This window comes from Shinella sp. G-2 (genome assembly GCF_050172695.1).
In the GTDB taxonomy this organism is placed as follows: domain Bacteria; phylum Pseudomonadota; class Alphaproteobacteria; order Rhizobiales; family Rhizobiaceae; genus Shinella.
Window position 1 is genome coordinate 1 of record NZ_JBBEYH010000003.1, and the last position, 113,766, is coordinate 113,766.

A 113,766-nucleotide genomic window follows, 5' to 3' on the forward strand; every position below is an offset into this window, starting at 1 on the left:
GCCTCGCCCGAGCCGGTGAAGAGCACCGGTACGTCGTCCTTCACCGCACCCTGTTGAAGCAGCTGGGCGAACTGGCGGGCTTCTGGCGTGTCCGCCCCCATGACGATCCGCGAGGGATGCAGGTTGTCGTAGAGCGCCTTGCCCTCGCGCAGGAATTCCGGGGAAAAGACGATCCGCTCGTCCTTGCGCGCCTCGCGCAGCCAAGCCGTATAGCCGACGGGGATGGTGGACTTGATGACGATCGTGGCCCTGGCATTGACCTGCCGTACGTCCTCGATCACCGCCTCCACGCTGCTCGTGTCGAAGTGGTTGTAATCCGGATCGTAATTGGTCGGCGTCGCCACGATGACGAAGTCGGCTTCCGCGAAAGCCTCCGTCTTGTCCGTCGTCGCTCGCAGATGCAGCGGCTTCGTGCGCAGATAGTCCTCGATCTCCGCATCCGCGATGGGCGAGACGCCGGCGTTCAGCGCCTCGACGCGCTCTTTTGCAATGTCATAGGCAGTCACGTCATTGTGCTGAGCGAGCAGAACAGCATTGGAAAGCCCGACATAGCCGATGCCAGCGACTGCCAATTTCATCCTGAGCAGGCTCCCATTTGTCTCCGCTCTCGGAGTGCCTTCAATCAAAGCCGTTCAGTTGCGACCCATTCAACAAGACCCATACAAACCACGCGCTCAGCGCACCGGGCCGGATTGCGACAGCCACGGGGTTACTTGGCAGCCAAATGCCAATGCCTCCGAAACTGATGTTAGCCAAACCGATGGCTGGTCCAGTCCTCAAGCCGCTGGTCGAGGTCCTGCAACTGCTGTTCGGAAAGGGTCTGTCGGATCTGCCTTAGCTTGTCGAGCGCTTCGTCACGCCCTTCGCGTGAGGCGAGCGTATAGAACATCGCAGCTTCGACTGGGTCAGCTTCCACGCCACTGCCACCGGAGTAGATTTCGCCGAGATTCATATAGGCGGCGACGGCGCCCAACCGTGCCGCACGCAGGAAGAGATCCCTTGCGACGATGTTGTCACGTTCGACACCGACACCCTTCACATAGAGATTGGCGAGATTGACCATGGAGTTACGGTCGCCAAGATTGACACCTTTCTCGAAGTACTCCAGGGCCTTGTCGATGTTTTTCCCAACGCCTTGGCCGTTTAGATAAAGAAGGCCAATCTTGTCGGCAGCCGTGCCCCAGTTCTGCTCGGAGGCTTTCAAAAGCCACTTCATTGCCTGCTTATAATTCTTCTCGACGCCCTGTCCCTGCATGTACATGACGCCGACATTGCTCTGATCCTCCACATGGCCTCGTTCTGCCGCATAGAGGAAAAGCTCAAACGCCTTCTTCTGATCTTTCTCGACGCCGAGCCCCTTCCGGTACAGGTTGCCCATGTTGTGATATCCGGCAAGGCTTCCGGCGCGCATGGCGATTTCGTTCAGGCCGTATGCCTCCTTTCCAAGCCCCGCCTTATCGAGGGCACGGGCAAGCAATGTCTTGAAGCGCACGACATCCGGTTCTTGGTTGACGGCCGCCTCGCATGCTGGGATGGCGACGGAAGGGTCAAGGTTGGCATATTCGACACTCGGTCCGACGCGTTCCGGGTCAGACGGATGCGCAGCAGCAAGATCGCACGGTGTCGCGCGGATGATAGCGCGCTCACCGGGCCGCGGCTGCAGCACGATGTCCGTGACCAAAGAAGAGTTTTCCCACGGAATCTGTCGACCTTGCGTCTGTTCGACGACCTTGACGCGAGCACGCTTGAAAATGGTCTCCAGCGACTGGCCCGGCTCGCGAATGGTTTCTGCGAGCGCAGCTGTATACGGACTATTTTTGCCGTCCCCATCTTGTGCGACGGCACCGGGGGACGTGGAAAACGCGATCAATGTGCCGGCCCGGTTGCTTACGATACGGGCCAGCCCGCGCGACGCCGCCCCGCCAATAGATCGCGTCTTCGCCTGCCCACCCCAAAAAGGATTGTCCCGGCAGGCATCCAGGATGAAGACAAGAGCGCCGGCGGAGGTCGCCTCGAGTTGCTTCACGAGATCATTGGCGGCGATTGACATCCAGGGAAGGTCCTCGGATTCCTTGATCTCCGCATCGACCGGCACGAGGTAGTTCTCGTCGTTGGCCTGCATGCCGTGGCCGGCGAAGTAGACCATTGCGATCGTACCCGGCTCGATGGCGCGCCGGAAATCGACGATCGCCTTGCCCATGTCAGCTTTGCTTCCATTCTTCAGCAAAGTGACCTTGAAACCGACCGCCTCCAGCGACTGAGCCATCAGATCGGCGTCAGCAACTGCGTTTTTGAGGGCGGCAAGATGCGCATATTTCTGATTGCCAATGACCAGCGCTATCTTGTGCGTTTCCTCCGCGTCTTCCGCATGGGCAACGCCGGCGCACATCAGAAGGAAGAAAAGCGCGCTCAGAAAGGTGAAATACTGCCTCATATCCGCCTCAGGAAGGTTTCACGCGTTCCTTGCGCGGCCGTGCAACGTTAATAGTCGCTTCTCAAGCCGCTACGGTGAGGCTTTACACCCCTTTCGGCGGCTTTTACGCAACGGCCTTGCACCATGCGACTTCCCGACTTGCATATTTCCGGTCGGCCGGATGTTGAGGTCTCGCAACCGCTAAGAAGAGCGGCCGAAGAAACGAGCGCGGCAAAAGCGGAAAATTTGGCAAAAAGAAAAGTCTTCATCCTACCACCACAAAAGCGCATGAATGGCATCCGGCAAACAGCGCTGCCGACAAGAAAGCACGAGTATAGTGAGCAGGATGACTTCGCCTGTCAAGCGTATGCAGTGGACTCGGTGTATTTTTGACGCCAAACTTGGGTCGTCTCGACTGGCCCTCTTTTCAAAATGCCAATGTCAATGAGAAACTACCCCGCTACACCCAGTCTCGCAGGCCATGAGGGGGCAAATGCTTTTCGTCGCCGGCGACGGCATCCAGACCCTGCGCCAGCGCGTGGCGCTCAATGCTGATGCCGCGCAGCAGGCAAAAACAATTGTCGCGCAGGCAGAAACGTTGCTGACCGAGGAAGTCATCGTACCGCTTTTCGATGCAACACGACCCATCTTGCTGACGACGGCACGTCGACTTGCAGATCGCGTGCATGTCCTTGGAGTAGCCTGGTTTCTGACCGGGCAACCACGTTTTCGTGTCCGCCTAGCGAAGGAGGCTCTGGCGGCGAGCGACTTCGAGCATTGGAACCGGACGCATTTCCTGGATGTCGCCGAAATGGCCGCGGCTGTCTCACTTGCCTATGAGTGGGCACAGCCAATCCTGTCGGCGGTGGAGAAGGGGCGCATTGAGGCAGCGATCCATCTGCACGCCCTGAAGCCGGGCCTCTCCTCGTTGAGGTCGAAGACCGAATGGACCAGACGCGCCAACAACTGGAACCTGGTATGCTGCGGCGGTCTGGTTCTGGCCGCGCTCGCCCTTTCAAAAAGTTACGCCGCGGAAGCGCAGGAACTGCTCGATCGCGCGATTGATGCAATCAAGCTGGGCCTTGCCAGTTATGGCACCGAAGGCGGCTGGGACGAGGGCGTCAGCTATTGGGAATACGGCACCCGCATCGCAGTTCTTGCGCTCGCCGCCTTGGAAGAGCGCTCCCCGGAGCATATGAAAACGCTCGATATATCCGGTCTTCTGGCCAGCTGGCGCTTCGGGCGCGCCATGACGACACCAGCGGGGCGTAGCGTCAACATCGGCGATAGCGAGTTGAGGACACGCAGACTGCCAGTCTACGGCTGGCTTGTCGCCCATGGTGGCGGAGCAGAAACAGGGCAGTGGCAGAATGAGGCGCCTGGCACGCCACATCCTTTCGATCTCCTATGGCCTGGAACGGGCGCGGGGAAACGTTGGGAAGCACCTGCAACGGAGATTTTCAACGAGGCAGGATACGCAGCGCTTCGTTCCGGGCCGTCGGGTTACCTAGCCGTGAGGGCAGGAAGGAACCGAAGCAATCATGCCCATCTCGACCTCGGCAGCTTCGTGTACGAGAACGATGGCGCGATTTTGGTGGCTGATCCCGGACGCGGCGACTATTCCGCACCCGGATATTTCCGGGAGGGTGAGCGTGAAACTCATCCGAATGTCGGAACTGCCGTACACAGCACCATCCGCTTCGATGGTCGCAACCAGTCACTCGACGCTCAGGCTCGGTTTATCGCATACGACAGCGTCGCCAGCAGTGCCCGGGTTGCCGTCGCCATTGATGACCCAGCCGCGCCTTGCCTGCATTTCAGAGCGTTCGTGCTTGAGGACAGCTGCCTCGCTGTCGTGGATCGAATCGTCCCGCGCCTCGGTGGCTCATGCACGGCATTCTGGACAATGACGACCGCCGCCAACGTCGAATGCCAGCACGATGGAGTCCATCTCATGAGTGAGGCGGGGAACTACGAGCTCTTGTGGGACGGCGAGGGTAATGTGTCCGCCTTCAGCGTGCACGGACCTGTTGCATCGATCGACCACGGAAACGACGTTCTGATGACATTGGAGCGGCAAATTCCCATCGAAGGGGAAAGCTGGATCCTGGCGACTCTTTCTCGGACGGATGCGTACAGTGACCGGAGGAGCCAATCCGTGGCGGAACATTGCCGTAGATGGCTTGCGCAGGTTTCCGATCCCGTGTTGACTTGAGAACGTTCCCGCTGCGATCAAAAAGAAAGCTGCATGCATGGAGCTGTTAAAAAAAATCGCCATATGGACCAAGAGGAGAAAGGCGGAGGACCCGGAGCCAAGCCTTTATCTGTACAAGGATGACACACAAAAACGGCGCGTTATTTTCATAACCTTGCTTGATGTCGGCAGCGAGGGGATCGTCGAGATTATCGAGCGGACATCCCAAAAATTCCAGAACACCTACCGCATCGTCTATGTCACCGACAGTGTCGATTTCCTGGTCTTCCGCGAACGCCACGCCACATTCGAATATATCCCGTCACTTTCCGAACAGAAGGCGCATGCGGGCACGCTGGACTGGCCAGGGTACCTGAAGGCACGCTGGGAGCTTCTGCTGACCAAGTGGCAGCCCGAACAAATTCTCGCATACGGCCTGAATGTCGACCGCTTCATTGCGAATGCTGCGCGTTTGGGGTCGGCCGATGCCCGTTAAAGGTACAGCCTCGCATTTCGATATCATTTTTGTGGCGGATCCACGCTTCGAGGGAGGCACCTCGACCGCGCTTGCTGTGGAAATCAGGGCGGCGGCACGCGCGGGGTTCCGGTGTGCGTTGCTATGTGTGAAGGGACCTATCATTCGGCATACGTTCCCGGTCCACGCTCAGTTGCGCGCGCATCTCGATGAATGGCTAGTGGAGCGCCTCGACCCCGTGCAGCCTGCGACATGCGATCTTGCGCTGGTGCATCATCCCAGCATTCTCGAGAACTATATGACGCCCCGCCCGCGTATCGATGCGTCGCAAGTTATCGTGGTCCTTCACCATCCGGTCTTCGACCGGACGGGCAAGAGGCAGTACGACTTGGGAAGGGTGGCGCGGCATTGCGAGATGGCTTTCGGCCGAGCTGCACGTTTCGCCGCTGTCAGCGACGTCGTGCGCCAAAGCCTGCCTTTGGTGCTGCCGGAGGGGAGCAATCTGCTGGCGGATGACTGGGTCAATCTCATCGATCTCGACGAATGGCCGGCCCGACCTCCATCAGAACTCCGCCGGCCGTTGACGATCGGACGGCACTCGAGGCCGGATATTCAGAAGTGGCCTGATACCCTTCACACCGCAACCCAAGCATACCCGACAGAGGCGCAGGCCTTTTCGGTCCGCGTCCTCGGCGGCGGTGATTACCTCACAGACAAGTACGGTCCACTCCCGGCCAACTGGATCATCCAGCCCTTTTCCTTTGAGGGCGTCCAACAGTTCCTCTCGACCCTCGATTTCTACGTCTACTTCCACAGCAACGCATGGTCAGAAGCCTTTGGCCGCACCATTCTGGAGGCGCTTGCCACCGGACTTGTCTGCATCTTGCCACGTCATTTCGAGCCACTGTTCGGGGAGGCGGCCTTGTATTGTACGCCCCGGGAGGTGCGCGAGCTCATCGAGGCTCTGGCCGCCGATCCGGAGCGCTATCGAGAGCAGGCCGACAAGGCGCGGCGTTTCGCCGAAGACAGGCACAGCGACCGTCTTTATTCCAGCCGGATCGAGGCGTTGCGCGGTCAGATGGAAAAGAACCACGACGAAGTTGCTTTCGTCGCCGCGCCACTTCCCCGCCGCACCTGTCTTTTCGCCTCGTCAAACGGCATCGGCATGGGACATCTCGTGCAGCAAATGGCCATAGCCGACCGCTTGCCACGGTCATTGACGCCCGTGTTCGCGACGATGTCCTACGCAATGAGGATCGCGGTCGGTGCCGGTTACCAGTGCCACCATTTCGGGCATCACGGCGCCTATGGCGCCGATCCGGGACAATGGAATCGAGTTCTTGCCGAAGAGCTCTTCGATCTTGTTTCGCATCTGCGGCCATCGATCTTCGCCTACGATGCAACCGCGCTGTTCGATGGTGTCGTGGACATGTTGGCGACCTTTCCTCAGATGTATTCGATCTGGGTCAGACGACCCATGTGGGCGGAAGAGCACCAGTCTTTTCTGGAACATGCACATCTTTTCGACGCGATCATCGAGCCTGGAGAGCTCGCCGACGATTTTGACCATGGTCCTACCAAGCGGGCTCGCGAACGTGTTCTGGTCGTCCCGCCAGTGCTGCATTTAGGCCCATCCGAACGCCTTGGAAAGATCGCGGCCCGAAGATTTCTAAACCTGCCGGAGGATGCGACGGTGGTTGCGGTCCAACTTGGTTCGGGCGCCAATTTCGACATGCGCGAAGTCCGGCAGACAGTGATCGAGAGCCTATTGGAAACCCCGGATACGATCGTGCTCGAATTCCGGTCCCCCATTGGGGCTTCTTCGGAACCTGCGATCCCGCAACATCCACGACATCGAATCGAAGCGGCCTTTCCCACATTCCGCTATAGTCTCGCCTTCGATGCCGCGGTTTCTGCAGCCGGATACAACGCCTTTCACGAGCATGTCATTGGATGTATTCCCACGCTGTTCGTGCCGAACGAGGCGGAGCAGATGGATCTCCAGGTGCAGAGGGCACGGTGGGCGGAAATCTGCGGTTACGGCTGGCTCATGCGCCGCGACAGGGATTTGCCGCATGCTCGTGCAACGATCGAGAGGCTCCTGGACCCGGCAGAGCGAAGGCGTGTGGCGGAACGCTGCGGTGGCATCCGTTGGCGAAACGGCGCGGAGGAGATCGCTCGCTTCATCGAGGATAATGCCCGACTTGTTCGCTCGGACCGTGACGCGACAAAACCATGGTGCTGATGCCTTGACCGGTCCTGCTGCTGCCGTTCGCCAACAAAATGTCCTTTTCGTCTCGTCGAACGGGATAGGCCTTGGTCATTTGTCACGCCAGCTCGCCGTCGCTCGCCGCCTCGCGGCAGGCCAGACGGCGGTGTTCCATACGCTCTCTTATGCTGCGGGAGAAGTGTCCAGAAGCGGCTACCTCTATTTCGGAACGCAGCACCATCGCGCGACCGGCATGGAGCAGGAAATCTGGAACAAGGCGCTCGGCGAAGACTATTGCGGCCTGATCGAAGCGCTTCGCCCCAAAGCCTTTGTGCATGATGCGACGGTCGTCTTCGGCGGAACCGTGGAGGCGCTGCTACGCAATCCCGACATGGCATCGATCTGGATCCGGCGACCGATGTGGCGCGCGGCCCATGAGCGTTTTCTTCAGCATTCCGGCCTGTTCAAGATGATCATCGAGCCGGGTGAACTTGCCGGCCAGCTTGATGACGGACCAACATCATCGCGGCGTGGCGAGGCCCTTTGCGTGCCCCCGGTTCTTCACACCGATCCATCGGAAAGGCTAAGTCGGCAAGAGGCGCGCCGAGTACTCGGTCTACCCGAAACTGGGATGATCATATGCCTGCAGCTTCCTGAACACACCGATCCCCACATACAAGCCATTCGTGCCGATATTCTTGATCGACTGTTGGCAAAGCCGGACGTGATTGTCGTTGAACTGAAATCTCCGCTTACGGCAGGGAACGGCATGCCAGTAGATCCGCGGGTGCGCGCTTTGCACCTATACCCGGCGTTTCGGTACAGCCTCGCCTGGGACGCCGCCGTGGCTGCCGCAGGTTACAATTCCTTCCATGAAAATGTCCTCGGTGCGGTGCCGACGCTATTTGTGCCGAATGAAGGCGATGAGATGGACCGACAGGAACTGCGGGCGCAATGGGCGGATTGGCAAGGGTGCGGCATCATGCTTCGGCGGCAAGACGCGAAGAACCTCGACGGCCCCGTGGAACGGCTCCTCGACACCAACGAACGAGATCGCATTGCAAGCCGTTGTCATACCATCGGATGGACGAACGGAGCCGCGGCAATCGCCCGTCAAGTCGATGAGCTCGCCCCAGTTCGGTGACCTACCCACAATAGGAGCTGCGACAAGCTGCCGATCACGATTTCAGTAAAACGTTACGGCACCCCCCGCCTTCGCTGCTCGCTGCTAGGCTCAGGGCTCGTTGATCAGGGCCAGAAGATAGTGGTTGCAGCGAGAGCGGTGCTGGAGAGGAAGGTTGTTAGGCTCGCGGGTAGGAACTCTTATCAACTGTATGTTCAACACCTCTCGGACTTCGTTGTGGCCATCCTCGGCTGCAAGCGGCTCAAGGGCGCATAAAGTCTCGTAATTCAGTTGTCGTTCGCCGCGGCGTTGTGAGATCTGATCGTATGATCACGTGGGGCGAACCGACGCGTCTGAAACGGGCAGGGGGCATTGGCGACTTCCACAGGAGTGTCAATGATCACACGCAAGACCGAACCCGTAGTTCCGCAGACCGGCTCGATCTCGCCATTCCACCGACCGGGAAATCTGCAGGGTGTTGAGGCTCATATCCTCTCAACACCACGCTGGCGTCCCGTCATTTTTGTTTTCTCGGCACGATCATTGGTGTTCCAGAAATAGGATCATCAATGACGATGCAAGCCAGGCCAAAGACGGTTTGCACAAGCCGTTCGGTCACGATGTCCTTTGGTCTGCCTTCGGCAACGATGCTGCCGTTCTTCATGGCAATGAGATTGGAGGCATAGCGGCAGGCCTGGTTGAGATCGTGCAGGACCGCTACGATCGTTCGGCCGCTGGCATTGAGATCGGCGAGAAGCTCCAGCATCTCGATCTGGTGAGCAATGTCGAGAAACGTGGTGGGTTCATCGAGCAGCAGGAGTGGCGTCTCCTGGGCAAGCACCATCGCGATCCATGCCCGCTGGCGTTGGCCGCCTGAAAGTTCGGATACGAGGCGGGCGGACAGGTCCGTAACGTTGGCCGCCTCCATTGCCGCGCTGACGGCGGCCTCGTCTGGTTTCGACCATTGCTTGAGAAACGATTGATGCGGATAGCGTCCCCGCGCGACGAGATCGGCAACGGTGATGCCGTCAGGGGCATTCGCGCCCTGCGGCAACAGACCGAGCCGCCGGGCGACGTCTTTCGCCCGCCGCTCCGCGATGGCCTCGTCGTCCAGGACGATCGTGCCGGCCGAAGGCCTGATCAGCCGCGCCAACGCCTTCAGCAGTGTGGATTTGCCGCAGGCATTCGGCCCGACGATCACGGTGAAGGAACCATCGGGAATGGCAACCGAGAGGTTCTGCGAGATCGTGCGATCGTCATAGCGCAATGTCAGATCGCAGCCATGGAGACGGTCGGCGCCGGTTTTGGGTCGTTTTCCCGTGTCGTTGCCGGTCATCGGCGGCCCTCCCTTACGATGAGCCAGAGGAAATAGAGGCCGCCGATGCTGACGGTCATGATGCCGACCGGCAGCTGTGTAGCGAAGGCGTGCTGGGCCGCCCAGTCGGCACAAAGCAGAAGCAGGCTCCCGGTGAGGGCTGCAGGCATGAGCGCCACACCGGCCGAGCGGGTCAGACGGCGCGCGATCTGTGGCGCGGCCAGGGCGATGAAGGTGATGGGACCGGCCGAAGCCGTGGTGGTTGCCGTCAGGGCGACACCAAGCGCCATGAGGCAAAGGCGGACACGGTTTGCGGGAACGCCGCTTGCACGTGCCACGTCGTCGCCCATCTCCAACTGGCGCATCGGGCGCGACAGCAGCAATGCCGGCGGAACGATCAGGCAGAGAAGGACGGCGACGGGCAGGAGCTGTTCTGTGCCGAGACCGTTGAGGGAGCCGGCACTCCATGTGACCGCGCTCATGGCCACCTGCAAATCCGCCTTGCGGATCATCCAGGCATTGAACGCGCCGAGCATGGCGGAAATCCCGATGCCGACGATGATCAACCGGAAGCCCTGCACGCCGCGACGCCATGCCAGGAGATAGACGGTGAATGCCGTAAGGATGCCTCCGGCCAAAGCCCCCGCGGCCGTCTCGTAATAGCCGCCGGAAAAGACGAGGATGACGACAAGCGCTCCGCTATGGGAGCCTGCCGTAAAGCCGATAATGTCGGGCGAGCCCAGCGGATTGCGGGTCAGTGACTGGAAGATCGCCCCGCTCATGCCCAGTGCCCCACCCAGGAGCAAAGCAAGAGCCACGCGTGGCAGACGCCATTCCGTGACGATCATCAGGGCCATGGCCTCGCCGTGACCGAGAAGCGCGCCGACCAGATCGGCGACGGACAGGGGATAGCTACCCGTGGCGAGCGACGCGGCGCCGATCGCGATACACAGGATCAGGAGAGCGAAACCGACGGCAAGCGTGCGGCGGCTGACACGACAGGACAGCCGGCCATTAGAGAAACGGACGACCAGGTGCTGGGGGCGACTGTCGGTTTGCGGGCGCCGCGTCATCGTCACAGGCCACTCGCCTTGCTGCGTCGGGCCATAAGGATCAGAACGGGGGCACCGAGGAAGGCGGTGACGATGCCTGCTTCGATCTCGGCGGAGGGGAGTACCAGCCTGCCGACGATGTCGGCTGCCAAAAGCAGGACCGGAGAAAACACCATGGTCAGCAGGATGATCCAGCGTTGATCGGGGCCGGCAAGCCAGCGTACGGCGTGCGGCACCATCAGGCCGATGAAGCCGATCGGCCCCGCCGCCGCCGTGGCCGCGCCGGCCAGCAACGTGACGGAGACCACCACGAGGATGCGGGTCTTCAATATGTCGGCGCCGAGGGATCGAGCGAAATCCTCTCCCAGCGCCAGTGCATTCAGTGGGCGCGCCACGACGAGGGCCACGACGAGCCCCGTCGCTATGAAGGGCGTAATGGCTGAGACCGCATGCATGTCCCGTCCTGAAACCGAGCCGACGGACCATTGGCGCATCGCCTCGAAAGCCTGTGGATCGAGAAGCGTCACGGCCGAGCCGATGCCGCCGAGCACGGCGGAAAGGGCGACGCCGGAGAGCACGAGCTGCACGGGTGTCGCCCCGTCGCGCCCGGCCGCACCTATCGCATAGACGAGAAGCGTCACCACGATGGCCCCGGCAAGGGCCGCCCAGAGATAGGCGTCGATCGATTGCCAGCCGAGGACGCCCACTGCCAGCGTGACGAAGAATGCGGCACCCGAATTGACGCCGAGGAGCCCCGGATCGGCCAGCGGATTGCGCATCGCCGCCTGGATCAATGCCCCGGAGACGCCGAACGCGGCGCCGCAGAGCACGGCCAGCGTCAGTCTTGGAAGACGGTAATCCCACGCGATGATATGGTCGCGAAGGGTCGGGTCATAGGAGAGGAAGGCTTCGATGGCCGTGAGCGGGTGGATGGCGCGAACCCCGAGGACAAGGCTGCCAAGCCCAAGGCCGATCAGCAGAAGAAGGCCAAGGGCGGCTATCATCAAACGGCCGATGTCGTTGCGCGGCACGACATGTCCGTCTGCCAGGGAGGCCTGCGGCGACCTCATCCGCGCACCTGTCCGGCAATCCAGTAGCCGATAGCGGTAATCCGCTGTTTGGGGATGTCCATGCTCTCCCGAAAATGCCGCCGACTGGCCGCTGCTTGCGTCGCCTCGCCCGCGATCCAGATGTAACCGGATCCTGGCGGCAGGCTGATAGATGCCGCGATGTCGGCGAGCTGTGTCGGCGGTGCCTGCTGGTCGGATTTTTCGTGCCAGGTCAGGGAAACATGGGCCGGCAGCGCGAGCGCCTGTCGATCATCGACATGGGGGATCTCGACATGCACGGCGATGGGGTTTTCCGCGCTCTCCTCTTCGACAATGCGCATTGCGGCGGGCAGGCCTGTCAGGTCGCAAAGGAGGACAATCCAGTCCCGTTCTGCCGGCGGATGATAGCGGGCGCGAGGCTGATAGAAGCGGATCGCGTCGCCGGGTTTTGCCTGCCGTGCCCAGTCGGTCCCGATGCCATCCGTGTGCAGGACGAAATCGACGAGAAGTTCGTGCCTCCGCGAATCCCAGCGACGGATCGTGTAGTAGCGTCCTTTCTCTTCCGCATCCGCGGCCGTGGGAAAGGAAAGCCAGATGAACTCGTCCGGCACGGACGTCGTTTCGAAGGATGCGAGATTGCCCTTGCCGAGCGTCAGGCGTTGCATCGAGCGGCCCAACCGCTCGCTCGACAGGACGACGGCCTCGTAGGGCGGCGTGGATATCATGGTGTTTTCTCCACATGGCGCGCGGCCTCGGCAAGGTGCGCCAGAAAATCGGGCAGGCCGTAAGGGATGGACCGGATGCTGAGCGCCGACGTCGCCCAAATGGCAATCGGATCGTCGAGCGCCACATAGGCGCCCCGTGCCACGGGGCCGAAGCGGCGGAACAAGGGGTCTCTTTCCGCCTCGGCGCGAGCGCCCGGCTGGTACCAGACGATCAGGATATCCGCGTCGAGACTGTCGATCGCTTCGAAGCTGATGGCCGTTGCCCGCTGGCCTGGATTTTGACGGGCGAGGGCCTTGACGCTGTCAGGCATGACGAGGCCAAGTTCCAGCAGGGCTGCGACACGTGGATCCCCGTCGAAATAGATTCCGAGCGATTTGTCCGCGCGGAAAATGGCGCCGAAGATGAAGGTCTTGCCCTTCAGTTCGGGATGCTCGGCGGCCATCCGCTGCAATGCTGTTTCCGTTTTGCCAATGAGAGCCTGCGCCTTCGCACGTTCTCCCAGCGCTTCACCGGTAAGGCGCGTTTGCTCCCGCCAGTCGGCTTTCCATGGGCCGGAACGATAGACGACGGTCGGAGCGATGGACGAGAGGCGTTTCCATTGAAGCATGCCGATCCCCGTGCGGACCGCGAGAATGAGGTCGGGTCTGAGAGCTGCGACGGCTTCGAAATCAAGCTGGCTGTCGTCAAGCAGGACGGGGCGTGGCGCCTGCAGGAGTTCCGGGTTCCAGGGAGGTACACCTTCCTCGAACAATCCATATCGTGCAATGCCGACGGGGCGTCGGCCGAGGCTAAGCACGATGTCGTCGCCATTCCAGCCGAGCGTGACGATGCGCCTGGGTGATTGCTCGATCCGCGTGGTGCCAAGGGCATGTTGCACGTCGACGGGGAAAGCATCGCTTGACGCGGCAGGGTGCGCGAAAGCCACCAGCGCGAAAAGGAAAGCGCGGACTGCACAGCGGAGGAGGGCGAGAACACAATACATCGTTAATCGAACCGTCGCGGCGACGGGCCGGCACTACCGGCCCGCCGCGCGCGCCCTTAGAACTTGTAGCTCAGCGAGAACGAGGCGTTGAACGGTTCGCCGTAGAAGTTGCTGTAGACGTTCGTGCTCGAATAGTACTTCTTGTCGAAGAGGTTGCGGATGTTCAGCACCGCCGATGTCTTCTCGTTGAAGTCGTATTTTGCCATCAGGTCGACGATGAAGAAGCTCTCCTGAATCGAATAGATGGGCTTGGCGAAATTGCCACGGGCGACGAAGCTGCTTTCGCTCTCCCAACGCACGCCGCCGCCGATGGTCAATTTGTCCCAATCGCCTGGCATTCGGTAGGTCGTGAAAAGCTTGGCGGTATGCCGGGGCAGGCCGACATTGAGATTGAAGCCGTCGGGAAGATGCGGGCTGACATAGGCGTAACTGGCCTGGACCTGCCAATCTGGAAGAATTTCGCCCGAGAGGTCGAACTCCACCCCGCGGATGCGCGCGCCGTCGGCCGCCACGTAGGCGTTATCGCCGTTCGGAGCCATGTTGTTGCCATCGAGAACCGCGTAGTTGTTCTGCTTGCTTTGGAAGAGCGAGATTCCGGCGTTCAGGCGATCGTCGAAGAACGCACCTTTGACGCCGACCTCATAGGTATTGCCGGTCACCGGATCGAGCACGGAACCCGTGACGGTCTGGTTCTGTTGCGGCTGGAAGATGCTTGTGTAGCTCGCGTAGACAGAGAGGTTGTCGGTCAGATCGTAGACAACGCCGGCATAGGGAACGATCTTGCCTTTTTCCGACATGTTGTCGGGGTAGGGTCCCCAGGCGATATAGTCGTAGGATGCCTTCTGATCGAACCAGGTCAAGCGGGAACCGAGGATGAGGGAAAGCTCATCCGTTGGCTTGAGACGTGCCGCGCCATAGATCGAGGCCTGACGCTCAAGGAAGCGGCGATCGCCCGTCGAAACCCAGTCCGGCTCCGGCTTGTCGCCGTTCCAGTCGAAGATATCGGGGACCGTGGGATCGTATCCGGGAACGAACCATAGCGGATACATCGTATAGTCGGCCCGGGTGCGGGAGGCGTTGAACCCGAAGACGAGGTCGTGTTCACGGCCCATCAGCTCAAAGGGGCCCGAAATGTTGGCATCTACCGCAAGCTGGGTCTTGGGGATCGGCCATTTGGCAAGCCAGAGCGATGTGCCTGCCCCAGTCACCGGATCTGCCAGGCCGTTGTCGGAGAACCAGCCATAGGTGCGATCGTTGTTGTCGGAGGTCCGGGAAACGGTAATGGATCCCTTCCAGTCGTTTTCGAACTCGTGGTCGAGCGTCGCCGAAATGTTGGTGCGGGTGCGGGTCTGGCGGCTCCAGTTGGTGGCGGAGTTGAACGAGACGGGGAAGTTCGTCGGCGATCCGTCAGCAAAGACACCGGGGAAGCCGAAATAGGAGCAGGCGGTGCAATGCTTGCGCTGGTACTCGCCGCTCAGCGTCATCATCGTGTTGTCGGAAAGATCCATTTCGACGACGCCATACAGCAGCCGGGAATCCTCCTCGAGCCGGTCAATGTAGGAGCGGCTGTCCTGCAAGGCACCAACCAGGCGCGCACGAACGCTGCCATCGGCATTGACCGGTCCGCCGACGTCGACCTCCGTGCGCTTCATGTTCCAGGAGCCGACGGTGCCGTTGATTTCGGACTGGAACGTGTCCGTCGGTTTCTTGCGGTAGAGATTGACGGAGGCCGCCGGATTGCCAGCTCCGCTCATCAGACCCGTCGAACCGCGCACGATCTCGATGCGGTCATAGAGCGCCGTGTCGAGGCTCAGCGCCTTGAAGTCCTTGTGCATGTTGACGCCGTCAACCTGCATGTTGGTGATTTCCATGCTGCGCGCGAAGAGACCCTTCTCGTTGTCGTCGGCCGTCGCCTTTTTCTTGAAGATCACGCCGGGCGCGTTGACCATGGCGTCTTCAACCGAGGTGATGCGCTGGTCGCTTAGGCGCTGGCGCGAGACGACGGCAACCGCCTGAGGTGTCTCGCGGATCGACAGGCCGAGCCCGGTCGCCGTTGCCATCTGCGAGGTCGTGTAGGAGCCGGTACCCTCGGTCGTCCCCTCGCGGCCCGTCACGACGATCGGGTCGAGGCTTGTGCCGCCAGCGGCGGCGGCCCCGTCGCCGCCGGCGCTCGACGGGTCGAAGATCGTCACCGTGTCATTGGCGGTAAAGCGATAGGTCAGCCCGCTGCCGGTGAGAAGCTGCTGGAGGGCGCCTGTGCGTGTATAGGGGCCGCTGATGCCGCTTGCCGATTTCCCAGCGGTCAGCCGCGCCGGATAGGCGATCTTGAGACCGGATGCGCGCGCAAAAGCGGCAAGAGCGCCAGCCAGAGGCTGCGTCGGAATATGGTAGCTGACCGGCTGGAGCCGCGCGCCCTTGTCTTCCTGTGCGCTGGCAGCGGTTGCCGAAACGAGCGGCGCTATGGCCACCGATGCCGCAAGTGCCATCGAAAGCCACGCGGTCTGCCTGTAAATTCTCACTTTTGACCCCCTGTCAGATGCAGCGAGGGACGGTGCCTGGCGGCGGTTGTTTGCCCCTCACTGGCTTAGACAGAGAAGATGAGAGAAATCCTCAACAATTTTCACGCTGAATTTTGGTAATATTTTAACGCATTGAAATAACTGTAAGATAATTCGACATCCGGCGTATCCGGATGGGCAGGCCGCCGGCCAGCGCATCAAGAGAGCGGCCGGGATCGGTCAAATCCAGAACAGCATTGACCTCAAGCGATTTCAACGCTCCGTCGCTGATCAGGATCATGCCGGGATACCAGGCGGAAAGTGCATGGACGACCTCCTGCAGCGGCTTGGCTTCGGCGACATAGACACCGTCCCGCCAAGCGGCCACGACGTCGCGGCTCTGTTTTTGGACGGCGCCGAACATCCCTGCGGGATCGATGACGATGCTCTCGCCTTCCGCAACATCGATCGGTTGTCCGTAGATGCCGGAGCGGTTGGATATGGCCTTGACGCGTACGGCATGCTGCGTGACGGCAACCTCGGTTCCCTTGCCCGGGAGGTCGCGCGCAATATCGAAGGCTGTGCCGAGGGCGGTAACGGAGACATTGTCGATCACGACTTCGAACGGGCGCGCAGCATCGGGCGCCACTTCGAAATAGGCCTGCCCTTCCAGCAAGAGAACACGGCGCTGGCCGGCGGTGAAGGCGATGTCGATCGCCGAGCGCGCGTTGAGACTGACTTTCGAGCCATCGGCAAGCGTGATGGAGCGCGCGCGTGCCGTATCGGACGTGTAGTCGGCCGTCAGGCGAAGGAGTGTGCCGTTGCCCCAAAGCACGCCGCCCGTCGCACCGAGCGCGCCAAGACAGAGCACGCCACCGAGAAGACCGCGCCTGGACAGACCCGGTGCCGGGCGGCCGGGTGCAATCAGGCCGTTTCGGCCGTCGACATGCAGACCGGACATATCGGCCCAGAGCGCTTCGGCCTCCAAGGCCGCCCGTTCGTGCAAGATGTTTTCCGCCCGCCACGCAGCATAGGCTTGCCGTTCCGTAACGCCGGCTGTTCCCGAATGCAGGCGCACAACCCAGCGCAGCGCCTCCTCGGCGAGCGCATCCGATAGGGATGTCGACGGTTCATTGGCATTCATCGCGGTTTCGCCTGGAATGGTTCAGCTAAAGATATAGACCGTGCCTACGAGAGGAATCCGCAAGGCAGCCGGCAGATTTCAGGACTGGTCATTGGTGAGCATCAGGCTGCGGCAGTGAAGCAGGGCGCGGACCATGTGCTTTTCGACCATGCTGACCGAGATGCCGAGGCGCTTGGCGATCTCCGGATGAGAATAGCCCTCCAGCTTGTTCATGATGAAGGCCTCGCGGCACGCCTGCGGCAATTCATTGAGATAGACCGCAATCCGGGCAAGCTGGCGGCGGTGCTCATAGGTGACGACAGTGGCATCGGCGAGGTCGGCGTCCGTCAGGGTCTCGAAGTCGACCCGACGAGACCATTCCCGCTGTCGGCGAAGCGTGAAGTCGATTGCGGCATTGCGGGTGGCTGCAAAGAGATACGTCTTGGGATGCTCGATGGGCGCCGCATTCTCCCGGGCGGACATCCGCAGCCAGGCATTCTGCACGACCTCTTCACCACCATCCCTGTCTCCCACGAGACGGGCGGCGAACTGGACGGCATCGCGATTGTGACGCCGAAAGAGATCCGCGAGCCAGAGATTGAATGCACGTACCATCATTTCGCTCAGAGCCGCGCCGTCGATGTGCGCTCCATCCGCAGCAGGGGCGCTGCTCGCGCACAGAATAAAACTTTCGGAGAAAAATCAAGTTTATTCGCCTGAAATGTCGAAGTCTCATCGGGCACGCACTTTTCGTCAAAGGTGCTGAGGTCGTCAGCCCGCCTCGAGTAAATTCTTAACTTGACAAACCTAGTCATCATTTTATGGGTGCGCTCACTCAGCGGCGCGGAGGACAAGACGTTTCCGTCTTTCTTGCGTCTAGAAAAATGGAACGAAGACGGGGCAAGCAATGTCGTTTTTCGTCTCAACAGATAGCCCTGTTCCTGAAGGTTGCCTCCCTGATGCTTAATGTCGTGAAGCGTTTTGCCGCCTATTATCGTCCGCATCGCGGTCTGTTCGCGCTGGATTTTTCTTCCGCGGTCGTGGCGGGGCTTCTGGAACTTGCGTTCCCGGTTGCTGTGACGCTGTTCATCGACCGCCTGTTGCCGACGGGCCAGCTCGACCTGATCGCGCTTGCCGCCGTTGGCCTGCTTCTCATCTACCTCGTCAATGCCGCGCTCCAGGCCATCGTTACCTATTGGGGGCACATGCTCGGCGTGCGCATGGAGGCCGAGATGCGCCGCAAGGCCTTCGACCACCTGCAAAAACTCTCCTTCGGCTTCTTCGACAACCAGAAGACCGGCCACCTTGTGGCAAGACTTACCAAGGATCTCGAGGAGATCGGCGAGGTCGCCCACCATGGGCCGGAGGATCTGTTCATCGCCATCATGACGCTGATCGGCGCCTTCCTCCTGATGCTCTGGGTGCATGTGCCGCTGGCGCTGATCACCGCCGTCATCGTGCCGTTGACGGCATGGGTGACCACTCACTACGGCGCGCGCATGACCTCTACCTGGCACGCGCTCTATAGCCGCGTCGGAGATTTCAACGCCCGTATTGAGGAAAATGTCGGCGGCATCCGTGTCGTCCAGGCCTTCGCCAACGAAGACCACGAGCGCAAGCTTTTCGCCGAGAGCAACAGCAACTACCTCACGACCAAGATGCAGGCCTACAAGGTGATGGCGGCATCTGCGTCGCTGTCCTATCTATCCATGCGCTTCGTGCAGGTCGTGGTAATGCTGGCGGGCGCGTGGTTCGTCGTGCGTGGCGAGCTGTCGGCCGGCGGCTTCGTCGGTTTCCTGCTGCTCGTCAATGTCTTTTTCCGGCCGATCGACAAGATCAACTCGATCATCGAGACCTATCCGAAAGGCATTGCCGGCTTCACGCGCTATACGCAGTTCCTTGATACAGAGCCGGATATCCGAGACCGTACGAATGCGAAGGACGTATCGCGCCTCGCCGGCGATATCGAATACCGCGGCGTCAGCTTCGGCTATAGCGCGGACAAGGCGGTGTTCGAAGGACTGGACGTCTCGATCAAGGCAGGGGAGACGATCGCCTTCGTCGGTCCCTCGGGCGCAGGCAAGACGACGATCTGCTCGCTTCTGCCGCGTTTCTATGAGATCGCCTCGGGCCGGATCGCCATCGACGGCGTCGACATCAGGGACATGACCCTACGGTCGCTGCGTTCAAACATCGGCATTGTGCAGCAGGATGTCTTCCTTTTCGCCGGGACGATCCGTGAGAACATCGCTTATGGCCGTCTCGATGCGACGGAGGCCGAGATTCGCGACGCGGCGCGGCGCGCGCGCCTTGATGATGTAATCGCGAACCTGCCCGATGGCCTCGACACGGTCATCGGTGAGCGTGGGGTGAAGCTTTCGGGTGGCCAGAAGCAGCGCCTCGCCATTGCCCGTATCTTTCTGAAGAATCCTCCGATCCTGATACTCGACGAGGCGACCTCGGCACTGGACACGGAAACGGAGCGGGCAATCCAGCAGTCGCTGGCCGAGCTTTCGGCCGGGCGCACGACGCTGATTATCGCCCACCGTCTCGCCACCATCGCCAATGCAGACAGGATCCTCGTCGTCGATCAGGGCTGCATCGTCGAGAGCGGAAATCATGCCGATCTCATCGCCCGCAAGAACGGCCGCTATCGGGGTCTCCACCTGCAGGCGGCAGGTTAAGACCCTCTCTCCTTGCCCGGAGAGAGGCGAACCAGTCAACGGGCATCCGCTGGAGAACTCCGTGCGACAGGCGCTATAGCTTGATGTCGTAGGTCACCCAGTTCGTCTTGCTGGCCACGCGGTCATAGACGCCGCGACCCCGGTAATTGTTGTCCGCCGTGATCCACCGGACAACGGACCAGCCGTTTTCAGCCGCAACGTTGCGCACTGCGTCGATCAGGGCGTCTGCAATGCCAAATCCACGAGCGTCAGGAGAGACGAAAAGGTCGTCGAGGAAACAGCCGGTCGTCGCTGAAAGCGGGCGAGCGAAGGGCCGGAAGTGGGTAAGCCCGAGCATGGTCCCGCGAGGGTCGACGGCCACAAGCCCCCGGGATTCTTTTGCCGCGTCGAGTAGCCAGGACCAAACGGTATTCCGCATTTCAGGCGTCTGGGCCACTTTGTAAAAGTCGGCGTAGCCCTGGTAGAGGATGTCCCACTGCGATCGGTCACCTGCGTTTATCGGGCGAATGGAAAAGCTGGTCACGGTCAAAGCCTCCTACGAAATCACTGAGTCGCCGACGCGACTTTTTTGCCATCCCCCCCAAGGCGGAGAAGGGCAGGCACCAGTTCGGCAACAGCGCGAGACAGAACGACGGCGAGAAACCGATGATTCCCAATATGCACGATCAGCCAGTCGCCAAGCATGGGAAAAAGCAAAAAAACCGACAAATATGCAATGACGACCAAGGGGAGCGCCGCCGAGCGAAGCGTTGGCGGCGCATCATTCATCGCCTGCGTCTGAATGGTCGAATAGACCAGCCAGTAGTCGAGACCGAGCCTGATCGCCGAACTCGAAGACGCGGCGTCGTGCGGGCGCTGCTGTGAAGAACACGTCCCACAATGCATCCTCTTCCCGACGACCAAGGCTCAAGGATGCGCCATCACGCTCCGGGACCACACAACTAGTCGTCGGTTTCGAGATCGTAGACGAGGATGCCGGCGATGCCACCCTCCGCGGCGGCGACAAGCCGCGCGCCCGTCTGCTTGTGCTGCGGGTCTTCCAGATAGGCATCGCGGGAAAAGCTGTCGGCGAAGTCGACGATGAAGCCGTCGCTGAAGCCCTTGTCCATGCCCTCTTCCGGGCTGACATTGGTGCCGATATGCACGGCGACCATGCCCGGCAGGCGGTCCTTCAGGGCGTCGATCTCGTTGAAGAGTTCGCTCTTGTAGGCGACGGAAATGGTCGGCTTGAAGCGGATGAAGACGCAGTGGCGGATCATGGCAGTCTCCTAGCGGATGTTGGCGCGGGCGCGCGGGCGGATGTCGTTGCGCTCGTACTGGAAGACCTGGGCCGGCAGCGCCGGCAGGCCGCGGATGATGTCGGCGCCCTTCTCGCCCACCATGATGGTCGGCGCATTGGTGTTGCAGGAGGGAACGCGCGGCATGACGGAACTGTCGCAGACGCGCAAGCCGTCAAGCCCGTGCACCTTCAGATCCAGCCCGACGACGGCATCCGTTCCCGTGCCCATCTTGCAGGTGCCGACAGGGTGATGGTCGGTCTTGGCATTGGCGCAGCCGTAGTCGAAGAGTTCCTCGTCGCTCATGACCTTCGGCCCCGGCAGGCGCTCGGCCATGACATAGGGTTTCAATGCCGCCTGCTGCATGATCTCGCGGGCGATCTTCAGGCCCTCGATCGACATTTTCCGGTCATGCGGGTCTTCCCAGTAGTTCGGGTCGATCAGCGGCGCGGCCGCGGGATCGGCGGAGGAAAGCCGCACCGTTCCCTTCGAGCGCGGATGCAGATAGGCCGAATTCAGCGTCACGCCGGCATTCTTCAGCTTCTCCACGCCCGCCTCGATGCCCGAGCCGAGGCCGAGGTGGAACTGGATGTCCGGTGAGCGGGCCTCAGGATCGGCATACCAGAAACCACCGGTCTCGAAGAGCGAGGACGCGACGGGACCGGAGCGGAAGAGCACATATTGCAGGCCGGCCCAGAGCGTACGGTGCAGCTTCGCCACACCATCGTAGGTGTGGTCGCCGGTGCATTCCGAAATGACGAAGAGGTCGAGATGGTCCTGCATGTTCGAGCCGACGCCCGGCAGGTCGTGCTTCACGGCGACTCCCACCGATCTCAGGTGATCGGCCGGGCCGATGCCGGATTGCTGCAGCAGCTTCGGCGAGCCGATGGCGCCGGAGGAGACGAGCACCTCGCGCTCCGCCCGGATCGTCTCGATGCCACGGCTCGTCACCACCTCGACGCCGACGGCGCGCGTGCCTTCCAGCACGATACGGGCAACGCGGGCGCCGGTGCGGATGGTGAGGTTCTTCCGCTCCTTGATCGGCGAGAGGTAGGAAAGCGAGGCGGAGGAGCGGCGGCGATTGCGCTGCGTAAGCTGGTAGAAGCCGACACCCGCCTGCTGGCGGCCGTTGAAGTCGTGGTTGTAGGGAATGCCGAGTTCCTGGCCGGCGCGGATATAGGCGTCGCAGATCGGCAGCGCCGAGACCGGCATGGATACACCGAGCGGCCCGCCATAGGCGTGATAGTCGTCGGCGAAACGCTGGTTGTCCTCGGCGCGCTTGAAGTAGGGCAGAATCTCGCGGTAGCTCCAGCCCTCGCAGCCGTCTTCGCTGGCCCAGAGGTCGTAGTCGGCAGCATTGCCCCGCGTATAGAGCTGCGCGTTGATGGAGGAACCGCCGCCGATGACCTTGGCCTGCGTGTAGCGCAGCACGCGCCCCTTCATGTGCTTCTGCGGCACGGTCTCCCAGCCCCAGCTCGCCACACCCTTGGTCATCTTGGCGAAGCCCGCCGGCATGTGGAACAGCGGGTTCCAGTCTCCGCCGCCAGCCTCCAGCAGCAGCACGCGCACGGTGGGGTCTTCCGAAAGCCGGTTCGCCAGCACGCAGCCGGCCGGTCCCGCGCCGGTGATGATGTAGTCGTAGGTCATGCTCTGTCCTCAGATGTTCCGGTGCCGTGGCCGGAGGGCTTGCCCCTCATCGCCTGCCGGCACCTCCTCCCCGCGGGGAGACGAAAATTTTCCGCGGCCTCTCGCCTTTCCTACGCCGCTGAAGAGGGAAGGCGGGGTGAGGCGCAACCCGTCAAAGCCGTCCGATGGCAAGGCCCCCGTCGAGATTAATCACCGAGCCCGTCGCGAAGGCGAACTTGCCGGTCGCCAGCGCCGCCGCGGCATTGCCGATGTCGCCCGGCTCGCCCCAGCGCTTCATCGGAACGAGGCCGCTTTCGATCAGCGTGTCGTATTTCGCGGAAACGCCGGCGGTCATTTCGGAGCGGATGATGCCGGGGCGGATTTCGAAGACGGAAATGCCGGTGTCCGCGAGCCGCAGCGCCAGCCCCTGGCTGAAGGCGGCAAGGCCTGCCTTGGTCATGCAGTAGTCGAGCCGTTCCGGTGAGGTGAGGCCGGCCGAGATGGAGGTGATGTTGATCACCGAGCGCGGTCCGGGAGCCTGCCCCAAGTGCAGCATGGTCTTCAGCACGGCCTGGGTGAAGAACACGGTGCCGCGCAGATTGGTGGCGACGATCGTGTCGAAATTTTCCGGTGCGAGATCGAGGAAATCTCCGCGCACGACGGAGGCGATACCGGCATTGTTGACGAGGCAGGCAATGGCGCCGAGCCCGTCCTCGATGGCTGCCACGGTCGCGGCATGGCCGGCGACGTCGGCAAGATCGGCCTTGAGGTAGAGTGCACGTGCGCCGTGCACCACGAGGTCGGCGAGCATGGCGTCGGTCGCCGCATCCGCCTCGCCGATGCCCGTTATGGCAATGTCGAAACCCTCGGCGGCGAGCGCCTGGGCAATGCCGAGGCCGATGCCGCGGCGGCCGCCGGTAACGATGGCGACGGGACGGGCTGAGGTCGTCATGCGGCAAGGTCCCTCGATTGGATGTGGTTTGCCACCCGCAGCGCCTGCGCGGCGACGGTCAGCGCGGGGTTCACCGCGGCGGACGTCGGCAGGTAGGAGGCGTCGACCACGAAGAGGTTCGGATGGTCATGGGCGCGGCACCAGATGTCGAGCGGCGCCGTGGCGGGATCGCTGCCGATGCGCACGGTGCCGCACTGGTGCGAGGGCGTGCGCTTGTCGAAGGCGCGGGCAAGCACGATCGGGAAGCCGGCCTTTTTCAGGGCGCCCTTCAGCTTGGCCACCAGATCGAGATGGGCCTGCCAGTTGGTGCGAGTCCATTTCATGACGATGCGTTCGCGGTCGACCGTGATGCGGCTTTCGGGATGCGGCAGATCCTCGCTCATCGCGTAGAAGTCGACGGTGTGGCTGGCCACCTGCTCCAGCAGCCATTCCGGCACGGAGGGCATGTTGGCCTTCAGGATCTTTCCCGAGACGCGGCCGAGAAGCTGCACATTGCCGAGCGGCGGGCCGCCATTGCCGTCCGAGAGGTAATAGTCATTGAAGCCGAAACTCTTCTGGTAGACGGAGGTGTTGCGGTAGAAGGGCGAGAGGCCGATCACGGCGCTCGAATTGTGGTTCATGAAGTTGCGGCCGACCTGGTCGGAGCTGTTGGCAAGCCCCTTCGGAAAGGCTTCCGAGGCCGAACGCAGCAGCAGCACCGCCGATTGCACCGCGCCGGCCGAAAGGATCACCAGCTTCGGCGACAGGCTCTCCGCCGTCTCGCCGCGCTTGTAATGCACGGTCGAAATGGTCCGGCCATGCGGAGCCGTGGCAAGCCGCGTCACCCGGCAATGGGTGCGCAGTTCGACATTCGGATGTTTCAGTGCCTCGGCCAGCGCCGTGCTTTCCGCATCCATCTTGCCGTCGTTGCTGTTGGGATGGGCGTCCCAGGGCGTTTTCGCCTTGGTGAGCCAGCGGTCGATATCGACGCCGAGGGGAAGGGAGTAGGGGTGCAGCCCGCTCGCCTTCATCCTTGCGCGGACCTTCGCGATGGCCGGCTCGTCCGGCACAGGCGGGAAGGGGTAGGGGGCGGAATGGTGCGGCTCGGTCGGATCCTCGCCGAGCGCGCCGCGCACGTTGTAGAGTTTCTCCGCCGCCGAGTACCAGGGCTCGAGCTCCTCATAGGCAAAGGGCCATGCGGGGGAGATGCCGTCGCGGTGATGCATTTCCTCGAAATCCTCGCGGCGATAGCGCACCAGCACCGCACCGTAGAATTTCGAGTTGCCGCCGACATTGTAGTAGTTGCCGGGATTGAAGGCCGTGCCGTCGGCCTCGTACCACATCTCCTTCGGACGGAAATGGCCGCGCTGGAAGATGGCGCGCTGGTCGCGGTTTTCCGGGCGGTCGGGCAGGTGGTCGCCCGCTTCGAGGATGACGATCCTCGCTCCGCTCGGGGCGAGTGCGGCGGCCATGGTGGAGCCGCCGATGCCCGATCCGATGATGACGATGTCCGGCTGCGTGGTCATTTCAAAATCTCAGGCGATGCGAAGCTGGCTGGCGGGGTCGAAGAACACCGCCTTGTCGAGGTTGAAGGCAAGACGTGCCGTCTGGCCGGCGGCGATGCGTACGTCGGCGCGAAGCCGCGCGACGATCTCCTTGCCGCCGAGATGGGTGACGGCGAAGGTATCGGCGCCGGCGGGCTCCACCACCTCGATCAGGCAGTCGCCCTCGGCCACGGTGCGGGCATTGCGGTCGGCGCCATCCGGGTCGGTCAGCGCCTCCGGGCGGATGCCGAAGATGACCTCCTTGCCGCTATAGGCGGACAGGCTGCCCGGCGCGTTCGGCACGGCGAGCACCAGCGGTTCGGCCTGTTGGCGGGCAAGCGAGACGGCAAGGCCGGAACCGTTCTGTTCGACCTTGCCCTTCAGCAGGTTCATGGCGGGCGAGCCCATGAAGTCGGCGACGAAGGTATTGGCCGGGTTGTTGTAGATCTCGGCGGGCGAGCCGAATTGCTGCAGAACGCCGTCCTTCAGCACCGCGATCTTGGTGGCGAGCGTCATCGCCTCGATCTGGTCGTGCGTCACGTAGACGATGGTCGTCTTCATGCGGTGGTGCAGGCGCTTGATTTCCGTGCGCATGTCGACGCGCAGCTTGGCGTCGAGGTTCGACAGCGGCTCGTCGAAGAGGAAGAGCTTCGGATCGCGCACCAGCGCCCGACCCATGGCGACGCGCTGGCGCTGGCCGCCGGAGAGCTGGCCGGGCTTGCGGTCGAGCAGATGGCCGATCTGCAGCATGTCGGCGACCTGCTTGATCGCCTTGTCGCGCTCCTCCTTCGGCACGCCGCGGATTTCCATGCCGAAGGCGATGTTTCCGGCGACCGTCATGTTCGGATAGAGCGCGTAGGACTGGAACACCATGGCAATGTCGCGCTTGGAAGGATGCAGGCCCGCGACCGAGCGCCCGTCGATGGCGATATCGCCGGAGCTGATCGGCTCGAGGCCGGCGATGGTGTTGAGCAGGGTGGACTTGCCGCAGCCGGAGGGACCGACGAGCACGAGAAACCCGCCCTGTTCGATCTCCAGGTTGATGTCCTTGAGGATTTCGAGCGCGCCATAGGACTTGCGCAGGTTGCTGATCTTCAGGAACGACGTATTCGAGGAAGACATGGGCGTTATCCTTTCACGGCGCCGGACATCAGGCCGCGCACGAAATAGCGTCCGGAGACGATGTAGACGATGAGGGTGGGCAGGGCCGCGAGGATCGCGCCGGCAAAGTGAACGTTGTATTCCTTCACGCCCGTCGAGGAGGAGACGAGGTTGTTGAGCGCCACCGTCATCGGCGTCGTGTCCGCGCCGGAGAAGGAGGCGCCGAACAGGAAGTCGTTCCAGATATTGGTGAACTGCCAGATGACCGAGACGACGATGATCGGACCGGAGGACGGCAGCAGGATGCGGTAGAAGATCTGGAAGAAGCTTGCCCCGTCGATCTGCGCCGCGCGCACCAGCTCCGTCGGGAAGTTCTCATAATAGTTGCGGAAATAGAGCGTCGTGAAGCCGATGCCGTAGACCACATGCACGAGGATGAGACCCCAGAGCGAGCCGGCAAGCCCGAGCGAGCCGAGAATGCGCGCCATCGGGATCAGCACGATCTGGAACGGGATGAAGCAGGACAGCAGCAGCAGGCCGAAGAAGACGTTCGAGCCCTTGAACTGCCATTTCGTCAGCACGTAGCCGTTCAGCGCGCCGATGATGGTGGAGATGGCGACGGCCGGCACGACCATCAGGATCGAGTTGATGAAGAAGGGGCGAAGGCCGGTCGGCTGCACGCCGATCTGCGCCGTCGACCAGGCGGAAAGCCAGGGTTCGATCGTCCATTGCTGCGGCAGGTTCAGCATGCCGCCCTGGCGGATTTCCTCCAGCGGCTTCAGTGAGTTCACCAGCATCACGTAGAGCGGCAGCAGGTAGTAGAACGCGAAGAGGATGAGCGCGGTGTAGATGAGGGCGCGCGTCAGCTTGCCGTGCGTGATGATGTTGTCGGGGTTTTGCGCGCTCATCGGCCTTTGCCTCCGCGGATTTCGGAATAGAGGTAGGGGATGATGATCGAGAAGATCATGACCAGCATGATGATCGCCGAGGAGGCGCCGATGCCCATCTGGTTGCGGGTGAAGGTGTAGGAATACATGAACGTTGCCGGCAGTTCGGTCGCCTGTCCGGGGCCGCCGCCGGTCAGCGCCACGACGAGGTCGTAGGCCTTGATGGCAAGATGCGCGAGCACGACGAAGGCGGAGAGGAAGACCGGGCGCATCAGCGGGATGATGATGCGGCGGTAGATGGTGGCGGTCGTCGCTCCGTCGATCTGCGCTGCCTTGATGATCTCGTTGTCGACGCCGCGAAGGCCGGCGAGGAACATCGCCATGACGAAGCCGGAGGACTGCCAGACCGCGGCGATGACCACGCAGTAGATGGCGTAGTTGCGGTCCTTGATCCAGTTGAAGGCGAAGCTTTCCCAGCCCCACAGATGCATGGTGTTCTCAAGCCCGATGCCGGGGTCGAGGAACCACTTCCAGGCGGTGCCCGTCACGATGAAGGAGAGCGCCATCGGATAGAGGTAGATGGGCCGCAGGATGCCTTCGGCGCGGATCTTCTGGTCGAGCAGGATGGCGAGCGCCAGGCCCAGCACCGAGCAGATGACGATGTAGAGCGAGGCGAAGATGGCGAGGTTGGAGATCGCCCGCCACCAGTGCGGCAGCGCCCAGAGCTTGGAATAGTTGCTCAGCCCCACGAAATTATAGGAGGGCAGCATCTTGCTGTCCGTCAGCGACAGGAAGCCCGTATAGGCGATGAAGCCGTAGACGAAGACGAGCACGATGAGGAAACTGGGTGCCAGCACGAGCTTCGGCAGAAGCTCCTGCAGCCGGCTTCGGCTATCCATGGTCGTTACCACCGTTGTTCATGTGTTTGTCGGCGGCAGGGCCGCTGCCCGTGATCCGCCTGCCGGCACCTTCTCCCCGCAGGCGGGGAGAAGGACATATGCCGTGACCTCTCCGTTTCCCCCTCCCCGTTTGCGGGGAGGGGGCCGGGGTGAGGAGCAGCCTCTTTCGCTTACTTCGCGGCCTCGACGGCGGCCTTCAGTTCCGTCACGGCTTCCTCGGAGGAAAGCTCGCCGTTGAACTGGCGGGTCACGACGTCATAGATCGCGTTCTTGACCGAAGCCGGGTTGGCGTGGCCGTGGGCCATGGAGCCGAACAGCGTGCCGTTGGTGTTGGCTTCGGCGAGGTCCTTGATGGCCTTCTTGCCGCAATCGTCGAAGGCCTCGTCCGAGACGTCCGTGCGGGCCGGGGCCGAGCCCTTGACCACGTTGAAGGCCGACTGGAAGGCCGGGCTTTCGATGGCCGAGGCCATGGTCAGCTGGGCCGGAACCTTTTCGGCGGCGACCTTGAACATCGCGAACTGGTCGGAGTTGAAGGTCACGGAGCCCTGCGTGCCGGGGAAGCGCATGCAGACGAAGTCGCCGCCCGGCTTCTTGCCGGCCTTGATGAACTCGCCCTTTGCCCAGTCGCCCATGAACTGCAGGCCGGCCTTGCCTTCAATGACCATGGCGGATGCCAGGTTCCAGTCACGGCCGGAGAAGTTGTCGTCCACGTAGGAACGCAGCTTCGTCATGCGGTCGAAGGCTTCCTTCATCTGGGCGCTGCCCAGCGTTTCCGGATCGAGGTCGATGAAGGCCTTCTTGTAGAAGTCGTTGCCGAAGGAGAGCACGACCGCGTCGAAGATCGTCGCGTCCTGCCACGGCTGACCACCATGGGCGACCGGCGTGATGCCCTGTTCCTTGAACTTGTCCAGAAGGGCGACGAGTTCGTCCCAGTTCTGCGGCTCCTTGCCGCCGGCCTTGTCGAGCGCCGCTTTGTTGATCCACATCCAGTTGGTGGAGTGGACGTTCACCGGGGCCGCGATCCAGTGACCGTCATATTTCGAGAACTGCTGCAGGGCGGTCGGGATGACCTTGTCCCAGCCTTCCTTGGCGGCGATCTCGTCGAGATTGCCGAGCGCGCCTTCCTTGGCCCAGTCGAGAATGTCGAAGCCGAGCATCTGAACCGCGGTCGGCGCATTGCCGGCCGTGACGCGGGCGCGCAGCACCGTCATGGCTTCCGTGCCACCGCCGCCGGCAACCGGCATGTCGGTCCAGGAAATGCCCTTGGATTCGAGGTCCTTCTTCAGGACGTCGAGTGCGGCGGCTTCGCCGCCCGAGGTCCACCAGTGCAGGACTTCCACGTTCTCAGCGGCGCGGGCAGCGGTGCCGCCCATGCCCATCAGCACCGCAATCGCTGCAGTGGTTGTCAGAAACTTGCGCATCGTATTCCTCCCGTTTGCAAGTTCGAGGGCGAGAGCCTCCTCCCGCCGATTTCCCCGATGCCCGAAGGGGCATCGGAATTCCATCTATGGCTCAAAGCGCCGCGCCAATTTAAAACGTTGTAAATTTGCGGAGTCAAGCTGCGTTGGATGGTGGCGAAGGCTCTCTTCGAGAAAGCGGTAAATTCCGGCAAATCCGGCAATGTGCGCGTCGCGCGCTGCTTTGTGCGCTGCACGGAAAACGTTTTAAATTCTGTGCAGCGCAAGATTGCCGGATGCCCGGCGCGCCGATATGGTGCCGCCCATCGACGACTGCCATCCGAAGAAGCGTATCCGTGCCCCGCATCGAAAAACCCGCCGACAATGAGCCCGCCCGCAGCCTGCCCCGCACCGGCAAGCCGACGCTGAAGACCATTGCGGAAATGACCGGTCTTGCGATCACCACGGTTTCCCGCGCGCTCGGCAATGCGCCGCAGATTTCCGAAAGCACCCGGCGCCGCGTGCACGAGGTCGCCGCCGAGATCGGCTACCTGCCCGACCGCGCCGCCCAGCGCCTCAAGACCGGCCGCACCAATGTCATTTCCGTGCTGCTTGATCCGCACGAGGAAATCCTCGGTTTCGGCACGTCCATCATGCACGGTCTGGCGCGCGCCCTGCAGGCGACGCCCTACCATCTCATCGTCACACCGAACTTTCTCGACGGCAGCAATGTCGATGCGGTCAACTACATCATCCGCAACGGCATGGCCGACGGCCTGATCTTCTCGCGCACCGAGCCGTTCGATCCGCGCGTGCGGCTGCTGCTGGAGAACGGCTTTCCCTTCGTCACCCATGGCCGAACGGAATTCTCCACGCCGCATGCCTTCGTCGACTACGACAATTTCGCCTTCGCCTACGCGGCCACCCGACGGCTGATCGCCAAGGGGCGGCGCAAGGTCACGATCATCCTGCCGCCGAAGCGGCTCACCTTCCATCAGCACATGCTGCACGGTTTCATGACCGCCGTGCGCGAGGCCGGCGTCGCCTATGAAGTTCCCGAAGGGCTCGATCTCGACAGCCCCGCCGACATGATCCGCGATGCCATGCGCCGCCGCAGCGCCGAGCCCGATCCGCCTGACGGCATCACCTGTCCCGGCGAAGTCTCCGCGCTCGCCACCATCACCGGCATGAGCGACAACGGTCTCGGCCTCGGCGGCGAATACGATATCGTCGCCAAGCAGACCTCCCGCCTGCTGAGCCAGATCCAGCCGAAGGTCGAGACCATCTACGAGGATCTGACGGCCGCGGGCGAGGCCATGGGCCGGCTGCTGCTCAAGCGCATCGCCGGTGAACCCGCCGGAGATCTGTCGATCCTGCAGACCCCGCAATTCAGCTTCCCGACGCCCTGAACGGGCGGCAGCGCCGATCCCAGCCATGGTTGTCGGGAAGGCTTTGTTCATCGCGGCATCCACCAGCCGGTGCGCGCGCCCATATGCATGTTGAGCGTCTTGGTCTCCGTATAATCTTCCACGGCATGGCGGCCGAGCTCGCGGCCGAGACCGGACTGGCGGTAGCCGCCGAAGGGCAATTCCGATGCGCCGTCCATGAAGGTGTTCATCCAGACCGTGCCGGCGCGCACCTTGCGGCCGATGGTCAGGCAGGTATCGAAGTCGCGGCTCCAGACGCCGGCCGAAAGGCCGTAGTCTATGGCATTGGCGATGCGGATCGCCTCGTCCGTCGTCTCGAAGGTCAGCACCGAAAGCACGGGGCCGAAGACTTCCTCGCGGGCGACCGCCATGTCGGGCGTCACGCCGGAAAGGATGGTCGGGGCCATGAACTGGCCGAGGCCAAGATCGAGCGCCGTGCCGCCGAGCGCCACCGAAGCGCCGGCCGTCGCCGCGCCGTCGACATAGCTGCCGATCTTGTCGAGATGCTGCGGCGTGATGATCGCGCCGACCTGCGTCGTCGGATCGAGCGGATCGCCGACCCTGACCTTCCTGGCCAGCGCCGCGACGCGGGCCGTCACCTCCGCCGCGATGGATTTGTGCAGGATCAGCCGCGAGCCGGCATTGCAGCATTCGCCCGCATTGAAATAGGCGCCGAAGACGGCGGCGTCGATGAACTCTTCGAGATTGGCGTCGGGGAAGACGATCTGCGGGTTCTTGCCGCCGAGCTCCAGCGACACCTTCTTCAGGGTCTGCGCTGCATTGGCCATGGTGAGGCGGCCGACGCCGGTGGAGCCGGTGAAGGAGACCATGTCGACATCGGGATGGGTCGTCATCGGCGCGCCGACCTCCGGGCCGGTGCCGGTGAGGATGTTGACGACGCCGGCGGGCACGCCCGCCTCGATGAGGATTTCGCCGAGAAGCAACGTGGAACCGGAGGTCAGTTCGGACGGCTTGACGACCGTCGTGCAGCCGGCGGCGAGCGCGAAGGGCAGCTTCTGGCTGACGATCAGGAAGGGGAAGTTCCAGGGCGTGATGATCGAGACGACGCCGATGGCCTCGCGCAGCACCACGCCGAGCGTGCCCTCGCCGAGGGTGTTGTAGCTCTCGCCGTGGAGGTCGCGAGCAAGCGCCGCGGCATAGCGCCAGATGTCGGCGGCGCCGGCAAGTTCGCCCTTGGCCTGGCTGATCGGCTTGCCGCTTTCGATGCAGTCGAGGAAGGCGAGTTCGTCCGCCTTGGCCGCGATGAGATCGGCGGCCCGCAGCAGGATGTTGGAGCGTTCGGCGCCCGTCATGCGGGGCCACGGACCGTCATCGAAGGCCTTGCGGGCCGCGGCGATGGCGCGCTCGGCATCGGCCTTCGTGCCGGCCGGATAGCGGCTGACGACGACGCCGTGGCCGGGGGCGACGCGTTCGAGCGCAGGGCCGGACCCTTCCGTCCAGACGCCGTCGATCAGCATGCGGAAGTCGCGTGCCGCGAAATTGTCGAGCGCCTTGGGTTTCACATGCGCGGTCATTACCATTCTCCCTTGAAGTCTGCGGGGCGCTTGCCCGTGAAGGCGGCGACGCCTTCCTTGAGGTCCCCGGTCTTGGCGACGAGGATCGAGCCGAGGGCTTCCACCGCCGCGCCATTGTCCTCGCCGTTCGCCACGGAAATCATCAGCTTGGAAATCTCCGTTGCCGCCGGCCCGCGCGCGGCGATGCGCGCCGCATAGGCTTTCGCGGCTTCGACCGCCGTTCCCGTCTCGACGACCTGATCGACGATGCCGAGCGCTGCCGCTTCCGCTGCCGTCAGAACCTCGCCGCCCAGCAGCATGCGCCGCACGGCCTGCGCGCCGAAGCGCTTCACCAGGCGCTGCGTGCCGGACCAGCCGGGCACCATGCCGAGGCCGGCCTCCGGCAGGCCGATCTTCACCTGCGCTTCGGCGATGCGGATATCCGCGGCGGCGGCCAGTTCCAGCCCGCCGCCCAGCGCATGGCCGTTGACGGCGGCGACCAGCGGCATGCGCAGCGTCGCCAGCCGCTCGAAGACGCGGTGGCCGAAGCGCACCCAGGCATGGCCGAATTCGTTGGCCTCCATGCCGGCCCAGGCGCGGATGTCGCCGCCGGCGGAAAAGGCCTTGCCCTCGCCGGTGAGGATGGCGACGCGCACGGCCGCATTGGCCTCGACCGTGTCGCAGGCCGCCGACAGTTCCTTCAGCATGTCGATGTCGAAGGCATTCAGCTTTTCCGGGCGCGCGACGGTGATCGTCGCGACGGGGCCGTCGAAGTCGATGCGGATGCGCGGCTCAGCCATGGTTCGCCCCCGCAATCCGGCGCGGCGCCTTTTCCGGCAGGGTCAGGCCGATCGGCGCGTCGGTGAAGAGGGCCGCATCCATCACCTTCAGGTCCGGTGCGACGACGAGATCGAATTCAGACTGGTCGAGGATATGCGCCTTGAGATCGACGCCGGGCGCGATCTCGGTCAGCACGATGCCCTCGGGCGTCAGCTTCATCACGCAGCGCTCGGTGACATAGGTGATGTCCTGCCCCTGCGCCACGCCGCGCGGGCCGGAGAAAGTGACGTGCTCGACCGCGTTGACCAGCTTTTTCAGCTTGCCTTCCTTCTCGATGACGAGCTTGCCGTCCGCGACGGCGAGTTTCGCGCCGGCATTGAACATGCCGGAGAAGACGACCTTCTTCGCCCGGGCGGTGATGTCGACGAAGCCTCCGCAGCCCGCCGTCACATGCGGACGGAACGAAAGCTTCGAGACGTTGACCGACCCGTCCCGGCCGATTTCCAGGAAGGACAGCAGCGAGGCATCGAAGCCCGCGCCCTGGAAATAGGTGAACTGGTAGGGCGAGGGCATGAAGGCATCGGCATTGGAGGCGCAGCCGAAGGCGAAGTCGAGCAGCGGCACGCCGCCGACGGCGCCCTGCTCGATGACCCAGGTGACGGCCCCGTGCAGGCCTTCTTCCATCAGGATGCGCGGCACGTTGGCGGAAATGCCGAAGCCGAGATTGACGGCGCTGCCGGCCTCGAGTTCCTGCGCCACGCGGCGGGCGATGACCTTCTGGATGTTGAATTCCGGCACCCGGAATGTGTCGAGCGGTCGGAAGATTTCGCCTGATATGGCGGGGTCGTAAAGCGTCTGCGTCGTCTGCTTCTGCTCCGGGTCGACCACGACATAGTCGACCAGCACGCCCGGCACGCGCACATCGTGCGGCTTCAGCGAACCTTCCTTGGTGATGCGCTTGACCTGCGCGATGACGATGCCGCCATTGTTGCGGGCGGCGAGCGCCTGGTCGAGCCCACCGAGATAGGCGCCCTCGTGCTCGTAGGTCAGGTTGCCGCGCTCGTCCGCCGTCGTGGCGCGGATGATGGCGACCTCGGGTGCGATGGCCTTGAAATAGAGCCATTCCTCGCCGGCGAAGGTGATCTTCTCCACCACCGGTTCCCTGGCCGCCGCTTCGTTCATCGCGCAGCCCTCGCGGTCCGGATCGACGAAGGTCTCGATGCCGACCTTGGTGATGACGCCCGGACGCTTGGCGGCGGCCTCGCGATGCATGTCGAAGAGGATGCCCGAGGGGATGTTGTAGGCGGGAATCTCGTTGCCGGTGATCATCTGCCAGATCAGCGGCGGCTCGGAGGAGGAGGGGCCGGACGGATAGGACCCGGCGAGGACCTTGGCGAGCAGCCCCTTCTTCGCGATGTAGTCGATACCCTTGATGCCGCTCATGTCGCCGGCGGCGATGGGATGCAGCGTGGTGATGTTCCGCGGATGGCCGGTTTCCTCGAAGCGCTCGCCGATCGCCTTCAGCGTCAGGTCGGGGCAGCCGAGGCCGGAGGAGGAGGAGACCGAAACGACGGCATCGTCGGGAATGAGGTCTGCCGCCTGGCGCGGGGTGATATGCTTGCTCATGATGGTCTAGAATCCGGTTTCGATGCGGACGGTCTTGCCCGTGCGGGCCGCCTCGACGACGGCAAGGCCGGTTGCCAGCGACCAGACGCCGTCCTCGCCGGTGGCGGAGGGCTGCCCGTTGCCGGCGATCGCGGCGTGGAAGGCGGAAAGGGCGGTCTCGTAGAGATTCGCGTGATCGAGCGGCAGGACATGCTCGCCGCCCGTGTCGCGTAATATCACCGTGCCGGTGGCGCGCTGCGTCATCACGTTGCGGCCAATGAGCGAGCCTTCTGTGCCGTGCACCTCAAGGCCCGTCTCGGCGAATTTCGTGGTGAAGCCGTCGTGGAACTGCGCGATGACGCCGCTTCGGAAGCGCAGGACGCCCATGGCGGCATCCTCAAGCCCGGCCTTGCCCATGCCGCCGGCCTGGGAGAAGGCGATGGCCTCCACCGGATCGTCGTCCAGCACGAAGCGCAGCGTGTCGGCGTCGTGCACGGTGATGTCGAGGATCACGCCGCCGCCGGCCTCCGGCTTGTCGAGCCGCCAGCCCTGCAGGTGCGGCGGCAGATAGACGGCGTGGAAGACGCGGGCCGAAAGCGGGGTGCCGATGCGGCCGGCCTTGATCGCCGCGCGCATCGCCCGGTGCGTGGCGGCATTGCGCAGGTGATGGTTGGTGGCCATGACGACGCCGGCATCTTTCGCGGCCTGCAACATGGCGCGCGCATCGTCCAGCGCCATGGCGATCGGCTTTTCGCACAGGATGTGCCTGCCGGCCCTGGCGGCGGCGAGCGCCTGGTCGCGGTGCAGCTCGTTGGTGGTGGAGATATAGACGGCGTCGATGTCGGGATCGTTCACCAGCGCGTCGAGCGACGTCACGGATTTCGCGATACCCTGCTCGGCCGCATAGGCCCTGCCGCGCTCCGCGTTCGTGCTCATGACGGAAACGACCTCGCCGCCCGTCGCGCGGATCGCGCCGATCACCCATTCCTTCGCGATCGTGCTCGCGCCGATCAGTCCCCACCGCGTCATGCCGACATCCTCTTCGTTTTCCGGCCGGCGCCGCAGCTCTCGCGCACGACCAGGCGCACGGAGCTGACGATGGCTTCGGGTTCCACCCGGCCGGCATTGATCTGTTTCAGCAGCAGTTGCGCCGCCCGCCGGCCCATGCCCTGCGGATCGACGGAGACAGTCGTCAGCGCCGGTACGGCGGTTTCGGCCTCGATCACGTCGTCGAAACCGACCACGCCGAAATCACGGCCGGGCTCCTTGCCGGCGCGGCGCAGGCCGTCGCAGACGCCGAAGGCGGCCGCGTCGTTGAAGCACAGGGCAGCCGTCGGCGGCTCCGGCAGGAGCAGCGCGCGCTCGATGGCGGCAACGCCTCCGGCCCGCGAGGCCGTGCTGCCGACGACCAGCGCGTCCGGCGCTTCGAGGCCCGCTTCGGCAAGCGCGTCGCGCCAGCCCTCGACGCGTTCGGCGAAGACCGTGGTGTTGGGAATGCCGCCGAGGAAGGCGATGCGGCGATGACCGAGCGAGACGAGGTGGCGAACCGCATCCTTCGCGCCGGCATAGTTGTCGGAAAAGAGCGAGGAGACCTTCGCGCCCACCACGTTGCGCACCACGGCGACGACGGGAATGCCGCTGGCGGCAAGCGGCTTCAGATCCGCCGCTTCCGTGCCGCGTGCAGGCGAAAGGATGAGGCCGGAGATGCCGTGCTCGCGCATGGAGGCGATGACCTCGCGCTGCCGGTCGACGCTTTCGGCGGAATTCGACAGGAATTGCACGTAGCCGGCCGATTGCATGACCATGTCCATGCCGACCGCCAGTTCCGCGAAGAAGGAGTTGGTGAGATCGTTGACGATGATGCCGATGATCCGCGAGGAGGCCGACTGGCGCAGGTTCGCCGCGCCGCGATTGTAGACATAGCCGAGCTCGCGGATGACCGCGTTTACCTTGGCGCGCGTCGCCTCGTTGACGAGCGGGCTTGCCTGCAGGACGAGCGAGACGGTCGACTTCGACACGCCGGCGGCGCGCGCAATATCGACGACTGTCACCCGGCCCTTGTTCACGCTGATCCTCCCGTGCGAGCTGTCATTGCCCGCTTGTTGATGGGTAATTAATTGGATCGTTCCAAATTTGTCAAGAGGGTTCTGCGTTCTGCACGGATCGTGCTTCCTGTCAGGAGGCGCGTGTTCCGTTTCTCCCTGGTGCGCACGGGCCATTGGTGGCGATAAGCTCTGGCGAGCAGGCTGTTGAGGCCTGTGTCGCACGCCGGGCGTGTCGTGAATACGGGTGCGCTTTCCCGCCATTCGACAGAGTATGGTGTCCGCCCGTCGTGAGCAGATCCCGAAAAACGCCCTTGAAATTTGGAACGATCTAAATTATTGCCTCACAAAACTCTCGGGAGGACTCCATGACGATCAGCCTTTCCCTGCCGCGTGCCGATGGTGGCGTCGAAGCCTATGCCCTCGTGGGCACGCCGACCGAGCGCCCCGCCGCCGCGCCGCGCTTCAACCGCATCGCCTATGCCGCCGCCCATGTGGTTTCCGATCCGCGCCGCGATGCGCGGCCATGGGAAGCGCCGGCCGTAGACTGGGAGCGCACGATGGCCTTCCGCCATCATCTCTGGTCGCTCGGCTTCCGCATCGCCGAGGCGATGGACACGGCGCAGCGCGGCATGGGGCTCGACTGGGCCGGCGCGCAGGAGCTGATCCGCCGCTCGCTTGCCGAGGCGAAGACGGTGCCGGGCGCCGATCTTGCCTGCGGCGCCGGCACCGATCATCTCAGCCCCGCCGATACCCGCTCGCTGGACGATGTCGTGCGCGCCTATGAGGAGCAGGTCGGTTTCGTCGAAAAACACGGCGGCCGGGCGATCATGATGGCGAGCCGCGCGCTTGCCCGTATCGCGCGTTCGCCGGACGATTACCGCAAGGTCTATGGCCGCATTCTCGGCCAGTCGAAGGACAAGGTCGTGCTGCACTGGCTCGGCGACATGTTCGATCCGCAGCTCAAGGGCTATTGGGGGGCGGAAAGCTTCGAGCCGGCGCTGGAGGCGGTGCTGTCGATCATCGCGGAGAACCGCGACAAGGTCGAGGGCATCAAGATTTCCCTGCTCGACAATGCCTATGAAGTGGCGCTGCGCGACCGATTGCCGGAGGGCGTGCTCTGCTTCACCGGCGACGACTTCAACTATGCCGAACTGATCGAGGGCGACGGACGCAAATACAGCCACGCGCTGCTCGGCATCTTCGATGCCGTCGCGCCGCAGGCGTCGAGGGCGCTCGCCTCGCTCGCCGCGGGCGACGTCGCCACCTTCCGCGCCGTCATCGAGCCGACCGTGCCGCTGTCGCGAAAGATCTTCGAGGCGCCGACGCAGTATTACAAGGCGGGCGTGGTCTTTCTCGCCTGGTTGAACGGTCATCAGGACCATTTCACCATGCCGGCCGGCATGCAGTCCGCCCGCGGCGTCCTGCACTATGCCGACGTCTTCCGCCTCGCCGACCGGGCCAACGTGCTCGACCGGCCGGAGCTTGCCGCCGCACGCATGAAGAACCTCATGGCGGTGCTGGGCGTCGCCTGAGATTAGCTGTGGATGACCGGCGCTTTGGCCGGTCCTCGTCGCCATCCGGCGCTAAACTCTTCCTTCAAAGGAGAGGGCGATGACAGCGACGGATGTGAAGATCGGCGAGAGCTGGAAGGCGCCGCTGGCGGCGGAATTCTCCAGTCCCTACATGGCGGAGCTGAAAGCCTTTCTTCTGGAGCAGAAGCAGGAGGGTCGGCGCGTCTTCCCGAAGGGGGCGGAATATTTCCGCGCGCTCGACCTGACACCGCTCGACGAGGTGCGCGTCGTCATCCTCGGGCAGGATCCCTATCACGGCGAGGGGCAGGCGCATGGCCTCTGCTTTTCCGTGCAGCCGGGCGTGCGCATCCCGCCCTCGCTCGTCAACATCTACAAGGAAATGCAGGAGGACCTCGGCATTGCGCCGGCCCGCCACGGTTTCCTCGAACATTGGGCGCGCCAGGGCGTGCTGCTGCTCAACAGCGTGCTGACGGTGGAGATGGGCCGCGCCGCCTCCCATCAGGGCCGCGGCTGGGAGCGTTTCACGGATGCGGTCATCCGTGCCGTCAACGAGCAGGAAAAGCCCGTCGTCTTCATCCTCTGGGGCTCCTATGCCCAGAAGAAGGCGGCCTTCGTCGACCGCAGCCGCCATCTCGTGCTGCGCTCGCCGCATCCCTCGCCGCTGTCGGCGCATAACGGCTTCTTCGGCACGCGGCCGTTTTCCAAGGCGAACGAGTTTCTCGAAAAACACGGCCGCACGCCGATCGACTGGCAATTGCCGGCGACACCCGAATAGCCATCGGCCGCCGGGGCTGGTAGGTTGCGTCCATGGTATCCACCGGCTCCGTCATCGACTGGCTTCTGGATTCGGATCCGGCAATCCGCTGGCAGGTCATGCGCGATCTCCTCGATGCGCCGGAGACCGAATGGCAGGCCGAGCGCGCGAGGGTGGAAACCGAGGGCTGGGGCGCGAAGCTCCTTTCCCATCAGGATGCGGACGGCCAATGGGCCGGCGGCGCCTTCCTTCCCGCCGATTACAGCGAAGAGAAATGGCGTGCGCAGGGGCAGGCCTGGACCGCCACCTGCTTTTCGCTTCAGCAGCTCCATGAATTCGGCCTAGATCCGACCTCCCAGCGGGCGCGGAACACGATCGACCTCATCGGCAGGCATTGCCGCTGGGATCACGATGGCCAGCCCTTCTGGGACGGCGAGGTGGAGGAATGCATCAATGCCCGTACGGTGACGGCGGGCGTCTATTTCGGCGTCGACGTATCCCGCATCGTCGCACGCCTCCTTGGCGAGCGGCAGGCGGATGGCGGCTGGAACTGCGAGCGCTGCAACGGCTCGCACCGGTCCTCCTTCCACACGACGATCAATGTGCTCGAGGCGCTGCTGGCCTATGAGCGGGCAGAGGGCACAACGTCGGAAATCCGGGCCGCGCGGCGGGCGGGAGAAGAGTATCTGCTCGAGCGCCACCTCTTTCGCGGGCTGGCGCGCGGCGCGGTGGTCGACGAGCGCTACCTCGCCTTTCTCTATCCGTATCGCTGGCGCTACGACGTCTTGCGCGGGCTCGACCATTTCCGCGCCGCCGGCGGCGCGCCCGATCCGCGCCTTGCGGAAGCCATCGCGCATCTGCGCTCGAAACAGGGGCCGGACGGCACCTGGCGGCTCGACTGGTCCCTGAAGGGGCCGGTCTGGTTCGAGATGGAGACGGTGGGCGAGCCGTCGCGCTGGATCACCCTCAGGGCGCTGCGCATCCTGCGCTGGTGGAACGAAAACGCCGGCCGGTAGGGGACCGGCCGGCGGCGGGTGTGTGAAAAACCGGTCTAGCGGACGAGCGTTTCGTCCAGGAGCGCCATGACCTTCTCCGCATCGATGCCGATGCAGGCGTGCTGGCTCGGCAGGCCGTCCCAGTTGCCGGGTGGGAAGCTGCGGGCGTCGGGCTTCTGGATCGTCTGGCCGTCGGCAATTCCGCCGGCGACGACGCGGATGGCGCCGCTGCGGGTGGTGAAGAGCTCCGGCGCGACGAGATAGATGCAGGCGCAGCTGTCGTGCACCACCATGCCCTCGTCCTTCACGTGCTGGCCGTAGAAGTCGATGTAGAACTGCGAGATGTCGGAGAGCAGCTTGAGGTGCGTGCCGTTCTTCGCGGTCAGTTCCGCAAGGCGCCTGCGTGTCATGACGGTCTTCATCGTCACGTCGAGGCCGACGACGACCACCTTCCACGGCGCGCCCATCACCGCATCGGCCGCTTCCGGATCGCCGTGGATATTGGCTTCGGCGGCCGGCGTGATGTTGCCGGGCACGTCGAAGGCGCCGCCCATGATGATGACCTGCTTGACGAGGCCGGCGATCTCCGGGTCTTCCTTCAGCGCATAGGCGAGGTTCGACATGCGGCCGACGGCAATGAGCGTCACTTCGCCGGGATTGGCGCGCACCGTCTCGATGATGAAGCGCGGCGCGCTGCGCGGGTCGACCGGCAGATCGATCGTCTCGGGCACGTCGATATTGCCGAGGCCGTCATGGCCGTGGATCATCACGGGCCAGTCGACGGGGTTGCGCATGGGATTGTAGGTCTTGCCTTCGCCGCGGGCGACGGGGGCCGCAATGCACCATTCGCGCTTCAGGAACAGCGCGTTGCGCGTCGTCGTCTCGATGGACGCATTGCCGAAGACGGTGGTGATGCCGATCAGGTCGATCTCGGGGTGATTGTGCAGGAAGAGAAGCGCCATGGCGTCGTCGACGCCGGGATCCGTATCGAAAATAACCTTATGCATGGTCTCTTGCTTTCTTGTTGTTGTTCTGGAGAGCGCGCGCCTACTGGAAGCGGGCGATGGAGAAGGGGGCGAGCGCGCTTTCGCCTTCCCCGGCAAGCAGGCGCGCCACGTGGCGGCCGGTCGTCGCCGCAAGCGTCAGGCCGACATGGCCATGGCCGAAGGCAAAGGCGATGCGCGGGTCGCGCGGATGCAGGCTGATGACGGGCAGCGAATCCGGCGTCGAGGGGCGGCGGCCCATCCATTCTGTGCCGCCCTCTTCCTGAAGATCGGGCACGTAGCGGCGCATTTTTTTCCGCATGGCGGCGGCGCGCTTGTCGTTGGCGGGGGCGTCGGGCGAGGCAAGCTCGACCGCCCCGCCGATGCGCAGCGCATTTTCGAAGGGTGTGGCGACGAAGCCGTGTTCGGCGAAGAAGACCGGCATTTCCAGCGTGGTCGCGGGGTTCATGAAGGTCGTGTTGTAGCCGCGCTCGGTTTCGAGCAGCACCTTCAGGCCAAGATCGGCGACGAAGCGGCGTGACCAGACGCCCGAGGTGATCGCCAGCTTGTCGAAGGTGAATTCCCGTCCGCCTTCCGTCCGCACGATGACGCCGGCGTCAGCCTGTGCCACGGAGGAGACCGTGGCATCGAGCAGCGTTGCCCGCTCGCGCAGCGTCGCCTGCAGACGGCGCAGGAAGGTGAGGGGATATTCGAAGGTCTTGTGGCCATCGTTGAAGACGGCGCCTGCGAACGGTCCGGTGAGGGCCGGCACCCGGCGGCGGGCTTCCGCCACATCGAGCGCCTCGACATTGCAGCCGATCAGCCTGGCGTTTTCCGTCTCATGGGCGAAGGCCTTGTCGCGCGCGGCGATGCTGTCGAAGACCGTCAACGCGCCGGTGTCGCGCATATGGCCGGAAATGCCGGCGAAACTGCCGAGGCGGATATGGTCGGCCTCGGCGGTCTTCATCAGGTAGAGCAGGGCCGCGCGGCTTGCCGCCACCTTGGCGGAGCTGGCGGACAACAGGAACTTCGTCAACCAGGGCATCAGCGACGGCAGGTCCTGCCAGCGCAGGGTGAGGGGGCCGAGGGGGTCGAGCAGCCATTTCGGCACGGACAGCAGCATGTCCGGCCGGGCCAGCGGATCGATCTCCGGCACGGCGAGAATGCCGGCATTGCCGACCGAGGCCGGCAGGCCGCCGGCGTCCCGCTCGAGGATCGTGACGCTGTGGCCCTGTTCCATCAGATAGAGCGCTGTGGCGCAGCCCATGAGGCCGCCGCCGACGATACCGATATGCGCCATGCCGTCCCGTCGTGTTTGTCGTTCGTTGCGGCCGGTGAGGCCGGTTGTTCGCGGCGGACGATAGACGGAAACCGGGCGGCTGTCGACACAGCGCCAGCCGCGTGGATCAGGCCTCCTGAACGGGCTTGCGGCTTTCCAGCATGCGTCTGATGAAGGCGAAGACGAAGAGGGCGCTCATCAAGAGCACGATGGTCGGGGCCGGCGCGCTGTCGATCATGAAGCTCAGCCAGATGCCGCAGAACGTGGCCCCGACGGCGACGGAAACGGCGACCATCAGCATGCTCGGGAAGCGGCGGGTCAGGAGGGCCGCAATGGCGCCCGGGGCCACCAGCATGGCGATGGCGAGGATGATGCCGACCGCTTTCAGCGCGCCGACGACGACCAGCGACAAGACCGCGAGAAGGCCGTAATGCAGCAGCTTCACCGGCAGGCCGATGGCCGAGGCGTGCTGCCGGTCGAAGGCGTGCACCAGAAGATCCTTGCGGAAGAGCAGGATGAAGGCCGTCGAGGCGGCAGCTATGACGGCGGTCTCGATGAGGTCGGCGCCGGCGATGCCGAGCATGTCGCCGAAGAGGATATGGTCGAGGTGGATATCCGGCTGGATCTTCACATAGAGCACGAGGCCGAGGGCGAACATGCCGGAAAAGACGATGCCGAGCACCGTATCTTCCTTCACGCGGCTGTTGTCCTTGAGGTAGCCGGCGGCAAGCGCGCAGAAGAGGCCCGCCACGAAGGCCCCCGCCGCGAACGGCAGCCCCACCACATAGGCGATGACGACGCCCGGCAGCACCGCGTGGGAGACCGCGTCGCCCATCAGCGACCAGCCCTTCAGCACGAGATAGCAGGAGAGCAGCGCCATCGGCACCGCGATCATCAGCGTCACCAGGAAGGCGTTCTGCATGAAGGCGAGCTGGAAGGGCATGAGGGCGAGTTCGAACGTCTCGTTCATGGCTGGTTGCCCTCCGAAAGGAGCGCCAGACGACTGCGGCGGCGCGCGGCCAGCAGTCCGTGCTTCGGCGCGAAGAGGAAGGCGATGAGGAAGATCGCCGTCTGCAGAACGACGATGATGCCGCCGGTCGCCCCGTCGAGGAAATAGGAAAGGTACGCGCCGACGAAGCTCGTGCCTGCGCCGAGGGCGGCGGCGATGACGATGAGGCGCTGGAAGCGGTCGGTGAGGAGATAGGCCGTCGCGCCCGGCGTCACCACCATGGCGATGACGAGGAAGGCGCCGACCGTCTGCATGGCCGCGACCGTCGAGGCGCTGAGCAGGGTGAAGAACAGGATCTTCAGGCCCGTCGGGTTGAGGCCGATGGAGCGGGCGTGGCTCTCGTCGAAGAAGGTGACCATCAGGTCCTTCCATTTGAGGAGCAGGATGACCAGCGTGACCGCGCCGATGATGGCGAGCTGGATCGTATCCTCGGGCGTCACGGCGAGAATGTTGCCGAGCACGATGGTCTGGATGTTCACCGGTGTCGGCGAGAGCGAGACCATGAAGAGGCCGAGGCCGAAGAAGGAGGAGAAGATCATGCCGATGATCGCATCCTCCTTCAGCCGCGTCTGGCGGTTGAGGAACAGCATCGCGGCGGCGGCGAGCCCGCCGGAAAGGAAGGCCCCGGCAGCGAACGGCAGGCCCAGCATGTAGGCCCCGGCGACGCCGGGCACGATGGAGTGCGAGAGCGCATCGCCGATCAGCGACCAGCCCTTGAGCATCAGATAGGCGGAAAGGAAGCCGCAGATGCAGCCGACCAGCGCGCTCACCCACATGGCATTGACCATGTAGCCATAGGTGAAGGGTTCCAGCAGCGCCTCGGTCACGGGGATTTCTCCTCGCCATAGATGACGAAGGGACGCTCGTCGTCGGTGATGACCTTGACGGAGCGCCTGTCCTCGTCGTCGTGCAGGTCGTGGCCGCCGAGGATGAAGTGGCGCAGCACGCCGCCGAAGGCGCGCTCCAGATTGGCCTCCGTGAAGGTTTCCTTGGTCGGGCCGGAGGCGATGACGGTGCCCTTCACGAAGACCGTGCGGTCGCAGAAGTCGGGCACGCTGCCGAGATTGTGGGTGGAGACGAGCATGACGCGGCCTTCGTCGCGCAGCTTGCCGAGCAGCTCGATGATCTGCTCTTCGGTCGTGACGTCGACGCCGGTGAAGGGTTCGTCGAGCAGGATCACCTGCCCCTCCTGCGCCAAAGCGCGGGCGAGGAAGACGCGCTTGCGCTGCCCGCCGGAGAGTTCGCCGATCTGGCGCTTGCGGTAGGCGGTCATGTTGACGCGCGACAGGGCCTCGTCGACCATTTCATGGTCGCGTTTCGTCGGAATGCGCAGCCAGTTCATATGGCCGTAGCGGCCCATCATCACCACGTCCTCCACCAGAACGGGGAAGGTCCAGTCGACCTCCTCGGCCTGGGGCACATAGGCGACGAGGTTCTTCTTCAGGGCCTGGCGCACGGAAAGACCGAGGATCGTCACCTTGCCGGCGGCGACGGGCACGAAACCCATGATGGCCTTGAAGAGGGTAGACTTGCCCGCGCCGTTGACGCCGACGAGCGCGGTGATCGTGCCCTTCGGCACGGAGAAGCTGGCATGGCGCAGCGCGGTGTGGCCGTTGCGATAGGTGACGGTCACGTCTTCGGCGGCAATGCCGTCGATCTTCTTCGGCTTGCCGCCCATCATCATTGCGAAAGGCCTTTCACGATCGTTTCGGAGGTGACCCGCAGGAGGTCGAGATAGGTGGGCACCGGGCCGTCCGCCTCGCTGAGGGAATCGACGTAGAGGATGCCGCCATAGGCCGCGCCCGTTTCCGCCGCCACCTGCTTGGCGGGGTCGGCGGAGACGGTGCTTTCGGAGAAGACGACGTGGATATTGTGCTCGCGCACCGCGTCGATCACCGCCTTTACCTGCTTGGGCGTGCCCTGCTGGTCGGCGTTGATCGGCCAGAGGAAGAGTTCCTTCAGGCCGAAGTCGCGGGTGAGGTAGCTGAAGGCGCCCTCGCTGGTCACGAGCCAGCGCTTTTCCTCCGGCAGTGCGCCGATCTTCGCCTTCATCTCCGCGCCGAGCGCCCTGATCTTGTCCGAATAGGCCTTGGCGTTGGCGTCGTAGGTCGCGGCATTGGCCGGATCGAGCGCGCCAAGCGCCTTGCGGATGTTCTCGACATAGATCAACGCATTGTCGGGCGACATCCAGGCATGCGGGTTCGGCTTGCCCTGATAGGGGCCTTCCACGATGCTCATCGGCGCAATGCCGTCCGAGACCGTGACATTGGGCACGTCGCCGAGATTGGCGAGGAATTTCTGGAACCAGAGTTCGAGGTTGAGGCCGTTCCAAAGGACCAGCTTGGCGTCCTGCGCCTTCAGGATGTCGCGCGGCGTCGGCTGGTAGTTGTGGATTTCGGCGCCCGGCTTGGTGATCGATTCCACGTTTGCCGCATCGCCCGCCACATTCGCCGCGATATCGGCGATGATCGTGAAGGTCGTGACCACCTTCGGCTTTTCCTGCGCGAGCGCCGGCGCGGTCATCAAAAGGGGCAAGCTTGCAAGAAGGGCATTGAACGATCGGCGAAGCATAGGCTCTCCTGAGCTGCTTTTGCGAATGAGTTGCAATAAACTATAGGGCTGTTTCTCGCGCTGTCAACGCAATTGCAAATCATTCGCAAGAGCGTCCCGAAATCGGACGCCTGCCGTTTAAAACTTCCGAAACGCCCTGCTTGTAGAGTGCGCCGAGTTCGCGCGCTCTCGGCGCGTCCATTGTTCTGCGTTCAAGAGAAGTCCGTCGCCCGTGAAGTTCCTTCCGACCTCGTTCCGTCTGTCCCGGAAGCTCCTGATCATCCTCGCCGGTGTCACCGTGCTGACAGGTGCCTCGGGCGCGGCGGCGATCTTCGTCGGGCGCGACGTGCTGCTCGGACCGCCGAGCGAAGAGGTGTCGGGCGCCGCCTGCACGACGGTCACGACGGTGCGCCTCGACCGCAACGGCCAGCACTGGCTGCGCAAATATGTCCGCTCCGACGCCAAGGATGGCGACGTACGCATCAAGACCGCGCTCCGGGTCGCCGGCGCCGTATCCAATCACGAGGAAGCGGATCTCTACCAGATCATCCTGCTCGATGCCGCCGGTCCGGTGAACCGGGCCGACATGCGCGGCCGCGCCATCGGCGCGGAGGTGCTTTTCGCGCGCGATCCCTCTGCTATCCCCGGCATGAGCGCTCCCTTCGTCGCCCGCTACACTTCCGGCACGCCGGCCGCGAACGGCGAATTCTACGGCGAGCGCAAGGAACTCTCGCTCGACGAGATCAAGACCATCGTCACCGGCATGCAGGAGCGGGAGGATTGCGTCGATCCGAACGCCGTCGCCGAAGCCGGCGAAGGTGGCGGCCATGGCGAGGCCAAGGCGGAGGCGGGCGGCCATGAGGCGCCGGCCGAGGGCAAGGCAGCCGGCGAGCATGCGAGCGCCGAGGGCGGCGAGGGTACCCACGAGGTCGCCGCGGCCGGGCATTGACGGCGTTTCCGCCGGCCCCACGGCATATTTGCCCCGGCCTCACGGCATATTTGCCGTTGTAAAGCCCTGTCCAATTTTGCTAGCAGAGGGCACGATTTCCACCCCGTACCGGCACCGGCGTGCCGACCCTTCCCGCGCGGGAAGGGTGAGGAAAGTTGACATGCCCGATCTCCTGCTTGAACTCCGCTCCGAGGAAATTCCCGCCCGCATGCAGCGCAAGGCGGCCGGCGACCTGAAGAAGCTCGTCACCGACGCGCTGGTCGAGGCCGGCCTGACCTACGAGGGCGCGCGCGAATACTGGACGCCGCGCCGCCTGACGCTCGATATCCGTGGCCTCAACGCCCGCTCGAGCGATGTGCGCGAGGACATCAAGGGACCGGCGGTCTCGGCGCCCGAGCAGGCGATCCAGGGCTTCCTGCGCAAGGCGGGCCTTGCCTCCCTCGCCGAAGCCCATGTGCACAGCGATCCGAAGAAGGGCGATTTCTACATCGCCCATATCGTCAAGCCAGGCCGCCCGGCGGACGAGATCATCGCCGAGGTCATGCCGGGCATCATCCGCAACTTCCCCTGGCCGAAGTCGATGCGCTGGGGGGCAGCCTCGGCAAAGCCCGGTGCGATGCGCTGGGTACGCCCGCTGCAGTCGATCGTCTGCACCTTCGGCTCGGAAACCGAGGAAACCCGCGTCGTGCCCTTCGAGGTCGACGGCCTTGTCGCCGGCAACGTCACCTACGGCCACCGCTTCCACGCGCCCGAGGCGATCACCGTTCGCCGCTTCGAGGATTATGCCGCGAACCTCGAAAAGGCGAAGGTCGTGCTCGACGCCGAGCGCCGCAAGCAGATCATCGCGACGGACGCCAACAACATCGCCTTTGCCAATGGCCTCGAGCTGGTCGAGGACGAGGGTCTTCTGGAAGAGGTCTCGGGCCTCGTGGAATGGCCCCAGGTGCTGATGGGCACGTTCGACGAGGACTTCCTGGCGATCCCCTCGGAGATCATCCGCCTCACCATCAAGACGAACCAGAAATGTTTCGTCACCCGCAAGCCGGGCGCCGACACGCTCTCCAACCACTTCATTCTCATCTCGAACATCGAGGCGAAGGATGGCGGCAAGGAGATCGTGCACGGCAATGGCAAGGTGGTGCGCGCCCGTCTTTCCGACGCCAAGCACTTCTGGCTGCGCGACCAGGGCGACCTGCCGGACCTCGAGACGCTGAAGGCCTCCGCCGCGAAATTCGGCCTCGACCTGGCGAAGCCGCTCGACCAGCGCATGGCCAAGCTCGACGCGCTCAATGTCACCTTCCACGCCAAGCTGGGCACGCAGGGCGAACGCGTCGCGCGCATCCGCACGCTGGCTGCGGAGCTTGCGAAGGTCACGGGTGCGGACGCCGCTCTCGTCGACCGCGCCGTGGTGCTCGCGAAGGCGGACCTGCGTACCGAGGCCGTCGGCGAATTCCCCGAGCTTCAGGGCATCATGGGCCGCAAATACGCGGTCCTGCAGGGTGAGGATGCCGCCGTCGCCGAGGCCATCGAAGATCACTACAAGCCGCAGGGCCCTTCCGACCGCGTGCCCTCGGGCAAGGTCGGCCTTACCGTGGCGCTCGCCGACAAGCTCGACACGCTGATCGGCTTCTGGGCCATCGACGAGAAGCCGACCGGCTCGAAGGATCCCTACGCCTTGCGTCGCGCCGCCCTCGGCGTCATCCGCATGCTGCTGGAGAAGAACACCCGCCTGCCGCTCGCCTCCGTGGCGAAGGATCCGGACCTCGTCGCCTTCTTCCATGATCGCCTCAAGGTCTATCTGCGCGACATGGGCGCGCGCCACGACCTGATCGACGCCGTGCTGACGCCGGAAGCCGACGACCTCCTGATGGTCGCCCGCCGCGTCGAGGCGTTGACGGCCTTCATCACCTCGGAAGACGGACGCAACCTTCTCGCGGGCACCAAACGCGCGACGCAGCTTCTGGCCGCCGAAGAAAAGAAGGGCACCGTCGTCGAAGGCGCGGTCTCGCCTGCGCTCCTGACGCTCGATGCCGAAAAGGCGCTGCATGCCGCGGTGGAATCCGCGACGAAGGATGCGGCTGCCGCCGTCGCCGGGGAAGACTTCCGCTCCGCGATGGAAGCGCTCTCGACGCTGCGCGCCCCGGTCGACCAGTTCTTCAACGATGTGCTCGTCAACGACAAGGACCCCGCCATCCGCGCCAACCGTCTCGCCCTGCTGTCGGCCATCCGCTCGGCCACGGGCACGGTTGCGGATTTCTCCAAGATCACGGGATGATGGACGGGCGCTGATGGCCGGCAATATCCTCATCAGCGCCTGCCTTGCCGGTCTGCCGGTTCGCTACAACGGATCGGCAAAACCCCTGGCGCACGAGGCCGTCGCGCGCTGGCGGGCGGAGGGACGGCTGGTGACGCTGTGTCCGGAGCTGGCGGGCGGCTTCCAGGTGCCGCGGCCGCCGGCGGAGATCGAGGACGGGTGCGATGGCGACGACGTGCTCGACGGGCGGGCGCGGGTGCTGGAGATTTCCGGCGGGGACGTTTCCGCGGCCTATATCGCGGGTGCGCGCATCGCGCTCGATGTGGCGCGGGAGAACGGCTGCCGGCATGCGTTGCTGATCGACGGCAGCCCGTCCTGCGGATCCGGCTTCGTCTATGACGGCAGTTTTTCCGGCGTCCGGCATGCGGGGCAGGGCGTGACGGCAGCGCTTTTGCGCCGCAGCGGCATCGCCGTTTATTCCGACCGGGAGGTCGACAGGCTTGTCAGGGATCTGGGTGAGGATGGCTGATACACGTACGCCCCTGCTTGAGGTCAGGGGCGTACGGCCCGCTTGCGCGGATTCCTGTCAGTCTGGAGGGACCGAGAGGCAGGGTCCCTCCATTATGGGCTCATTTGAGCCGAAGTTCAAATTTTCCCGGATCAAACTCCTGTGAGGCGGTCATGGTGGCCGTCGCCGCCTGCCGGGCGGCCTCCTCGCCGACCGCGCTGGTCCTGGCACCGGCATCGACCGTTTGCGCGCCATCGGCCGCTTCGACCGTCACGGCGGGCGCCTTGCTGACGAACAGCACGGGCGAGCCGCCCATCCATGCTTCGGTGCGGAAGATCTTGCGTTCGCCGTTCTGTTCGCGAACCTCGACCTTCTGCGTGCCGGGCGTGATGGCGTCGACATGATAGGTCGCGCCCTTGAGCTTCGGCTTGAGTGCAGGGCAGTCGGTGCAGCGCACCGTCTCGATGCTGTCGGCCGAGACCGCGCCGGCAATGGGCTCGATCGAACCGGCAAGGGCGGGGGCGGCAAGCAGCACCAGGGCAAAGGTCGGCAGCAGGGTACGCATCAACGGTTCTCCCTCATGGTTGACGGGAGAATAGTCCCCGCCGGTTACGGTCCGGTCAGGGGAAATGGTAAAATTTGAATTACCCGGCGATTTTTGCCGGCCGCGTCAGGCCTTTTCGCGGGCGACGGCGCGCCAGCCGATATCGCGGCGGCAGAAGCCGTTTTCCCATTGCACCGCGTCCAGCGCCTGATAGGCAGCCTTCTGTGCGTCTGCGACCGTGGGCGCGACGGCCGTGACATTGAGCACGCGCCCGCCGGTCGCGACCAGCTTGCCATCCTTCAGCGCTGTGCCGGCATGAAACACCTTGCTGCCTGCGCCGTCGGCCGGCAGGAAGAGGATCGGCGTATTCTTCTCATAGGAGGACGGATATCCCTTGGACGCCATGACGACGGTGAGGGCGGGTTCGGCGCGCCACTCGGCCGAGACCTTGTCGAGCCGGCCGATGGAGGCGGCATGCAGGATCGGCAGCAGGTCGCTTTCCAGCCGCATCATCAGCACCTGGCATTCCGGATCGCCGAAACGCACATTGTATTCGATGAGCTCCGGCCCCTTGGCGGTGATCATCAGGCCGGCGAAAAGCACGCCCTGGAAGGGATAGCCATCGGCCGCCATGCCGCGGATCGTCGGCTCGATGATCTCCTTCATCGTGCGCTCGACCATTTCGGGCGTCATGACGGGCGCGGGCGAATAGGCGCCCATGCCGCCGGTATTGGGGCCGGTGTCGCCGTCGCCGACGCGTTTGTGGTCCTGCGCGGAGGCGAGCGGCAGCGCGTTCACGCCGTCGCACAGGCAGAAGAAGCTCGCCTCCTCGCCGTCGAGGAAGGCCTCCACCACCACTTCCGCGCCGGCCGCACCGAAAGCGCCGTCGAAGCAGTCGTCGACGGCGGCCAGCGCCTCGTCGAGCGTCATGGCCACGGTCACGCCCTTGCCGGCGGCAAGCCCGTCCGCCTTGATGACGATGGGCGCACCCTCGGCCTCGATATAGGTTTTGGCGGCGGCGGCATCGGTGAAGCGCTGGTAAGCGCCGGTGGGGATGGCGTATTTCGCGCAGAGATCCTTGGTGAAGCCCTTCGAGCCCTCCAGTTGGGCGGCGGCGGCGGAGGGGCCGAAGACGTCGATGCCGTCGGCGCGCAGCCGGTCGGCAAGGCCGGCGACGAGCGGGGCTTCCGGACCGACGACGACGAAGGTCACACCGTTTTCAAGGCAGAAGGCGGAGACGGCGGCGTGGTCGTCGATATCGAGGGGAACGAGTGCCGCGCATTCCGCGATGCCGGGATTGCCGGGCGCGGCATAGAGCGTGGTGAGAAGGGGCGACTGCGCCAGTTTCCAGGCGAGAGCATGCTCGCGTCCGCCCGATCCGATCAACAGAACCTTCATGCCCGTACCCTCGATCCGTCCTTGGTTGTTGGCGGGTTAAGGGTGCGGGGCGGAAAGGTCAAGGGTTTGGGTGCGGTGAGGCGGCCTGCAGCGCAGGTCGTGCGCGCAGAAAGCCGGGTGAGGGAGGGCGACGCGTCAAATCCTAAAGCGTCGCCGCGCCCTTTTCCTCCACCGTGCGGCCAAGATTTTCAAGTTCCGTGTCAATGAGGTGCACGTCCTCATACCAGCCGTCATCCTCCACCATGGCGCTTTCAGTGGCGGCGCGCTGCAGGGCGCGGGCTTCGGTGCGCAACCTTTCGAGCCTGGCGATCTTCTCCTTGCGGGCAAGGCCGGTGTCGTCGCGGATCGCGGCGAGCTTCAGTTCCATCGTGCTGACGGTCATCGGGAAACTCCTTGTTTCATCAGCCGAAAAACGCAAACTGGAACGAATCGTTCCGGCGAGGCCCGGCAGGCGATGGTTAGCGAAACGGTAATGAAACAGGGCTAATGTTCGGAAAATCAAAAGGTTTCGGCGGCCCGCGGCGGGTTGTCCGGCAAAGCGAGGATTGTGTTTTGAGTATCCGTGCATCGGCTGCAATGACTGCTGCCGCCCTTCTTCTTGCGCCCGTTTCCGCCCTTGCCGGCGAAGGCGGCTACTTCTGGTCCGGAGATTGGTATCTGAAGGTCGGCGCGGCCGGCTTTGCCGCGCCGCGCTATGAAGGCGCGAAAAAATACCTCTTCCAGGTCACGCCGATGATCTCGCTCGGCAAGGCCGGCAGCACCGTGCGCTTCTCCTCGCGCAACGACAATCCGTCCTTCGCGCTCATCGACAACGGCGCCTTCCGCGCGGGCGCGACCGGTAAGCTGGTCATGCCGCGCGACGAGGACGATTCCGACGATCTCAAGGGCCTGACGCCGGTGAAGTTCGGCGGCGAACTCGGCGCCTTCGCGGAGGTCTACCCGACGGACTGGCTGCGCGTGCGCGGCGAAGTGCGCCACGGCATCCGCAGCCACCACGGCGTCGTCGCCGATATCGCGGCCGATGCCTTCGTCGATGTGCGCCCGGACGTGCGCATTTCCGCCGGCCCGCGCCTGACGCTCGCCTCGAAGGACTATATGCAGGCCTATTACGGCGTGAAGCCGAGCCAGGTCGCGGCTTCGGGCCTTGCGGCTTACGATCCGGGCGGCGGCGTGCACTCGGTCGGCGCCGGCGCGGCGATCACCTGGCAGGTCAACGAGAAGGTCGAGACCAGCGCCTTTGCCGAATACAAGCGCCTCGTCGGTTCGGCGGCGGATTCCAGCCTCGTCAAGGCGCGCGGCGACCGGGACCAGTTCCTGGTCGGCATTTCCGCGACCTATCGCTTCGATTTCACCCTGCCCTGAAACGGGGCGTGGCATCGTGCCGGCTTGACCGGCGGGAAGCGGCTTGCGATTGAGGTGACATGATCACCTCTTCGTCCGATTCCGGCCGCGTCGCCGATGCGCCGTCCGACAACTGGGTCTACCGCGCGTTGCCGCGCGGGCTCTGGCCCTATGCGCAGCTTGCCCGCTGGGACCGGCCGATCGGCTGGCAGCTCCTGATGTGGCCCTGCTTCTGGTCGGCGGCGCTGGCGGCCAATGTCGCAGCCGCCGCCGGTCCCTTCGACTGGCTGCGGTTCCTCGCGCATCTCTTCCTGTTCTTCGTCGGCGCGGTCGCCATGCGTGGCGCAGGCTGCACCTATAACGACCTGGTCGATCACGAGATCGACCAGGCGGTGGCGCGCACCCGCTCGCGCCCCTTGCCCTCCGGCCGTGTCACGCGCCGGCAGGCGAAGATCTTCATGGCGCTGCAGGCCCTTCTCGGCCTCGTCGTGTTGCTGCAGTTCAATCTCTTCGCCATCGGTCTCGGCGTCGCCTCGCTCCTGATCGTCGCGATCTATCCCTTCGCCAAGCGCTTCACCGACTGGCCGCAGTTCTTCCTCGGCATGGCCTTTTCCTGGGGCGCGCTGATGGGCTGGGCGGGGCAATTCGGCGCGCTGTCGCTTGCGCCCGTCGCGCTCTATATCGCCGCCATCGCCTGGACCATCGGCTACGACACGATCTACGCCCACCAGGACAAGGAAGACGACGCACTGATCGGCGTGCGTTCTACCGCGCGTCTCTTCGGCGAGAAAACGCGGCAATGGCTCGTAGGGCTCTACGGGCTGACAGTGGTGCTGATCGCGCTGTCCCTCTGGCTGGCGGGTGTCGGCCTCGTCGGCTGGCTCGGCCTTGCCGCCGCCGCCGCGATGCTCGGCTGGCAGATCCGGGTGCTCGATATCGACGATCCCGTGCAGTGCCTTGCACTGTTCAAGTTCAACCACATCGTCGGCTTTGCCATCTTCCTTGCGCTGGCCGCCGCCATTCCCTTCGCCTGAACCTTATCGAACCCGTGCGGCCAGTTGCGGGCGCGCGCCGGTGCGGCGCAGCGTTGCCGGGTGAACGGCCAGCTCGAAGCCGCGGCGTGGCGGACGGCCGCGCGCGACGATGGCGGCATCGGCCTTGCGGATGTGGATGAGAAGAGTGGTGAAGAGCTTTTTTGCCATCGTGGCGTCCCCGCGTTCGTTTTGTCGAACGCTCTTTCCCATGCGGCCGGTGACGGTGGTGTTTCGCAGGGAACAGGGCACGAAAAAGCCGGCCGCAGGGGACGGCCGGCTCTCTCGGTGGTCATGTCAGGCACGGCATGCTCAACGGCGGGCGATGATCTCCCGGCCGTCGATCTTCATCTGGACGCCGAGCTTGCCGGTCGTGCGGCGCACGAGGAAACGCGGGCGGCGTTCCGCAAAGTAGGAATGGCGACGGCGCTGCTTGGCGGGTCGGCTGCCGACGGTGAGGTTGTCGTCGAGCGGGCGGGCGACGCCATCCGCTTCCACCATCAGCATGGGGATGCGGTAGGCTTCCGACCAGCTGCGCCAGTCGGCGGCGATATCGCAGAGATCGTGCGCCACCAGCAGCGGAATGCACAGATCCGGATCCGGATGGTGCAGTTCCAGCGTCACCGTCACGTTGCCGTTGCCATGGTCGATGGCGCGGGCGGCGACGCCCTGGAAGGCACGGGCCGGCAGTGCGATGGAGAGCGGCAGGCCGCTCGACGGCAGGACCTTGCGCAGGACAGCGCCGCGCTCGTCGAGGGTGATGGTGGCGTCGGTTCCTTCCGTCTTCAGCTCGAAGGTCACCTGCTGCGGGAAGCGCTTGGGATCGAGCCGGAGCGTGTTGCCGGCCCAGGCCGGCTTGGAAACGGTATTCAGCATGTCTTTCGCCCTTGTTTTCCTTGAGAGCCGCTTTGCGGTTTTCTCATCGGGACTTTTCGTCCTCTGAGGGCGAGAATAGGCGTGCCCCCTTCCAGGCCGCTTAAAAATCGCGGTTAAGAAAACTTTGCAGTTCCTGATGGTTAGCAAAACCGCACGGGCTAGGGTTTCAAAGTGGTGAATGCCGCCGGCCGGATTTGAGCCACCCGTCCGACAGGCCGGGACAAGCCTCGCGCGCGACAATGACGCCGATCGGCCTGCGCGCGCCCGGCGACGACTGGCCAGTGACTGGAAAGAACGGTTTGCCGATGCTGTCGACCTATACGAGCTACAACCTCATCGCGAAGGACATGGTGAAGTCGCTGAACCGCACGGCGACGGAAACGACCAATGCGCGCGAGGCGGCCTATTACAAGGAGAACATCGGCAAGGTCTCGTCGGTCGACGACTTCCTCGACGACTTCCAGCTCTATTCCTATGCCATGAAGGCCTATGGCCTCGAGGATATGATCTATGCCAAGGCCTTCATGCGCAAGGTGCTGGAAAGCGACATATCCGACCCCAACAGCTTCGCCAACAAGCTCACCGACGCCCGCTACCAGGATTTCGCCAGCGCCTTCAGCTTCTCCGCCTCGACGGCAGTGCCGCAGACCGAGGCGCAGCTCGACGAGGTGATCGGCCTCTATTCCGCCACCGCCGCCAATGCCGGCGCGGCGATCAAGGAGGAGACGCGCTACTACGGCATCGTCATCGATACCGTCTCGAACGTCGACCAGTTGCTGAACAACGAACGCCTGCGCAACTACGTCTTCACGGCCTTCGGCATCGATCCCAAGACCTATTCGCGTTCGACGGTGCGCGATGTGCTGACCAGCGACCTCAACGATCCCGCCAGCTACTTCAACACGGAGTTCGGCGCCCGCGCCGAAGCGGCCGAGACGGCGATCGACGCCGCCAACACCGAGCTGGCAGGGCTACCCTCGGGCCCCGCCAATGCCGCGCGCATCGCCGAACTGAAGGCGGAGATCACGCGCCAGCAGGCCGTCATCAACACGGCGGGGAAATATTACGCGCTCGCCTCGGCCTATAATTTCGAGAATGACGGAAGCGCGCTGGCCGGCACGGTGCAGACCGAGGAGCAGAAGAAGGGCACGCAGGATCTCTACACGCTCTCCAATCCGCGGGTGACGACGGCCGCCGCGCTGCTCCACCAGGACTATTTCGAGAGCAAGATCGCCACCGTCACCACGGCGCAGGAGATCGCCAACGACTCGCGTCTCATCAATTACCTCAAGGTCGCCTTCGATCTCGACAAGCTCTCCGTCGGCAGCCTGACGATCCGCAACATCATCACCAGCGACCCGGATCCGGACAACCCGACCAGCTACATCAACCTGTTCGGCGGCGCCGACAAGGAGAAGTACATCGCGCTGCGCGCCGCCTTCAATTTCGAGGAAGACGGCACACTCGCAGGCGGCGCCGCGCCGCAGACGGCGGACCAGACCGCCGCCACCAGCAACGGCTACATGGTCCATTACAACGACAAGGACGATGAAGCCGACGAAACCGCGATCAAGCAGTTCAAGAGCCAGATCGGCGCGGTGAAGACCGTACAGGATTTCGTGGGCGAGGCGAGCGTCTACAGCTTCGCGTTGAAGGCCTTCGGCCTCGATCCGGCGAAGGTCTCGGCCCTCACCATCAAGAACGTGCTGAAAAGCGATCTCAACGATCCCAAGAGCTATGTGTACCGGCTCAAGGACGAACGCTTCGTGGAACTCGCCAAGGCGTTCAATTTCGGGCCGGACGGCAATATCACGGCGCCGAAGCTGGCACAGTCGGAAAGCGAGATCCTCGTGATGTCGCGCGCCTATGTCACCGAGAAATCCCGTTTCGGAACGGCGGACGACAAGAAAAAGGCCGAGGAAGAGGCGAAATATTACAGCGCACAGATGCAGAAGATCGAGTCCGTCAAGGAATTCCTGGCGGATGACCGCCTCGTCGCCTTCGTGCTGGAGGCGAACGGCATCGATCCGAAAGGCGTCGACGCGACCTTCATGGAGAAGATCTTCACTTCCGCGCTCGACGATCCCAAGAGCTTCGTGAACCAGCAGGTGGACCGCGACTACCGCAAGATCGTCGCCTCGTTCAACTTCGACGCCAAGGGCCTGGTCGCGAAGGCGGACGATGCGCAGATCCAGTCGCGCCGCGGCATCTACGAGACCATCGACAGCCATGTCCGCCAGAAGCTGGAAGAGGAAGCGGGCAACGACAATGCCGGCGTGCGCCTCGCGCTCTATTTCGAACGCAAGGCCGAAACGATATCGAGCCCCTACGACATCCTCGCCGACGATGCGCTCTTCGAGGTCTTCAAGGTGCTCTACCAGCTGCCGGACGAGGTCGCGAGTGCCGATGTCGACGCGCAGGCCAGCATGATCGAGCGCCATCTCGAACTCAAGGACCTGCAGGACCCGGAAAAGGTCGCGAAGATGATCGTGAAGTTCTCGGTCCTCTACGATCTCGACAACCAGTCGACCACCGATCCCGCCCTTTCGGTGCTGACCGGTTCAGGCTCGGCCGGCATCAGCGCCGACCTCATGCTCTCGCTGTCGCAATTGCGCACGGGCGGGCGTTAAGCCTCAGACACAGACCACCTTGCCGGGGTTCATGATCCCGGCGGGGTCGAAGGATCGCTTCACGCGCCGCATCAGGTCCATCTCGATCGGCGCGCGCACGCTGGCAAGCTCGTCCCGTTTCAGTTGCCCGATGCCGTGCTCGGCAGAAATCGAGCCGTGGTATTTCAGCACGATGCCGTGCACGAGATGATTGATTTCGCGCCAGCGGTCGAGGAAGGCCTGTTTGTCCGCGCCCACGGGCTGCGAGATGTTGTAGTGGATGTTGCCGTCGCCCATATGGCCGAAGGAGCAGATCCGGGCGCCGGGAATGGCCTTCGTGACGGCTGCATCCGCCTCCGTCATGAAGGCCGGGATCGCCGAGACCGGCACGGAAACATCATGCTTGATCGAGCCGCCTTCCGGTTTCTGCGCTGGCGACATGCTCTCGCGCATGTGCCAGAGCGCCTTGCGCTGTTCCTCGCTTGCGGCGACAACCGCGTTTTCCACCAGCCCCGCCTCCATGCCGTCGGCAAGCACTGCCTCCATCATGCGCGTCGCCGTTTCGGCCGCGTCGGAGGTGGAGACGTCGATCAGCACATACCAGTCGTGCCGGGTGGCGAGCGGATCGCGCACGCCCGGAATGTGCCGCGTGGTGAAGTCGACGCCGAGCCGCGGCATCAGCTCGAAACCGGTCAGCGCTGCGCCGCAGCGGCTGGAGGCGCGTTCGAAGAGGGCGAGCGCGTCCTCCACGGACTTGAGACCCGCAAAGGCGACCTCATGACCGAGCGGACGGGGAAAAAGCTTCAGCACCGCGCCGGTGATGACGCCGAGCGTGCCTTCCGCGCCAATGAACAGGTCGCGCAGGTCATAGCCGGTATTGTCCTTCTTCAGGCGGCGCAGGCCGTTCCAGACTTCGCCGGTCGGCAGCACCACTTCGAGACCGAGGCAGAGCTGGCGCATGTTGCCATAGGCGAGCACCGCCGTACCGCCGGCATTGGTGGAAAGATTGCCGCCGATCTGGCAGGTGCCCTCCGAGCCGAGCGAGAGCGGAAACAGCCGACCGACCTTTTCGGCCGCTGCCTGGATGTCCGCCAGCACCGCGCCGCCATCGGCGACGATGACATTGCCGACCGGATCGACATCGCGGATGCGGTTGAGACGGGAGAGGGAGAGCACGATATCCGCCGCGTCCTCGCGCGGCACGCTGCCGCCGACATGGCTGGTATTGCCGCCCTGCGGCACGATCGCGGTGCGCGTTTCCGTGGCGAGCGCGAGGATGTGCGATACCTCGTCCACAGAGCCCGGCCGCAACACGAGCGGCGAGGTGCCGTGATAGAGCCCTCGGCTTTCGACGAGATAGGGGGCGATGTCCTTGTCACTCGTCAGCGCATGGGCCGGCCCGGCGATGGCGGCGAAGCGGTCGAGGAGATCGGGAGAAAGCCTTGCCTGCACCATCGCGTGTTCCTTCCTCAAACATGTCCGGCCGAAGCGACACCGCGCCAGGCTCTTGTTCTTGCCGCATGATCCAACGTCGAAGCGATAGGGCTTCAGGTGGAATGCGTTAGCCGCGTGGCGCGGCGGCGCGTTGCAGGCGGTCGTTGATCGCCTCGCCGAGGCCGGTCATGGGGATCTGCGAAAAGGCGATGGAGCTGGCGCCGGTGGCGTCCGCCTGCTTCATGTAGCCGAAGAGATTGGTCGCGGCTTCCGCAAGGTCGCCGGCGGGGCTGAGATCCAGCACGAGCGCCGCCTCCGCCTCGCCGGGCAGCGCCTTGCCGCCGAAGCGGATCAGCACCTCGCCGGGACGCACGTCGCTTGCCCCCAGCCGCACCGGCGCATCGGGGGCGTAGTGCGAGGCGAGCATGCCGGGCGCTTCGATGGCTGCGCCGGCCTCCTTGCGGATGACGGGGCGGCCGGTGATGCGTTCAATCTCGGCTGCGTCGAGACCACCGGGGCGCAGCAGCCGGATCGTCTCGCCTTCGACCTTCACGATGGTGGATTCGAGGCCGACCGTGGCCGGCCCGCCATCGAGCACCAGTTCCAGCTTCGCCCCGAAATCCTCCGCGACGTGGCGTGCGGTGGTGGGGCTGATGCGGCCGGAGGTGTTGGCGCTGGGCGCGGCGAGCGGCCGGCCGAAGGCGGACAGCAGGTCGCTGGCGATGCCTGTCGGCACGCGGATGCCGACCGTGTCGAGCCCGGCGCGCGCCAGCGGATGGATGGCGCTTTCCGGCCGGATCGGCAGCACCAGGGTCAACGGGCCAGGCCAGAAGGCCTCCGCGATCGTGCGCGACAGCGGATCGAAGATCGCATGGCGTTCCGCCATGGCAAGGTCCGCCATATGGCAGATCAGCGGATTGAAGCGCGGCCGGCCCTTCATCTCGTAGATGCGGGCGATCGCCTGCGGATTGGTGGCGTCTGCGGCAAGGCCGTAGACCGTCTCGGTGGGAATGGCGACGGGCACGCCGCGGTCGAGCGCTTCGCAGGCGCGTGTCAGCGCCGCCGTCTCATCCGCCCGCGTATCGAGGATTTCAGCCATGTCGCCCTTCCGTCGTTCCGGCTTTCCTTACAGGGCTTTGCCGGCAAATGCCAAGACTTGCCTGGTTGTGTAAAATTGGAACGGTCGGGTTAGACGGACCGAAAGAGCGCTCTGCTAGGAGAGGCTGACGTTCCCGCACACAGGTCCCTCTTTGATGGCGCACAAGAAATCCACGACCACCGATATCGCCCTGCGTATCGCGACCGCGATGAAGCAGATGGGCATCGACGGCCTGCCCCGCAACTACGAGCTGGTCTACGAGGCCTATGCCGGCGGCAATCCGGAACTGGTTCGGGAGTTCATCGCGCTCGGAAAGTACAAGACGCAGGCCGCGCTCGACGAGCTTGGCCGCAAGTACCTGCCGCACCAGCACGAGGCGAGCGTGCTGCAACGCTCGGCCGGCGCGATCAGCAACGAGATGAGCAACTTCATGGACCTCCTGAGCCAGGAGCGTTCCTCGCTCAACGATTACGGCCGCCTGATCGGCGAGGCCTCGCAGGTCATCCGCGAGGCGGGCGGCGCGCTCGGCAGTTCGCTGGAGGCCCTGCAGCGGGCGACGGAACTGCGCGTCAGCCATACTGCGGAAATGGCGGAGAAGGTCGCGGCGCAATCGGCCGTCATGGACGGCATCCAGAAGGAGATGGCGGACTTCGAGGCACAGAAGTTCACCGATCCGCCAACCAAGCTCGGCAATCGCCGCGCTTTCAACAAGGCGCTCGCGCGCGTCTACGCCAATCCCGAACTGCCGATGATGTGCGGTGTCGCGGTTGCGGAGGTGGACGCGGAACGCCGCTTTTCGTCGGGCCAGATCGAGGCCCTGTCGGACCATCTCGTCACCTTCTACGGCGGCCTCATCCGTCAGGCGTTCCCGGCAAACGACCTTGCCGTACGCTTCGACGGTCTTCGTTTCGGCTTCCTGTTCCAGACGTCGGACGAGAGCGAGGTGACGCGGCTCATCGATCTCCTGCGCGCCGCCTTCCAGACGGTGGCGCTGCGCGATCCGCGCACGGGCCGGAACCTCGGGCATCTGACGCTCTCTGCCGGCGTCTGCATGTCGGAAAGCGCTGACAGCGCGCTCGACCTTGCCGCCGCCTGCGAGCGGGCGCTGGCGGAAGCCAAGGGCCGGGGCGGCGATCAGGTCGTGGTCTACGGCCGCGGCGACGAGGTGCCGGCCGGCAAGGAATGGATGCTGTACCGGGCGTAAACCCTTCCGGTGAAGGCGAGCAGCGATGTTGCCGAAGGGCTAGAGCGCGCGGATGATCTTGCGCAGCGCCTCGTTGCGCGCGCCGAGCATCAGCACGTTCTTCATGGCGAGCTTCGGATCGTCGGTGCGGAAGATCACGCCGTTGCCGCGCACCTTGCGGTCGATCTTGAGGCGGCCTTCTTCCTCCGTCGGCGCGATGGCAACGGCGAAATACATGCGGCCGGGCGTGCGGGAAATGCCGGCGAAGAACTGTTCCTCGTCGCCGATCTCGGCGAGGAAGTTGGCCATGTAGAAGGCCCATTGCACATTCTCGAATTCCGCAAAGCGCGAATTCGCCACCGTGATGTGGCAGTAGCCGAGATGCGGCGTCTCGGCGAGCGTGCGGTGGAAGATCAGCTTCGGAAACTGGATGGACTGGTGGAAGCCGTTGATGCGTTCATGGGTGACGCTGCCGGCCCGTTCCAGCTTGCGGCCGGTGCGCTCGGCGACGTCCTGGTAGCTGAGGTAACGTTTCTCGCTCGGGCTCCAGCTCACGCCACGGTCGATGCGGCCGGTGCGCAGGAATTCGGTGTGCACGGCGGATTTCGGCGGGTTCGCTCGCTTGTAGGCGACGGCGTCGTAATATCGGAATTTCGTCTGCTGCACGCCTCGGCACTCCATCCTCGCGCCCGGATCGCGGTAAAGTTTATGGAAACGTCGTTAAGCAATCCTTTCCGCCGCATTCCCGATTTCCGCGGGGGCGCTCCGCACGGTCGCAATATGACAAGGTGCTTCGTTCCGGACGAGGGTGCCGAAAGAATGGATTATCGTCGGGGTCATTCCTTTATGGCGTTGATATTTCATTGTTATGCCCTGCGGCGGCCTCGTTTCCACCGTCTTTGACTGTCGTCAAATTGGGGCGACGTGTCGCTTTCTGGCATGTCGCGCGCCGATTCTTGCGCTTAGATAAGGACGCTCAAGGTGCCGCTCCCGTCAGGGGGTGGAGAATTGGGAAGCCGGTTGAAATCCGGCGCTGCCCCCGCAACGGTGTTGGAGAAAACGCGGCAGGAAGCCACTGGACGGATGTCCGGGAAGGCGCCGCGACGGTCCCAAGGGACGCTCCTCAGCCCGGAAACCAGCCTGGAGAAACGATCGTGACTGGCTGCGGCGGGCGGCTGGGAAGCGTGCATTGTCGGGCCGTCCGCGTCCGCATGCCGTCTCCTCCGTGCGCCTCATCCCCCATTTTGACAGTGAGGACCGGCATGGATATCCGCAGCGACGTGCTCCGCAAGCTCAAGAACCGCCGTGAAGGCCACAGCCTCGAGCAGGCCTTCTACATCGATCCCGACCATTACAGGCTGGACCTCGAGACGATCTGGTATCGCGACTGGCTGTTCATCGGCCATGACTGCGAGATCCCGAAGGCCGGCAATTACTTCACCGTGCAGGTCGGCGATTATCCCGTCGTCATCACCCGCGACCGCTCCGGCACCGTGCGGGCGCTGCACAATTCCTGCCGCCACCGCGGTTCGCGCGTCTGCACGCAGCACAAGGGCACCTCGGCCAAGCTCGTCTGTCCCTATCACCAGTGGACCTACGAACTCGACGGCTCGCTGCTCTTCGCCCGCCACATGGCCGAGGATTTCGACAGGACGCAACATGGCCTGAAGCCAATCCATTGCGAGACCGTCGGCGGCTACATCTTCATCTGCCTTGCCGAAGAGGCGCCCGATTTCTCGGCCTTCCGCACCCTGGTCGAGCCCTATCTCGCCCGCCATCGCCTCGGCGAGACCAAGGTCGCCTTCGAAAGCACGATCGTCGAGAAGGGCAACTGGAAGCTCGTCTGGGAAAACAACCGCGAGTGCTATCATTGCGCCGCCAACCATCCCGAGCTCTGCCGCACCTATCCGGAAGCGCCGAGCGCCACGGGCGTGCAGGGCGCCAAGGACGATCCCGTCATTGCCGAACACTGGGCGAAATGCGAGGCGGCGGGCCTGCCGAGCGAATTCAGGATGTCGCCGACCGGCCAGTTCCGCGCCGCGCGCATGCCGCTCATCCAGGACGCCGAGAGCTACACCATGTCCGGCGCGCGCGCCGTGCAGCGCCCGCTCTCCAATGACGTCCTGGACAGCGGCATCGGCACGCTGCTGCTCTTCCACTATCCGACGACCTGGAACCATGTGCTCGCCGACCACGCCATAACCTTCCGGGTGCTGCCGCTCGGCCCCGAGCTGACGCAGGTCACGACCAAGTGGCTGGTCCACAAGGATGCGGTCGAAGGCGTCGACTACCGTCTCGACGAGCTCACCCATGTCTGGACCGAGACCAACAACCAGGACCGCCGCATCGTCGAGGAAAACGCCTTCGGCATCCGTTCGCCGGCCTATCAGCCCGGTCCCTATTCGCCGGAGGACGAGGGCGGCGTCATGCAGTTCGTCGAGTGGTACTGCAATTTCATGGTCGAACGGCTCGACGGCGCCAAGACGCCGCTCTCGCGGGTGGCCTGACATGACGATCGCCAGCCAATTCCGCCATTTCGACGAGCTGCATCCCTGGCATGACCGCCACAATCTTCTGGAGTGCACTGCAGCCACCGTGGAAACGGCCGACGTGATGACCTTCACCTTCCGCTCCGACCAGAAGAACTGGTTCCGCTACCTCCCGGGCCAGTTCGTCACGCTGGAGCTGCCGGTCTCGGCAGACGAACCGGTCATGCGCACCTATACGCTCTCCTCGACACCCTCGCGGCCCTTCTCCGTCGCCGTCACGGTGAAGGCGCAGAAGAACTCCATCGGCACGCGCTGGATGTTCGAGCATCTGCGACCCGGCATGACGCTGAAGGCCTTCGGGCCTCTCGGCGACTTCTCCTTCGTGCGCTACCCGGCGGAAAAATACCTATTCATTTCCGCCGGCTCGGGCGTCACGCCGATGATGTCGATGACGCGCTGGATGTCCGATTGCGCGCCGCAGTCGGACGTCGCCTTCGTCTCCTGCGCCCGCAAGCCGGAGGACCTGCTGTTCAAGCCGGAACTCGAATGTCTCGCCGCCCAGATGCCGAACCTCGCGCTCGGCTTCGTCGTGGAGGGCCACAATCCGCGGGACGGCTGGCACGGTCTGCGCGGCCGCATCGATGCGGCCCGTCTCTCGCTGCTCGCGCCCGATTTCCGCGAGCGCACCGTCTTCTGCTGCGGTCCGGAACCGTTCATGCGCGGCGTCAAGGACATGCTGAAGGTCTGCGGCTTCGACATGAACCGCTACCACGAGGAAAGCTTCCAGCCGGCCAATGCGCCGGCGCCGGAAGAGATCGCCATCCGTGCGGGTGCCGGCGAGCAGGAGGTCGATGCCAACGCCGTTTCGACCGTCACCTTCACCATGGCCGGCAAGGACGCCAAGTGCCCGCCCGGCCAGACGATCCTGCAGACCGCCCGCGCCGCCGGCGTGCGCATCGGCGCTGCCTGCGAAGGGGGGCTCTGCGGCACCTGCCGGGTGCTGAAGATTTCGGGGGAGGTGGAGATGCGCCACAATGGCGGCATCCTCGATGACGAGATCGAGGAAGGCTATATCCTCGCCTGCTGCTCGCGTCCCATCGGGGACGTGCAGATCGAGGCGTGAGACAAAGGAAAGCCCCCGTTGCCAGCCGGCGACGGGGGCTTCGATATTGTTCCGGTGCTTCCCGCTTCGACGCGGAGGGCGTCGGCCCACCGGCTCCTCAGTCGGCCTTTGCCCGGCGCGCCGGGAAGAGGATGACGTCGCGGATCGACGGGGCGTTCGTCAGCAGCATGATCAGGCGGTCGACGCCGATGCCGAGGCCGCCGGCCGGGGGCATGCCCTGGTCGATGGCGTCGAGGAACTCGTCATCGAGCTGCTTGGCCTTCTCGCCGCGGGCATGGGCCTGCTCGAGCTGCTCGACCATGCGGGCGCGCTGTTCTTCCGGGTCGTTGAGCTCGGAGAAGGCGTTGCCCAGTTCCCAGGTGTTGCAATAGGTCTCGAAACGCTCGACGAGACGCGGCTCGCCCGGCACTTCCTTGGCGAAGGGCGAGATGTCCTTCGGGAAATGCGTGACGTGGCTCGGCTGGATCAGCGTCGGTTCGACCTTTTCCTCGAAGATGAAGGCAAGGCATTCGCCCCAGGTCCAGTCCTTCTCGATTTCGAAGCCGGCGGCCTTGGCTGCGGCGCGGGCTTCCTCGTCGCTCGTCATCGCGAGGAAGTCGAGGCCGGTCGCTTCCTTGACGGCATCGGGCATCGGAACGCGCTTGAACGGGCCCTTGAAGGAGATTTCCTTGTCGCCATAGGCGAACTCGGTCGAGCCGTGGATCTTCACGGCCAGCTCGGCGAAGAGGCGCTCCACGAGGTCCATGATGTCCTCGTAGTCGGCATAGGCCCAGTAGCACTCCATCATCGTGAATTCGGGATTGTGCCGGGTCGACACGCCCTCATTGCGGAAGTTGCGGTTGATCTCGAACACCTTGTCGGTCAGCCCGGAGACCAGCGTGCGCTTGAGGAACAGTTCCGGCGCGATGCGCAGGTACATGTCGAGCTTCAGCGTGTTGTGGTGCGTCTTGAAGGGCTCGGCCGTCGCGCCGCCATAGACCGAGTGCAGCATGGGCGTCTCGACTTCCATGAAGCCGTCGTTCTCCATGAAGCGGCGGATGCCGGAGACGATCTTCGAACGCTGCTGGAAGCGCAGCTTCGATTCCTCGTTGGTCATGATGTCGAGGTGGCGCTTGCGATAGCGGATTTCGACATCCGCCACGCCATGCCACTTCTCGGGCATCGGCAGCAGGGTCTTCGTCAGCATGACGATCTCCTGCGCGTTGATGGTCAGCTCGCCGCGCTTGGTGCGGCGCACGGCGCCGGTGACGCCGATGATGTCGCCGATATCGATCATCGGCAGCAGGTTGCGCGCCTCTTCCGGGGTCGTGTCCTTGTGGCTGAAGATCTGGATCTTGCCCGAGGCGTCATGGATATCCATGAACATGCCCGAGTTGCGCGAGGAATAGACGCGGCCGGCGACGGTCACGACGTCGCCGCTCTCCGTGTCGGGCTCGAGGCCTTCGTATTTTTCCGCAAGCTCCGCATTGGTCATCGTCCGGTGGAAATGCGCCGGATAGACGTCGCCGATCGTCTCGCGGAGCTGGCCGAGCTTCTGGCGGCGGACTTCCGTGGGGTCGGAGGAGAGGGCGGTTTCTGTCTTGTCGTTCATTCTTGTTCGTTCCTTACTTTCCGCTGCCGACCATGGAGGCCACCACCTGCGCGGCGACCTTCAGGCGCTGGCGCACGACGGAGCGGCCGAGGATGGCCATCGAGTCGAAGAGCGGCAGCGAGCGCGACGAGCCGGAAACGGCAACGAAGAGCGGGGCCACCACGACCTTCAGCTTCTTGCCGAGCCGGTCGGCGCTGGCGCGCAGTTCCGCCTCGATGCTCTCGATGGTCCATTCCGGCATCTTTTCGAGATCCGGCTGCACCTGGTTCAGCACTTCGAGGATTTCCTCCGGCGTCGACTTCACCTTGGCGAAGGCTTCCGGCGTCAGGCCGAGATCGGATTTCAGCAGGAAGCCGGCGAGATCCGGCAGTTCGCCGAGCTTGGCGATGCGTGACTGCGACAGCCTGAGGCCGTCACGGATGCGGTTGTTCTCCATCGCCCATTCCAGCACGCGCTGCATGAAGTCCTCTTCGGTCAGCTGTTCGCGCAGCCAGCGGCCGTTCAGCCAGTCCAGCTTCTGGATGTCGAAGATCGCGCCGGCCTTGGACAGGTTCTCCGGGTCGAACTTCTCGGCGAGCTGATCCATGGTCAGCAGTTCTTCGCCTTCGGATATCTGGATGAAGAACAGGCCGAGGAAGTTCATCAGCGCTTCGGGCAGGTAGCCGAGCGCCGAATAATAGGAGATCGAGGTCGGGTTCTTGCGTTTCGACAGTTTCGACTTGTCGTGATTGCGCATCAGCGACAGGTGCATGAAGACCGGCGGCTCGAGGCCGAGATATTGATAGATGAGGATATGCTTGGGCACCGAGGCCAGCCATTCCTCGCCGCGCGCCACATGGGTGATCTTCATCATGTGGTCGTCGACCACATTCGCCATGTGATAGGTCGGCATGCCGTCGGCCTTGAGCAGGACCTGCATGTCGACGGCTTCCCACGGAATTTCGACCGGACCGTAGACGCCGTCGACGAACTTGCACGCGCCCTCGGTCGGGATCTTCATGCGCACGACATGCGGCTCGCCGGCGTCGACGCGCTTCGTCACTTCCTCGGCGGAAAGATGGAGGCAGAGGCCGTCATACTTCGGCGGCTTGCCCGCGGCGCGCTGCGCCTCGCGCATCTGCTCCAGCCGCTCGGGCGTGCAGAAACACTTGAAGCCGTGGCCGTTGGCGACGATCTTGTCGACATAGGGACGATAGATGTCCTTGCGGTCGGACTGGCGATAGGGACCATAGGGGCCGCCGATATCGGGACCTTCCGACCATTCGAGACCGCACCATTTCAGCGCGTCCAGCACCTTCTGCTCGAACTCCGGCGTCGAGCGCGTGGCGTCCGTATCCTCGATGCGCAGGATGAAGGTGCCGTTGTTCTTTTTCGCGAAGAGATAGTTGAACAGCGCGATATAGGCGGTGCCGACATGGGGCTCGCCGGTCGGGGAGGGTGCGATGCGTACGCGAACGCCGGATGCGGTTCCGGAAGTGCTCATGATATGGCCCGTCTTGACATGGTTATATGCCCCGCACCGGAGGCTTCCGGCACGAAGGCGTCACTTTGGGAGGAAAAGCCCCGGTTTTGCGCCGGCTGGGCGGCGGGAAAAGGCTTTCCGTTGGGCTGGGTGAGACCATATTCAGCCCGGCGCGTCAAGGGAAAGTCGGACCTCGCTACTGCACGGGCCAGACGGCGAGCAGCGTCGGCACGCTGACGATGACGATGAGGACGGAAAGCGGCAGGCCGACACGCGGGTAGTCGGAGAACTTGTAGCCGCCCGGACCCATGACCAGCGTGTTGCACTGGTGGCCGACGGGGGTGAGGAAATCGCAGCCCGCGCCGATCGCCACGGCCATCAGGAAGGCCTCGGGCTTGTAGTGCAGCGCGCCTGCGAAACTCGCGGCAATGGGCGCCATGACGAGCACGGTGGCGGCATTGTTGAGGAACGGCGTTACCGCCATCGCCGTCAGCAGGATGAGCGCGAGCGCGCCGAAGGGCGGCAGATATACGGCGATATCGCCGAGCCAGCCGGCGATCAGTTCGCTCGCCCCCGTCGTGCGCAGGCTGTCGGAAACGGGAATGAGCGCGGCGAGCATGACGAGGATCGGCCCGTCCAGCGCCGCATAGGCCTCGCGCAGCGGCACGGCGCGGAAGAGCACCATGGCGACGGCGGCGGCGAAGAAGCCGGTGGCGACGGGCACGAAGCCGAGCGCGGTGGAGGCCATGGCGGCGATCAGCACCAGCACCGGAATGATCGCCTTGCGCGGGGCGCCGAGCAGGATTTCGCGCTGGGCGAGGGGCAGCAGGCCCAGTTCCGGCAGCAGCGCCGGCAGGGTGCGGTTGTTGCCCTGCACCACGATGACGTCGCCGGGGCGAAGGCGCACTTCGGAAAGCTTTTCGCGCAGGCGCTGGCCCTGCCGGCTGACGGCGAGAAGGTTGATGCCGTAGGAATGGAACAGCGCGATCGAGCGCGCGGAAATGTCGATGAGGCGGGATTCGTTGCCGACGACCACCTCGATGGCGCTGATCTCGCCGGCTTCGCCGCGCCCGGCACGGATCGGCTGGCCGGAAAGGGTCAGGCCTGCCGCGGAAACCACCTTGTCGAGCGCGCTCGCCGTGCCTTCCATCAGGATCGTATCGTTGGCGAGCAGCCGCACGTCCGGCAGGGGCGTGAGATGCACATAGCCGCGGATGATCGACGTGGCGATGACGTCGCCGTCGCCATTGCGCAGGATTTCGTTGAGCGACTTGCCGATCGAGGGCGATCCCTCCACCACCGTGGCATCGGAGGAATAGGCGGCGGCTTCCAGCGATTCCTCGATGCTGGCGTTCTTGTTGCTGCGTTCCGGCACGATGCGGTTGAAGAACAGCATGAAGAGGATGCCGCAGACCGTCAGCGTCGCGCCGACGGGCGTGAAGTCGAACATCGTGAAGCTTTCGCCGGTGATTTCCTGGCGGAGGCGCGAGACGACGATGTTGGGGGAGGTGCCGATCTGCGTCATCAGGCCGCCGAGAAGCGCGGCAAAGGCCATCGGCATCAGGAATTTCGAGGCGGGCGTGCCGGATTTGCGGGCGAACTGGAAGGCAAGCGGCATCATGATGGCGAGCGCGCCGATATTCTTGATGAAGGCCGAGAGCACCGCGACGGAAACGAGCAGCAGCGCCAACTGGCTGCGCTTCGAGGTGAGGTGCGGGAAGAAGCGCTTGACCGCAAGATTGACGATGCCGGAGCGGGCGACGGCCGCGCTTACCATCAGCGCGCTGCCGACGATGATGACGATATCGTCGGAAAAGCCGGAGAAGGCCTTGTCGAAGGGCACGATGCCAAGCGCCAGCGCCAGCAGCAGCGAACAGCAGGCGACGAGATCGTAACGGAACCTTCCCCAGATGAACGCCGCCATCATCAGGGCGATGACGACGAAGGCGAAGGTCTGCTCAAGGGTCATGTTGGGGTCCGTGCGGCGGGACAATGCTTGGCATGAATTCCCTGCACGGCCTGCCGGTTCCGCCGCAAGCGGCAGAGCCATCCAAAACTTTCGCGGAACAATCCACCCTGCGGACGATTTGCCAAGAGAAGGCGGGCCGTGTCAACCGGACGTGACGGAGATGGAGAATGCGGGGATTTTTCCGGTTTCTCCCCGTGGCCAACGAAACGGCAGGCGAGCTCCTCACCCGTCCGGTCCGTCTTCGACCGTTTCCAAAGAAAAACCGGCGGGTTGAATACCCGCCGGTTTCTTTTTTTTCAGTGCCATGCGGCAGTGGATACGCCGACAAGCGCCGTTGCCTCAGTGTCCGCCTGTCCCCTTGCCTTGCCGCGCCCGGCGCGAAATCATGTTCAGCACCTCCACGAGCGCCGAGAAGGCCATGGCGGCGTAGATGTAGCCCTTGGGTACATGGAAGCCCATGCCTTCGGCGATCAGCGTCGTGCCGATCATCAGGAGGAAGGCGAGCGCCAGCATGACGATGGTCGGGTTCTTCTCGATGAAATTGGCGAGCGGCGTTGCGGCCACCAGCATGACCGTGACGGCGACGAGCACGGCGATCACCATGATCGGCAGGTGCGGCGTCATGCCGACGGCGGTGATGATGCTGTCGATGGAGAAGACGAGGTCGAGCACCAGGATCTGGCCGATGGCCGAGGCGAAGCTGGTCGTGACCGCGCCGCCGACCATGTCTTCCTTGTGGTCGATGGGGTCGACATTGTGGTGGATTTCCTTCGTCGCCTTCCAGACGAGGAAGAGGCCGCCGGCGATGAGGATCATGTCCTTCCACGAGTAGCCGTGGCCGAAGGCCTCGAAGACCGGCGTCGTCAGCTGGACGATCCAGGCGATGGTGCCGAGCAAAGCGAGGCGCATGATGAGCGCGAGCCCGATGCCGATGCGGCGGGCGCGCACCCGGTGTTCGGCGGGCAGCTTGTTGGTCAGGATCGAGATGAAGATGAGGTTGTCGATACCGAGAACGACTTCCATCACGACCAGCGTGATGAGCGCGATCCAGGCGGCCGGGTCTTGCATGAGCGCAAGAGTGCTGTCCATCCGGTCTTTCCCTTCATGAATACGGTGAAGAATGGACTTCCGTATTTATGCAGAATTCGACCGCTGGCAAGTCGAGCGGCCGCCCTTGCCGCTCATATCACGATTTCGTCATCTGATCGGCGAGCGGCAGCCAGATTTCGATGCGGCCGAGGCCGGTGTCGGGGTCGAAATCCTCGCCGTAGAATTCGAGCATGTCGGGGAAGGCACCGGCCGTGCGGCCGGAGGCCGGCAGCCAGGTGCGGAAGGCCGCGTCCACCGTCGCGGGAATGCCGTTGACATGGCCTTCATGGGTAAACATCGCCCAGTCTTGCGCCGGCACGGCGATGGTTTCGAGCTCTGCCGGCAGGTCGTCGCTCTTCGGTGCGCGCACGCCAGCGACGTAGCGGAACCCGGGCCTTCCCTGAAGGCAGGTGCACAGGCCGAAGGCCGTATTGCCGGTCTGGCCGGGAATATGGCCGAAATAGGGGTTGAACTTTTGCCAGAGCGCCGGAATGCCGGCAGCCTTGCCGGGCGCGAAATCGGCGCCGAGGCCGACGATAGTGAAGGCGTCGAGCGTTTCGATGCGCGGCGCGGGCAGGTTGCTTTTTTCGAGGACGGACATGCGGATGGGCTCCTGAAGGGTGAGGCCGGAAAGATCGCGCCGTGCGCGAAGTGCCTCCGGCGTCAGGCCGAATTGCTCGCGGAAGGCGCGGGTGAATGCCTCATGGGAGCCGTAGCCGGCATCGAGCGCGACGGTCAGGATGTTCTGCGCCCCGCCGGCAAGCTGGCGCGCGGCCTCCGAAAGGCGGCGGGCGCGCAGGTAGCGGGCAAGGTTCTGGCCGGTCATCTCGCTGAAGCGCCGGGACAGGTGGTGGCGCGACATGCCGGCCATGTCGGCGATCTCGGCGAGCGCGATGGCGCGGCCGAAATGGCTTTCGATGTACCAGATGGCCTTGGCAACGGGATGCATGCGTCGGTCGCTCCTCATGGACAGCCATCTTATGGCGTCCTTTGCGGCCCGTCACTTGATCGCGGTTGCGCGCCTTGCGCGATCCGCCCGAAAATCTCAGGCCCCCCGAAAACCTCAGGTCCCGAAAACTTCAGGCCCGGGCGCCATAGGCGGCAAGGAACATCCGGATCGCCGCGGTGACGTTCTTCTCGATGGCGGCGGGGGAGGGAACCTCCTCCATGGCGCCGAAGATGCGCGGCTTGAAGAGACCGACGGTGGTGAGCTCGATGAACTGCTTGGCGGCGTGTTCCGTGTCGTCGCAGACGATGATGCCGGCCGCGACCTGCCGGTCGAGATATTCCTGCAGCACCGAGACGGGGTTGATCGGCGTCGCGGAGAAGAAGCGGCTACAGAGGCTGGGCAGGCGGTGGTTCGCGGCGATCACCATGCGCATGGCGCGGATCGTCTGGTCCGCCGTCATATGCGTGGCGAAGAGCGTGCCGAAACCTGCCAGCGTCTCGTCGATCGGCTTCTGGCCGTCGAGGGCGTGGCGCACCGTCTCGGTGATCCGCCGGCGTTCCCGCTCGATCATGTAGCCGAACAGGTCTTCCTTATTCTCGAAATAGACGTAGATGGTGCCCTTGGAGACGCCGGCGGCGCGCGTGATGTCGTTCATGCTGGCGGCCTCGAAGCCCTGCTCCATGAACACGCGCTTGGCGCCGTCGAGGATCTGCTCGCGCTTGGCGGGATCTTCCCCGGCGACCCGGCGACCCGTCTGCGGGGCGTCCGGCCTGTCTTGCGTGATCTCCATCTCCGTTCCTGTAAACCTCATCTCAACTATTTCGAACCGGGCGGTTCGATTTACTCTTGATATGCGGGAGAAACAGGATTATGTCAAATCGAACCGAACGGTTCAGTTCAATAATTTACCCCAGAGAACGGTGGCATGCGCATGTCGACTTCCCACGGCGCCGGCACGGCGAAGGTTCGCCCGGTCAATGACGATTTCGAGGCCCAGACTGCAGAAGCCAAGCCCGTGACGACGGCGGAAGCCGCGCCGGCCGCCGCTGCCGTTTCCCAGCCGGAAAAGAAGAAGGGCGGCCGCAAGTTCATGCTGCCCGTCGTCGGTCTCGCGCTGCTCGCCGCCGCCGGCTGGTACGGCTACAAGTGGTGGACGCACGGCCGCTTCATGATCTCGACGGATGACGCCTATATCGAGGGCGACATCGCCTCCATCTCCCCGAAGGTCTCGGGCTATGTCGAGGCGGTCAACGTCGTCGCCAACCAGGCGGTCAAGGCCGGTGATCCGCTCGTCACGCTCGACAACGGCGACTATCGTCTCGCCAAGGAACAGGCCGAAGCCCAGATCGCCACCCAGAAGCTGGCGCTCGACCGCATCGACGCGCAGATCGAGGGCGCAAAGGCGAGCCTTGCCCAGGCCGAAGCCCAGAAGACCGCCTACCAGGCCGCCCTCGGCGGCGCGGAAGTGGCGGAAAAGCGCGCCAAGGAACTGGCATCGAAGGAAGTCGGCACCACCGCCTCGCTCGATAGCGCCAGCGTGGCGCTCGACCAGGCCAAGGCCAATCTCGTCGGCGCGGATGCCAACATCGTCGCGGCGAAGGCAAGCATTGCCGTCCTCCAGGCGCAGCGCACCGAGTCCGAAAGCGGCATCCGCACGCTGGAGCTTGCCCGCGCCAAGGCCGAGCGCGATCTCGGCTTCACCGTGCTGAAGGCGCCCTATGACGGCGTCGTCGGCAATATCTCGGTGCAGGTCGGCGATCTCGTTTCGGCGGGTCAGCGTCTTGCCGCGCTCGTCCCGGTGACGGACCTCTATGTCGAGGCCAACTTCAAGGAAACGCAGATCGCCCATCTCGTGCCCGGCTCGAAGGTGCATCTGCATGTCGACGCCTACGAGGAAGACGATATCGTCGGTACGGTCTCGTCCATCGCGCCGGCCTCCGGCTCGGTCTTCTCGCTGCTGCCGGCGGAAAATGCCACGGGCAACTTCACCAAGGTCACGCAGCGCGTGCCCGTCCGTATCGCCCTTCCCAAGGACGCGCTGGACACGGGCAAGCTGCGCGCCGGCCTCAGCGTGGTCGTCGATGTCGATAGCCGCACCGCGCCCGAGGGCACGGCGGTGGCGGCGACGGCCGAGTAAATTCCTCCAGCAAAGGAGCGCGGGCGATGGCCGCGACCGCTCAAGCGACAGCCGGCGTTCCTGCGGCGGCGCCCGCGCATGCCGACAAGGTTCCCGTTCGCCGCGTCGTCGCGTTCTTCGCGATGGTGTTCGGCATGTTCATGTCGATCCTCGACATCCAGATCGTCTCGGCCTCGCTGTCGGAGATCCAGGCCGGCCTGGGCGCCGGCGCGGACGAGATCGCCTGGGTGCAGACGTCCTATCTGATCGCCGAAGTCATCATGATCCCGCTATCGGGGACGCTGGCGCGCATCGTGTCGACGCGCATCCTCTTCAGCTTTTCCGCCGCCGGCTTCACCATCGCCAGCGCCCTTGCTGCGACCGCGACGAACATCGACCAGATGATCGTCTACCGCGCCATCCAGGGTTTCATCGGCGGCGGCATGATCCCGTCGGTTTTCGCGGCCGCGTTCACCATCTTCCCCCCGTCCAAGCGCTCCGTCGTCTCGCCGATGATCGGCCTCGTCGCCACGCTCGCGCCCACCATCGGCCCGACGGTCGGCGGCTATCTCAGCCACGCCTTCTCCTGGCACTGGCTGTTCCTCGTCAACATCATCCCCGGCATCATCGTCACGGTCCTGACCTTCAACCTGATCGATTTCGACAAGCCGGAATTCAGCCTGATGAAGCGTTTCGACTGGTGGGGTCTCGCCTCCATGGCGGTCTTCCTCGGCTCGCTCGAATATGTGCTGGAAGAGGGCAACAACAAGGACTGGTTCAACGACGAGCATATCGTGCTCGGCACGCTCGCCATCGTCATCGGCGCCATCGTCTTCTTCTGGCGGGCCTTCAAGGTGCCATTCCCCGTGGTGGATCTGCGCGCCTTCGCCAACCGCAACTTCGCCTTCGGCTCCATCTTCTCCTTCGTCATGGGCATCGGCCTCTACGGCCTCACCTATCTTTATCCGCTCTATCTGGCGCGCATTCGCGGCTACGATTCGCTGATGATCGGCGAAACGATGTTCGTGTCGGGCCTTGCCATGTTCTGCACCGCGCCGATCGCCGGCATGATGTCGTCGCGGCTCGACCCGCGCGTCATGATGATGATGGGCTTTGGCGGGTTCGCGCTCGGCACCTGGTCCATGACGCAGCTGACGGCCGATTGGGATTTCTACGAGCTGCTCGTGCCGCAGATCCTGCGCGGCGTCTCGCTGATGATCTGCATGGTTCCGATCAACAACGTGGCGCTCGGCACCCTGCCGCCCGACCGCATCCGAAACGCCTCCGGCCTCTTCAACCTGACGCGTAATCTCGGCGGGGCCGTCGGTCTTGCGGTCATCAACACGATCCTCACCCAGCGCTCGCAGGAGCATTACCTGCGGCTCTCCGAGCACGTGCAGTGGGGTAATCCCGAAGCCGTCGAGCAACTGCGCAACATGGCCTCCAACTTCAATGCGCACGGGCTCGACGGCGCGACCATCGCCATCAAGAAGATGGCCGGCATGGTGCAGCAGCAGGCCTATATCCTGTCCTTCATCGACATCTTCCTGCTGCTCACCGCGCTCTTCGCGACCCTCGTCGTCTGCGCCTTCGCGATCAGCAAGCCGCAGTCCGGCGTCGGTGGCGGCGGCGGGCACTAAGCCGGCCGGACGCGCAAAGCCTCTTGCCGCGGCATCGGTCCGTCCGCCAGAATGGCGGCGCGATCGATGCCCGGAGGCGCGCATGACATTCGACTTCACCCGCCGTCATTTCCTGGCAGCCGCCGGCGGCCTTGGCCTATCCGTCGTCCTTCCGAAATCGACCACGCGCGCGGCGGCGGCGCGTCCCGCAACGGATGCGACCTTTCTCTTTTCCTGCGACGTGCATGTCTGCCTCGTCTCGGCCGACGGCCTCAGCCCCAATTGTGCGGACGAGGGCAAGACGGATGCGGCGCTGCTGCGGCATGTGGCGGCGCTCAATGCGCTCGGCGGGCTGGGATGGCCGCAGATGGTCGCGGGCAAACCCTCGGGCCTCGCCAGCGCCGGTTTGCGGATCGACGAGCCGCTCGGCCTCGTCCTCGGCGGCGACATGACGGATGACGGCGGCGGGCAGGTGAAGGTGCCGGGCGAGGGACGCCAGCTCCAGCAGTTCGCCAGCCGATACCAGCAGGGCACCGGCCCGGACCGGGTGCATTATCCCGTCTATAACGGCCTCGGCAATCACGATCTCGACCAGGACGGCGTCGCCCCGCATGTCGACTGGTACCGCCGCGAACTGCGCGACTATGTCGAACTGAACCACCGGTCCACGGTCTTCTACAAGGCTCCCGTGCCAGTGACGAACTACGATATCGATTCGGACAACTATTCCTGGGACTGGGGCGGCCTGCATCTGATCCAGCTCCAGCGCTTCGGCGGCGACAATACAAGGGGTGCCATCAGCAGTCTGCCGTGGCTGCAGCAGGATCTTGCCACCTATGCCGCCGACGGCCGGCCCGTCGTGCTCTTCCAGCATTATGGCTGGGATGTCTTCTCTACCGAGCACTGGGATCCGGCCGCAAAGACCTTCGATCCCACGGGCGCCGGTCCGGCACACTGGTGGACGCAGGAGGAACGCGCCGGGCTTGTCGCCGCGCTCAAGGGCTACAATGTCGTCGGCATCTTCCATGGCCATGAGCACCCGACGCCGATGATCTACAGTCGCGACGGCCTCGATCTCTTCAAACCCGTCGCCGCCTTCATGGGCGGCTTCGCCTTGGTGCGCATCACCGACGCCTTCATGGATGTCGCACTCGCCCGCGCCGGCGAAACCCCCGCCGACATCGCCTTCACGCACGCCTTCAGCAAGCGCCTTCCGGGCTGAAAAAACGCTCGGGCAGCCTTTGCCGAAAATTTCTGATTTACGTACATCAGAAATTCCTCTAAGGGTCTCGCCACGGAGGAACGATGAGACCCACGGTTCACGATATTGCCGACAAGGCGGGCGTCAGCCTCGCGACGGTCGACCGCGTCCTGAACGACCGGCCGGGCGTTCGCGGCGTCACGCGGGCCAAGGTCGAGGCGGCGATCGCGACACTCGGCTATGTGCGCGACGTGGCGGCGGCCAATCTGGCCAAGAGCCGCGTCTATCCGCTCGTCTTCATCCTGCCGGAAGGCGACAATCCCTTCATGCGCGGCCTCGAGGCGGAAGTCCGCCGCGCCGGCCTGCACTCGGCCGTCGAGCGCACGCGCCTTTCGGTCACGACAGTGCCGGCCTTCGATGCCGCCGCGCTGGCGCGCGCCATTGACGTGGCCATTGCCGAGGATGTTTCGGGCATTGCGGCCGTCGCGGTCGATGCGCCCGAGGTCTTTGCCGCCATCGAACGGGCGAAGGCCGCCGGCATCCCGGTCGTCACGCTCGTCTCCGATCTTGCCGGCTCGGGCCGCGACCATTTCGTCGGCGTCGACAACATCGCCGCCGGCCGCACCGCCGGCAGCCTGATGGGTCGTTTCCTCGGCAACAGGTCCGGCCCCGTTGCCGTTCTCGCCGGTTCCATGCGGGTGCGCGACCACGGCGAGCGTCTCGAAGGCTTTCTTGCCGCCATGTCGGCCATGCCCGCCGCCCGCCCCATCCTGCCGGTGCTGGAGGGCCAGGACGACCCGGCGCTCGCCCGTGCGCTGATTTCGGAATGCCTCGCGGCGGTGCCGGATCTTGCCGGCGTCTACAGCCTTGGCGCCGGTAACCGCGGCCTCATCGAGGCGCTGGCGGCGCGTCCGGACGGCGCCCTTTGCGTCATCGCCCACGAACTGACCGCCGAGACCCGAGCGGCGTTGGAAAGCGGCCGCATCGACGCCGTGCTCAACCAGGACGCCGGCCACGAGGTGCGCAGCGCCATCCGCGTTCTGCGTGCCAAGGCGGACGGCCTGCCGGTGATTGCCGCGCAGGAGCGCATCCGTCTCGAAATCTTCATCAAGGACAACCTCCCGGCCGCGCCGGACGAGGACGGCAACTAGGAGAGCGCCATGTATCTCGGGATCGACCTCGGCACCTCGGGCGTCAAGGCCATGCTGATCGACGCGGACGGCAAGGTCGTCGGCTCGGCGTCGGGCCGGGAGGTGGAGACCCATCGCCCGCATGCCGGCTGGTCGGAGCAGGATCCGGCCGACTGGATTCGCGCCACGCAGGAGGCCGTCGCGGGTTTGCGCGCCGCCCATCCTGCCGCCCTGGCCGCCGTGCGCGGCATCGGCCTTTCCGGCCATATGCACGGCGCGACGCTGATCGATGCCGACGACGGGGTCCTGCGTCCCTGCATCATGTGGAACGACACGCGCAGCCACAGGGAAGCTGCCGCGCTTGACGCCGATCCGCGTTTCCGCAGCATAACCGGCAACATCGTCTTCCCCGGTTTTACCGCGCCGAAGCTCGCCTGGGTCAAGAACAACGAGCCTGCCATCTTCGCCAAGGTCCGCCGCGTTCTGTTGCCGAAGGATTACCTCCGCCTCTGGCTTGCCGGTGAGCACCTTTCGGACATGTCCGATTCCGCCGGCACGTCCTGGCTCGACACGGGCGCGCGCAAGTGGTCCGCCGAACTGCTCGCCGCGACCGATCTCGACGAGCGGCAGATGCCGGGGCTGGTGGAAGGCACGGCGCCAGCCGGCATCCTGCGCCCGGCGCTCGCCGCCGAATGGGGCCTTGGCGACGGCGTCGTCATTGCCGGCGGAGCCGGCGACAATGCGGCGTCCGCCTGCGGCATGGGCACGGTGCGCGAGGGCGCGGCCTTCGTTTCGCTCGGCACGTCCGGCGTGCTCTTTGCCGCCAATGCCCGCTACCTGCCCAATCCAGAAAGCGCCGTGCATGCCTTCTGCCATGCCCTGCCGGATACCTGGCACCAGATGGGCGTCATTCTTTCGGCCACCGATGCGCTGAACTGGCATGCCCGCGTCACAGGCGTCACGGCCGCCGATCTCGCCGCCGAGCTTGGCGACGCCCTCAAGGCGCCGTCGGGCGTTACCTTCCTGCCCTATCTCTCCGGCGAGCGCACGCCGCACAACGATGCGGCGATCCGCGGCGCGTTCCTTGGCCTCGGCCATGAGAGTGGCCGCGTGGCGCTGACCCAGGCGGTGCTGGAAGGCGTTTCCTTCGCCATCCGGGACAATCTCGAAGCCCTGAAATCCGCCGGCACGGCTCTGTCCCGCGTCACTGCGATCGGTGGCGGCTCGCGCTCGCGCTACTGGCTGCAATCCATCGCGACAGTGCTCGGCCTGCCGGTCGACCGGCCCGCGGACGGCGATTTCGGTGCGGCCTTCGGCGCGGCCCGTCTCGGTCTCATCGCCGCCACGGGCGCGGACCCGCAGGCGGTGCTGAGCGCGCCGGCAACGGCCGAGACCATCGAACCGGAGACGGCGCTCGCCGCCGCCTACGAGGATGCCTACCAGCGTTACCGCCGCCTTTACCCGGCGATCCGCGCTGCGATCTGATCACGAACACCCAGAGGAGACATGCATGGCCACCGGCTTTTTCGGCGATATCGCGAAGATCAAGTATGAAGGTCCCGAGAGCACCAATCCGCTCGCCTTCCGTCATTACAATCCCGACGAGATCGTCCTCGGCAAGCGCATGGAAGACCATCTGCGCTTTGCCGTCGCCTACTGGCATACCTTCGTCTGGCCGGGCGGCGATCCCTTCGGCGGACAGACCTTCCAGCGGCCTTGGTTCGACGACACGATGCAGGCGGCCAAGCTGAAGGCGGATGTCGCCTTCGAATTCTTCCAGCTGCTCGGCGTGCCCTTCTACTGCTTCCACGACGCCGACGTGCGCCCGGAAGGCCGGAATTTCGCCGAGAACACCAAGAACCTCGAAGAGATCGTCGACTACTTCGCCAAGAAGCAGGCCGAGACCGGCGTGAAGCTGCTGTGGGGCACGGCGAACCTCTTCTCCAACCGCCGCTACATGGGTGGCGCCGCGACCAACCCGGATCCCGATGTCTTCGCCTTCGGCGCCGCGACGGTGAAGACCTGCCTCGACGCGACGCACCGCCTCGGCGGCGACAACTACGTGCTGTGGGGTGGCCGCGAGGGCTACGAGACCCTGCTCAACACCAATCTGGGTCAGGAGCTCGACCAGCTCGGTCGCTTCGTCAGCATGGTGGTGGACTACAAGCACAAGATCGGCTTCAAGGGCGCGATCCTCATCGAGCCGAAGCCGCAGGAGCCGACCAAGCATCAGTACGACTACGACGTCGCCACGGTCTACGGCTTCCTCAGGAAGTACGGTCTCGAGAACGAGGTGAAGGTCAATATCGAGCAGGGCCATGCGATCCTTGCCGGCCATTCCTTCGAGCATGAACTGGCGCTTGCCAATGCGCTCGGCATCTTCGGTTCCATCGACATGAACCGCAACGACTACCAGTCCGGCTGGGACACCGACCAGTTCCCCAACAACGTGCCGGAAATGGCGCTGGCCTTCTATCAGGTGCTGGCGGGCGGCGGCTTCACCACGGGCGGCACCAATTTCGACGCCAAGCTGCGCCGTCAGTCCATCGATCCGGCTGACCTGCTGATCGGCCATATCGGCGGCATGGATTGCTGCGCGCGCGGCGTGAAGGCGGCGGCCAGGATGATCGAGGACAAGGCGCTTTCCGGTCCGCTCGCCGAGCGTTATGCCGGCTGGCAGACGCCGGACGCGCAGAAGATTCTCTCCGGCGGCTCTTCGCTGGAAGCGCTGGAAGCCTATGTGCGCGGCGGCGACGTCAATCCGCAGCCGCGGTCCGGCCGACAGGAGTTCCTGGAAAACGTGGTGAACCGCTACGTCTGAGGGCCAACTGCCTTGAAGAAACGAAGGGCGCCCGCGGGCGCCCTTTTTTGTGCGATGCACGGCTTACGTTACGTAATGTATACTTTGGTATTGCGTCGGGTTGTATTGGTCATTTGCTGTATTGATTGGTTTCCATCATAACAATAAGTGTTACTTACCATATAAATCCGCACGGAAGTTGCCCTTCGTCAATTTCCACGAAAGTATTGCCTGCCGTTTTACAAGCTTTGTTTACTATCCCCTGCAAAAAATCACGACAGACCGAAGGCTGGGGTCCCGATTCGGGACTTGGCGTCAGTCGCCGTTCCAACCCCATCAGGATGTGACCGATGTCCGCGCAGGATGCCAAGACGCAGCAACTGAACGAACGCCTCCAGTTCGTCGATCTCGACAACGGCCAGCGGGATGCCCTGAAGCGGGCGCTGCCGACCATTTCCGCCTCGCTCGACGGCGCTCTCGACATTTTCTACGCCAAGGCGCGCAAGACGCCGGAGACCGCGCGCTTCTTCGCCAGTGAAACGCATATCCAGAGCGCCAAGGGCCGGCAGGTCAAGCACTGGGAGCTGATCGGCTCGGCGACGTTCGACACGCAATATGTCGATGCCGTCACCACCATCGGCCGTACGCATGCCCGCCTCGGCCTCGAGCCACGCTGGTATATCGGCGGCTATGCGCTGATCCTCGAGGCCATCGTCGACAGCGTCATCAAGAAGCATCTCGAAGGCTTCCTCTACCGCAAGAAGGCGGAGGCCCTGGGCGAGGAGATCACCGCCATCGTCAAGGCCGCGCTGGTCGACATGGACTATGCCATCTCCGTTTATCTCGACGCCTTGCAGGAGGAACGGCAAAAGGCGGAGGCCGAGCGGCAGGTGTTGAATGCCGAGCAGGAGGAGGCGCTGGGCGCGCTCGATACATCGTTGAACCGCCTTGCGGGCGGCGACCTCACTGCCGCCATCACCAAGCCGCTCGCCCCGCAGTTCGAGCGGCTGCGTTCCAATTTCAATGCCGCCATCGAACGGCTCGACGATACGCTGGGCGCCATCGTCACGGCAGCCGACGATGCGGCCGGCAATTCAGGCGAACTGGTGCATGCCACCGACGACATGGCCAAGCGCACCGAGCAGCAGGCGGCCTCGCTGGAAGAGACCGCGGCGGCCGTCGAGGAGATCACCACCATTTCCCGCGAAGCGGCAAGCCGGGCGGAAGAAGCGCGCCGCGTCGTCGGCAGCGCGACGGAGGAGGCGAAGCGTTCCGGCGACGTCGTCGAGCAGGCGGTTTCGGCCATGAGCGCCATCCAGGAATCCTCCGGCAAGATCACGCAGATCATCGCGGTCATCGACCAGATCTCCTTCCAGACCAATCTGCTGGCGCTGAATGCCGGCGTCGAGGCCGCCCGTGCGGGCGAAGCGGGCAAGGGCTTTGCGGTCGTGGCACAGGAGGTGCGGGAACTCGCGCAGAAATCCGCCGAGGCCGCCAAGGAGATCAAGAGCCTGATCGACAAGTCCTTCGAGGACGTGCAGCGCGGCGTGTCGCTGGTCAACAGGACCGGCGAGGCGCTGCACCATATCGGCGAGCAGGTGGTGCATATCAACGCCCATATCGACGCTATCGCCAGCTCTGCCCGGGAACAGTCCGCCGGCATTTCCGAAATCAACACCGCCGTCGGCAGCATGGACCAGATGACCCAGCAGAATGCCGCTATGGTGGAGGAAACCAACGCTGCCACCCACAATCTCATGCAGATCAGCACGACGCTGAAGGGGCTGGTCGATCGCTTCACAGTCTCGGCGGTGCGCAGTGAACAACCGGCGAAGCCGGCGCACCGGCGCTATGGTTGAGGGCAATCTCCCCGTTGAGCGTGTCTCCGGGGACTTGCCTCTCACCTGGCCCTCTCCCCGGCAAGCGGGGCGAGGGATTTGCCCGTAGCGTGAGGATTGTGGTTCGGGAAAAGGTGCAGCGCATCTCTCCCGCCATGCTTGCCGGGAACGACGCTGCACAGGCCGGGCGAAGGCAGGGGCGTCTCCCCTCTTTGAAGCAGAGCACCGGCCGCTACGGCGACAAACCTATCGCTTCACAAAACGCCGTGCCGGCACCGTCACCGAATTGCGCACGATGAGATCCGGCGTCAACAGGATCTCCGCGTCCGGCGGCGGGCTGCCGGAGAGCAGGTCGAAGAGCAGCGCCATGGCGCTCTTGCCGATGGCGGTGCGCGGCTGGCGTACGGTGGTCAGCGAGGGCGTCATGAAGGTCGCCTGCGGCACGTCGTCGAAGCCCGTCACGGAGAAATCGTTCGGAATGTCGTAGCCGCGTGCGCCTAGGCCGATCATCACGCCGATGGCCGTCTGGTCGTTGACGCACATGAAGGCGCTCGGCAGCGTGTCGCGCATGAAGAGCTGTTCGAGCGCGAGCCGTCCGCTCTCGATGGTGCCGTCGCCTTCGAGGATGATGCGTTCGCCGGCGGGAACGCCGGCCGCATCAAGCCCCTCGTCATAGCCCTGCCGACGGCGGCTATAGGCAAGGCGCGTGCGCGAATCGCCGATGAAGGCGATCTTGCGGTGACCCTCGGCGATCAGGAGGTCGACGGCCTTGCGCGCGCCCTCGATGTCGTCGACGCCGACATAGGGAATGCCGCCATTGTAGACCGGCTCGAAGACGCCGACGCTCGGCGGCAGGCGCGCGGTCATCGTCTGGTGGCCGAAGGGCAGGGTGCCGGTGAAGAGGATCAGCCCCGCCGCCTGGTTGGAATTGAGGAACTTCAGATATTCCAGCCCGCGTTGCGGGTCGTTCTGCGTGTGGCCGATGAGGATGCCGTGACCGTGGGCGCGCGCCTCGTTTTCCAGGCCGACGAGGATGTTGGAAAAGTTCGGGTCGCCGATATCGGGCGCGACGACGAGAATCATGTTCGACCGCCCGAGGCGCAGGCTCCGCGCCATGGCATTGGTCGTGTAGCCGGTGATGGCGATCGCCTGGTTGACCTTCAGCCGCGTCGAGTTCGCCACCTTTTCCGGTGTGTGGATCGCCCGCGAGACGGTCGCGATCGAGACCTGCGCGATGCGCGCGACATCCTCGATCGTTGCGGGGCTGGACATCGACAAACTGGCTCTCACTCGGCGATGGTTCTACCGAAAAAGACGGCGCAGGAAGCGTCGGCAATCACGGCAATTACGGATTTGCGGGGACACTACACAGACTGGCCCGCGGGTCAAACGGCGCTCGATGAAAATTCCTGATATCCAATGATGTAAACCTTTACATAGGGAGTGTAAAGGTTTACATCATGGCCAAGCGGTCGAGGAGCCGCAGGGAGGAAATCATGAATCCGGACGCTGCCGACGGGGCTCCCGTCGTTCTTGCCGCACGCCGTATCAGCAAGTCTTTCAGTGGCGTGCAGGTGCTGTTCAGCGTCAATTTCGAGCTGCGCGCCGGCGAGATTCATGCGCTGATGGGCGAGAACGGCGCCGGCAAATCCACCCTCGTCAAGATTCTCTCCGGCTTCGAACAACCGACCTCCGGCGAGATCCTGCTGGACGGCCAGCCGGTCAAGCTGCCGCCGAACGGCCAGGCCGAAGCGCTCGGCATCGTCATCATCCATCAGGAATTCAATCTGGCCGAACATCTCACCGTCACGGAGAGCCTGTTCCTCGGCCGCGAGGTCACGCGCTTCGGCGTGCTCGACCGCAAATTCATGCGCGCCGAGACGCGCCGCGTGCTCGACCAGCTCGGCTCCCATGTCGACGAGAATGCGATGATCAGCTCGTTGTCCATCGCCGACAAGCAGATGGTGGAGATCGCGAAAGCCATCAGCCGCGACGCGCGCATCATCTTCATGGACGAGCCGACCGCCGTGCTTTCCCGCGAGGAAACCAACTATCTTTTCCGCCAGGTGCGCAAGCTGCGCGAAAAGGGCACCTCCTTCGTCTTCGTCTCGCACAAGCTGGACGAGGTGATGGAGCTCACCGATCGCGTCACGGTGCTGCGCGACGGGCAATGGGTGAAGACCGCACCGACCAACATTCTTGACGGCGAATCCATCGCCCAGCTCATGGTCGGCCGCGAACTTTCCAGCCTCTATCCCGCCAAGCAGGAGCCGAGCGTCGACGAAGAGGTGACGCTCGCCGTCGCCGATCTCTCGACGCATTATGTGAAGGATGCGAGCTTCGAGGTGCGCAAGGGCGAAATCCTCGGCTTTTCCGGCCTCATCGGCTCCGGTCGCACCGAACTGATGGAAGCGGTCGCGGGCCTGCGCGCCCGCTCGGCCGGCGAGGTCTCGGTGCGCGGCGAGAGCGTTCCGGGCGGCGACGTGCATGCCGCCAACCGGGTCGGCATCGCCTACATGACCAAGGATCGCAAGCACAAGGGCCTGCTGCTCAATTCGCGCATGACGGCGAACCTCACGCTGCAGTCGCTGGAGAAGCACGGCCAGTACGGCTATCTCAGCCCGAAGAGTGAGGCTGCCGCGCTGGAGCGCGCCCGCCGCCGTTTCGATATCCGCGTGCGCGATGGGCGCGTCGTCGCCGGGCGCATGTCGGGCGGCAACCAGCAGAAGCTCCTGCTCGCCAAGGTCATGGAGACCGAGCCCGACGTCATCATCATCGACGAGCCGACACGCGGCATCGATGTCGGCACCAAGCAGCAGATCTACCACTTCATCTCGGCGCTCGCCCGCGACGGCAAGTCGATCATCGTCGTCTCCTCGGAGATGCCGGAGATCATCGGCCTTTGCACGCGCGTCGCCGTCATGCGGGAAGGGCGGATCGTCGGCATTCTCGAAGGCGAGGAAATCTCCGAACAGGAGATCATGCGCTATTCGGCGGGCCTCAAGAAGAAGACCGCGGCCTGAGCGAAAGCCGGCTGCCAACACAACGAATTTACGTCGGGGACGAACAATGACGGAAGACGCAGTCGAAACGAAACCGCGGGGCCGAAGCTGGCGGGACGTGGACCTGAGGGCGGTCGCGCCCTTCGCCGCACTCCTGCTGCTGCTCATCGTCGGCGCGCTGGTGAACCCGAACTTCATCGGTCTCAACAACCTTGCCAATGTCGCAACGCGCAGCGCCTTCATCGCGATCATCGCCGTCGGCGCCACCTTCGTCATTTCCTCCGGCGACCTCGATCTTTCCGTCGGTTCCATGGTGGCCTTCGTCGCCTCGATCATGATCCTCTTCATGAATTCGGGCGTCATCGCCGATCCGGGCCTCATGCTGGCAGCGGCCGTCGTGCTGACCGTCGTCATCGGCGGGGCCTGCGGCCTTGCCAACGGCCTCATCACCACGGTCGGCAGGATCGAACCCTTCATCGCCACGCTCGGCACGATGGGCATCTATCGCGGCCTCACCACCTGGCTGTCGCAGGGCGGCGCGATCACGCTGCGCGAGCCGGAATTGCAGGCGCTCTACCGTCCGGCCTATTTCGGCTATATCCTCGGCGTGCCGGTGCCGATCGTCGTCATCCTCGTCGTCACCGCCATCGCGGCCTTCATCCTCTATCGTACGCGCTACGGCCGCCATGTCGTGGCGGTCGGCTCGAACAGCGACGTCGCGCGCTATTCCGGCATTCCGGTCAACCGCGTGCGCACCATCGCCTTCGTCATCCAGGGCCTGTGCGTGGCCATCGCCGTACTGCTCTACGTACCGCGCCTCGGCTCCACCTCCGCCACCACGGGCATCCTGTGGGAGTTGCAGGCGATCACTGCCGTCGTTGTCGGCGGCACGGCGCTGAAGGGCGGGGCAGGGCGCGTCTGGGGCACGATCTGCGGCGCCTTCATCCTCGAACTGGTCGGCAACATCATGCTGCTCTCCAACTTCATCAGCGAATATCTGATCGGTGCCATCCAGGGCGCGATCATCATCATTGCGATGCTCGTCCAGCGTTCGCTGGTGCGGAAGTCGTAGCCAGGCGGTTCCAGCCTTTGCGTCTGGAACTGCATGGGGAACAGCCGGGTCAACGGGTCGCCCGGCCACGAAGAAAGACCTGGTTTTTGGGAGGAAACTCATGCGCAAGAAACTTTTGGGCCTGACGGTCGCCGCCATGGCGCTGATTGCCGGCGCCGTTCACGCTGAAGACAAGAAGGTGACGATCGGCGTATCGATCCCGGCCGCCGACCATGGCTGGACCGCGGGCGTCGTCTATCATGCCGAGCGCGTCGCCAAGCTCCTCATGGAGCGCAATCCGGGCCTCAACGTCATCGTCAAGACGTCGGCCGATCCGGCAAGCCAGGCCAATGCCGTGCAGGACCTCGAGACGCAGGGCATCGACGCACTCGTCATCCTGCCGACCGATCCGGACCCGCTCGTCAACGCCATCAGGGAAGTCAAGGGCAAGGGCACCTTCGTCGCGCTCGTCGACCGCGCGCCGAGCACCAACGACGGTTCCGTTCGTGACCTCTATGTCGCCGGCAACAACTTCGCGCTCGGCCAGACGGCCGGCGAATACATCAAGACCACGACGCCGGACGCCGAAGTCGTCGTCATCCGCGGCATGGCGATCCCGATCGACCAGCAGCGCCAGGACGGCTTCGACAAGGGTATCGAAGGTTCCAACGTCAAGATTCTCGATCGCCAGTACGGCAACTGGAACCGCGACGACGCCTTCAAGGTCATGCAGGACTACCTGACCAAGTACCAGAAGATCGACGTCGTATGGTGCCAGGACGACGACATGGCCGTCGGCGTTCTCCAGGCCATCGAACAGGCCGGCCGCACGGACATCCAGTACGTCATTGCCGGCGCCGGTTCGAAGGACATGATCAAGAAGGTCATGGACGGCGACAAGATGATCCCGGTCGACGTTCTCTATCCGCCGGCAATGGTCGGCACCGCGCTGGAAATGACCGCCGCCAATTTCTACGGCCAGGTCCCGGTCCGTGGCGTCTACACCATCGATGCCACGCTGGTGACGAAGGACAATGCGAAGGACTTCTACTTCCCGGATTCCCCGTTCTGATCCGACGAGAAACAAGCCGCCCGGGTTATGCCCGGGCGGTTGCATGCTCCAAGTCATCTTCGGGCTGGGCCCGGGGATGACAAAGGATAGGGAAACGCGTAGCGCCGGAAATTGCCTGATACCGTTCCAGCCCGCCATTTCCCTCCAGGACATTCCACCGATCCCGCAATTGCGCATTGCCCACCCGGCCAAAGGCCGATAGCTTTCGACGCGTTGCGGTACGTACCGCAAGACCACTTCGACGGGCCGCGAGGGTCGGCCCCGCCCACGGGAGGACGCCAAAGATGAAGACGATCAAGGGCCCGGCCCTGTTTCTCGCCCAGTTCGCCGGCGATGCCGCGCCGTTCAATTCCTGGGATGCGATCACCAAATGGGCCGCCGATATCGGCTACAAGGGCGTGCAGGTCCCGAGCTGGGATTCGCGTTTCATCGATCTGAAGAAGGCGGCTTCCTCCAAGGCCTATTGCGACGAGTTCGCCGGCACGGCGCGCGAGAACGGCGTCGAGGTCACCGAGCTTTCCACCCATCTGCAGGGCCAGCTCGTCGCCGTGCATCCCGCCTATGACGAGGCCTTCGACGGCTTCGCGGCGCCCGAGGTGCGCGGCAATCCGAAGGCGCGGCAGGAATGGGCCGTCGATCAGGTGAAGATGGCGCTGACCGCCTCGCGGCATCTCGGCCTCGACGCCATGGCCAGCTTCTCCGGCGCACTCGCCTGGCCCTTCGTCTATCCCTGGCCGCAGCGTCCCGCCGGCCTCGTCGAGACGGCCTTCGACGAGCTGGCGAGGCGCTGGAAGCCGATCCTCGACCACGCGGATTCCTGCGGCGTCGACGTCTGCTACGAGATTCATCCGGGCGAGGACCTGCACGACGGCATCACCTACGAGATGTTCCTCGAGCGCACCGGCAACCATGCCCGCGCCTGCATGCTCTACGATCCCTCGCACTACGTGCTGCAGTGCCTCGACTATCTCGACAATATCGACATCTACAAGGACCGCATCCGCATGTTCCATGTGAAGGATGCCGAGTTCAACCCGACGGGCCGGCAGGGCGTCTATGGCGGCTACCAGGGCTGGGTCAACCGGGCCGGCCGCTTCCGCTCGCTGGGCGACGGCCAGGTCGATTTCGGCGCCGTCTTCTCCAAGATGGCCGCCAACGACTTCGCCGGCTGGGCCGTGGTCGAATGGGAATGCGCGCTGAAGCACCCGGAGGACGGCGCGCGCGAGGGGGCCGAGTTCGTGAAGGCCCATATCATCCGCGTAACGGAAAAGGCCTTCGACGACTTTGCCGACGCAGGCACGGACGACGCCGCCAACCGGCGCATGCTGGGGCTTTGAGGCCCCGGCCTCTCCCCGCAGGCGGGAGAGGGATGCGCCCTATATGAACGCTGACGGTCTGGAAAACGGTCCGGCCCACCTCCTTCGCCCCGCTTGCGGAAGGATGGTGGCCGGCAGACCGGATGAGGAAAAGCCAAGGAGGACTACAGGATGGCCATCGAAGGAAGCGCAAACGAGGCGCGGGAGCGTCGCATCCGGCTCGGCATGGTGGGTGGCGGCTCCGGCGCGTTCATCGGCGCGGTTCACCGCATCGCCGCCCGGCTCGACGATCACTATGAGCTCGTCGCCGGTGCGCTGTCGTCCTCGCCCGAAAAGGCCGAACAGTCGGCGCGCGAACTCGGGCTCGATCCGTCGCGCAGCTACGGCAGCTTCAAGGAGATGGCGATCCGCGAGGCCAAGCTGAAGAACGGTATCGAGGCCGTGGCGATCGTCACGCCCAACCATGTGCATTACGAGGCCGCGAAGGAATTCCTGAAGCGCGGCATTCACGTCATCTGCGACAAGCCGCTGACCTCGACGTTGGCCGATGCCCGCAAGCTGAAGAAGCTTGCGGAGGAAAGCGATGCCCTCTTCGTGCTGACGCACAACTATACCGGCTATCCCATGGTCCGGCAGGCGCGCGAGATGGTCGCCAACGGCGATCTCGGCGCGATCCGCCTCGTGCAGATGGAATATCCGCAGGACTGGCTGACGGAGGATATCGAGAGCAGCGGCCAGAAACAGGCCGCCTGGCGCACCGACCCCACCAAGTCCGGCGCGGGCGGCTCCACCGGCGATATCGGCACCCATGCCTACAATCTCGGCTGCTTCGTCTCCGGCCTCGATCTGGAGGAACTCTCGGCCGACCTCGACAGTTTCGTGCCGGGTCGCCGGCTGGACGACAATGCCCATGTCATGATGCGCTTCAAGGAAAAGGACGGCGCGCGCGCCAAGGGCATGCTGTGGTGCAGCCAGGTCGCGCCCGGCCACGAGAACGGCCTGAAGGTGCGCGTGTACGGCACCAAGGGCGGTCTCGAATGGGTGCAGGCCGATCCAAACTACCTGTGGTACACGCCCTTCGGCGAGCCGAAGCGCCTGATCACCCGGGGCGGCGCCGGCTCCGGACCTGCCGCCGCGCGCGTCAGCCGCGTCCCCTCCGGTCACCCGGAAGGCTATCTGGAAGGCTTCGCCACTATCTATTCCGAGGCTGCCCGCGCGATCCATGCCAAGCGCAGCGGCGCCAAGGTCGACCCGGCCGTCACCTATCCGACGGTCGATGACGGCCTCAAGGGCATGCTCTTCGTCGATGCCTGCGTGCAGTCTTCGAAGAAGAACGGGGCCTGGGTGAAGGTCTGACGGTCAGCCGGCGAAGATGCCGCCGAGGTGGATGACCATCTTCTTGTCGAAGAGTTGTCCCCGGTCGAACATCCAGTTCAGCGCGTCCCTGGTGGTCCAGGGGCGCTTGTAGGGGCGGGCGCTGGTCAAGGCCTCGAAGACGTCACAGACGGTGGAGAGGCGGATTTCCGGGCTGATCTGGTCCGCCTTGAGGCCGGCCGGATAGCCGGTCCCGTCGAGGGTCTCGTGGTGGTGCCGGCAGATGTCGAGGATCGTGTCCGAGATATTGCCCTGCTCCTTCAGCAGACGGTAGCCGACCTCGGGATGGTTGCGGATCAGGCGCCGCTCCTCCGCCTCCAGCCCGCCCTTCTTGTTGAGGATCGCGTTGGGCACCATGAGCTTGCCGACATCGTGCAGCAGGCCGGCGACGCCGAGCTCCCGCACGCTCTCGTCCCCATAGCCGAGCGAACGGGCAAGCCGCATCATCAGCGCGCTCACCGCCAGCGAATGCACATAGGTGCCTTCGTCCTTGGTCTTGAGGCGCGTCACCTTCAGGAAGACATCGGGCGCCGCGTCGATCCGGTCGGAAATCTCGTCCGCCACGGGGTTCAGCGTGTCCAATTCCAGCCGCCCCATGCGGGCGGCATCGAAACTGCCGCGCAGGGCGCTCTTCGCCTCGGCCACGGTTTCCACCGTGCGCCGCCGCTCCTCGGCCTGCTGTGCTGCCGGGGAGGGGCCTGCGTCGATATCCACCTTGCTCTTCTCGGCGTTGACCAGAGCATGGGTGGCCGAGGTGGCGAGAATGGCGCGCAGCGTGTCGTCGGTGTCGAGAAGGAAGCGGCGGGCGGAGAATTCGGCGGTCGGGCATTCCACCGATTCGATGAACATGCCTTTGCGAACAAGCTGCTTCGGAATTCGCCGTACCACGCCGTCTGCCTCCACCCAATACAGGGCATTTTAGGGGGTGAAATCCTAAGCCTTTGTTTAAGGATGCGCTGTTTTACGGTGAGTTTGCTTTGAGCCACTAAGCGGATTTCATGTATGCGGCGAGCCTCTGGTACGCGCCGATGCGAATGAACCGGACATTGGATCGAGCTCGGGCTGATGGAGAAAAGGAGGCAGACTCGGCAAATGGTCCATCTGCCATACGGACGGGGTTCCCGCCGCTTCATGTCGCGAAAGGCGGTTGACTTTCCGTGAAACGGCATTACTGCAACGTTGCAGATTGCCGCTTGATACCGAAAACCCGAGAGAGCCGATGATCGATCCCAAAACCCTCGCCGACCGTTTCCCCGGCGATTTCGTCTTCGGCGTGGCGACCGCCGCCTTCCAGATCGAGGGCGCGTCGAAGATGGATGGACGCAAGCCTTCGATCTGGGACGCCTTTTCCAACATGCCGGGCCGCGTCTACGGCCGGCATAATGGCGATGTCGCCTGCGACCATTACAACCGGCTGAACGAGGATCTCGACCTCATCCAGTCGCTCGGCGTCACGGCCTATCGCTTTTCCATCGCCTGGCCGCGCATCGTGCCGGAGGGCACGGGGCCGGTGAACGAGAAGGGTCTCGATTTCTACGACCGCCTCGTCGACGGGCTGAAGGCGCGCGGCATCAAGGCCTTCGCGACGCTCTACCATTGGGACCTGCCGTTGATGCTGGCGGGCGAGGGCGGCTGGACGGCGCGGCAGACGGCCTATGCCTTCCAGCGCTACGCCAAGACCGCGATCGCCCGGCTCGGCGACCGGCTGGATGCGGTGGCGACCTTCAACGAACCCTGGTGCTCCGTCTGGCTGAGCCATCTCTACGGCATTCATGCGCCGGGCGAGCGCAACATGGACGCTGCGCTGCACGCTCTCCACTTTACCAATCTCGCCCATGGTCTTGGCGTTTCCGCCATTCGCGCCGAGCGGCCGAGCCTTCCTGTCGGTCTCGTGCTCAATGCCCATTCCATCTATCCGGGCAGCGACAGCCCGGCGGACGAGGCGGCCGCCGCCCGCGCCTTCGATTTCCACAACGGCGTGTTCTTCGGCCCGGTCTTCAACGGCGCATATCCGGAGAGCTTTCTCTCCGCCCTTGGCCATCGCATGCCCGATATCGAGCCGGGCGACATGGAGACGATCGCCCAGCCGCTCGACTGGTGGGGGCTCAATTACTATACGCCGATGCGCGTGGCGCACGATCCGGCCGAAGGCGCCGAATTCCCGGCCACCGTGCCCGCCCCGCCGGTCGCGGATGTCAAGACCGACATCGGCTGGGAGGTCTTTGCGCCGGCGCTTGGCGCTCTTGTCCGCAAGCTCAACGCCGATTACCCGCTGCCCGCCTGCTACATCACGGAAAATGGCGCCTGCTACAATATGGGCGTTGCGAACGGCACCGTGGACGACCAGCCGCGCCTCGACTACATCGCCGCGCATCTTGCCGTCACCACCGATCTCATCGCCGAAGGTTATCCGATGCGCGGTTATTTCGCCTGGAGCCTGATGGACAATTTCGAGTGGGCGGAAGGCTACCGCATGCGCTTCGGCATCGTGCATGTCGATTATGAAACGCAGGTGCGCACGATCAAGAAGAGCGGCCACTGGTACAGCGCCCTTGCCGGCCACTTTCCCAAAGGCAACCATCGCACCGTAAAGGAATCATAACGCTTCTGCCGCATCATCGCCGCCTGGTCGGAGAAGACGATGCTGCGGCTTGCGCACCACCTTTCAGGCATGATCGGCGCCAGGCGGCTTGCTGTCGTTCTCGGCGTCCTGGTTTCCTTTGCCGTCGTCGTCAGCCTCGCCACCGCTCTCGTCATGATGGCCCTCGGCTTCCTTGCTACCCGCGCCAACGAGCTGGACGAGGAGCGCACCCGCCAGGCCGTCTTCGGTGCGCTCTCCTCCATGCGCAGTTCCATGGTCACCACCGTGCGGGACTATGCGGTTTGGGACGATGCGGTGGGCGCCGTCTATGGTGCGCCCGACACGCCCTGGCTCATCGCCAATTTCGGTCTGGCGACGGAAGGCGGTCCGTTGTTCGACACGGTTTTTCTCGTCGACGAGACGGGCAGGACAATGCTCGCCTATCGAAACGGCGCTCCCCTTCCGGCGGATGCGCAGTCCTATGGCGGCGCGGTGTTCGCGGAACTCTACGGCAAGGTGATGGTGGCGGGGCTGAAGCCCGGCGAAGAGCTGGGCGCTTTCCTGCGCACGCCGGATGGCCCGGCCGTCGCCGCGCTCTCGACGGTCCGCTCGGCCTCCGGGACGGTGGAGGCGCCGGCGGAGGCGCTGCGCACCCTCGTCATCATCCGCCACCTGACACCCGCCCGCATCGCGCGCATCGCCGATAATTTCCTGGTTTCCGGTCTGTTGTTTTCCGACGAAAAGCCGGTTGGCGGCGAGAGTGTCGCCGTCACCGCGCCGGATGGTGGGGCAATCGGCTTTCTCTCCTGGACGCCGGAAGCGCCCGGCGACAAGAGCTATGCGCAGGTGCGTCCGCTTGTGCTGCTGGCGCTCGGCGGCGTCATCTTCTTCTTCGCGCTTCTCGTCCTCACCGGCGCTGCCTTCACCATCCGTCTCAAGGCGGATGAGAACAAGGCGCGGCTGCAGGCGGTCACCGACCGGCTCAGCGGCCTGTGCAACCGCACAGGCCTTTATGCCGGTCTGGAAGACCTGACCGCCCGCGCGGCCGCGCAGCAGTGCGACGTGGTGATGCTCTATCTGGATCTCGACGGCTTCAAGGAGGTCAACGACTTCTATGGTCATGCCGTCGGCGACCGGCTGATCCGCGGGGTTTCGGCCGGCCTGAGCCGTCTCGTGCCAGAGGGGGCCATGCTCGCCCGCATCGGCGGCGATGAATTCGCCATCGCCTTCATCGGCGAGCCCGGCGGACAGGCGGTGGAACGGCTCACGGCGTCCCTGCTCGACTTCTTCGCCGAACCTTTCGCCATCGGCGAGCGGGTCGCCATCGTCGGCGCCAGCATCGGCATTGCCGTGTCGCACCGCGGCGCCGTCGATGGCGAGGAACTGCTGCGGCAGGCGGATGTCGCCATGTACCGGGCAAAGCAGGCCGGCCGCGGCCGCGCCATGCCCTATGACGTGATGATGGACGACGACCGCGACGCGCGGCGCGAGATGGAGGATGCGCTGCGGGCGGCGGTTTCGCGCGACGAGATCGACGTCGTGTTCCAGCCCATCGTGCGGGCAGGCGACCGCTCGGTCTGCGGCGTGGAAGCATTGGTCCGCTGGTATCGCGGCGGCACGACGCCCGTTCCGCCGGATGTCTTCATTCCGCTGGCGGAGGCGACCGGCATCATCGACGCGCTGGGGCCGCTGGTGCTGCGGCGGGCCTGCGAAGCGGCGCGCAACTGGCCGGAGATCGGCATTTCGATCAATGTCTCGCCCGCACAGTTCCGCAATCCCTATTTCCCCGATCAGGCGCTCGGCATCATCGCGGCGGCCGGCATCGAACCGGCCCGTATCACGCTGGAGATCACCGAGGGCTACTTCATCCAGAATCCCAGCCGGGCGAAACTGGTCATGGACCGGCTGAAAGCCGGCGGCGTGCGCATCGCGCTCGACGATTTCGGCGCCGGCTTTTCCAGTATCGGCTATCTCATCCGCTTCGGTTTCGACCGCATGAAGATCGACCGCTCTTTGACGGTGGCGGCGGAACAGTCGATCAAGGGTGGGGCGATGCTGCAGGCGACCGTCGCGCTCGCGGCCTCCTTCGACATGCCGGTCACGGCGGAGGGCGTGGAAACCGCCGAGCAGGCGGCCTTCCTGCATCTGTGCGGCTGTGATCAGCTTCAGGGCTATTTCTTCGGCAAGCCGATGAGCGAGAAGGCCTTCGGTGCGCTCCTCGCGCCGCAGCTCGACGCGCGGGCGGCCGGCTAGAGCAATTCCGGTGGACCCGGGTTCACCTGGTCTCTTGCTTGTGGCGCATATCCGACGCCGAAGCGAAGCCGCTTCGGCCGGAAATGCTCCAGGTCACTTGCCCCAGATTATTTGCCGAGGTGGCGTTCGCCGCGCTGGCGGGCAAGGTCCATCTGCTTCTGCCGCTGGCGGAAGCGCAGGCGGTCATCCTCGCTGCGCGTTGCGTGGCAATGCGGGCAGGAGACGCCGGCCTCGTAGAGCGGCGAGGTGATCTCTTCGGCGGTCAGCGGGTGGCGGCAGGCGCGGCAGAGCTTGTGCTCGCCCTCTTCCAGGCCATGGGTGACGGAGACGCGCTCGTCGAAGACGAAGCATGCGCCGTCCCAGAGGCTTTCTTCGGCCGGCACGTCCTCGAGATACTTCAGGATACCGCCCTTGAGGTGGTAGACCTCGTCGAAGCCTTCCGCCTTCATGAAGGCCGTCGCCTTCTCGCAGCGGATGCCGCCGGTGCAGTACATGGCGATCTTCGGCTTGTTGTGCAGGCCGGTGTTCTGCCGCACCCATTCCGGGAATTCGCGGAAGGTCTTGGTGTTCGGATCGAGGGCGCCACGGAACATGCCGATGGCCGTCTCGTAGTCGTTGCGCGTGTCGATGACGATGGTGTCGGGGTCGGAGATCAGCGCGTTCCAGTCCTCGGGCGCCACATAGGTACCGACGGAGCGCGTGGGGTCGATATCCTCGACGCCCATAGTGACGATCTCCTTCTTCAGCCGCGCCTTCATGCGCAGGAAGGGCATCTCGCTCGCCCAGCTTTCCTTGTGCTCCAGCCCGGCAAATTCCGGCTGGCTGCGCAGGAAGGAAAGCACGGTGCGAATGCCGGCGGCCGGTCCCGCGATGGTGCCGTTGATACCCTCATGGGCGAGCAGCAACGTGCCGCGCACGCCGTTCTCCTCGCACAGCGCCTGCAAGGGTGCGCGCAGGTCCGCAAAACGCGGCACCGAGACGAAATGATAGAGGGCGGCAACGAGGAAACCGGTTTCCTGCGCGGGCGAAGGGGTCGTGTTTGTCATGGCCGCCACATACAGCCTCGCGGCATTTCAGGCAATGCGGCGCGGCGTCGCCGCGGCTCAGGCGAGCCGCTTCAGGCTTGCGCCGTTGCTGGCGCCGAGCGCCATCGACTGGTTGGAATACTGGCTCTCGCCCGTCACCTCCCGGCCCACCCAGTTCGGCAGCGCCGGCTCGTCGTGGATGGAGGAAAGTTCGACCTCGGCGATGACGAGGCCGCGATGGGCGCCGTCATAGACGTCGACCTCCCAGACATGACCCTCGTGCGGCACCTTGTAGCGTACTTTCTCGATCACGTTGCCGATGGCATGGCGCAGCATGTCCTCGGCTTCGTCACGGTCGATGTCGAATTCGTATTCGTCGCGCACCAGCGCCGTATGGCCGACTTTCAGGGTGATGCGCGCGCGCCCGTCGCCGTAGATGCGGACCCGGAGAGACCGGTCGTCCTGGGCAACGACATAGGCTTGCCGTATGGCGATGCCTCCATCTGCGAAGGTGCGCCACCGCTGGCCCGACACCAGGAACTTCCGCTCGATCTCTTTCGCCATAGGCTCGCTTTCGCTGTTGGAGATGGGCATGGGCGAGCGCAGACTACACGAGAAGTGTGTCATGACAAGGCCATATATGATGCTTTAGGCTCGACAGGACCCAGCAGACACGCTATTCCGATCTCAATTCAATCGTTTTAAAAGGTCGTGCCATGAGCGAGAAGAACGCCAAGCTCCTTTCCGTCCTGAAGCTGCAGCCGGTTGTGCCGGTTCTGGTCATCGATGACCTGAAGACGGCCGTGCCGCTGGCGCGCGCTCTGGTCAAGGGCGGCCTCAAGGCCATCGAGATCACGCTGCGCACGCCGGCCGCGCTGGAAGCGATCCGCGCCGTGGCCAACGAGGTCGAGGGCGCCGTCGCCGGCGCCGGCACGATCCTCAACGCCGCGCAGTTCGAGGCGGCGGTGGAAGCGGGCTCGCAGTTCATCGTCAGCCCCGGCACGACGCAGGAACTGATCGATGCGGCCGCCGATTCCGAAATCCCGCTGCTGCCGGGCGCGGCGACCGCCAGTGAAGTCATGGGCCTTCGCGAAGAAGGTTATGAGGTGCTGAAGTTCTTCCCGGCCGAACAGGCTGGCGGCGCGGCCTATCTCAAGTCGCTCTCCTCGCCGCTTGCCGGCACGCTGTTCTGCCCGACCGGCGGCATTTCGCTGTCGAACGCCCGAGATTACCTCTCGCTGCCGAACGTCGTGTGCGTCGGCGGCTCCTGGGTCGCACCGAAGGACCTCGTCGCCAAGGGCGACTGGGCGGGCATCGAGAAGCTCGCCGCCGAGGCCGCCGCCCTTAAGGGGTGAGCCAAGGTTCAGCGGATTTGCAAGCGGGCGGCCCTGGGTCGCCCGTTATGCGTTTGTAATTTAGAACGGGCATTCCTATCTTGCCTTGCAGTCGGCCCCCGCGCGACGAGAGAAACGGAGACGCCCATGTTTGACGCCAAGAAGTTGCTTGACCAGTTCCTCGGTTCGCAGGTGCCCGGCGCGGGCGGAACCGTGCGCGACCGCGCCGGTCAGGTCACACAGCTTGCCAAGGACAATCCGCTCGCCACCATCGCCATTGCCGGCGTGTTGCTCGGCACGGATGGCGGGCGCAAGGTCGCCGGTTCGGCGCTGAAGCTCGGCAGCCTGGCCGCCATCGCCGGCCTCGGCTACCAGGCCTACAAGAATTACCGCGACGGCCAGAACCCGGTCGAGACCGCCCAGGGCGGCACGCCCGAACTCCTGCCGCCGCCGACGGATTCCGGCTTCCACCCCGAGGCGGTCAGCACGGACTTCGCCCTCATCCTCGTGCGCGCCATGATCGCCGCCTCGCGCGCCGACGGCCATATCGACGATGCCGAGCGCGCCCGCATCATGGACAAGCTGAAGGTCTCCGGCCTTGGCGCCGACGCCGCGAAGTTCCTAGAGGACGAGCTTGCCAATCCCATCGATCTCGACGCGATTGTCGCGGCGGCCTCCACCGAGGAGCAGCGCGTCGAACTCTACACCGCCTCGCGCCTCGCCATCGAGCCGAAGTCGCGCGCCGAGCGCGGCTATCTCGACCTGCTCGCCGGCCGTCTCGGCCTCGCCGATGCGCTGGTCGACCATATCGAGGCGACGGTTTCCGCCGCTACCGTCTGACAGGTTGGGGGGGAGCGGCCGAACGCCGCTCCCTCCTTTCCGCATTGCGCCTGTCGATCCGCTGCTCTATCCCTTCGACAAGACCGAAGGAGAAATGTCATGCGCGATCTCAAGGATTGGAAGGGCTGCCCGCCGCCGGCACCCGTGGCGCTCGAAGGCCGCACCGTGCGCATCGAGCCCTATGATCGCGCGAAGCATTTGCAGGCCCTCTGGGACGGGCTCGGCGGCATGGCGATCAACCCGTTGCTGCTCTATTTCACGCAGGCCGATTTCACCGGGATCGAGGCTTTTGACGCCTGGTCCGAAGCGATGATCAAGGGCGGCTGGGTGCGTGAGGTCATCGTCGACAAGGCGGATGGCAAGGTTGTCGGCATGGCGCACTACATGCGGCCGGACCCGGCGAACGGTGTCGTCGAGATCGGCGGCATCGCCCATGGCGGCGGCATGTCGCGCTCGCCGCTGTCCACCGAGGCGCAGTATCTCCTGGCAAAACACGTCTTCGAGGATCTTGGCTATCGTCGCTACGAGTGGAAGTGCCACAATGGCAACGCGGCGAGCAAGCGTACCGCGGCCCGCCTCGGCTTCACCTTCGAAGGCGTCTTCCGCCAGCACATGCTCTCCAAGGGCGAGAACCGCGACACCGCCTGGTTCTCGATCATCGACAGCGAATGGCCCGTCATCGCCAAGGCCTTCGACGCCTGGCTCTCGCCAGACAATTTCGATGCCGGCGGCCAGCAGAAGCGCAAGCTGGAAGACATTCGCGCCGAGATCGCCAAGGCGGGCACGGCATGAGCGCGGACGGCAAGGGCAAGTCGGCGGCCATCGCGGCGCTCGTCATTCTCCTCGGCACGGGCGTGGTGTTCTATTTCGTGCCCCGCATCATGATCGCGCTCGGCGACATCTCGCCCTGGCTGGCGGGCGTGTTCGGCACGCTGCTGGTGCTCGGCTTCTTCCTGCTGTTCTGGCTGCGGGCGCGCTACCAGCGCAACCGGGAAAACTAGGGCCGTTCCGGTAGCCGCATTGTCCAACACCGAAGCGAGGCCGCTTCGGCCGGAAATGCCTAGGCCTGCAAGGCCGCTCCGAGCAGAAGTAATCCCAGGATCATCACCAGCGCCGCGCCGGCGACCTCGATGGCCGTGCCGACGCGCAGGGCCGCCGAGCCGTTGCCGGCGAAGCGTACGGCCGCGCCCTTGGCCGTGACGGCGAGCGTGGCAAGGATGGAGACGGTGATGGCGGTGCCGACGGACATGGCGAGCACGGCAAGCACGCCGCCGAGATAAAGCCCGTTCAGCAGGGCGAAGCTCAGCACGATCAGCGCGCCGGAGCAGGGGCGCAGCCCGACCGCGACGATGGCGGACCATGCCTCGCGGAGCCGGAAGCGCTCGCCCTTCAGCAGCGCTGGATCCGGTGCATGGGCATGGCCGCAGGTGGCGCAGACGTCGCCTGCGTGATGATGGTGATGGTCGTGGACCTCGACCGCCTGCAGCCCGAGCGTGGCGACCGGGCGCTGCGCCGGGCGGAGTTTACGCAGAAGGAGCCAGGCGCCGAAAAGGGCGATGAGCGCATAGCTGCCGATTTCGAGCGCGCGGGTGGCGTCGGTCATCGAGACGGTGGTGCCGCGCAGGAACAGATAGGCCGCACCGACGAGCAGGATGGCGACGACGCCCTGAAGCAGGGCGGAAAGGAAGGAGAGGGCCACGCCGCGCTTCAGCTCCACCTCGTTCGCCAGCATGTAGGAGGAGATGACCGCCTTGCCGTGGCCTGGGCCGGCAGCATGGAAGACGCCGTAGGCGAAGGAGAGGCCAACCAGCGTGGAGGCGGCCCAGGGATTGTCGCGCATGTCCTTCAGCGCCCCGGTCATCAGCCGGTAGAAACCCTGCTGCTGGGCGTTGATCCAGGCGAAGAGGCTGCCGAAGGTGCCCGTCGTGTTGAAGCCCGGCTCGGCCGAGCCGATGCCGAGCGGGGACTGGGCGTGGGCGAGGGTCGCTGTGGCGATGAGGGCAAGGACCGCGACAACTGCGAGGTGCGCCGTGCGGGATACGCCCTTTCCACCTGCCGGCTGGAGGGCAGTGCCAGAAAATGTCCGGTTCAGCATGTCAGCTCCAGCCGCGTGGCGAAGAGCTTGGACATGTCGGTGCCGGCGGGGTCGTTGAAGAAGGCTTCGGTCAGGCTGTCCTGGTTCTGGGCGAGGACCTCGTCCGGGTCGGGGCGCACCACCGCGTGCTTGCAGGCGGCGAACTTGTCGCCGACGGCGACGAGGTCGTCGTCCGAGGCGAAGTCCATCGCGGCATACATGGTGGGATCGTAGACGCCGAAGGTGAGCTTGCCCTTGAGCGGCATGGCCTCGCCCGGCTTGACCGTGAAGAACATCAGCAGCTGGCCGTCCTTGTAGTCGACGTTGATCGCGTCGGGCTTGGCCACTTTCACCGTTTTTCCGTCCTCGGTGATGGTCGTGTAGTAGCTGAATTCCTCCAGCGATTCGAGCACGGTCTTGCCGACTTCGGCCAGCTCTTCCGGATCGAGCTGCGCATTGCTGTTCTTGTCGAAATCCATGACGACGCTGGCGGAGAACATCTCGTCGAAGCGCCAGACATTGCGCAATTCGCTGACCGTGCCGTCATCGCCCGCCACCACTTCCAGCCGCGCTTCTGCGAAGATGTGCGGATGGGCGAGCGCCGCTGTCGGGGCGACGAGCGCGGCTCCGGCGGCGAGAAGAGGAAGGAATCGCATGGAGTTTCAGACCTCTCGGGCGGCGTTATTCGACGGGATGGATGAAGCGCAATTGGGTCGGAATTGGGACCTTACGCCTCGATGCCGGGGTTGCGGCGGAACCAGCCATGCAGGAAGTCCACGAAGGTGCGGACCTTGGCCGGCAGGTAGCGGCGGTGCGGGTAGATCGCGTAGATGCCCCGGTCGGTCGGCAGGTAATCCTCGAGGATCGAGACGACCCGGCCGGATTCCAGACAGGAGCGGGCGATGAAGGCCGGAACCTGGGCGACGCCGAGGCCGCTTGCCGCCGCGCGCACGGCTGCCGTCGGGCTGTTCACCTCGATATGGCCGCCGACCGGCACGGAAAAGCCGGCCCCCTTCTCGTCGACGAAACGCCAGTTGCTGTGCGACTTGCCGTTGGTGTCGATGATGCAGGGGAGGCGCGCAAGGTCGCTCGGATGGTTGATGGGGCCGACGCGATCCAGGAACTCCTGCGTCACGCAGATCTTCAGGAAGAAGTCGCCGAGCTTGCGGGCGATGAGCGCGGAATCCTCGAGCCGCGTGATGCGGATCGCGACGTCGAAACCTTCCTCGACGAGGTCGACGAAGCGGTCGTCCGAGACGATTTCCAGCGAAAGCTCGGGATGTTCGCGGCCGAAATCGATGAGCGACTGGCCGATATCCGCATCGACGAAGGTGCGCGGGGCGGAGACCTTCAGCTTGCCGCGCAGGTCCGTGTTCTTCTCGCGCACGAGATCGGCAAGGTTGTCGATCTCCTTCAGGATGTCGGAGGCGGTGCGGTAATAGGTATGCCCTGGCTCGGTCATCGAGAACTGGCGGGTGGTGCGGTTGAGCAGCAGCGCGCCCAGCTCGTCTTCCAGCTCGCGCACATATTTGGAAAGCAGCGCCTTGGACCGGCCGGTCTTGCGCGATGCGGCGGAAAAGCCTTCGGCATCGACCACGTCGATGAAGGCCCGGATTCGGGTCAATGTATCCATGCGTCCCCACTTGGATGCCTGCCGCAGGTCCGCTTGGGAGGCGGGCGGCGAAGCTGCGGCCAAAAAGCGGCGGCCGGTGCGTTATATCCGATCTTTGAAAACCAGTCCGGCGAATGTCGTGGCTGCTGCAATATTTTCAATAGCAGGCCGCAAAAAACCTCTTGATTACGACAGCGATTCTTCTTATCTCCCGGCTTGCCCAAAGTCGCACGTGCCTGTGGGTGTCCGCCGACCCTCGATTTGGTGAGGATCATCGGTAAGGTACCTGGAACTAACCGCTCCAGTCGCTATTCCGGCCAACCGGGAAATGCGAGGACATCTTGAAGCAACGACGGTGCGGGCCTTTCTGGTGTCTGCCGGCTTTCCATCAGCCGGGGTTACTGAAGAGGCACACCTTCATTGCCGGACGTGCGGTCGGGTTCTCCCACCAATCCATGGCAGACAAAGCGAATTGAAGCCTAGGCGGGCTTCGGTTCACCGTTCGCGCAGTTGCGCATGCTTGGTTCCGGGGTCTCCACCGGCTGGTTCCAGAGCATTCCCGCATCTGCCCTTTGTCCTCTGGGGTTTCCCCGGAGCAACCTGGATATGGGGAATACCGAGATGGCTTCTGCACGTATTATCGACTTTCTGAACACCCGACGTCCCGACGGCCCGTGCCTCGTGGTCGATCTCGATGTCGTGCGCGACAACTTCAAGGCCTTCCGCCATGCGCTGCCCGACAGCGCGATCTACTATGCCGTCAAGGCCAATCCGGCGCCGGAAATCCTGCGCCTTCTCGCCAGCATGGGCTCCAACTTCGATTGCGCGTCCGTCGCCGAAATCGAAATGGCGCTCGATGCCGGCGCGACCGCGAGCCGCATTTCGTTCGGCAACACGATCAAGAAGGAGCGCGACATCGCCCGCGCCCATGTGCTCGGGGTCTCCCTCTTCGCCGTCGACAGCCATGAGGAAGTCGAGAAGATCGCCCGCGCCGCCCCCGGCGCCCGCGTGTTCTGCCGCGTCCTCACGGATGGCGAAGGCGCCGAGTGGCCGCTGTCGCGCAAGTTCGGCTGCGTGCCGCAGATGGCCGTCGACGTGCTCGTCTACGCGCACCAGCTGGGCCTTGCCTCCTACGGCGTCTCGTTCCATGTCGGTTCGCAGATGACGAAGCTCGACGCCTGGGATTCGGCCCTTGCCGATGCCAAGCGCGTCTTCGTGCAGCTGAAGAAGCAGGGCATCGAGCTGAAGATGGTCAACATGGGCGGTGGCTTCCCGACGAAGTACCTGCGCGACGTGCCGTCGGCCGAAGCCTATGGCAAGGCGATCTTCGGCGCGCTGAAGAAGCACTTCGGCAACCAGATCCCGGAAACCATCATCGAGCCGGGCCGCGGCATGGTCGGCAATGCGGGTGTCATCAAGGCGGAAGTCGTTCTCGTCTCGAAGAAGTCGGACAACGACAACCACCGCTGGGTCTTCCTCGACATCGGCAAGTTCGGCGGTCTCGCCGAGACGATGGACGAGGCGATCCGCTACCCGATCCGCACGGCGCGCGATCAGGACGAGATGGAGCCCTGCGTGCTCGCCGGCCCGACCTGCGATTCGGCCGACGTGCTCTATGAGAAGAACATGTATCCGCTGCCGGTCACGCTCTCGATCGGCGACGACGTTCTGATCGAAGGCACGGGCGCCTATACGACGACCTATTCGGCCGTCGCCTTCAACGGCTTCGAACCGCTCAAGGCCTACGTCATCTGACCACCCGGCGCTCCCGTCCCTGCGGGAGCGCCAATCTTCACAATTCACGAAGCGGTCTCTGGAGACGCCCTGCGGCTCCGGACCCTCAACTTTGGCATGTTCCGCTCGGCGCGCCGGGCGCGGCATGCCGTGCGGGAGGCCCAGAGATGGCCACTGTTCTTGACTCTGTCCGCGCGTTCTTCGCGCATGCCGCCTTCACCATCGACCGGGAAAATGCCGGCGATATCGTTGCGCGCGAGCGCCTGCTCGACCGCGTCATGGGCGAAGCCCGCTTCCGCAAATCCTCGGAAAAGCTGCGCCGCAATCGCCTGCCGGCCGAGGGCCTCGCGCTCGTCGCCCGCGATGCGGACGGTCATGTCATCGGCACGGTTCGGCTGTGGAATGTCGAGGCGGGCGTCGATTCCGACGGCAATGCCGTTCCGGCCCTGCTGCTCGGCCCGCTGGCCGTCGATTGCCAGCACGAGGGCAAGGGCATTGGCGGCGCGCTGATGCGCGCGGCGATCACCGAGGCGCGTGATCGTGACCATGGCGTGGTGCTGCTCGTCGGCGATCCCGAATATTACGAGCGCTTCGGCTTCTTCGCCGACAAGGCGCAGCACCTCGTCATGCCCGGTCCCTTCGAGCGTCGCCGTTTCCTGGCGCTGGAGTTGAAGGACGGCTGGCTTGACGGCGCCGCGGGCATGCTCGTCGCCAGCGGTCGCCGCCTTGCGGCGGATCTGCGCAAGGCGGCCTGACGGCCCACACCTATCGGAGCACCCACCGGAACCTTGCCTGGCAAGGTCCCGGCCGGATCAGTTCGCCGCGCGGCGATAGAAGGCGAGGGAGCCGGCAAGCGCCAGCAATGCGCCGCCGCAGATGCGGTCGAGCCAGCGGGCGCCCGACTGGCGGAGCAGGCGGATGGCCTGCGAGCCCAGCGCCGCGTAGCCAAGCATCACGAGGAAGTCGATTGCCGCGAAAACCAGGGCGAGCAGCAGATATTGCTGTGCCTGCGGCGCTGCCGGGTTGATGAACTGGGGCAGGAACGCGGAAAAGAAGAGATAGCCCTTCGGGTTCGTGACGGCGACGAGGAGGCTCTTGGCGAAGATGGCGCGCGGCGTGCCGATGCTGGCCGGCGCATCGTTCAGCGCATTGCCGAGGGAACCGGTGGAGCGGAGCATCTGGATGCCGATGAAGGCGAGATAGCCGACGCCCAGCCACTTGACCACGCTGAACCAGAATTCCGAAGCGGCCAGCAGCGCGCCGAGGCCGAGCGCGACGGCGCCGATCAGGACAAAATCCGAGAGCACGGCGCCGAGCATGCCAGGCAGGGCACGGCGCAGGCCATAACGCGAGCCGTTGGTCAGGGCGAGCAGAACGGTGGGGCCGGGGGTGGCGATGCCGATAAAGGCGACGGCGGCGAAGGCAAGCAAGATGGCGAGCGTCATGGCGGTTCCTCCCGGCCGAATTGCTCCCATGCCTGCCGCCGGGATGCAAGGGGCCGAAGCACGGCGATTTGACATCGGCGCGGCGAATGCTTATGTGCGGGTCAAGGGTGAGAGCCCCTGCCGTCCGCGAGCGCAAGCTTTGGTGAAGTCTCTCCCAGAATAATCGGTCTTCCAGCATCACGCATGCGAACCGGTGGCAATGCGGGCCCCCTCCGAAATGACGCATGCCATGACTGGAGATCCGACATGCGTCCATCACCGACGCCCCTACCATCCCTCGATGCCCTGAAGGACCAGGCAAAGCGGCTGCGCGCGCGCTTTTCCGATGAGGGACAGCCCCTTTCCCATTCCCGCGCGCTCGAACTCATCGCCGCCCAATACGGCTATCGCGACTGGAACACCTTGCATGCGGCTGCCGGCAACAGGCCGGCCTTCAATCCGTGGATGCTCGGCTCGCGCGTGCGCGGTCATTATCTCGGCCAGCTCTTCGATGCGCAGGTGCTGGGTGTGCAGGCCCTGTCCAGCCAGCCCGGCCGCTACCGGATGACCCTGCATTTCGACGAGCCGGTGGATGTGGTGACCTTCGACAGCTTCTCCGCCTTCCGCCAGCGCATTCATTGCACGGTGGACGAGACGGGCCGGACGGCGGAAAAGACCTCGAACGGCCGCCCGCATCTGGAACTGGAATGGTAAGGTTCAAAACGAACCCGAGAAACGCGCCGCAAGGCCGTCGACCTTGAAGTCGGCGGCCTTGTCCGTTTCGCGGCGGACGAGATGGCTGTATTCCAGCGCCAGCGCCGCACCCTTCGCCAGCGTGTAGCTCAGCGTCGCCACGGTGCTCGTCGTGCGGGTGCGGTAATCGTAGTAGAGCCAGTCGCTATAGGCCTGCTCGAAGGCGAGGGCGAGCTTCAGCTTTTCCGTCAGCGCCTTTTCCAGTGACAGGCCGACCGTGCGCACGTCCTCGCCGAGCGGATCGTCGATATCGGCAAGCTGGATGTCGCGCGACAGCGTCGCCTTGAACACGGTGTCCGCGGGAAGTTGCCAGGCGAGTTCGGCCTTCAGGAAGGGGCGGGTGGGATCGACTGACTTGCCGAGGTCGGAACTGGCGACGCGGACAATACCCGCTTCGGCCATCAGCGTGATGCCGTTGCCGAAGGCGCGGCCATAGGCGAGCGAACCGCGCAGCGTCCTGGCCGGGAAACGCTCGAGCGCCTGTTCGTCGGCGGGAATGTGGTTGGTCCGGTATTGCAGTGTCACGCCGACCTCGCCGCCGAGAAGCGGGCGGATATGGCCGCCGGTCAGGTCCAGGAGCCGGTTGCCGGCCTCCAGCTTCGTGCGCGGCAGTCCCGCCAGGGTGAAATCGGCTTCTCCGCGGTTGAGGTTGGCAAGCGCGACGGTCGCGTGGCTCTTGCCGCCGCCCTGTTCCACGGTGATGCCGGCGCTGGCCGCCGCGGCGATGTCCTCCTTGCTGTAACCGATCGTCAGGCCGGGCAGGGCGAGGAACAGGTCACCGTCCCGCCGGTGCTCGATGCCGCCCTTGAGCGTGAGCTTGATGGTCTCGCTGAGATCGACGATATAGCCGGCTTCCAGACCGACCTTGCGCTCATCGACGAAGCGGTAGCGCGGAACACGCCGGCCGCTCACGGTCAGCCCATAGGCGAATTGCGAGTCTTCCAGGTCGAAACTGCCGCGCAGACCGAGCTTGACCTCGCTGAAAGAGGCCCGAAGCTGGGTCGGGTCCTTGAAAATATTCGAGGTCCAGCCGCCACCGGCGCTGTAATCGATGGTTGAACCGGCTTTTGCCGGGTTGTGAATCGCCAGCGCGAAGGCCACGCAGAACACACCATGAAGAGAACGCATCGGAATCTGCCCTGTCCGTTTCTGGAGCAGAATCCTAGAGTTGCATGGTTAAAATTTCTCTCAATGGTTGAGTTTCACCCTTGAAATGCAATTTTCTATATTGAAAGTTGTATTCGGTTCGGACTCGTTAAACTTGTCTATGTTATGGTTAACTCTTTGCTATATATGGCAAATCGGGTTGAGTAAATCGGCGCTTATATTACCTTCGATTGTGTACCAACGAGGTGCACAACCAAAGGAGAGAGAGCATGAACAAGACCCGCATCATCGCCATCGCAACCGTGATCGCCCTCGCTGGCGCAGGTCAGGCTTCCGCTGGCGGCCTTCTCGGCGGCCTCGGCATTCTGAACGGCAACAAGACGAAGACCGGCGGCATCGTGATTGCCCCGAGTGTTGGCGTTGGCGTCGGCAACATCCTCAGCGACAACGATGGCAACAACATTCTGAATGGTGTGCTCAACAACAATCTGAACGGCACCCTGTCGGGCGTGCTCAACGGCAACGTTCTTGGCATCCTGGGTGGCGGCGGCAGCGACTGCGGCTGCAAGAAGCGTAAACACTGACCGCGCCTCCCCCCGCCCCGTCCCCGTGGTCAGTGGACCCGGGAGAGCATTGCTCTCCCGGGTTTTCCGTCTGAAGGACGGCGTTACTTGCGCTTCAGGGCGCCGATGCCGAGGAAGCTGCCCTCGACGGAGTCGTATTGCTGGACGAAATCCCAGGCGTCGAAATCGGTCTCGGCCTGCTTGAGGTAGTTCCAGAAGATCGTCGTGGCGATGCAGGCCTGCGAGGAGACGTCGTGGTGCACGATGATGTTTGCGGTCTTGCGCACCAGAAGATGGTCGTTCATCACGCCCTGCAGCGAATGGTCGCCGTCGATGAAGACCATGTCCGGCTTGAAGGTGCGCAGATATTCCGCGACCTTCGGTGAGGTCGAGTAGTCCTCGATATAGTGCACCGGCGTGGAGGAGAGCTCGCGATACTTCTCGATGAACGGCGTCGGCTTGATCGGATCGATGGCGAGGGAGAATTCCAGCGGGGCGCCGATCTTCTTCAGCCATTCGTTGACGAGGATGAAGGTGCCGCCCCAGCGGCAGCCGATTTCCGTGTAGTTACGGACCTCGCGCCCGTTATGCGTCAGCCAGACGAGGTAGTTGGCAAGCTGCGACGGGTACTGCCACAGATGCAGGCCCTTGCCGAAATAGGGGGCGAGTTCGCCGGGCTGCTCGTGCAGGGATTCGTCGTTGAGGCCGAGTTCGAGGACCAGCTCCTTTTCGATGTAGTCGACGTCGTAGCACTTTGCGAAGGGCAGGTTGCGGATCGTCTCCATCGCGCGCTCAACCGAGCTCGAGATGCTGGCATAATAGTCGTATTTCTCAATCATCCGAAACGTCCTTTGCTGATGCCCGGAGCCGGCCGATTTGATGGCGCTCGGCTTTGCGGGATCGGATAAGCGTGCATTCGATCTCGGCCACAGGCGAGATTGTCCCCGGGAAGCACGCAGCCGTCGTGACCCAGGCTACCCGCCGGACGTGTAGAGACACAGGCTTGCTTCAAGCTGGCGGGCCGCGATGGCGGGGGATTGTCAGTCGATCTGCTGGTTCATGGTCGCGGCCGGGCGTTCCTCGGCGGCGTGGTGGCGGACGACCCTGGCGGGCACGCCGGCGACGGTGCTGTGCGGCGGGACAGGGTCCAGGACGACGCTGCCCGCGGCGACCTTGCTGTAAGCGCCGACGTCGATATTGCCGAGGATCTTGGCGCCGGCGCCGATGAGGACGCCGCGGCGGATCTTCGGATGGCGGTCGCCCTTGTCGCGGCCGGTACCGCCGAGCGTCACCTGCTGGAGGATGGAGATGTCGTCCTCGATGACAGTCGTCTCGCCGATCACGATGCCCGAGCCGTGGTCGAGCATGATGCCCTGCCCAAGGCGTGCGCCGGGATGGATGTCGAGGCCGAAGACGAGGGAGGCCTGCGAGGAGAGCCAGCGGGCTGCCTCCATCCGCCCCGCCTGCCAGAGGCGATGGGCGAAGCGATGGACCTGCAGGGCCTGGAAACCCTTGAGATTGAGAAGAATGGTCAGCGGATCGGGATTGGCCGGATCGCGCGAGACGATCGCGGCGATGTCAGCTTCCGTTTCGGCGAGAAGCGCGGCGTCTTCGACCGACGAAAGGATCTGCGCGGCGAGCGCCCTGTCGCCCGGACGATGGGCGAGGCGGGCGGCCAGCGTGCCGATCAGCATCTGGCGGCCGGTCGCGGCCTTCAGGACCGGGAGCAGGAGGTCACGTAGAAGCGGCTGCGCGGCGGCAAGCGCCTCGGCCGCGGTGCGGATGGCGCGCCAGACGGTTCCTTCGGGCCGTGCGGCCGTGGAAAGCACAGAAAGGCTCGCCAGGTGCGCCACGACGATCTCCTATCCCGCCAGATCGATCACGCCGGAATCGCCGGCTTCGCTGGCGAAGGCGAGCAGCTTGCCGTTGCGGCTCCAGGCCATGGACGTGACGGCGCCCTTGCCGGGGCGGCGTAGCAGCACTTCGCGGCTGTCGGCGAAGCGGGCGGCGAGCACCATGCCGTCGGAATAGCCGATGGCGACGACGTCCTCGGCCGGATGGCAGGCGACGGAGGTCACCATGACGTCGGCGCGGGTGCCGAGCTCCAGCGGCGGCTTGCCCATCGGGCCGTCCTTGGCCGAGAAGGGCCAGACGATGGCGGCCGGTGCACCGGAAGAGGCCAGCCACTTGCCCTTGGCGGACCAGGAGAGCGACTTCACCTTCGTGGGGTAGCCAGTCATGCGCATGTGGCGGGTTTCCGCGCCGGGCTTGGTGTCGAGCTTCCAGCCGTGCAGGGCGTTTTCCTGCATGCTGGTGACGACGAAGCGCCCATCCGGCGAGAAGGTGATGCCGGTATGGGCGCCCTTCCATTCCAGATCGACCGGCTGGGCGGCCGTCGCCACCCAATGCAGCGACGCGCCGTTGTAGCGGGCGGCGCCGAGGCGCAGGCCCTTCGGCGCGAAGGCGATGCCTTCGACCGAGCGGGCCTCGGTGAATTCCTTGATCGTGCCGTCCGCGAGGCGCACGCGCGCCGTCCGGCCCTCGGCAAAGCCCACCGCACCCTGCGGACCGGCGGCGACGACGGAGATCCACTTGCGCGGCACTTCGGCAACCAGCGTGGCGGTGCCGTCGGCGGCAATGCGCTGCACCTTGCCGTCTTCACCGCCGGTGATCAGCGTGTCGGTCGCCTCGTCGCGGATACAGGCGAGCAGGCCGTCATGCGCCTCGGTGACCTTCTGGCCATGATCGAGGCGATGGACGGCGCCGGAGGCGGTGGCGAAGAACGGCACGTCGCCGAGGAAGGCGGCCGCGACGACGTGGCCGTCGAGATCGAGAGGCGCGACTGTCGGCATCAGTTGTTTTGCGCCTCGCAGGCCTTGAACGTACGTTCGATCTTCTCACGGTCGAGATCGCGACCGATGAAGACGAGGCGGCTTTCACGCTTCTCGCCGTCCTTCCAGGCGCGCTGGTGATCGCCTTCGACGATCATGTGCACGCCCTGCACGACGTAGCGCTCGTCGTCGCCGGCAAAGGCGATGATGCCCTTGAGGCGCAGGATGTTCGGGCCGTCCGTCTGGGTAATCTTCTGGATCCAGGGGAAGAAGCGGTCCGGGTTCATCTCGCCGCCGCGCAGCGAGATCGACTGCACCGTCACGTCATGGATCGGCGAGACACCGTGGTCGTGGTGATGGTGGCCATGATCGTGATCGTGGTGGTGATGGTCGTGATCATGATCATGATCATGATCATGATGGTGGTGATCGTGGTCGTGACCATGATGATGGTGGTCATGGCCGCAATCCGGGCCGCAGACATGGTCCGGGTGATCGTGGTCGAGGAAGTGCGGATCGTTTTCCAGCGCCCGTTCCAGGTTGAAGGCCCCTTGGTCGAGAACCTTGGTGAGGTCGATCTCCGAGCGGGTCGTGCGGTGGATGCGGGCCGAGGGATTGATGGCGCGCACGGTCGCTTCGATCGTCGCCAGCTCCTCGGGAGAGACGAGGTCGGCCTTGTTGACGAGCACGACGTCGGCGAAGGCGATCTGGTCTTCAGCCTCGCGGCTGTCCTTCAGGCGCAGCGGCAGGTGCTTGGCATCGACGAGCGCGACGACGGCGTCGAGTTCGGTCTTCTGGCGAACGTCGTCGTCCATGAAGAAGGTCTGGGCGACCGGCACCGGATCGGCGAGGCCCGTCGTTTCCACGATGATGGCGTCGAAGCGGCCGGGGCGGCGCATCAGGCCTTCCACCACGCGGATCAGGTCGCCGCGCACGGTGCAGCAGATGCAGCCGTTGTTCATTTCGTAGATTTCCTCGTCCGACTCGACGATCAGGTCGTTGTCGATGCCGATCTCGCCGAACTCGTTGACGATAACGGCGTATTTCTTGCCGTGGTTGCCGGTGAGGATGCGGTTGAGAAGCGTCGTCTTGCCGGCGCCGAGATAGCCGGTGAGCACGGTGACGGGAATGGGCTTGGGGAGAGCTGTTTCGGTCATGGGAACCTCGAAGAAGGGGACGCGCGTCCGTCGTTGCGACTGATATAGGAGATCGAACGGGCGAGCGCAAATACCGCAGACGAGCACGCTGCCGCAAACCATCGCCCATCCAGGCCCTGCCACTCCAGCGGATCAATTGTGCCGCGCACATCGATTGACGATCAGTCAATCAAACCCTGCAAAATTCACTCCTGCGTATACTGAGCTTCATATGTCCAACTCTTGAAAGTTGAGGTAATTTTGATCAAAATAAATGTGGCTCGACGAATAACTTTGAGAAGCGCGGGAGCTAAAGGGTGGAATTGTCAAATTTTATTATGTTTTTGTACGTATTACAGATTATTTCCCTTTTTGCTCTTAGCGTCTTCTCGTCTTATGAGTTGCGAAAATTGGCTAAAGAAGCAGGTGGTGAGAACGCGTTTCTGCGGTATACTCCACCTCTTTTTGTAGAGGTCAATACTTCGCATCCAGATTGTCCAGAATGGGTGGCGAAAAAATACCGATCAATCCTCAAAACCACGTCGTTTATATTTGTATTGTGGCTTTTCTCTTTTGGTTTTCTCAATAAGACGGTGGAGCTTTATCCGTGGTTAGATTTTAAACGGCACTAATATCTTTTTAGCCAGTCCATTATGAAGTTGCAGCAAATCGATGCCGATGATTTTCGGCTGATCCCCAGCGTGCTCTAGACAAGTGTCCGCACGTCGAAGGCCGCGACATCTTCCAGCAGGGCGACGAGGCCGCCGATGGCATGGGCGATCAGCCGCTCGCCCTTTTCCGCCGTCGCGGCGCTGGCATCGCCTGCCACGCCCTTCGGGTTGAGGTCGGCCATCTTCCAGCCGAAGGCATGCGGACCATAGGCGCGCAGATGGGCGAAACGGGCGGCAAACTCGGCCTGCCGCGAACCGAAGCGCTCGGCCTTTTCCATCTTCACCCGGTCGGGATGGAGGGCGAGCATGACGGAGGTTTCGATGTCGCCGCCATGGATGTCGATGGCCTTGTCTTCCGGCGCGATCCAGCCGTCCGGCTGGCCGAAACGGGTCCAGGCGGTGGCGACGACGAGCATGTTCAGCCGCACGCGCGCTTCCGTCGCCACGATGGTCATCAAGGGCGAATTGCCGCCATGGGCGTTGAGCAGCACGAGCTTGCGGATGCCGAAGCGGTGGAGGTCTTCGGCAATGCGCAGCCAGCGCTCGATGGCGTCGGCATAGGGAAGGGAGCGGGTGCCGGCTATGTCGAGATGTTCGGGCGAATAGCCGACCGACTCGGTGGGCAGGACCGTCACGGGCAGGTGAACGGGCAGCACGGCCATCAGCCGTTCGGCGATGCCGTCGGCGATCAGCGTGTCGGTTTCCAGCGGCAGGTGGGGGCCATGACCCTCATGCGCACCGAGCGGCAGGACGGCGATCCAGTCGGCGCGGTCTTCCGGCGTCAGCATGGGGTCGTTCTCGGTCCACCGCATCTTGGGATGCGCCATGGCGTCTCTCCGATCCTTACTTGCCGCCAGCCTTGGTCCTCTGTCATACAGGGCCGAGCCCGCGATGCAAGGGCGATACTGGGACGATGCTGCGGCGGTGCAGGAGGCGATGCATGGGCAAGAAGCACAAGGACGGCAAGGACGGGAAGAAGGCCAAGAAAAAGAAGGCGCACGAAGACGTTTCGGGCGCGGGCCTTGCCGCTGCCGTCGTCAGTGCCGCCCGCTCCATGCGGACCGTGCTGTCGCGCAACCTGCTCGCCACCGGCCTCTATGCCGGGCAGGACGGGGTGATCCTCGCACTTTCGGAAGAGGGCGGGCTGACGGCCGGCGCGCTTGCGGTCCGGCTCGGCGTCAAGGCCCCGACCATGACGCGCACCATCGGCCGGCTGGAGGCGCAGGGCTTCGTCGCGCGCAGGCCGGACGAGACGGACGGGCGCCTCACGGTCGTGCATCTCACCGAAGCCGGGCGCGCTTCCGTCGGGCATATCACGGAGGCGGGCCGGCTCAGCGAACAGCAGGCGGCCGAGGGGCTCAGCGAAAAGGACGTGCGCAATCTCCTCAAGCTGTTGCGCGCAATGGACGAGAACCTTCATGCCGCCCTGCCGG

At 64.3% G+C, this 113,766-nt stretch carries 100 protein-coding genes, 1 pseudogene and 1 riboswitch (1 of these 102 only partly in view); of the genes and pseudogenes, 42 read left to right on the forward strand and 59 right to left on the reverse strand.

Going from position 1 to position 113,766, the window contains the following annotated elements:
* Positions 1-578: pseudogene (locus V8U06_RS06575) on the reverse strand (UDP-glucose 6-dehydrogenase); the annotation flags it as partial.
* A 170-nt stretch (positions 579-748) separates the two neighbouring features.
* Positions 749-2,434 (reverse strand): caspase family protein, encoded by a 1,686-nt coding sequence (locus V8U06_RS06580; RefSeq protein ID WP_427139986.1) that lies wholly within the window; start codon positions 2,432-2,434, stop codon positions 749-751.
* 123 nt (positions 2,435-2,557) lie between these two features.
* Here V8U06_RS06580 and V8U06_RS06585 point away from each other — a divergent pair, with 123 nt between their 5' ends.
* The 5 genes from V8U06_RS06585 to V8U06_RS06605 all read left to right on the forward strand — a co-directional run bounded on the left by V8U06_RS06585 (position 2,558) and on the right by V8U06_RS06605 (position 8,435).
* Positions 2,558-2,806, forward strand: a complete 249-nt coding sequence (locus V8U06_RS06585) for a hypothetical protein (protein ID WP_427139987.1) — start codon at positions 2,558-2,560, stop codon at positions 2,804-2,806.
* Between the two features lie 100 nt (positions 2,807-2,906).
* Positions 2,907-4,628, forward strand: a complete 1,722-nt coding sequence (locus tag V8U06_RS06590) for a heparinase II/III domain-containing protein (protein ID WP_427139988.1) — start codon at positions 2,907-2,909, stop codon at positions 4,626-4,628.
* 37 nt (positions 4,629-4,665) lie between these two features.
* Positions 4,666-5,103 (forward strand): hypothetical protein, encoded by a 438-nt coding sequence (locus tag V8U06_RS06595; RefSeq protein ID WP_427139989.1) that lies wholly within the window; start codon positions 4,666-4,668, stop codon positions 5,101-5,103.
* Complete coding sequence (locus tag V8U06_RS06600) at positions 5,093-7,327, forward strand: glycosyltransferase (protein WP_427139990.1); 2,235 nt, start codon at positions 5,093-5,095, stop codon at positions 7,325-7,327. Before V8U06_RS06595 ends, V8U06_RS06600 begins: the two co-directional genes overlap by 11 nt.
* The gene (locus V8U06_RS06605; protein ID WP_427139991.1) at positions 7,287-8,435 is read left to right on the forward strand and encodes a hypothetical protein; all 1,149 of its coding nucleotides are present in this window, start codon (positions 7,287-7,289) and stop codon (positions 8,433-8,435) included. The genes V8U06_RS06600 and V8U06_RS06605 overlap by 41 nt, the downstream gene beginning before the upstream one ends.
* 496 nt (positions 8,436-8,931) lie before the next feature.
* Here the strand turns inward: V8U06_RS06605 and V8U06_RS06610 are convergent, their stop codons facing one another.
* The 8 genes from V8U06_RS06610 to V8U06_RS06645 form a co-directional block, all read right to left on the reverse strand.
* Entirely contained in the window at positions 8,932-9,750 is an 819-nt protein-coding gene (locus V8U06_RS06610) for an ABC transporter ATP-binding protein (protein WP_427139992.1), read from the reverse strand.
* Positions 9,747-10,802 (reverse strand): FecCD family ABC transporter permease, encoded by a 1,056-nt coding sequence (locus tag V8U06_RS06615; protein WP_427140362.1) that lies wholly within the window; start codon positions 10,800-10,802, stop codon positions 9,747-9,749. The genes V8U06_RS06610 and V8U06_RS06615 overlap by 4 nt, the downstream gene beginning before the upstream one ends.
* 2 nt (positions 10,803-10,804) lie before the next feature.
* Entirely contained in the window at positions 10,805-11,851 is a 1,047-nt protein-coding gene (locus V8U06_RS06620; RefSeq protein WP_427139993.1) for a FecCD family ABC transporter permease, read from the reverse strand.
* Positions 11,848-12,555, reverse strand: a complete 708-nt coding sequence (locus V8U06_RS06625; protein WP_427139994.1) for a siderophore-interacting protein — start codon at positions 12,553-12,555, stop codon at positions 11,848-11,850. The genes V8U06_RS06620 and V8U06_RS06625 overlap by 4 nt, the downstream gene beginning before the upstream one ends.
* Positions 12,552-13,538 (reverse strand): iron-siderophore ABC transporter substrate-binding protein, encoded by a 987-nt coding sequence (locus tag V8U06_RS06630; RefSeq protein ID WP_427139995.1) that lies wholly within the window; start codon positions 13,536-13,538, stop codon positions 12,552-12,554. Before V8U06_RS06630 ends, V8U06_RS06625 begins: the two co-directional genes overlap by 4 nt.
* Before the next feature lie 56 nt (positions 13,539-13,594).
* The gene (locus V8U06_RS06635) at positions 13,595-16,057 is read right to left on the reverse strand and encodes a TonB-dependent siderophore receptor (RefSeq protein ID WP_427139996.1); all 2,463 of its coding nucleotides are present in this window, start codon (positions 16,055-16,057) and stop codon (positions 13,595-13,597) included.
* Between the two features lie 124 nt (positions 16,058-16,181).
* Positions 16,182-17,180, reverse strand: coding sequence for a FecR family protein (locus V8U06_RS06640; protein WP_427139997.1), 999 nt, complete (start codon positions 17,178-17,180; stop codon positions 16,182-16,184).
* Positions 17,181-17,258: 78 nt separating this feature from the next.
* Complete coding sequence (locus V8U06_RS06645) at positions 17,259-17,777, reverse strand: sigma-70 family RNA polymerase sigma factor (protein WP_427139998.1); 519 nt, start codon at positions 17,775-17,777, stop codon at positions 17,259-17,261.
* Between the two features lie 341 nt (positions 17,778-18,118).
* Between V8U06_RS06645 and V8U06_RS06650 the strand changes: the two genes are divergently transcribed.
* A complete protein-coding gene (locus V8U06_RS06650) occupies positions 18,119-19,843 on the forward strand; it encodes an ABC transporter ATP-binding protein (RefSeq protein WP_427139999.1) in 1,725 nt (574 codons plus the stop codon).
* A 73-nt stretch (positions 19,844-19,916) separates the two neighbouring features.
* Here the strand turns inward: V8U06_RS06650 and V8U06_RS06655 are convergent, their stop codons facing one another.
* From V8U06_RS06655 to V8U06_RS06700, 10 genes are all read right to left on the reverse strand, one after another.
* Entirely contained in the window at positions 19,917-20,366 is a 450-nt protein-coding gene (locus V8U06_RS06655) for an N-acetyltransferase family protein (protein WP_427140000.1), read from the reverse strand.
* A gap of 20 nt (positions 20,367-20,386) precedes the next feature.
* The gene (locus tag V8U06_RS06660; RefSeq protein WP_427140001.1) at positions 20,387-20,728 is read right to left on the reverse strand and encodes a hypothetical protein; all 342 of its coding nucleotides are present in this window, start codon (positions 20,726-20,728) and stop codon (positions 20,387-20,389) included.
* Between the two features lie 56 nt (positions 20,729-20,784).
* Positions 20,785-21,102 (reverse strand): Dabb family protein, encoded by a 318-nt coding sequence (locus V8U06_RS06665; protein ID WP_427140002.1) that lies wholly within the window; start codon positions 21,100-21,102, stop codon positions 20,785-20,787.
* Positions 21,103-21,111: 9 nt separating this feature from the next.
* Positions 21,112-22,767, reverse strand: coding sequence for a GMC family oxidoreductase (locus tag V8U06_RS06670; RefSeq protein ID WP_427140003.1), 1,656 nt, complete (start codon positions 22,765-22,767; stop codon positions 21,112-21,114).
* Positions 22,768-22,918: 151 nt separating this feature from the next.
* Positions 22,919-23,698, reverse strand: coding sequence for a 3-ketoacyl-ACP reductase (locus V8U06_RS06675; protein WP_427140004.1), 780 nt, complete (start codon positions 23,696-23,698; stop codon positions 22,919-22,921).
* Positions 23,695-25,203 (reverse strand): FAD-dependent oxidoreductase, encoded by a 1,509-nt coding sequence (locus tag V8U06_RS06680; protein WP_427140005.1) that lies wholly within the window; start codon positions 25,201-25,203, stop codon positions 23,695-23,697. The genes V8U06_RS06675 and V8U06_RS06680 overlap by 4 nt, the downstream gene beginning before the upstream one ends.
* A gap of 9 nt (positions 25,204-25,212) precedes the next feature.
* Positions 25,213-26,343: an ABC transporter ATP-binding protein gene (locus V8U06_RS06685; protein ID WP_427140006.1), complete on the reverse strand. Its 1,131-nt coding sequence runs from the start codon at positions 26,341-26,343 to the stop codon at positions 25,213-25,215.
* A 5-nt stretch (positions 26,344-26,348) separates the two neighbouring features.
* Positions 26,349-27,230 carry a carbohydrate ABC transporter permease gene (locus V8U06_RS06690; RefSeq protein WP_226917782.1) on the reverse strand — a complete coding sequence of 294 codons (882 nt, stop codon included), beginning with the start codon at positions 27,228-27,230 and terminating at the stop codon, positions 26,349-26,351.
* On the reverse strand, positions 27,227-28,108 hold the full coding sequence (locus V8U06_RS06695; RefSeq protein ID WP_427140007.1) for a carbohydrate ABC transporter permease: 882 nt from the start codon (positions 28,106-28,108) through the stop codon (positions 27,227-27,229). Before V8U06_RS06695 ends, V8U06_RS06690 begins: the two co-directional genes overlap by 4 nt.
* A gap of 170 nt (positions 28,109-28,278) precedes the next feature.
* Entirely contained in the window at positions 28,279-29,529 is a 1,251-nt protein-coding gene (locus V8U06_RS06700) for an ABC transporter substrate-binding protein (RefSeq protein ID WP_427140008.1), read from the reverse strand.
* 332 nt (positions 29,530-29,861) lie between these two features.
* Here V8U06_RS06700 and V8U06_RS06705 point away from each other — a divergent pair, with 332 nt between their 5' ends.
* Positions 29,862-30,914 (forward strand): LacI family transcriptional regulator, encoded by a 1,053-nt coding sequence (locus tag V8U06_RS06705; protein WP_427140009.1) that lies wholly within the window; start codon positions 29,862-29,864, stop codon positions 30,912-30,914.
* 47 nt (positions 30,915-30,961) lie between these two features.
* On the opposite strand, the gene V8U06_RS06710 is transcribed toward V8U06_RS06705, so the two are convergent.
* From V8U06_RS06710 to V8U06_RS06730, 5 genes are read right to left on the reverse strand one after another with little or no spacing between them, the layout of a single operon-like run.
* A complete protein-coding gene (locus tag V8U06_RS06710) occupies positions 30,962-32,467 on the reverse strand; it encodes an aldehyde dehydrogenase family protein (RefSeq protein WP_427140010.1) in 1,506 nt (501 codons plus the stop codon).
* Entirely contained in the window at positions 32,467-33,246 is a 780-nt protein-coding gene (locus V8U06_RS06715) for an enoyl-CoA hydratase/isomerase family protein (protein WP_427140011.1), read from the reverse strand. The genes V8U06_RS06710 and V8U06_RS06715 overlap by 1 nt, the downstream gene beginning before the upstream one ends.
* Positions 33,239-34,852, reverse strand: coding sequence for an acyl CoA:acetate/3-ketoacid CoA transferase (locus tag V8U06_RS06720; RefSeq protein ID WP_427140012.1), 1,614 nt, complete (start codon positions 34,850-34,852; stop codon positions 33,239-33,241). Before V8U06_RS06720 ends, V8U06_RS06715 begins: the two co-directional genes overlap by 8 nt.
* Before the next feature lie 6 nt (positions 34,853-34,858).
* Positions 34,859-35,860: a Gfo/Idh/MocA family protein gene (locus V8U06_RS06725; protein ID WP_427140013.1), complete on the reverse strand. Its 1,002-nt coding sequence runs from the start codon at positions 35,858-35,860 to the stop codon at positions 34,859-34,861.
* Complete coding sequence (locus V8U06_RS06730; protein WP_427140014.1) at positions 35,857-36,897, reverse strand: LacI family DNA-binding transcriptional regulator; 1,041 nt, start codon at positions 36,895-36,897, stop codon at positions 35,857-35,859. Before V8U06_RS06730 ends, V8U06_RS06725 begins: the two co-directional genes overlap by 4 nt.
* A gap of 344 nt (positions 36,898-37,241) precedes the next feature.
* Between V8U06_RS06730 and V8U06_RS06735 the strand changes: the two genes are divergently transcribed.
* From V8U06_RS06735 to V8U06_RS06745, 3 genes are all read left to right on the forward strand, one after another.
* On the forward strand, positions 37,242-38,408 hold the full coding sequence (locus tag V8U06_RS06735) for a dihydrodipicolinate synthase family protein (RefSeq protein ID WP_427140015.1): 1,167 nt from the start codon (positions 37,242-37,244) through the stop codon (positions 38,406-38,408).
* A gap of 79 nt (positions 38,409-38,487) precedes the next feature.
* Positions 38,488-39,183 (forward strand): uracil-DNA glycosylase, encoded by a 696-nt coding sequence (ung, locus tag V8U06_RS06740; protein WP_427140016.1) that lies wholly within the window; start codon positions 38,488-38,490, stop codon positions 39,181-39,183.
* A gap of 32 nt (positions 39,184-39,215) precedes the next feature.
* Complete coding sequence (locus V8U06_RS06745) at positions 39,216-40,178, forward strand: squalene cyclase (protein WP_427140017.1); 963 nt, start codon at positions 39,216-39,218, stop codon at positions 40,176-40,178.
* A gap of 35 nt (positions 40,179-40,213) precedes the next feature.
* Here the strand turns inward: V8U06_RS06745 and V8U06_RS06750 are convergent, their stop codons facing one another.
* The 6 genes from V8U06_RS06750 to V8U06_RS06775 all read right to left on the reverse strand — a co-directional run bounded on the left by V8U06_RS06750 (position 40,214) and on the right by V8U06_RS06775 (position 45,999).
* The gene (locus V8U06_RS06750) at positions 40,214-41,164 is read right to left on the reverse strand and encodes a nucleoside hydrolase (protein ID WP_427140018.1); all 951 of its coding nucleotides are present in this window, start codon (positions 41,162-41,164) and stop codon (positions 40,214-40,216) included.
* A gap of 40 nt (positions 41,165-41,204) precedes the next feature.
* Positions 41,205-42,440: an NAD(P)/FAD-dependent oxidoreductase gene (locus V8U06_RS06755; RefSeq protein ID WP_427140019.1), complete on the reverse strand. Its 1,236-nt coding sequence runs from the start codon at positions 42,438-42,440 to the stop codon at positions 41,205-41,207.
* Between the two features lie 106 nt (positions 42,441-42,546).
* On the reverse strand, positions 42,547-43,389 hold the full coding sequence (locus V8U06_RS06760; RefSeq protein WP_226917796.1) for a metal ABC transporter permease: 843 nt from the start codon (positions 43,387-43,389) through the stop codon (positions 42,547-42,549).
* Complete coding sequence (locus V8U06_RS06765; protein ID WP_226921833.1) at positions 43,386-44,216, reverse strand: metal ABC transporter permease; 831 nt, start codon at positions 44,214-44,216, stop codon at positions 43,386-43,388. The genes V8U06_RS06760 and V8U06_RS06765 overlap by 4 nt, the downstream gene beginning before the upstream one ends.
* Positions 44,217-44,251: 35 nt before the next feature.
* Entirely contained in the window at positions 44,252-45,112 is an 861-nt protein-coding gene (locus V8U06_RS06770) for a manganese/iron ABC transporter ATP-binding protein (RefSeq protein ID WP_427140020.1), read from the reverse strand.
* On the reverse strand, positions 45,109-45,999 hold the full coding sequence (locus V8U06_RS06775; protein WP_427140021.1) for a metal ABC transporter substrate-binding protein: 891 nt from the start codon (positions 45,997-45,999) through the stop codon (positions 45,109-45,111). The genes V8U06_RS06770 and V8U06_RS06775 overlap by 4 nt, the downstream gene beginning before the upstream one ends.
* 211 nt (positions 46,000-46,210) lie before the next feature.
* On the opposite strand from V8U06_RS06775, the gene V8U06_RS06780 reads away from it, so the two are divergent.
* From V8U06_RS06780 to V8U06_RS06790, 3 genes are all read left to right on the forward strand, one after another.
* Positions 46,211-46,927 (forward strand): hypothetical protein, encoded by a 717-nt coding sequence (locus tag V8U06_RS06780; RefSeq protein WP_427140022.1) that lies wholly within the window; start codon positions 46,211-46,213, stop codon positions 46,925-46,927.
* Between the two features lie 160 nt (positions 46,928-47,087).
* Positions 47,088-49,202 (forward strand): glycine--tRNA ligase subunit beta, encoded by a 2,115-nt coding sequence (glyS, locus tag V8U06_RS06785; RefSeq protein ID WP_427140023.1) that lies wholly within the window; start codon positions 47,088-47,090, stop codon positions 49,200-49,202.
* Between the two features lie 13 nt (positions 49,203-49,215).
* Positions 49,216-49,710: a DUF523 domain-containing protein gene (locus V8U06_RS06790; protein ID WP_427140024.1), complete on the forward strand. Its 495-nt coding sequence runs from the start codon at positions 49,216-49,218 to the stop codon at positions 49,708-49,710.
* 100 nt (positions 49,711-49,810) lie between these two features.
* On the opposite strand, the gene V8U06_RS06795 is transcribed toward V8U06_RS06790, so the two are convergent.
* The 3 genes from V8U06_RS06795 to V8U06_RS06805 form a co-directional block, all read right to left on the reverse strand.
* The gene (locus V8U06_RS06795; RefSeq protein ID WP_427140025.1) at positions 49,811-50,254 is read right to left on the reverse strand and encodes a plant virulence effector HPE1-like domain-containing protein; all 444 of its coding nucleotides are present in this window, start codon (positions 50,252-50,254) and stop codon (positions 49,811-49,813) included.
* A 105-nt stretch (positions 50,255-50,359) separates the two neighbouring features.
* Positions 50,360-51,631: a phosphoribosylamine--glycine ligase gene (purD, locus tag V8U06_RS06800; RefSeq protein ID WP_427140026.1), complete on the reverse strand. Its 1,272-nt coding sequence runs from the start codon at positions 51,629-51,631 to the stop codon at positions 50,360-50,362.
* A gap of 142 nt (positions 51,632-51,773) precedes the next feature.
* Positions 51,774-52,013, reverse strand: a complete 240-nt coding sequence (locus V8U06_RS06805) for a hypothetical protein (protein WP_427140027.1) — start codon at positions 52,011-52,013, stop codon at positions 51,774-51,776.
* A gap of 194 nt (positions 52,014-52,207) precedes the next feature.
* Between V8U06_RS06805 and V8U06_RS06810 the strand changes: the two genes are divergently transcribed.
* Both V8U06_RS06810 and ubiA read left to right on the forward strand, forming a co-directional pair.
* Positions 52,208-52,993, forward strand: a complete 786-nt coding sequence (locus V8U06_RS06810) for a MipA/OmpV family protein (protein ID WP_427140028.1) — start codon at positions 52,208-52,210, stop codon at positions 52,991-52,993.
* Positions 52,994-53,052: 59 nt separating this feature from the next.
* Positions 53,053-54,006, forward strand: a complete 954-nt coding sequence (gene ubiA / locus V8U06_RS06815) for a 4-hydroxybenzoate octaprenyltransferase (protein WP_427140029.1) — start codon at positions 53,053-53,055, stop codon at positions 54,004-54,006.
* A 3-nt stretch (positions 54,007-54,009) separates the two neighbouring features.
* Here ubiA and V8U06_RS06820 read toward each other — a convergent pair whose 3' ends face one another.
* Both V8U06_RS06820 and V8U06_RS06825 read right to left on the reverse strand, forming a co-directional pair.
* A complete protein-coding gene (locus tag V8U06_RS06820) occupies positions 54,010-54,174 on the reverse strand; it encodes a hypothetical protein (protein WP_427140030.1) in 165 nt (54 codons plus the stop codon).
* A gap of 141 nt (positions 54,175-54,315) precedes the next feature.
* A complete protein-coding gene (locus V8U06_RS06825; protein WP_226917807.1) occupies positions 54,316-54,879 on the reverse strand; it encodes a DUF6101 family protein in 564 nt (187 codons plus the stop codon).
* A 305-nt stretch (positions 54,880-55,184) separates the two neighbouring features.
* Between V8U06_RS06825 and V8U06_RS06830 the strand changes: the two genes are divergently transcribed.
* The gene (locus V8U06_RS06830; protein ID WP_427140363.1) at positions 55,185-57,509 is read left to right on the forward strand and encodes a DUF1217 domain-containing protein; all 2,325 of its coding nucleotides are present in this window, start codon (positions 55,185-55,187) and stop codon (positions 57,507-57,509) included.
* A gap of 3 nt (positions 57,510-57,512) precedes the next feature.
* Here the strand turns inward: V8U06_RS06830 and V8U06_RS06835 are convergent, their stop codons facing one another.
* The gene (locus V8U06_RS06835; RefSeq protein ID WP_427140031.1) at positions 57,513-58,943 is read right to left on the reverse strand and encodes an FAD-binding oxidoreductase; all 1,431 of its coding nucleotides are present in this window, start codon (positions 58,941-58,943) and stop codon (positions 57,513-57,515) included.
* A gap of 106 nt (positions 58,944-59,049) precedes the next feature.
* On the reverse strand, positions 59,050-60,021 hold the full coding sequence (locus V8U06_RS06840; RefSeq protein ID WP_427140032.1) for an L-threonylcarbamoyladenylate synthase: 972 nt from the start codon (positions 60,019-60,021) through the stop codon (positions 59,050-59,052).
* Positions 60,022-60,175: 154 nt separating this feature from the next.
* Between V8U06_RS06840 and V8U06_RS06845 the strand changes: the two genes are divergently transcribed.
* Complete coding sequence (locus V8U06_RS06845; RefSeq protein ID WP_427140033.1) at positions 60,176-61,225, forward strand: diguanylate cyclase domain-containing protein; 1,050 nt, start codon at positions 60,176-60,178, stop codon at positions 61,223-61,225.
* A gap of 39 nt (positions 61,226-61,264) precedes the next feature.
* Here V8U06_RS06845 and V8U06_RS06850 read toward each other — a convergent pair whose 3' ends face one another.
* Positions 61,265-61,870, reverse strand: coding sequence for a DUF6656 family protein (locus V8U06_RS06850; protein WP_226917812.1), 606 nt, complete (start codon positions 61,868-61,870; stop codon positions 61,265-61,267).
* A 296-nt stretch (positions 61,871-62,166) separates the two neighbouring features.
* A riboswitch (cobalamin riboswitch) is annotated at positions 62,167-62,362 on the forward strand.
* A gap of 104 nt (positions 62,363-62,466) precedes the next feature.
* On the opposite strand from V8U06_RS06850, the gene V8U06_RS06855 reads away from it, so the two are divergent.
* Positions 62,467-63,711 (forward strand): aromatic ring-hydroxylating oxygenase subunit alpha, encoded by a 1,245-nt coding sequence (locus tag V8U06_RS06855; RefSeq protein WP_427140034.1) that lies wholly within the window; start codon positions 62,467-62,469, stop codon positions 63,709-63,711.
* 1 nt (position 63,712) lies between these two features.
* Positions 63,713-64,816 (forward strand): hybrid-cluster NAD(P)-dependent oxidoreductase, encoded by a 1,104-nt coding sequence (locus V8U06_RS06860; protein ID WP_226917814.1) that lies wholly within the window; start codon positions 63,713-63,715, stop codon positions 64,814-64,816.
* A gap of 97 nt (positions 64,817-64,913) precedes the next feature.
* Here V8U06_RS06860 and lysS read toward each other — a convergent pair whose 3' ends face one another.
* The 6 genes from lysS to V8U06_RS06890 form a co-directional block, all read right to left on the reverse strand.
* Positions 64,914-66,407 carry a lysine--tRNA ligase gene (lysS, locus tag V8U06_RS06865; protein WP_427140035.1) on the reverse strand — a complete coding sequence of 498 codons (1,494 nt, stop codon included), beginning with the start codon at positions 66,405-66,407 and terminating at the stop codon, positions 64,914-64,916.
* A gap of 13 nt (positions 66,408-66,420) precedes the next feature.
* Entirely contained in the window at positions 66,421-67,890 is a 1,470-nt protein-coding gene (gltX, locus tag V8U06_RS06870) for a glutamate--tRNA ligase (protein WP_226917816.1), read from the reverse strand.
* Between the two features lie 175 nt (positions 67,891-68,065).
* Positions 68,066-69,838, reverse strand: coding sequence for an SLC13 family permease (locus tag V8U06_RS06875; RefSeq protein WP_427140036.1), 1,773 nt, complete (start codon positions 69,836-69,838; stop codon positions 68,066-68,068).
* A gap of 339 nt (positions 69,839-70,177) precedes the next feature.
* A complete protein-coding gene (locus tag V8U06_RS06880) occupies positions 70,178-70,927 on the reverse strand; it encodes a TerC family protein (protein WP_427140037.1) in 750 nt (249 codons plus the stop codon).
* Positions 70,928-71,024: 97 nt separating this feature from the next.
* Positions 71,025-71,876, reverse strand: a complete 852-nt coding sequence (locus tag V8U06_RS06885; RefSeq protein ID WP_427140038.1) for an AraC family transcriptional regulator — start codon at positions 71,874-71,876, stop codon at positions 71,025-71,027.
* A 130-nt stretch (positions 71,877-72,006) separates the two neighbouring features.
* Positions 72,007-72,666 (reverse strand): TetR/AcrR family transcriptional regulator C-terminal domain-containing protein, encoded by a 660-nt coding sequence (locus V8U06_RS06890; RefSeq protein ID WP_427140039.1) that lies wholly within the window; start codon positions 72,664-72,666, stop codon positions 72,007-72,009.
* Positions 72,667-72,807: 141 nt separating this feature from the next.
* Here V8U06_RS06890 and V8U06_RS06895 point away from each other — a divergent pair, with 141 nt between their 5' ends.
* From V8U06_RS06895 to V8U06_RS06925, 7 genes are all read left to right on the forward strand, one after another.
* On the forward strand, positions 72,808-74,013 hold the full coding sequence (locus tag V8U06_RS06895) for an HlyD family secretion protein (protein ID WP_427140040.1): 1,206 nt from the start codon (positions 72,808-72,810) through the stop codon (positions 74,011-74,013).
* Between the two features lie 26 nt (positions 74,014-74,039).
* Positions 74,040-75,632 carry a DHA2 family efflux MFS transporter permease subunit gene (locus V8U06_RS06900; RefSeq protein ID WP_427140041.1) on the forward strand — a complete coding sequence of 531 codons (1,593 nt, stop codon included), beginning with the start codon at positions 74,040-74,042 and terminating at the stop codon, positions 75,630-75,632.
* 82 nt (positions 75,633-75,714) lie between these two features.
* Entirely contained in the window at positions 75,715-76,833 is a 1,119-nt protein-coding gene (locus tag V8U06_RS06905; RefSeq protein WP_427140042.1) for a metallophosphoesterase, read from the forward strand.
* Between the two features lie 83 nt (positions 76,834-76,916).
* Positions 76,917-77,963: a LacI family DNA-binding transcriptional regulator gene (locus V8U06_RS06910; protein WP_427140043.1), complete on the forward strand. Its 1,047-nt coding sequence runs from the start codon at positions 76,917-76,919 to the stop codon at positions 77,961-77,963.
* Positions 77,964-77,972: 9 nt separating this feature from the next.
* Positions 77,973-79,427: a xylulokinase gene (gene xylB / locus V8U06_RS06915; protein ID WP_427140044.1), complete on the forward strand. Its 1,455-nt coding sequence runs from the start codon at positions 77,973-77,975 to the stop codon at positions 79,425-79,427.
* A gap of 25 nt (positions 79,428-79,452) precedes the next feature.
* Complete coding sequence (gene xylA / locus V8U06_RS06920; RefSeq protein ID WP_427140045.1) at positions 79,453-80,763, forward strand: xylose isomerase; 1,311 nt, start codon at positions 79,453-79,455, stop codon at positions 80,761-80,763.
* 329 nt (positions 80,764-81,092) lie between these two features.
* Complete coding sequence (locus tag V8U06_RS06925; protein WP_427140046.1) at positions 81,093-82,601, forward strand: methyl-accepting chemotaxis protein; 1,509 nt, start codon at positions 81,093-81,095, stop codon at positions 82,599-82,601.
* 225 nt (positions 82,602-82,826) lie between these two features.
* Here V8U06_RS06925 and V8U06_RS06930 read toward each other — a convergent pair whose 3' ends face one another.
* On the reverse strand, positions 82,827-83,858 hold the full coding sequence (locus tag V8U06_RS06930; RefSeq protein ID WP_427140047.1) for a LacI family DNA-binding transcriptional regulator: 1,032 nt from the start codon (positions 83,856-83,858) through the stop codon (positions 82,827-82,829).
* Positions 83,859-84,076: 218 nt separating this feature from the next.
* Here V8U06_RS06930 and V8U06_RS06935 point away from each other — a divergent pair, with 218 nt between their 5' ends.
* The 5 genes from V8U06_RS06935 to V8U06_RS06955 all read left to right on the forward strand — a co-directional run bounded on the left by V8U06_RS06935 (position 84,077) and on the right by V8U06_RS06955 (position 90,377).
* Positions 84,077-85,603, forward strand: a complete 1,527-nt coding sequence (locus V8U06_RS06935; RefSeq protein WP_427140048.1) for a sugar ABC transporter ATP-binding protein — start codon at positions 84,077-84,079, stop codon at positions 85,601-85,603.
* Positions 85,604-85,649: 46 nt separating this feature from the next.
* The gene (locus tag V8U06_RS06940; protein ID WP_427140049.1) at positions 85,650-86,654 is read left to right on the forward strand and encodes an ABC transporter permease; all 1,005 of its coding nucleotides are present in this window, start codon (positions 85,650-85,652) and stop codon (positions 86,652-86,654) included.
* A gap of 100 nt (positions 86,655-86,754) precedes the next feature.
* Positions 86,755-87,705: a substrate-binding domain-containing protein gene (locus V8U06_RS06945; protein ID WP_427140050.1), complete on the forward strand. Its 951-nt coding sequence runs from the start codon at positions 86,755-86,757 to the stop codon at positions 87,703-87,705.
* A gap of 284 nt (positions 87,706-87,989) precedes the next feature.
* On the forward strand, positions 87,990-89,042 hold the full coding sequence (locus V8U06_RS06950) for a sugar phosphate isomerase/epimerase family protein (protein ID WP_427140051.1): 1,053 nt from the start codon (positions 87,990-87,992) through the stop codon (positions 89,040-89,042).
* 150 nt (positions 89,043-89,192) lie between these two features.
* Positions 89,193-90,377, forward strand: coding sequence for a Gfo/Idh/MocA family protein (locus tag V8U06_RS06955; protein ID WP_427140052.1), 1,185 nt, complete (start codon positions 89,193-89,195; stop codon positions 90,375-90,377).
* Positions 90,378-90,380: 3 nt separating this feature from the next.
* Here V8U06_RS06955 and V8U06_RS06960 read toward each other — a convergent pair whose 3' ends face one another.
* Positions 90,381-91,298: an HD-GYP domain-containing protein gene (locus V8U06_RS06960; RefSeq protein ID WP_427140053.1), complete on the reverse strand. Its 918-nt coding sequence runs from the start codon at positions 91,296-91,298 to the stop codon at positions 90,381-90,383.
* Between the two features lie 316 nt (positions 91,299-91,614).
* Between V8U06_RS06960 and V8U06_RS06965 the strand changes: the two genes are divergently transcribed.
* Complete coding sequence (locus V8U06_RS06965; protein WP_427140054.1) at positions 91,615-92,997, forward strand: GH1 family beta-glucosidase; 1,383 nt, start codon at positions 91,615-91,617, stop codon at positions 92,995-92,997.
* A gap of 39 nt (positions 92,998-93,036) precedes the next feature.
* The gene (locus V8U06_RS06970; protein WP_427140055.1) at positions 93,037-95,229 is read left to right on the forward strand and encodes a putative bifunctional diguanylate cyclase/phosphodiesterase; all 2,193 of its coding nucleotides are present in this window, start codon (positions 93,037-93,039) and stop codon (positions 95,227-95,229) included.
* Between the two features lie 107 nt (positions 95,230-95,336).
* Here V8U06_RS06970 and V8U06_RS06975 read toward each other — a convergent pair whose 3' ends face one another.
* The gene (locus V8U06_RS06975) at positions 95,337-96,275 is read right to left on the reverse strand and encodes a rhodanese-related sulfurtransferase (RefSeq protein ID WP_427140056.1); all 939 of its coding nucleotides are present in this window, start codon (positions 96,273-96,275) and stop codon (positions 95,337-95,339) included.
* A gap of 57 nt (positions 96,276-96,332) precedes the next feature.
* A complete protein-coding gene (locus V8U06_RS06980; protein WP_427140057.1) occupies positions 96,333-96,818 on the reverse strand; it encodes a CYTH domain-containing protein in 486 nt (161 codons plus the stop codon).
* Positions 96,819-96,970: 152 nt separating this feature from the next.
* On the opposite strand from V8U06_RS06980, the gene V8U06_RS06985 reads away from it, so the two are divergent.
* The 4 genes from V8U06_RS06985 (at position 96,971) to V8U06_RS07000 (ending at position 99,429) form a co-directional block, all read left to right on the forward strand.
* Positions 96,971-97,609, forward strand: a complete 639-nt coding sequence (locus V8U06_RS06985) for a 2-dehydro-3-deoxy-phosphogluconate aldolase (RefSeq protein WP_427140058.1) — start codon at positions 96,971-96,973, stop codon at positions 97,607-97,609.
* 126 nt (positions 97,610-97,735) lie between these two features.
* On the forward strand, positions 97,736-98,428 hold the full coding sequence (locus V8U06_RS06990; protein ID WP_226917839.1) for a tellurite resistance TerB family protein: 693 nt from the start codon (positions 97,736-97,738) through the stop codon (positions 98,426-98,428).
* A 99-nt stretch (positions 98,429-98,527) separates the two neighbouring features.
* Positions 98,528-99,220 carry a GNAT family N-acetyltransferase gene (locus V8U06_RS06995; RefSeq protein WP_427140059.1) on the forward strand — a complete coding sequence of 231 codons (693 nt, stop codon included), beginning with the start codon at positions 98,528-98,530 and terminating at the stop codon, positions 99,218-99,220.
* Positions 99,217-99,429 (forward strand): hypothetical protein, encoded by a 213-nt coding sequence (locus V8U06_RS07000; RefSeq protein ID WP_226917841.1) that lies wholly within the window; start codon positions 99,217-99,219, stop codon positions 99,427-99,429. The genes V8U06_RS06995 and V8U06_RS07000 overlap by 4 nt, the downstream gene beginning before the upstream one ends.
* Positions 99,430-99,488: 59 nt before the next feature.
* Here V8U06_RS07000 and V8U06_RS07005 read toward each other — a convergent pair whose 3' ends face one another.
* From V8U06_RS07005 to V8U06_RS07015, 3 genes are all read right to left on the reverse strand, one after another.
* Positions 99,489-100,523, reverse strand: a complete 1,035-nt coding sequence (locus V8U06_RS07005; protein ID WP_427140060.1) for a nickel/cobalt transporter — start codon at positions 100,521-100,523, stop codon at positions 99,489-99,491.
* Complete coding sequence (locus V8U06_RS07010; RefSeq protein WP_427140061.1) at positions 100,517-101,158, reverse strand: DUF1007 family protein; 642 nt, start codon at positions 101,156-101,158, stop codon at positions 100,517-100,519. Before V8U06_RS07010 ends, V8U06_RS07005 begins: the two co-directional genes overlap by 7 nt.
* Before the next feature lie 71 nt (positions 101,159-101,229).
* Positions 101,230-102,135 (reverse strand): LysR family transcriptional regulator, encoded by a 906-nt coding sequence (locus tag V8U06_RS07015; protein ID WP_427140062.1) that lies wholly within the window; start codon positions 102,133-102,135, stop codon positions 101,230-101,232.
* Between the two features lie 600 nt (positions 102,136-102,735).
* Between V8U06_RS07015 and odc2 the strand changes: the two genes are divergently transcribed.
* Positions 102,736-103,869 (forward strand): ornithine/lysine decarboxylase, encoded by a 1,134-nt coding sequence (gene odc2 / locus V8U06_RS07020; RefSeq protein WP_427140063.1) that lies wholly within the window; start codon positions 102,736-102,738, stop codon positions 103,867-103,869.
* 146 nt (positions 103,870-104,015) lie between these two features.
* Positions 104,016-104,603, forward strand: coding sequence for a GNAT family N-acetyltransferase (locus V8U06_RS07025; protein WP_427140064.1), 588 nt, complete (start codon positions 104,016-104,018; stop codon positions 104,601-104,603).
* 57 nt (positions 104,604-104,660) lie between these two features.
* Here the strand turns inward: V8U06_RS07025 and V8U06_RS07030 are convergent, their stop codons facing one another.
* Positions 104,661-105,293, reverse strand: coding sequence for a LysE family translocator (locus tag V8U06_RS07030; protein ID WP_427140065.1), 633 nt, complete (start codon positions 105,291-105,293; stop codon positions 104,661-104,663).
* Positions 105,294-105,539: 246 nt separating this feature from the next.
* Between V8U06_RS07030 and V8U06_RS07035 the strand changes: the two genes are divergently transcribed.
* Positions 105,540-105,986 (forward strand): glyoxalase superfamily protein, encoded by a 447-nt coding sequence (locus V8U06_RS07035; protein WP_427140364.1) that lies wholly within the window; start codon positions 105,540-105,542, stop codon positions 105,984-105,986.
* 3 nt (positions 105,987-105,989) lie between these two features.
* Here the strand turns inward: V8U06_RS07035 and V8U06_RS07040 are convergent, their stop codons facing one another.
* Positions 105,990-107,153, reverse strand: coding sequence for an outer membrane beta-barrel protein (locus tag V8U06_RS07040; protein WP_427140066.1), 1,164 nt, complete (start codon positions 107,151-107,153; stop codon positions 105,990-105,992).
* A 248-nt stretch (positions 107,154-107,401) separates the two neighbouring features.
* Here V8U06_RS07040 and V8U06_RS07045 point away from each other — a divergent pair, with 248 nt between their 5' ends.
* Entirely contained in the window at positions 107,402-107,716 is a 315-nt protein-coding gene (locus tag V8U06_RS07045) for a hypothetical protein (protein ID WP_226917850.1), read from the forward strand.
* Positions 107,717-107,799: 83 nt separating this feature from the next.
* Here V8U06_RS07045 and V8U06_RS07050 read toward each other — a convergent pair whose 3' ends face one another.
* The 5 genes from V8U06_RS07050 to V8U06_RS07070 all read right to left on the reverse strand — a co-directional run bounded on the left by V8U06_RS07050 (position 107,800) and on the right by V8U06_RS07070 (position 113,160).
* A complete protein-coding gene (locus V8U06_RS07050; RefSeq protein WP_226917851.1) occupies positions 107,800-108,534 on the reverse strand; it encodes a hypothetical protein in 735 nt (244 codons plus the stop codon).
* 201 nt (positions 108,535-108,735) lie between these two features.
* Complete coding sequence (gene cysE / locus V8U06_RS07055; RefSeq protein WP_427140067.1) at positions 108,736-109,548, reverse strand: serine O-acetyltransferase; 813 nt, start codon at positions 109,546-109,548, stop codon at positions 108,736-108,738.
* 9 nt (positions 109,549-109,557) lie between these two features.
* Positions 109,558-110,547, reverse strand: a complete 990-nt coding sequence (locus V8U06_RS07060) for a WD40 repeat domain-containing protein (RefSeq protein ID WP_427140068.1) — start codon at positions 110,545-110,547, stop codon at positions 109,558-109,560.
* The gene (locus V8U06_RS07065) at positions 110,547-111,683 is read right to left on the reverse strand and encodes a CobW family GTP-binding protein (RefSeq protein WP_427140069.1); all 1,137 of its coding nucleotides are present in this window, start codon (positions 111,681-111,683) and stop codon (positions 110,547-110,549) included. The genes V8U06_RS07060 and V8U06_RS07065 overlap by 1 nt, the downstream gene beginning before the upstream one ends.
* Positions 111,684-112,368: 685 nt before the next feature.
* Positions 112,369-113,160, reverse strand: a complete 792-nt coding sequence (locus V8U06_RS07070) for a creatininase family protein (RefSeq protein ID WP_427140070.1) — start codon at positions 113,158-113,160, stop codon at positions 112,369-112,371.
* Between the two features lie 113 nt (positions 113,161-113,273).
* On the opposite strand from V8U06_RS07070, the gene V8U06_RS07075 reads away from it, so the two are divergent.
* Positions 113,274-113,766, forward strand: partial view of a MarR family winged helix-turn-helix transcriptional regulator gene (locus V8U06_RS07075; RefSeq protein ID WP_226917856.1) — the 5' portion only. Its footprint extends 44 nt past the window's final position; only the first 493 of its 537 coding nucleotides appear in the window; the start codon lies at positions 113,274-113,276; its stop codon lies off the right edge, out of view.

Bases quoted from the DNA above. Each gene is read 5' to 3' on its own strand.
- V8U06_RS06580 (WP_427139986.1), bottom strand. From the start codon at position 2,434: ATGAGGCAGTATTTCACCTTTCTGAGCGCGCTTTTCTTCCTTCTGATG.
- V8U06_RS06585 (WP_427139987.1), top strand. From the start codon at position 2,558: ATGCGACTTCCCGACTTGCATATTTCCGGTCGGCCGGATGTTGAGGTC.
- V8U06_RS06590 (WP_427139988.1), top strand. From the start codon at position 2,907: ATGCTTTTCGTCGCCGGCGACGGCATCCAGACCCTGCGCCAGCGCGTG.
- V8U06_RS06595 (WP_427139989.1), top strand. From the start codon at position 4,666: ATGGAGCTGTTAAAAAAAATCGCCATATGGACCAAGAGGAGAAAGGCG.
- V8U06_RS06600 (WP_427139990.1), top strand. From the start codon at position 5,093: ATGCCCGTTAAAGGTACAGCCTCGCATTTCGATATCATTTTTGTGGCG.
- V8U06_RS06610 (WP_427139992.1), bottom strand. From the start codon at position 9,750: ATGACCGGCAACGACACGGGAAAACGACCCAAAACCGGCGCCGACCGT.
- V8U06_RS06615 (WP_427140362.1), bottom strand. From the start codon at position 10,802: ATGACGCGGCGCCCGCAAACCGACAGTCGCCCCCAGCACCTGGTCGTC.
- V8U06_RS06620 (WP_427139993.1), bottom strand. From the start codon at position 11,851: ATGAGGTCGCCGCAGGCCTCCCTGGCAGACGGACATGTCGTGCCGCGC.
- V8U06_RS06625 (WP_427139994.1), bottom strand. From the start codon at position 12,555: ATGATATCCACGCCGCCCTACGAGGCCGTCGTCCTGTCGAGCGAGCGG.
- V8U06_RS06630 (WP_427139995.1), bottom strand. From the start codon at position 13,538: ATGTATTGTGTTCTCGCCCTCCTCCGCTGTGCAGTCCGCGCTTTCCTT.
- V8U06_RS06640 (WP_427139997.1), bottom strand. From the start codon at position 17,180: ATGAATGCCAATGAACCGTCGACATCCCTATCGGATGCGCTCGCCGAG.
- V8U06_RS06645 (WP_427139998.1), bottom strand. From the start codon at position 17,777: ATGATGGTACGTGCATTCAATCTCTGGCTCGCGGATCTCTTTCGGCGT.
- V8U06_RS06650 (WP_427139999.1), top strand. From the start codon at position 18,119: ATGCTTAATGTCGTGAAGCGTTTTGCCGCCTATTATCGTCCGCATCGC.
- V8U06_RS06660 (WP_427140001.1), bottom strand. From the start codon at position 20,728: ATGCATTGTGGGACGTGTTCTTCACAGCAGCGCCCGCACGACGCCGCG.
- V8U06_RS06665 (WP_427140002.1), bottom strand. From the start codon at position 21,102: ATGATCCGCCACTGCGTCTTCATCCGCTTCAAGCCGACCATTTCCGTC.
- V8U06_RS06670 (WP_427140003.1), bottom strand. From the start codon at position 22,767: ATGACCTACGACTACATCATCACCGGCGCGGGACCGGCCGGCTGCGTG.
- V8U06_RS06675 (WP_427140004.1), bottom strand. From the start codon at position 23,698: ATGACGACCTCAGCCCGTCCCGTCGCCATCGTTACCGGCGGCCGCCGC.
- V8U06_RS06680 (WP_427140005.1), bottom strand. From the start codon at position 25,203: ATGACCACGCAGCCGGACATCGTCATCATCGGATCGGGCATCGGCGGC.
- V8U06_RS06685 (WP_427140006.1), bottom strand. From the start codon at position 26,343: ATGTCTTCCTCGAATACGTCGTTCCTGAAGATCAGCAACCTGCGCAAG.
- V8U06_RS06690 (WP_226917782.1), bottom strand. From the start codon at position 27,230: ATGAGCGCGCAAAACCCCGACAACATCATCACGCACGGCAAGCTGACG.
- V8U06_RS06695 (WP_427140007.1), bottom strand. From the start codon at position 28,108: ATGGATAGCCGAAGCCGGCTGCAGGAGCTTCTGCCGAAGCTCGTGCTG.
- V8U06_RS06700 (WP_427140008.1), bottom strand. From the start codon at position 29,529: ATGCGCAAGTTTCTGACAACCACTGCAGCGATTGCGGTGCTGATGGGC.
- V8U06_RS06710 (WP_427140010.1), bottom strand. From the start codon at position 32,467: ATGACCGCGCATGTGAAACCCAAGGCGCTCGACAATTTCGCGGCACGC.
- V8U06_RS06715 (WP_427140011.1), bottom strand. From the start codon at position 33,246: ATGGCTGAGCCGCGCATCCGCATCGACTTCGACGGCCCCGTCGCGACG.
- V8U06_RS06720 (WP_427140012.1), bottom strand. From the start codon at position 34,852: ATGAGCAAGCATATCACCCCGCGCCAGGCGGCAGACCTCATTCCCGAC.
- V8U06_RS06725 (WP_427140013.1), bottom strand. From the start codon at position 35,860: ATGACGCGGTGGGGACTGATCGGCGCGAGCACGATCGCGAAGGAATGG.
- V8U06_RS06735 (WP_427140015.1), top strand. From the start codon at position 37,242: ATGACGATCAGCCTTTCCCTGCCGCGTGCCGATGGTGGCGTCGAAGCC.
- ung (WP_427140016.1), top strand. From the start codon at position 38,488: ATGACAGCGACGGATGTGAAGATCGGCGAGAGCTGGAAGGCGCCGCTG.
- V8U06_RS06745 (WP_427140017.1), top strand. From the start codon at position 39,216: ATGGTATCCACCGGCTCCGTCATCGACTGGCTTCTGGATTCGGATCCG.
- V8U06_RS06750 (WP_427140018.1), bottom strand. From the start codon at position 41,164: ATGCATAAGGTTATTTTCGATACGGATCCCGGCGTCGACGACGCCATG.
- V8U06_RS06755 (WP_427140019.1), bottom strand. From the start codon at position 42,440: ATGGCGCATATCGGTATCGTCGGCGGCGGCCTCATGGGCTGCGCCACA.
- V8U06_RS06760 (WP_226917796.1), bottom strand. From the start codon at position 43,389: ATGAACGAGACGTTCGAACTCGCCCTCATGCCCTTCCAGCTCGCCTTC.
- V8U06_RS06765 (WP_226921833.1), bottom strand. From the start codon at position 44,216: ATGGTCAATGCCATGTGGGTGAGCGCGCTGGTCGGCTGCATCTGCGGC.
- V8U06_RS06770 (WP_427140020.1), bottom strand. From the start codon at position 45,112: ATGATGATGGGCGGCAAGCCGAAGAAGATCGACGGCATTGCCGCCGAA.
- V8U06_RS06775 (WP_427140021.1), bottom strand. From the start codon at position 45,999: ATGCTTCGCCGATCGTTCAATGCCCTTCTTGCAAGCTTGCCCCTTTTG.
- glyS (WP_427140023.1), top strand. From the start codon at position 47,088: ATGCCCGATCTCCTGCTTGAACTCCGCTCCGAGGAAATTCCCGCCCGC.
- V8U06_RS06790 (WP_427140024.1), top strand. From the start codon at position 49,216: ATGGCCGGCAATATCCTCATCAGCGCCTGCCTTGCCGGTCTGCCGGTT.
- V8U06_RS06795 (WP_427140025.1), bottom strand. From the start codon at position 50,254: ATGCGTACCCTGCTGCCGACCTTTGCCCTGGTGCTGCTTGCCGCCCCC.
- purD (WP_427140026.1), bottom strand. From the start codon at position 51,631: ATGAAGGTTCTGTTGATCGGATCGGGCGGACGCGAGCATGCTCTCGCC.
- V8U06_RS06805 (WP_427140027.1), bottom strand. From the start codon at position 52,013: ATGACCGTCAGCACGATGGAACTGAAGCTCGCCGCGATCCGCGACGAC.
- V8U06_RS06810 (WP_427140028.1), top strand. From the start codon at position 52,208: ATGACTGCTGCCGCCCTTCTTCTTGCGCCCGTTTCCGCCCTTGCCGGC.
- ubiA (WP_427140029.1), top strand. From the start codon at position 53,053: ATGATCACCTCTTCGTCCGATTCCGGCCGCGTCGCCGATGCGCCGTCC.
- V8U06_RS06820 (WP_427140030.1), bottom strand. From the start codon at position 54,174: ATGGCAAAAAAGCTCTTCACCACTCTTCTCATCCACATCCGCAAGGCC.
- V8U06_RS06825 (WP_226917807.1), bottom strand. From the start codon at position 54,879: ATGCTGAATACCGTTTCCAAGCCGGCCTGGGCCGGCAACACGCTCCGG.
- V8U06_RS06830 (WP_427140363.1), top strand. From the start codon at position 55,185: ATGCTGTCGACCTATACGAGCTACAACCTCATCGCGAAGGACATGGTG.
- V8U06_RS06835 (WP_427140031.1), bottom strand. From the start codon at position 58,943: ATGGTGCAGGCAAGGCTTTCTCCCGATCTCCTCGACCGCTTCGCCGCC.
- V8U06_RS06840 (WP_427140032.1), bottom strand. From the start codon at position 60,021: ATGGCTGAAATCCTCGATACGCGGGCGGATGAGACGGCGGCGCTGACA.
- V8U06_RS06845 (WP_427140033.1), top strand. From the start codon at position 60,176: ATGGCGCACAAGAAATCCACGACCACCGATATCGCCCTGCGTATCGCG.
- V8U06_RS06855 (WP_427140034.1), top strand. From the start codon at position 62,467: ATGGATATCCGCAGCGACGTGCTCCGCAAGCTCAAGAACCGCCGTGAA.
- V8U06_RS06860 (WP_226917814.1), top strand. From the start codon at position 63,713: ATGACGATCGCCAGCCAATTCCGCCATTTCGACGAGCTGCATCCCTGG.
- lysS (WP_427140035.1), bottom strand. From the start codon at position 66,407: ATGAACGACAAGACAGAAACCGCCCTCTCCTCCGACCCCACGGAAGTC.
- gltX (WP_226917816.1), bottom strand. From the start codon at position 67,890: ATGAGCACTTCCGGAACCGCATCCGGCGTTCGCGTACGCATCGCACCC.
- V8U06_RS06875 (WP_427140036.1), bottom strand. From the start codon at position 69,838: ATGACCCTTGAGCAGACCTTCGCCTTCGTCGTCATCGCCCTGATGATG.
- V8U06_RS06880 (WP_427140037.1), bottom strand. From the start codon at position 70,927: ATGGACAGCACTCTTGCGCTCATGCAAGACCCGGCCGCCTGGATCGCG.
- V8U06_RS06885 (WP_427140038.1), bottom strand. From the start codon at position 71,876: ATGCATCCCGTTGCCAAGGCCATCTGGTACATCGAAAGCCATTTCGGC.
- V8U06_RS06890 (WP_427140039.1), bottom strand. From the start codon at position 72,666: ATGGAGATCACGCAAGACAGGCCGGACGCCCCGCAGACGGGTCGCCGG.
- V8U06_RS06895 (WP_427140040.1), top strand. From the start codon at position 72,808: ATGTCGACTTCCCACGGCGCCGGCACGGCGAAGGTTCGCCCGGTCAAT.
- V8U06_RS06900 (WP_427140041.1), top strand. From the start codon at position 74,040: ATGGCCGCGACCGCTCAAGCGACAGCCGGCGTTCCTGCGGCGGCGCCC.
- V8U06_RS06905 (WP_427140042.1), top strand. From the start codon at position 75,715: ATGACATTCGACTTCACCCGCCGTCATTTCCTGGCAGCCGCCGGCGGC.
- V8U06_RS06910 (WP_427140043.1), top strand. From the start codon at position 76,917: ATGAGACCCACGGTTCACGATATTGCCGACAAGGCGGGCGTCAGCCTC.
- xylB (WP_427140044.1), top strand. From the start codon at position 77,973: ATGTATCTCGGGATCGACCTCGGCACCTCGGGCGTCAAGGCCATGCTG.
- xylA (WP_427140045.1), top strand. From the start codon at position 79,453: ATGGCCACCGGCTTTTTCGGCGATATCGCGAAGATCAAGTATGAAGGT.
- V8U06_RS06925 (WP_427140046.1), top strand. From the start codon at position 81,093: ATGTCCGCGCAGGATGCCAAGACGCAGCAACTGAACGAACGCCTCCAG.
- V8U06_RS06935 (WP_427140048.1), top strand. From the start codon at position 84,077: ATGAATCCGGACGCTGCCGACGGGGCTCCCGTCGTTCTTGCCGCACGC.
- V8U06_RS06940 (WP_427140049.1), top strand. From the start codon at position 85,650: ATGACGGAAGACGCAGTCGAAACGAAACCGCGGGGCCGAAGCTGGCGG.
- V8U06_RS06945 (WP_427140050.1), top strand. From the start codon at position 86,755: ATGCGCAAGAAACTTTTGGGCCTGACGGTCGCCGCCATGGCGCTGATT.
- V8U06_RS06950 (WP_427140051.1), top strand. From the start codon at position 87,990: ATGAAGACGATCAAGGGCCCGGCCCTGTTTCTCGCCCAGTTCGCCGGC.
- V8U06_RS06955 (WP_427140052.1), top strand. From the start codon at position 89,193: ATGGCCATCGAAGGAAGCGCAAACGAGGCGCGGGAGCGTCGCATCCGG.
- V8U06_RS06965 (WP_427140054.1), top strand. From the start codon at position 91,615: ATGATCGATCCCAAAACCCTCGCCGACCGTTTCCCCGGCGATTTCGTC.
- V8U06_RS06970 (WP_427140055.1), top strand. From the start codon at position 93,037: ATGCTGCGGCTTGCGCACCACCTTTCAGGCATGATCGGCGCCAGGCGG.
- V8U06_RS06975 (WP_427140056.1), bottom strand. From the start codon at position 96,275: ATGACAAACACGACCCCTTCGCCCGCGCAGGAAACCGGTTTCCTCGTT.
- V8U06_RS06980 (WP_427140057.1), bottom strand. From the start codon at position 96,818: ATGGCGAAAGAGATCGAGCGGAAGTTCCTGGTGTCGGGCCAGCGGTGG.
- V8U06_RS06985 (WP_427140058.1), top strand. From the start codon at position 96,971: ATGAGCGAGAAGAACGCCAAGCTCCTTTCCGTCCTGAAGCTGCAGCCG.
- V8U06_RS06990 (WP_226917839.1), top strand. From the start codon at position 97,736: ATGTTTGACGCCAAGAAGTTGCTTGACCAGTTCCTCGGTTCGCAGGTG.
- V8U06_RS06995 (WP_427140059.1), top strand. From the start codon at position 98,528: ATGCGCGATCTCAAGGATTGGAAGGGCTGCCCGCCGCCGGCACCCGTG.
- V8U06_RS07000 (WP_226917841.1), top strand. From the start codon at position 99,217: ATGAGCGCGGACGGCAAGGGCAAGTCGGCGGCCATCGCGGCGCTCGTC.
- V8U06_RS07005 (WP_427140060.1), bottom strand. From the start codon at position 100,523: ATGCTGAACCGGACATTTTCTGGCACTGCCCTCCAGCCGGCAGGTGGA.
- V8U06_RS07010 (WP_427140061.1), bottom strand. From the start codon at position 101,158: ATGCGATTCCTTCCTCTTCTCGCCGCCGGAGCCGCGCTCGTCGCCCCG.
- V8U06_RS07015 (WP_427140062.1), bottom strand. From the start codon at position 102,135: ATGGATACATTGACCCGAATCCGGGCCTTCATCGACGTGGTCGATGCC.
- odc2 (WP_427140063.1), top strand. From the start codon at position 102,736: ATGGCTTCTGCACGTATTATCGACTTTCTGAACACCCGACGTCCCGAC.
- V8U06_RS07025 (WP_427140064.1), top strand. From the start codon at position 104,016: ATGGCCACTGTTCTTGACTCTGTCCGCGCGTTCTTCGCGCATGCCGCC.
- V8U06_RS07030 (WP_427140065.1), bottom strand. From the start codon at position 105,293: ATGACGCTCGCCATCTTGCTTGCCTTCGCCGCCGTCGCCTTTATCGGC.
- V8U06_RS07035 (WP_427140364.1), top strand. From the start codon at position 105,540: ATGCGTCCATCACCGACGCCCCTACCATCCCTCGATGCCCTGAAGGAC.
- V8U06_RS07040 (WP_427140066.1), bottom strand. From the start codon at position 107,153: ATGCGTTCTCTTCATGGTGTGTTCTGCGTGGCCTTCGCGCTGGCGATT.
- V8U06_RS07045 (WP_226917850.1), top strand. From the start codon at position 107,402: ATGAACAAGACCCGCATCATCGCCATCGCAACCGTGATCGCCCTCGCT.
- V8U06_RS07050 (WP_226917851.1), bottom strand. From the start codon at position 108,534: ATGATTGAGAAATACGACTATTATGCCAGCATCTCGAGCTCGGTTGAG.
- V8U06_RS07060 (WP_427140068.1), bottom strand. From the start codon at position 110,547: ATGCCGACAGTCGCGCCTCTCGATCTCGACGGCCACGTCGTCGCGGCC.
- V8U06_RS07065 (WP_427140069.1), bottom strand. From the start codon at position 111,683: ATGACCGAAACAGCTCTCCCCAAGCCCATTCCCGTCACCGTGCTCACC.
- V8U06_RS07070 (WP_427140070.1), bottom strand. From the start codon at position 113,160: ATGGCGCATCCCAAGATGCGGTGGACCGAGAACGACCCCATGCTGACG.